The organism is Phormidium sp. FACHB-592 (genome assembly GCF_014695795.1).
Lineage (GTDB): Bacteria > Cyanobacteriota > Cyanobacteriia > Leptolyngbyales > Leptolyngbyaceae > Stenomitos.
The window spans coordinates 1-115,343 of the sequence record NZ_JACJOZ010000030.1 but is presented as its reverse complement, the minus strand read 5'-3'; the positions used below and the strand labels follow the sequence as shown (position 1 = coordinate 115,343).

93 protein-coding genes (1 of these 93 running past the window's edge) are annotated in these 115,343 nt (G+C 49.5%); 51 read left to right on the top strand and 42 right to left on the bottom strand.

Going from position 1 to position 115,343, the window contains the following annotated elements:
• A protein-coding gene (locus H6F86_RS06695; protein ID WP_190447351.1) for a glutathione S-transferase family protein crosses the window boundary here: on the top strand, window positions 1-723 show its 3' portion. It extends 498 nt beyond the left edge of the window; only the last 723 of its 1,221 coding nucleotides appear in the window; its start codon lies off the left edge, out of view; the stop codon is at window positions 721-723.
• A 224-nt stretch (window positions 724-947) separates the two neighbouring features.
• On the opposite strand, the gene H6F86_RS06690 is transcribed toward H6F86_RS06695, so the two are convergent.
• Window positions 948-1,625 carry a DUF6629 family protein gene (locus tag H6F86_RS06690; RefSeq protein ID WP_190447349.1) on the bottom strand — a complete coding sequence of 226 codons (678 nt, stop codon included), beginning with the start codon at window positions 1,623-1,625 and terminating at the stop codon, window positions 948-950.
• Between the two features lie 388 nt (window positions 1,626-2,013).
• On the opposite strand from H6F86_RS06690, the gene H6F86_RS06685 reads away from it, so the two are divergent.
• From H6F86_RS06685 to H6F86_RS06665, 5 genes are all read left to right on the top strand, one after another.
• A complete protein-coding gene (locus tag H6F86_RS06685; RefSeq protein ID WP_190447348.1) occupies window positions 2,014-3,339 on the top strand; it encodes an acetamidase/formamidase family protein in 1,326 nt (441 codons plus the stop codon).
• Window positions 3,315-4,262, top strand: a complete 948-nt coding sequence (locus H6F86_RS06680; protein WP_190447346.1) for a metal ABC transporter substrate-binding protein — start codon at window positions 3,315-3,317, stop codon at window positions 4,260-4,262. The genes H6F86_RS06685 and H6F86_RS06680 overlap by 25 nt, the downstream gene beginning before the upstream one ends.
• Window positions 4,262-5,569: a metal ABC transporter permease gene (locus H6F86_RS06675; RefSeq protein ID WP_190447344.1), complete on the top strand. Its 1,308-nt coding sequence runs from the start codon at window positions 4,262-4,264 to the stop codon at window positions 5,567-5,569. The genes H6F86_RS06680 and H6F86_RS06675 overlap by 1 nt, the downstream gene beginning before the upstream one ends.
• Window positions 5,570-5,796: 227 nt before the next feature.
• Window positions 5,797-6,093, top strand: coding sequence for a hypothetical protein (locus H6F86_RS06670; RefSeq protein ID WP_190447342.1), 297 nt, complete (start codon window positions 5,797-5,799; stop codon window positions 6,091-6,093).
• A gap of 104 nt (window positions 6,094-6,197) precedes the next feature.
• Window positions 6,198-6,482, top strand: coding sequence for a hypothetical protein (locus H6F86_RS06665; RefSeq protein ID WP_190447339.1), 285 nt, complete (start codon window positions 6,198-6,200; stop codon window positions 6,480-6,482).
• A gap of 401 nt (window positions 6,483-6,883) precedes the next feature.
• Here the strand turns inward: H6F86_RS06665 and H6F86_RS06660 are convergent, their stop codons facing one another.
• Window positions 6,884-7,588, bottom strand: coding sequence for a Crp/Fnr family transcriptional regulator (locus H6F86_RS06660; protein WP_190447337.1), 705 nt, complete (start codon window positions 7,586-7,588; stop codon window positions 6,884-6,886).
• Between the two features lie 2,064 nt (window positions 7,589-9,652).
• On the opposite strand from H6F86_RS06660, the gene H6F86_RS06655 reads away from it, so the two are divergent.
• The 8 genes from H6F86_RS06655 to cheB all read left to right on the top strand — a co-directional run bounded on the left by H6F86_RS06655 (window position 9,653) and on the right by cheB (window position 22,113).
• Entirely contained in the window at window positions 9,653-11,680 is a 2,028-nt protein-coding gene (locus H6F86_RS06655; RefSeq protein ID WP_190447335.1) for a GAF domain-containing protein, read from the top strand.
• A gap of 32 nt (window positions 11,681-11,712) precedes the next feature.
• Window positions 11,713-12,111, top strand: a complete 399-nt coding sequence (locus tag H6F86_RS06650; RefSeq protein ID WP_190447333.1) for a response regulator — start codon at window positions 11,713-11,715, stop codon at window positions 12,109-12,111.
• A 47-nt stretch (window positions 12,112-12,158) separates the two neighbouring features.
• Window positions 12,159-13,595 (top strand): protein-glutamate O-methyltransferase CheR, encoded by a 1,437-nt coding sequence (locus tag H6F86_RS06645; protein ID WP_190447331.1) that lies wholly within the window; start codon window positions 12,159-12,161, stop codon window positions 13,593-13,595.
• 509 nt (window positions 13,596-14,104) lie between these two features.
• Window positions 14,105-15,115 carry a chemotaxis protein CheW gene (locus H6F86_RS06640; RefSeq protein WP_190447330.1) on the top strand — a complete coding sequence of 337 codons (1,011 nt, stop codon included), beginning with the start codon at window positions 14,105-14,107 and terminating at the stop codon, window positions 15,113-15,115.
• Between the two features lie 394 nt (window positions 15,116-15,509).
• Complete coding sequence (locus tag H6F86_RS06635) at window positions 15,510-16,817, top strand: CHASE3 domain-containing protein (RefSeq protein WP_242033392.1); 1,308 nt, start codon at window positions 15,510-15,512, stop codon at window positions 16,815-16,817.
• A 309-nt stretch (window positions 16,818-17,126) separates the two neighbouring features.
• Complete coding sequence (locus H6F86_RS06630) at window positions 17,127-18,587, top strand: methyl-accepting chemotaxis protein (protein WP_190447328.1); 1,461 nt, start codon at window positions 17,127-17,129, stop codon at window positions 18,585-18,587.
• 15 nt (window positions 18,588-18,602) lie between these two features.
• Window positions 18,603-20,957, top strand: coding sequence for a hybrid sensor histidine kinase/response regulator (locus tag H6F86_RS06625; protein WP_190447326.1), 2,355 nt, complete (start codon window positions 18,603-18,605; stop codon window positions 20,955-20,957).
• Window positions 20,958-21,003: 46 nt separating this feature from the next.
• Window positions 21,004-22,113, top strand: coding sequence for a chemotaxis-specific protein-glutamate methyltransferase CheB (gene cheB / locus H6F86_RS06620; protein WP_190447324.1), 1,110 nt, complete (start codon window positions 21,004-21,006; stop codon window positions 22,111-22,113).
• An 87-nt stretch (window positions 22,114-22,200) separates the two neighbouring features.
• Here cheB and H6F86_RS06615 read toward each other — a convergent pair whose 3' ends face one another.
• The 7 genes from H6F86_RS06615 to H6F86_RS06585 all read right to left on the bottom strand — a co-directional run bounded on the left by H6F86_RS06615 (window position 22,201) and on the right by H6F86_RS06585 (window position 30,704).
• The gene (locus tag H6F86_RS06615; RefSeq protein WP_190447323.1) at window positions 22,201-22,833 is read right to left on the bottom strand and encodes a nucleotidyltransferase family protein; all 633 of its coding nucleotides are present in this window, start codon (window positions 22,831-22,833) and stop codon (window positions 22,201-22,203) included.
• Window positions 22,815-23,972, bottom strand: a complete 1,158-nt coding sequence (locus H6F86_RS06610) for an XdhC/CoxI family protein (protein WP_190447321.1) — start codon at window positions 23,970-23,972, stop codon at window positions 22,815-22,817. The genes H6F86_RS06615 and H6F86_RS06610 overlap by 19 nt, the downstream gene beginning before the upstream one ends.
• 25 nt (window positions 23,973-23,997) lie before the next feature.
• On the bottom strand, window positions 23,998-24,588 hold the full coding sequence (locus H6F86_RS06605; RefSeq protein ID WP_190447319.1) for an antibiotic biosynthesis monooxygenase: 591 nt from the start codon (window positions 24,586-24,588) through the stop codon (window positions 23,998-24,000).
• A 127-nt stretch (window positions 24,589-24,715) separates the two neighbouring features.
• Entirely contained in the window at window positions 24,716-26,830 is a 2,115-nt protein-coding gene (locus tag H6F86_RS06600; RefSeq protein ID WP_190447317.1) for a xanthine dehydrogenase family protein molybdopterin-binding subunit, read from the bottom strand.
• On the bottom strand, window positions 26,827-27,816 hold the full coding sequence (locus tag H6F86_RS06595; RefSeq protein WP_190447316.1) for a xanthine dehydrogenase family protein subunit M: 990 nt from the start codon (window positions 27,814-27,816) through the stop codon (window positions 26,827-26,829). Before H6F86_RS06595 ends, H6F86_RS06600 begins: the two co-directional genes overlap by 4 nt.
• Complete coding sequence (locus H6F86_RS06590; protein WP_242033390.1) at window positions 27,813-28,535, bottom strand: 2Fe-2S iron-sulfur cluster-binding protein; 723 nt, start codon at window positions 28,533-28,535, stop codon at window positions 27,813-27,815. The genes H6F86_RS06595 and H6F86_RS06590 overlap by 4 nt, the downstream gene beginning before the upstream one ends.
• 759 nt (window positions 28,536-29,294) lie before the next feature.
• The gene (locus H6F86_RS06585; RefSeq protein ID WP_190447314.1) at window positions 29,295-30,704 is read right to left on the bottom strand and encodes a glycoside hydrolase 100 family protein; all 1,410 of its coding nucleotides are present in this window, start codon (window positions 30,702-30,704) and stop codon (window positions 29,295-29,297) included.
• A 715-nt stretch (window positions 30,705-31,419) separates the two neighbouring features.
• Between H6F86_RS06585 and H6F86_RS06575 the strand changes: the two genes are divergently transcribed.
• A complete protein-coding gene (locus H6F86_RS06575) occupies window positions 31,420-31,929 on the top strand; it encodes a hypothetical protein (protein ID WP_190447311.1) in 510 nt (169 codons plus the stop codon).
• Between the two features lie 61 nt (window positions 31,930-31,990).
• A complete protein-coding gene (locus H6F86_RS06570; RefSeq protein ID WP_190447309.1) occupies window positions 31,991-32,410 on the top strand; it encodes a DUF1499 domain-containing protein in 420 nt (139 codons plus the stop codon).
• Window positions 32,411-32,454: 44 nt separating this feature from the next.
• On the opposite strand, the gene H6F86_RS06565 is transcribed toward H6F86_RS06570, so the two are convergent.
• Window positions 32,455-33,009: a glutathione S-transferase family protein gene (locus H6F86_RS06565; protein WP_190447308.1), complete on the bottom strand. Its 555-nt coding sequence runs from the start codon at window positions 33,007-33,009 to the stop codon at window positions 32,455-32,457.
• A gap of 71 nt (window positions 33,010-33,080) precedes the next feature.
• On the bottom strand, window positions 33,081-33,545 hold the full coding sequence (locus tag H6F86_RS06560; RefSeq protein ID WP_190447306.1) for a hypothetical protein: 465 nt from the start codon (window positions 33,543-33,545) through the stop codon (window positions 33,081-33,083).
• 390 nt (window positions 33,546-33,935) lie between these two features.
• Here H6F86_RS06560 and H6F86_RS06555 point away from each other — a divergent pair, with 390 nt between their 5' ends.
• Window positions 33,936-34,751 (top strand): tetratricopeptide repeat protein, encoded by an 816-nt coding sequence (locus H6F86_RS06555; protein ID WP_190447305.1) that lies wholly within the window; start codon window positions 33,936-33,938, stop codon window positions 34,749-34,751.
• 88 nt (window positions 34,752-34,839) lie between these two features.
• Here H6F86_RS06555 and H6F86_RS06550 read toward each other — a convergent pair whose 3' ends face one another.
• Window positions 34,840-35,223 carry a hypothetical protein gene (locus H6F86_RS06550; RefSeq protein ID WP_190447304.1) on the bottom strand — a complete coding sequence of 128 codons (384 nt, stop codon included), beginning with the start codon at window positions 35,221-35,223 and terminating at the stop codon, window positions 34,840-34,842.
• A gap of 355 nt (window positions 35,224-35,578) precedes the next feature.
• Window positions 35,579-35,671 carry a photosystem I reaction center subunit XII gene (psaM, locus tag H6F86_RS06545; RefSeq protein WP_190447303.1) on the bottom strand — a complete coding sequence of 31 codons (93 nt, stop codon included), beginning with the start codon at window positions 35,669-35,671 and terminating at the stop codon, window positions 35,579-35,581.
• Between the two features lie 496 nt (window positions 35,672-36,167).
• Between psaM and H6F86_RS06540 the strand changes: the two genes are divergently transcribed.
• Window positions 36,168-36,914: a DUF475 domain-containing protein gene (locus H6F86_RS06540; RefSeq protein ID WP_190447302.1), complete on the top strand. Its 747-nt coding sequence runs from the start codon at window positions 36,168-36,170 to the stop codon at window positions 36,912-36,914.
• 90 nt (window positions 36,915-37,004) lie between these two features.
• Here H6F86_RS06540 and ndk read toward each other — a convergent pair whose 3' ends face one another.
• Together ndk and H6F86_RS06530 are read right to left on the bottom strand one after the other, a co-directional pair.
• Window positions 37,005-37,454, bottom strand: a complete 450-nt coding sequence (ndk, locus tag H6F86_RS06535; protein WP_190447301.1) for a nucleoside-diphosphate kinase — start codon at window positions 37,452-37,454, stop codon at window positions 37,005-37,007.
• Window positions 37,455-37,535: 81 nt separating this feature from the next.
• Window positions 37,536-38,051, bottom strand: coding sequence for a pentapeptide repeat-containing protein (locus H6F86_RS06530; protein ID WP_190447300.1), 516 nt, complete (start codon window positions 38,049-38,051; stop codon window positions 37,536-37,538).
• A 618-nt stretch (window positions 38,052-38,669) separates the two neighbouring features.
• On the opposite strand from H6F86_RS06530, the gene H6F86_RS06525 reads away from it, so the two are divergent.
• Entirely contained in the window at window positions 38,670-40,028 is a 1,359-nt protein-coding gene (locus H6F86_RS06525; protein WP_190447299.1) for an AAA family ATPase, read from the top strand.
• Window positions 40,025-40,708 (top strand): Rho termination factor N-terminal domain-containing protein, encoded by a 684-nt coding sequence (locus H6F86_RS06520; RefSeq protein ID WP_190447298.1) that lies wholly within the window; start codon window positions 40,025-40,027, stop codon window positions 40,706-40,708. Before H6F86_RS06525 ends, H6F86_RS06520 begins: the two co-directional genes overlap by 4 nt.
• A 328-nt stretch (window positions 40,709-41,036) precedes the next feature.
• Here H6F86_RS06520 and glcD read toward each other — a convergent pair whose 3' ends face one another.
• Together glcD and miaA are read right to left on the bottom strand one after the other, a co-directional pair.
• Entirely contained in the window at window positions 41,037-42,518 is a 1,482-nt protein-coding gene (gene glcD / locus H6F86_RS06515) for a glycolate oxidase subunit GlcD (RefSeq protein ID WP_190447297.1), read from the bottom strand.
• Window positions 42,519-42,575: 57 nt separating this feature from the next.
• Window positions 42,576-43,694 (bottom strand): tRNA (adenosine(37)-N6)-dimethylallyltransferase MiaA, encoded by a 1,119-nt coding sequence (miaA, locus tag H6F86_RS06510; protein WP_190447296.1) that lies wholly within the window; start codon window positions 43,692-43,694, stop codon window positions 42,576-42,578.
• A 127-nt stretch (window positions 43,695-43,821) separates the two neighbouring features.
• Here miaA and gyrB point away from each other — a divergent pair, with 127 nt between their 5' ends.
• On the top strand, window positions 43,822-45,759 hold the full coding sequence (gene gyrB / locus H6F86_RS06505) for a DNA topoisomerase (ATP-hydrolyzing) subunit B (RefSeq protein ID WP_190447295.1): 1,938 nt from the start codon (window positions 43,822-43,824) through the stop codon (window positions 45,757-45,759).
• Between the two features lie 39 nt (window positions 45,760-45,798).
• On the opposite strand, the gene H6F86_RS06500 is transcribed toward gyrB, so the two are convergent.
• On the bottom strand, window positions 45,799-46,926 hold the full coding sequence (locus tag H6F86_RS06500; protein ID WP_190447294.1) for a PepSY-associated TM helix domain-containing protein: 1,128 nt from the start codon (window positions 46,924-46,926) through the stop codon (window positions 45,799-45,801).
• A gap of 2 nt (window positions 46,927-46,928) precedes the next feature.
• Complete coding sequence (locus H6F86_RS06495) at window positions 46,929-49,505, bottom strand: TonB-dependent siderophore receptor (RefSeq protein ID WP_242033405.1); 2,577 nt, start codon at window positions 49,503-49,505, stop codon at window positions 46,929-46,931.
• A 524-nt stretch (window positions 49,506-50,029) separates the two neighbouring features.
• On the opposite strand from H6F86_RS06495, the gene H6F86_RS06490 reads away from it, so the two are divergent.
• The 3 genes from H6F86_RS06490 to H6F86_RS32745 all read left to right on the top strand — a co-directional run bounded on the left by H6F86_RS06490 (window position 50,030) and on the right by H6F86_RS32745 (window position 52,602).
• Window positions 50,030-50,692, top strand: coding sequence for a MotA/TolQ/ExbB proton channel family protein (locus H6F86_RS06490; RefSeq protein WP_190447292.1), 663 nt, complete (start codon window positions 50,030-50,032; stop codon window positions 50,690-50,692).
• Window positions 50,670-51,077 (top strand): biopolymer transporter ExbD, encoded by a 408-nt coding sequence (locus tag H6F86_RS06485; RefSeq protein WP_190447291.1) that lies wholly within the window; start codon window positions 50,670-50,672, stop codon window positions 51,075-51,077. The genes H6F86_RS06490 and H6F86_RS06485 overlap by 23 nt, the downstream gene beginning before the upstream one ends.
• Window positions 51,078-51,312: 235 nt before the next feature.
• Window positions 51,313-52,602: an energy transducer TonB gene (locus H6F86_RS32745; protein ID WP_190447290.1), complete on the top strand. Its 1,290-nt coding sequence runs from the start codon at window positions 51,313-51,315 to the stop codon at window positions 52,600-52,602.
• Window positions 52,603-52,880: 278 nt separating this feature from the next.
• Here H6F86_RS32745 and H6F86_RS06475 read toward each other — a convergent pair whose 3' ends face one another.
• Window positions 52,881-53,447 carry a YIP1 family protein gene (locus tag H6F86_RS06475; RefSeq protein WP_190447289.1) on the bottom strand — a complete coding sequence of 189 codons (567 nt, stop codon included), beginning with the start codon at window positions 53,445-53,447 and terminating at the stop codon, window positions 52,881-52,883.
• A gap of 105 nt (window positions 53,448-53,552) precedes the next feature.
• Here H6F86_RS06475 and H6F86_RS06470 point away from each other — a divergent pair, with 105 nt between their 5' ends.
• The 3 genes from H6F86_RS06470 (at window position 53,553) to H6F86_RS06460 (ending at window position 60,840) form a co-directional block, all read left to right on the top strand.
• Window positions 53,553-54,587: a hypothetical protein gene (locus H6F86_RS06470; protein ID WP_190447288.1), complete on the top strand. Its 1,035-nt coding sequence runs from the start codon at window positions 53,553-53,555 to the stop codon at window positions 54,585-54,587.
• Window positions 54,588-54,880: 293 nt separating this feature from the next.
• Window positions 54,881-58,732 carry an ATP-binding protein gene (locus H6F86_RS06465; protein WP_190447287.1) on the top strand — a complete coding sequence of 1,284 codons (3,852 nt, stop codon included), beginning with the start codon at window positions 54,881-54,883 and terminating at the stop codon, window positions 58,730-58,732.
• A 284-nt stretch (window positions 58,733-59,016) separates the two neighbouring features.
• A complete protein-coding gene (locus H6F86_RS06460) occupies window positions 59,017-60,840 on the top strand; it encodes an AAA family ATPase (RefSeq protein WP_190447286.1) in 1,824 nt (607 codons plus the stop codon).
• A gap of 75 nt (window positions 60,841-60,915) precedes the next feature.
• Here the strand turns inward: H6F86_RS06460 and H6F86_RS06455 are convergent, their stop codons facing one another.
• Genes H6F86_RS06455 through H6F86_RS06435 form a run of 5 tightly spaced genes read right to left on the bottom strand, consistent with a single transcriptional unit; the run spans window position 60,916 to window position 67,790 of the window.
• Window positions 60,916-62,217 carry an MFS transporter gene (locus H6F86_RS06455; protein WP_190447285.1) on the bottom strand — a complete coding sequence of 434 codons (1,302 nt, stop codon included), beginning with the start codon at window positions 62,215-62,217 and terminating at the stop codon, window positions 60,916-60,918.
• A 13-nt stretch (window positions 62,218-62,230) separates the two neighbouring features.
• A complete protein-coding gene (locus H6F86_RS06450; RefSeq protein ID WP_190447284.1) occupies window positions 62,231-63,289 on the bottom strand; it encodes an iron-siderophore ABC transporter substrate-binding protein in 1,059 nt (352 codons plus the stop codon).
• Window positions 63,289-64,278: an iron-siderophore ABC transporter substrate-binding protein gene (locus H6F86_RS06445; RefSeq protein WP_190447283.1), complete on the bottom strand. Its 990-nt coding sequence runs from the start codon at window positions 64,276-64,278 to the stop codon at window positions 63,289-63,291. Before H6F86_RS06445 ends, H6F86_RS06450 begins: the two co-directional genes overlap by 1 nt.
• Complete coding sequence (locus H6F86_RS06440) at window positions 64,278-65,246, bottom strand: sucrase ferredoxin (protein WP_190447282.1); 969 nt, start codon at window positions 65,244-65,246, stop codon at window positions 64,278-64,280. The genes H6F86_RS06445 and H6F86_RS06440 overlap by 1 nt, the downstream gene beginning before the upstream one ends.
• A 12-nt stretch (window positions 65,247-65,258) precedes the next feature.
• Window positions 65,259-67,790 (bottom strand): TonB-dependent siderophore receptor, encoded by a 2,532-nt coding sequence (locus H6F86_RS06435; RefSeq protein WP_190447281.1) that lies wholly within the window; start codon window positions 67,788-67,790, stop codon window positions 65,259-65,261.
• A gap of 517 nt (window positions 67,791-68,307) precedes the next feature.
• On the opposite strand from H6F86_RS06435, the gene H6F86_RS06430 reads away from it, so the two are divergent.
• From H6F86_RS06430 to H6F86_RS32740, 6 genes are all read left to right on the top strand, one after another.
• Window positions 68,308-69,333, top strand: coding sequence for an iron ABC transporter permease (locus H6F86_RS06430; protein WP_347240097.1), 1,026 nt, complete (start codon window positions 68,308-68,310; stop codon window positions 69,331-69,333).
• On the top strand, window positions 69,330-70,373 hold the full coding sequence (locus H6F86_RS06425) for an iron ABC transporter permease (RefSeq protein ID WP_190447279.1): 1,044 nt from the start codon (window positions 69,330-69,332) through the stop codon (window positions 70,371-70,373). The genes H6F86_RS06430 and H6F86_RS06425 overlap by 4 nt, the downstream gene beginning before the upstream one ends.
• 23 nt (window positions 70,374-70,396) lie before the next feature.
• A complete protein-coding gene (locus H6F86_RS06420; RefSeq protein ID WP_347240096.1) occupies window positions 70,397-71,200 on the top strand; it encodes an ABC transporter ATP-binding protein in 804 nt (267 codons plus the stop codon).
• A gap of 34 nt (window positions 71,201-71,234) precedes the next feature.
• On the top strand, window positions 71,235-71,486 hold the full coding sequence (locus tag H6F86_RS06415; RefSeq protein ID WP_190447277.1) for a hypothetical protein: 252 nt from the start codon (window positions 71,235-71,237) through the stop codon (window positions 71,484-71,486).
• A 392-nt stretch (window positions 71,487-71,878) separates the two neighbouring features.
• On the top strand, window positions 71,879-73,915 hold the full coding sequence (locus H6F86_RS06410) for an SDR family NAD(P)-dependent oxidoreductase (RefSeq protein ID WP_190447276.1): 2,037 nt from the start codon (window positions 71,879-71,881) through the stop codon (window positions 73,913-73,915).
• Window positions 73,916-74,447: 532 nt separating this feature from the next.
• Entirely contained in the window at window positions 74,448-75,926 is a 1,479-nt protein-coding gene (locus H6F86_RS32740; protein WP_190447275.1) for a serine/threonine-protein kinase, read from the top strand.
• 79 nt (window positions 75,927-76,005) lie between these two features.
• Here H6F86_RS32740 and H6F86_RS06400 read toward each other — a convergent pair whose 3' ends face one another.
• The gene (locus H6F86_RS06400; protein WP_190447274.1) at window positions 76,006-76,827 is read right to left on the bottom strand and encodes a mechanosensitive ion channel family protein; all 822 of its coding nucleotides are present in this window, start codon (window positions 76,825-76,827) and stop codon (window positions 76,006-76,008) included.
• 185 nt (window positions 76,828-77,012) lie between these two features.
• On the bottom strand, window positions 77,013-78,353 hold the full coding sequence (locus H6F86_RS06395; RefSeq protein WP_190447273.1) for a hypothetical protein: 1,341 nt from the start codon (window positions 78,351-78,353) through the stop codon (window positions 77,013-77,015).
• Window positions 78,354-79,028: 675 nt separating this feature from the next.
• Here H6F86_RS06395 and H6F86_RS06390 point away from each other — a divergent pair.
• The 4 genes from H6F86_RS06390 (at window position 79,029) to H6F86_RS06375 (ending at window position 81,890) form a co-directional block, all read left to right on the top strand.
• On the top strand, window positions 79,029-79,502 hold the full coding sequence (locus tag H6F86_RS06390) for a tryptophan-rich sensory protein (RefSeq protein ID WP_190447272.1): 474 nt from the start codon (window positions 79,029-79,031) through the stop codon (window positions 79,500-79,502).
• A 13-nt stretch (window positions 79,503-79,515) separates the two neighbouring features.
• Complete coding sequence (locus tag H6F86_RS06385) at window positions 79,516-79,731, top strand: carotenoid oxygenase family protein (RefSeq protein WP_190447271.1); 216 nt, start codon at window positions 79,516-79,518, stop codon at window positions 79,729-79,731.
• Window positions 79,732-80,214: 483 nt separating this feature from the next.
• Window positions 80,215-81,012: a FecR family protein gene (locus H6F86_RS06380; protein WP_199305124.1), complete on the top strand. Its 798-nt coding sequence runs from the start codon at window positions 80,215-80,217 to the stop codon at window positions 81,010-81,012.
• Between the two features lie 68 nt (window positions 81,013-81,080).
• Window positions 81,081-81,890 carry an SIMPL domain-containing protein gene (locus H6F86_RS06375; RefSeq protein WP_190447270.1) on the top strand — a complete coding sequence of 270 codons (810 nt, stop codon included), beginning with the start codon at window positions 81,081-81,083 and terminating at the stop codon, window positions 81,888-81,890.
• Between the two features lie 127 nt (window positions 81,891-82,017).
• Here H6F86_RS06375 and H6F86_RS06370 read toward each other — a convergent pair whose 3' ends face one another.
• Together H6F86_RS06370 and H6F86_RS06365 are read right to left on the bottom strand one after the other, a co-directional pair.
• On the bottom strand, window positions 82,018-83,208 hold the full coding sequence (locus H6F86_RS06370; protein WP_199305123.1) for an MFS transporter: 1,191 nt from the start codon (window positions 83,206-83,208) through the stop codon (window positions 82,018-82,020).
• 206 nt (window positions 83,209-83,414) lie between these two features.
• Window positions 83,415-83,921, bottom strand: coding sequence for a DUF1993 domain-containing protein (locus tag H6F86_RS06365; protein ID WP_190447269.1), 507 nt, complete (start codon window positions 83,919-83,921; stop codon window positions 83,415-83,417).
• Between the two features lie 206 nt (window positions 83,922-84,127).
• On the opposite strand from H6F86_RS06365, the gene H6F86_RS06360 reads away from it, so the two are divergent.
• Window positions 84,128-84,286 carry a hypothetical protein gene (locus H6F86_RS06360; RefSeq protein WP_190447268.1) on the top strand — a complete coding sequence of 53 codons (159 nt, stop codon included), beginning with the start codon at window positions 84,128-84,130 and terminating at the stop codon, window positions 84,284-84,286.
• Between the two features lies 1 nt (window position 84,287).
• Here the strand turns inward: H6F86_RS06360 and H6F86_RS06355 are convergent, their stop codons facing one another.
• Window positions 84,288-84,788 carry a 3'-5' exonuclease gene (locus tag H6F86_RS06355; RefSeq protein WP_190447267.1) on the bottom strand — a complete coding sequence of 167 codons (501 nt, stop codon included), beginning with the start codon at window positions 84,786-84,788 and terminating at the stop codon, window positions 84,288-84,290.
• Window positions 84,789-85,101: 313 nt separating this feature from the next.
• Between H6F86_RS06355 and H6F86_RS06350 the strand changes: the two genes are divergently transcribed.
• From H6F86_RS06350 to H6F86_RS06340, 3 genes are all read left to right on the top strand, one after another.
• The gene (locus H6F86_RS06350) at window positions 85,102-86,202 is read left to right on the top strand and encodes a hypothetical protein (protein ID WP_190447266.1); all 1,101 of its coding nucleotides are present in this window, start codon (window positions 85,102-85,104) and stop codon (window positions 86,200-86,202) included.
• A gap of 446 nt (window positions 86,203-86,648) precedes the next feature.
• A complete protein-coding gene (locus H6F86_RS06345; protein ID WP_199305132.1) occupies window positions 86,649-87,857 on the top strand; it encodes a DUF4336 domain-containing protein in 1,209 nt (402 codons plus the stop codon).
• Window positions 87,858-88,070: 213 nt separating this feature from the next.
• Window positions 88,071-89,018, top strand: coding sequence for an alpha/beta hydrolase (locus H6F86_RS06340; RefSeq protein WP_190447265.1), 948 nt, complete (start codon window positions 88,071-88,073; stop codon window positions 89,016-89,018).
• Window positions 89,019-89,042: 24 nt separating this feature from the next.
• Here the strand turns inward: H6F86_RS06340 and H6F86_RS06335 are convergent, their stop codons facing one another.
• The 4 genes from H6F86_RS06335 to H6F86_RS06320 all read right to left on the bottom strand — a co-directional run bounded on the left by H6F86_RS06335 (window position 89,043) and on the right by H6F86_RS06320 (window position 93,091).
• Window positions 89,043-90,419 (bottom strand): carotenoid oxygenase family protein, encoded by a 1,377-nt coding sequence (locus H6F86_RS06335; protein WP_190447264.1) that lies wholly within the window; start codon window positions 90,417-90,419, stop codon window positions 89,043-89,045.
• Between the two features lie 312 nt (window positions 90,420-90,731).
• Entirely contained in the window at window positions 90,732-91,352 is a 621-nt protein-coding gene (locus H6F86_RS06330; protein WP_190447263.1) for a CAP domain-containing protein, read from the bottom strand.
• A gap of 144 nt (window positions 91,353-91,496) precedes the next feature.
• Window positions 91,497-92,270 (bottom strand): hypothetical protein, encoded by a 774-nt coding sequence (locus H6F86_RS06325; RefSeq protein ID WP_190447262.1) that lies wholly within the window; start codon window positions 92,268-92,270, stop codon window positions 91,497-91,499.
• Between the two features lie 146 nt (window positions 92,271-92,416).
• Window positions 92,417-93,091, bottom strand: a complete 675-nt coding sequence (locus tag H6F86_RS06320; protein ID WP_190447261.1) for a polysaccharide deacetylase family protein — start codon at window positions 93,089-93,091, stop codon at window positions 92,417-92,419.
• A gap of 483 nt (window positions 93,092-93,574) precedes the next feature.
• On the opposite strand from H6F86_RS06320, the gene H6F86_RS06315 reads away from it, so the two are divergent.
• Complete coding sequence (locus tag H6F86_RS06315) at window positions 93,575-96,109, top strand: sigma 54-interacting transcriptional regulator (RefSeq protein ID WP_190447260.1); 2,535 nt, start codon at window positions 93,575-93,577, stop codon at window positions 96,107-96,109.
• 22 nt (window positions 96,110-96,131) lie between these two features.
• On the opposite strand, the gene H6F86_RS06310 is transcribed toward H6F86_RS06315, so the two are convergent.
• From H6F86_RS06310 to H6F86_RS33095, 3 genes are all read right to left on the bottom strand, one after another.
• Window positions 96,132-97,358 carry a FecR family protein gene (locus H6F86_RS06310; RefSeq protein WP_190447259.1) on the bottom strand — a complete coding sequence of 409 codons (1,227 nt, stop codon included), beginning with the start codon at window positions 97,356-97,358 and terminating at the stop codon, window positions 96,132-96,134.
• 330 nt (window positions 97,359-97,688) lie between these two features.
• Window positions 97,689-98,195, bottom strand: a complete 507-nt coding sequence (locus H6F86_RS06305; RefSeq protein WP_190447258.1) for a peptidoglycan-binding protein — start codon at window positions 98,193-98,195, stop codon at window positions 97,689-97,691.
• Between the two features lie 114 nt (window positions 98,196-98,309).
• Window positions 98,310-100,757 (bottom strand): tetratricopeptide repeat protein, encoded by a 2,448-nt coding sequence (locus H6F86_RS33095; protein ID WP_190447257.1) that lies wholly within the window; start codon window positions 100,755-100,757, stop codon window positions 98,310-98,312.
• 904 nt (window positions 100,758-101,661) lie between these two features.
• Between H6F86_RS33095 and H6F86_RS06295 the strand changes: the two genes are divergently transcribed.
• From H6F86_RS06295 to H6F86_RS06285, 3 genes are all read left to right on the top strand, one after another.
• Window positions 101,662-102,756, top strand: a complete 1,095-nt coding sequence (locus H6F86_RS06295) for a glycosyltransferase (protein ID WP_199305122.1) — start codon at window positions 101,662-101,664, stop codon at window positions 102,754-102,756.
• Between the two features lie 834 nt (window positions 102,757-103,590).
• On the top strand, window positions 103,591-104,979 hold the full coding sequence (locus tag H6F86_RS06290; protein ID WP_347240095.1) for an LCP family protein: 1,389 nt from the start codon (window positions 103,591-103,593) through the stop codon (window positions 104,977-104,979).
• 107 nt (window positions 104,980-105,086) lie between these two features.
• Window positions 105,087-105,605, top strand: coding sequence for a pentapeptide repeat-containing protein (locus tag H6F86_RS06285; protein WP_190447256.1), 519 nt, complete (start codon window positions 105,087-105,089; stop codon window positions 105,603-105,605).
• Window positions 105,606-105,683: 78 nt separating this feature from the next.
• Here H6F86_RS06285 and H6F86_RS06280 read toward each other — a convergent pair whose 3' ends face one another.
• Window positions 105,684-106,736 (bottom strand): YihY/virulence factor BrkB family protein, encoded by a 1,053-nt coding sequence (locus tag H6F86_RS06280; RefSeq protein WP_190447255.1) that lies wholly within the window; start codon window positions 106,734-106,736, stop codon window positions 105,684-105,686.
• 350 nt (window positions 106,737-107,086) lie between these two features.
• On the opposite strand from H6F86_RS06280, the gene H6F86_RS06275 reads away from it, so the two are divergent.
• Window positions 107,087-107,737: a L,D-transpeptidase gene (locus H6F86_RS06275; RefSeq protein WP_190447254.1), complete on the top strand. Its 651-nt coding sequence runs from the start codon at window positions 107,087-107,089 to the stop codon at window positions 107,735-107,737.
• Window positions 107,738-107,746: 9 nt separating this feature from the next.
• Here the strand turns inward: H6F86_RS06275 and H6F86_RS06270 are convergent, their stop codons facing one another.
• Together H6F86_RS06270 and H6F86_RS06265 are read right to left on the bottom strand one after the other, a co-directional pair.
• The gene (locus tag H6F86_RS06270) at window positions 107,747-108,622 is read right to left on the bottom strand and encodes an aldo/keto reductase (RefSeq protein ID WP_190447253.1); all 876 of its coding nucleotides are present in this window, start codon (window positions 108,620-108,622) and stop codon (window positions 107,747-107,749) included.
• A gap of 254 nt (window positions 108,623-108,876) precedes the next feature.
• Entirely contained in the window at window positions 108,877-109,053 is a 177-nt protein-coding gene (locus tag H6F86_RS06265) for a hypothetical protein (RefSeq protein WP_190447252.1), read from the bottom strand.
• 196 nt (window positions 109,054-109,249) lie between these two features.
• On the opposite strand from H6F86_RS06265, the gene H6F86_RS06260 reads away from it, so the two are divergent.
• The 4 genes from H6F86_RS06260 (at window position 109,250) to murJ (ending at window position 113,418) form a co-directional block, all read left to right on the top strand.
• A complete protein-coding gene (locus H6F86_RS06260; RefSeq protein ID WP_199305121.1) occupies window positions 109,250-109,711 on the top strand; it encodes a thioesterase family protein in 462 nt (153 codons plus the stop codon).
• 513 nt (window positions 109,712-110,224) lie between these two features.
• Complete coding sequence (locus tag H6F86_RS06255) at window positions 110,225-110,944, top strand: hypothetical protein (RefSeq protein ID WP_206756012.1); 720 nt, start codon at window positions 110,225-110,227, stop codon at window positions 110,942-110,944.
• Between the two features lie 259 nt (window positions 110,945-111,203).
• Window positions 111,204-111,491: a Precorrin-3B methylase gene (locus H6F86_RS06250; protein ID WP_190447250.1), complete on the top strand. Its 288-nt coding sequence runs from the start codon at window positions 111,204-111,206 to the stop codon at window positions 111,489-111,491.
• Between the two features lie 259 nt (window positions 111,492-111,750).
• Entirely contained in the window at window positions 111,751-113,418 is a 1,668-nt protein-coding gene (gene murJ / locus H6F86_RS06245) for a murein biosynthesis integral membrane protein MurJ (RefSeq protein WP_190447249.1), read from the top strand.
• Window positions 113,419-113,599: 181 nt separating this feature from the next.
• Here the strand turns inward: murJ and H6F86_RS06240 are convergent, their stop codons facing one another.
• Both H6F86_RS06240 and H6F86_RS06235 read right to left on the bottom strand, forming a co-directional pair.
• Window positions 113,600-113,908 (bottom strand): DUF3181 family protein, encoded by a 309-nt coding sequence (locus H6F86_RS06240; protein ID WP_190447248.1) that lies wholly within the window; start codon window positions 113,906-113,908, stop codon window positions 113,600-113,602.
• A gap of 210 nt (window positions 113,909-114,118) precedes the next feature.
• The gene (locus tag H6F86_RS06235) at window positions 114,119-114,457 is read right to left on the bottom strand and encodes a hypothetical protein (RefSeq protein WP_190447247.1); all 339 of its coding nucleotides are present in this window, start codon (window positions 114,455-114,457) and stop codon (window positions 114,119-114,121) included.
• Between the two features lie 239 nt (window positions 114,458-114,696).
• On the opposite strand from H6F86_RS06235, the gene H6F86_RS06230 reads away from it, so the two are divergent.
• Window positions 114,697-115,212, top strand: coding sequence for a hypothetical protein (locus H6F86_RS06230; protein WP_190447246.1), 516 nt, complete (start codon window positions 114,697-114,699; stop codon window positions 115,210-115,212).
• Window positions 115,213-115,343 lie beyond the last annotated feature (131 nt).

The window sequence follows — 115,343 nt, the reverse complement described above, 5'->3', positions numbered from 1 at the left end:
CAGGGAAACCGCGAGCAATTTACAAGCGTTGTTGCCAAAGTTGAAGCGGCGCTGGCTGCTACGCCGGGTCCTTATTTCCTGGACGAGTTTGGCACAGTTGACGTTATCTTTACGCCTTACGTTGAGCGGATGAATGCCAGTCTTTACTATTACAAAGGCTATTCTCTACGTGAGTCCAACCCAAAACTGTCAGACTGGTTTGCAGCGATGGAAAGCCGATCGACCTACCGGGGCACTCAGAGCGATTTCCATACTCATGTGCATGATTTGCCGCCCCAAATGGGAGGCTGCTGGGAAAACAGTGAACCACAAACGCAAATTAACAAGGCGAGAGTCGATAGTGGTCCCTGGGATGGGCTGCCCGATGTGATGTATCCAGAGCCAGAAACCGCCCGTGCTGAAGCACTTCACCGGGTGATCAAGCATCGCGCCAATTTGGTTCGCGTCAACCCTGCTGACGACAGGCTGATGGATGAAGCCTTGCGCTGTGCTCTGACAAACCTGATGACAAACCAGCTTTGTTCACCGCCAGCCGGGTCTGATATCGCTTTACGCTACTTGCGTGATCGCATTAATGTGCCGCGCGATATGTCGATTTATGCCGCCAAACGGTTGAGGGCATCGTTGGAAGCAACGGCTGCATTAGCTGGCGATCGACAAGGTCCACTCATTCCGGTTAAGCATCGGCGAGACCAGAATCCTGCCGACTTTGCGACACGGTAACGTGCTGCAAAACAAGCCGCTTCTGCCTCCGGCTATGGTCGCTTGCTCAGTTTTAAGCAGATAAAGCAGTTAGATATGTTCTTTGTCAGAAGCGGTCTTTTGGCTTCTGAACGGTAAGAAAACCAGAGCCGTGAAGCGCCACAGCGTTAGCGAAGCCGCTCCTGTAGAGCATCATGACCTTGCTTAAACTGAGACGGGATTGACTGCGCTGTTCCAAATTACGTTCACTTACCTGTCTCCACTGCGCCTTGTGGCGCTGCTTGGCAAATGAAGATAAGGAGCAGCGACAGAAGCGCTGCAAAGAAACACCAAACCGAAACAAAGACCTGGTGCAGTAGCCAATGGGAGGCGATCGCCGACAGCAAGATAGTTGCCCCAAACCCCTTAAGAGCATGACTAGAAGCAAGCGCAAACGGGATAAGGATAATGAGCGCATAGACTACGCGTTCGACTTCCTGAGAGAACCAGGGGTCAAACAGCAAGCGGGTGTCGTACTCAATGGCATGATGGACAACCTGCACCGTTAGCCAACTCGGTTGTAAGACCAGTGGCAGGTAAAGCAGTGCCCCATAGGCAAAACCGAGCACACCCAAACTCCAGCTCACTCGCCGCACCAGGGGATTTGCTTCGGCGATCGCCACCGCCCAAGGTGCCCAGAACAACCAGAACCAATAGGCAAAGGCTAAAAAGCCGTAAGCGCCCAAACGCACTTCAGCGGGAGAACGCGCTGCCAGACCCAGCCAAACCAGTCCTTCACAGGCTTGTTGCACCCCAAACGCGAGTGGAATTGCTGCGAGTGCTAGATACCCAGGGTTGTGCTGCAATGCCAACCGTAACGAGTAGACGCCAGCAGGGAGTAGTAGAGCGCTGGCAGCAAAGCTAACTGAGGCAGAGAAACACATCACTTGTACTCAGGTTCAAAACGCAACGCGGCTTGGCTTTCACCGCTTAAATAGTTAGGACTAAACCCTGACGGCTGGCGGCTGAGGAATTTTCTTGATCTGAGCGATCGGTAGCAAGAGGTTAGTCCCAATTCTCCTACAAATTTCTCGGCTGACTGAACAGCCGCTTAAGCCAGGATGATAGCCCGCAACGGCATCGGTCCTGTTTCTGTAGCTTTTACGACAAATCGAGAGCAGTCTCTCCCGTACAAAATAAAGCCTGACTGTTCTTTGAACAGTGTCTCTGGCGGTTGTGATTACCTTACGTCTGACCCTGCGTTCTCACCTTTCGCTGTTCATATCATCGAGGCTTGTGTTCATGAGGAGTGCTCTCAAGAAATTATTTAGGATGAAGTTACCGAAGTGGCTGGGACTTGGGTTCATAGTGGGCGCGATCGCCTTCGCAACCTCTGCGTCTGCTCAACAGGCACTCGAAATCAACCCGAAGCTGACCGCTCAAATGCGAGTCACAAATGCCAGCTTTCCGGGCACCGTTCATCTGCTGCCTGCAACGCTAGAAACAACGCAGTGGGGCTGGTTTAACAATGCTCAGCCGCCCGTATTGTCCATCAAATCTGGAGATACAGTGGTGGTGGAAACCATGATGCACTCTCACAATCAGGTGGTGCCAGGGAAGACGATTGAGGAACTCAAAAAGCTGCGTACCGACTTTCCTGGACGCGGACCGCACACGCTCACTGGTCCCATCTTTGTGGAAAGCGCAGAACCGGGTGACGTGCTGAAGATCCGCATTCTTCGGGTCACACCTCGCTCCTATGCTGCGAACTTCAATATTCCCGGCATGTTTGGTCTCTTTCCCGACCAGTTTCCCGATGGTCAGGTGAAATATCTTTACCTGGATCTGGAGCGCAAAGTGGCACAGTTCAGCAAAGGCATTGAAATTCCGCTCGCGCCGTTTCCAGGGACGTTGGGGGTTGCCCGTGCAGAGCCTGGGCAGTATAGCTCGGTGCCACCCGGCCCCTACGGTGGCAACCTGGATATTCGCGATCTCACCGCTGGCTCAACCCTATACCTACCAGTATTTGTGAAGGGTGGACTCGTCTGGACGGGCGATTCTCACGCTGCCCAAGGGAATGGTGAAATCAATTTGACGGCGTTGGAAACGGCCTTTAAAGAACTGGTGTTGAATATTTCGGTGGTTAAGGGTCAGAAGCTCGATTTTCCTAGAGGGGAGACGGCTAAGGATTGGATCACGATCGGCATCGACGAAGACCTGAACAAAGCCCTCGAAAATGCCAAAACCGAAACGACGAAATTCCTGGCAGACCAGCGCAAAATCTCGATCGAGGACGCGACCAAACTCATGCCCCAGGTGTCTGACTGTCGCATTTCGCAGGTTGTGAATCGTGTGCGTGGCATTCACTGTTTGAACCCCAAAACGGTACAGGCGAAGAAGACGGTGCAGTATCCCACCACCAGCAACGCAGAATACTATGTCGCAGCGGCAAGCGGCAAAGACCTGAACGCCGTGATGAAGAGTGCTTCGATGTCACTGATCGAGTTGCTGCAAGAAAAGGAAAAACTGACGCGTTTGGATGCCTATGGGCTAACCAGTATGCGGATGGACTGCCGCCTGAGCAAGCTGACTGCTGACGAAAAAGGGCTTTCCTGCCTGCTGCCGAAGAGTCTATGGGTTGGGAAGCGAACCGCATGATGGGGATCTGGCGTTTGGTGCTGGCAGTGCTGCTGTGGTGGGGCTGCTGGCAAAGCCCTGCCGCGGCTGTACCGCTTAAAGTTGTTACGACAACCTCAGATCTTGCCAGTCTGGTAACGGTTGTGGGGGGCGATCGCGTCAGCGTCAGCAGCATTGCCTTACCAGCCCAAGATCCACACACGTTTGAACCCCGGCTAACCGATGTGCAACAACTGCGATCGGCGCAACTGGTCGTCAAAGTTGGACTGGATCACGATTTGTGGCTCGATCGCCTGACCCAGGAAAGCGGCAATCCTGCCTTACAGCGGGGCGGGGAGCGCTATGTGGATGTCTCGACAGTTATTCCTCTCCTCGAAGTGCGTTCTGTCAGCCTTGCACCTTCCGATGGACACAACCACGGTGCAGGCAATCCCCACTACTGGCTTGACCCCTTGAATGCTGATGCGATGACTGGCATTATTGCGGCGGCACTGGCGCAAATTGATCCAGAGAGCAGCAAAACCTACGAAGCGAATCGCCTGGCATTTTTAGCCACTCTGGAACAGAAGGTTGCCGAGTGGCAGCGCCAGCTAGCACCCTATCAGGGAGTTCCATTAATCGCCTATCACAACAGTTATCCCTACCTGGCACGTCGCTTTCGGCTCAAAATCATTGATTTCATCGAACCACGACCGGGCATTCCGCCCAGTCCGTCTCATCTCACAAAATTGCTGCGAGAGATGAAGGATGAACACGTCCCAGTGGTGATTCAGGAACTGTATGAGTCCGATCGCGTGCCTCGCCTTTTAAGCAACCGCACAGGCGCAGCGGTAGTGACGCTTGTTTCTTCCGTGGGTGCCATTCCCGAAGTGCCCAATTATCTTTCCCTGTTTGATTACAACGTTCATGCGTTGGCAACAGCGCTAGGGAGAACGAAAGTCTGATGTCTGATGCGCTACAACTGCTCACCATTCCCTTTCTGATTGCCCTGGTACTCACGGGGATTCACACCTATCTGGGCATTCACGTTCTCACGCGCAACATTATCTTTGTGGATTTGGCGCTGGCGCAGATTTCAGCCTTGGGCGCAACCGTTGCGTTCATGCTGGGCTATCTGCCCCAGTCGATCGCCGCTTATAGTTACTCCCTCGTCTTCACCATCATTGGAGCCGTCATTCTCTCCTTCAGCCGCCAGTGGACGGGGCGAGTCTCGCAGGAAACGTTTATTGGCGTGGTGTATGTGGTGTCGGCAGCAGCGGCCTTTTTGTTAGTAGACAAAGCTCCACAGGGCGCAGAACACATCAAGCAAATTCTGGTGGGTAGCCTTCTTACAACGACAGAAGCAGATTTGTTCAAAGTTGTGCTGCTTTACAGTGCGGTTGGCGTGTTTCACTGGTTCGCTCGCAAGCAATTCATCCAGCTTTCCTTTCAGCCAGAACAAGCGGCGCAAACGAATAGACGAATCTGGTTCTGGGATTTTTTGTTCTACGTCTCCTTTGGCGTGGTCGTCACGAGTTCTGTTGCCATTGCTGGCGTGCTGCTCGTGTTCTGCTTTTTAATTATTCCAGCCGCGATCGGCACACTCTACAGCACCTCAATTTTGGTTACGTTGCTCATTGGCTGGACGATGGGAACGCTAGCAAGCACGATCGGTCTGGGTGTCTCCTACGTTTGGGATTTGCCGACAGGCGCAACGATCGTCTGTGTGTTTGGTGCAGCGCTGGCTTTAGCCGCACTATTGAAACCAGTCATTCTTACCTCACCGGAGCAACGCCGAACGGTGATTGCCAAAGCGCTTGCAGGTGTGCGAACGGGTGGTTTTACTGTTCTCTTACTGTCCGGCTGCTGGCTAACCATTAATCCCCACGCGGATCAGCCCTTGCTCAATCTAATGGAAACCTATCAGCCCGCTGTCCGCTCTGTATTTTTATCCGATGAGGAACAGCGCCTGTTAGACCAGGCAATTAACGGAGCAGACCGTTTGCGATCGGAAATCAACCATCTGGACTCGATGGAACAAACGAGCCGCTGGCAAGGGGAAGAAATGACCGGAGATGACCTGCGCCGCGTCACAGGCTATACCCTCACGTTTCAAGAAATGGAAAAAGGAGAACAGTTTGTTCAGCAAACCATGCGCTACAAAGCCCGCGATCGTCAGCGTTGGGTGATTGGTATTCCCCTGGCTCTATTTTCCCTCGGCTGCTTACTGCTGCAAGCATCTGCAAGCGAAGCTTTTCTCCCTAGAAATTAAGTTTTACGGCGTTGCTGGGTAGAAGTATGATTTTCGTGCCTGTGCTGGCAAGCCTAGCGTGAGCGCTAGCATCTTCAAACCGCTCGTCTGTTTGGGAGCCAAGTCGCGGCAGCAACGCACGCGCTGTCCAAGCTGCAAAACCAGATTGCTCAAGGCGACGCATACGAGCGTGCAAAACGATCAGTCCAATGGGATGATGGTAGAGGAGACAAAGCGAGGGATTTAGTATGGCTTGGATGGTACAGGTGCTCGAAATTACAGATGAGCATGGTCATGGTACGGACAAATATCGGAAAGTGGCTAACTCCGATGGAGAAGGTGGAATGCATCCGCTTTGCGAGCACCAGCATGACTCTATCGACGAGGCTGATAAGTGTCCTGAGGCGTTAGCGAAAACGGAAGAAATTACGGGTATCCCAGACGGTGGTAACGCTGATCGTGCAGCACAGCTGGAGACGGAAGCAGAACGAATGCTAGCTGAGGCAGCTCAACTAAAAGTGCAAGATGAAGCGTCAGAGACCTGAAACCGAGAGTAGTGCGATCGCTCCATTACTTTAAGAGCGGTCAAATTGGCAGTTAACCTGTGCTAGGTTGATCAGCGAAGCAGCTTTGAACTTGAGGTAGGGTGATGCAGTTAAGCGAAGTGGGTGGACAGCTTACAGCGCATAAGACAGCCAGTGATGTGATTCACGAGTTGGATGATTTTAACGAGTTTCAGGTTTCGGCACGGGTCGCGTATGAGTTGCGGCAGTCTGCCAGTTTTCTGGCGGAAAACTACTGGTCCTTAATGATCGGTAGACCGGATCAAACCGCTTCTCTGTTGGAGTGGGAAATTACCGTTATCGGTGATGCTACACCAGCGCCTATCAAAGGTGTGGTAGATATTGAGAGCGGGCTGCCAGTGCTGTTGTAAGGCTCATACTTGCAGTCTCTGCCGACCAACACCATTGAGTTGTTGCCACCGAAGGTGCTGTACTAGTGATCTTGGTCTAACCTTGGACTAATTTGAAGCAAAAGTGGGTAGTACAGAAGCGACTTTTTCCGTTTTCAACGCCTGAAATTCTTATTCTGCGCTGCACAGCTCTCCGGGGGCAATGAACCAAAGGTTTTCGGGGTGTTTCAGCAACTAACGTCGACGATAGCATCAGGGGTCTAGACCATAACTCTTGAGCGATCAATGCCAAATTAGGTCACTCAAAAGTAGTGGCATTGCTTTACGCGTAGCGCAGCTCGACCCCTATGCTTTTTTATGACGCTAGTGCTCCCCATAACTATTGCAGCACACTAAGCGCTGACGGCTCCGTCAACTCTCGTTCATACCGCTGCAAAAGCATCGCGAACGACCTCATAACACTCACAGGCAAAGTCTTCCAAGCCAGCCCGATCCACAATTGTGATGCGCCCACGGTAGTAACGCACCCAGCCCGCTTGGCTCAGGACACCCGCCGCCACGGTTATACCCGCACGACGCACACCCAGCATGATACTAATCACCTCATGTGTGAGTGGAAACGTGTCTGCTCCCAAACCATCAGCGGTTAACAAGAGCCAACGTGCCAGGCGCACTTCAGTTGTATGAAACCGATTACACACGCTGTTTTGCGCCGTTTGCGCGAGCATCGCTTGCGTATAGCGGAGCAGCAAGTCGTGCAGCGCTGACCCACGGTTGAATTCAGTCAGCAGTAGTTCCGCAGGCAGCCGCCACGCTTTGCCAGCGATCTGCACCATCGCCTGATGGCTATAACTCGTACCACCGAGCAGCACCGGCAACCCAGCCATCCCTTCTTGCCCAATCAAGCCCACGTCCATCGTGGCACCATCCTTAAATTGGAACACCAAGGAAATGAGCGCTTCTTCAGGGAAGTAAACATAGTCGATGGGACAACCCACTTGGTAGAGGGGTTGCAAGGGTGCCAGCGTCACCAGTGTTAAAGCCGGTTGTAAGCGCTGATAAACGGTATTCGGCAAAGCTGCGAGCAGACGATTGCTTGATTGAGCAGTGGCTTGAAGTGCTGGCATCTATCATCCTTAAAGTGAGTCAAGTTGAGAAAAAACAACTGACGACAACAAGGGAGAGTGCTAAAGCTCGACCTCAGTATCCAACGGTAATTTTTTAGTTCAGCGGTCGTCTGAACCGACCGACCGCCTTCATTACAGGCAGTGTATAGTAACATTCATAACCTTTCTCGCTGTCAGTGTCGGTACGTCACTGCACAAAGGGGTTTAGTAATGAGGCGTGTAAAAACGAGCGCTTTGCTTGAAACCTTTGCAGCAGAGAGCTTCTCAGCCAAGCTATCGAGGAGTTTCTTGGCTCACATTCAAACCACTGCTGACACTTACCAGATCACGGGAACGTGCTGGGACAACAAGCTTTAACTGGCAAATTTGACAAGCTATGAGTGTCCAGCCTGATCACTCAAATGCCGATTCTGTCGTTGGGTTGATCGTATCTCAGATTGCCTTTAGCAAGCTTTAATTGACCAAAAGTTCTATCTACAATCATTAACGCAGCACTGAGTTTCAATCCAATGCGATTAGAGCCTGAAATGCTTGCTGATCTAAACTGAGAAACTGTTCTGGAGTTAGGATAGTTGCACCCTAGTAAGTTGCTAACTGATACGCTAATAGGCGATCGAATGCTCGTAGGTCTAGTAAGCTACGTTAGTCAGTGGCGATCGCTTCACACCATCGCTTAAATTCAGGTGATAAATCTTCAACTAGCCCAATATTCACCGCTCCTCTTCAGCGTTACTTTGTTTTCTCAAGTCGCGGTAAGCAGCTTTAACAAAGGCTGCAAGTGCATTTGCTGTTGCGGGGTCGAGATTTTTGTCTACTAAATAGCGAGAGCTTCGAGGGTATCTAGGACAATCCCACATGTTCTTAGATGATTCATCTGACACTTCCATCTAGCAACTATAAAGCACTAAATAACGAGCTAGGCTTTCCAAAGTATTGACACGTTGGAAAGTAGTGCTGAATCAGGTCATAAATAAGTTTGGAATTAAACCAAGATCTAGGTAAAGTTTCTTTCGCCATAGCCTAATGCTCTTGAAAATCTACTGTTACCAGCAAGTAGAAATAATCAACCCAAACCGAATAATACGTTTACACTAATTTTTGCCAACTAGATGAGCTTTCATTATTTTAGTGATCGGCAATTGCTAAGAGCAGATGCAACCCCAGTATCTTAAACGCAAACGGTAAAGCTGCTTTTGGCGCAGTTTACTTCCTGACTCGTCCCTCTCCACATCCGCATAATACTCAAGCAATCGCTCAAGAACTCAACCGTTGCGCTTTAGATTGGGCAGATAACTCAGACTTTATTGCTTGGAAGGAAGATGGAATTCAGCAACGTGCTGAATCACTACGTCGTCGTGCTTCACAGTATTGGCGATCGACTGAAAATTGTTCCTATTACAGCACGCTTGGTAACGACAAGGAGCTGTATTCCTTTTCACATCGTGATTTAGCTGCAACAATTCATCCACCACATAAGCAACCGCGAGGGAGTGAGTTGAGTGCCAAGCAGAAGGACAGAATCGGGCTTTGAGCCAATCGCGAGTAGTGTATGAATATGCGTTTGCTGGAGTCAAGCATTACAACGCCGTCAGTAAGGTTTAGCGTAACTGTGTTTAAGAGTTTGATGACCACTTGATGCTGACAGTCGCAGGGTTAGGGAACTTTTACTTAGTCACTGCTTAGAAAAGGCTACTCGAAAGCTAGCATCGCCTCATCAATGATGATTTCCCGACAACTCTATTGCTTCTCTTTTAATATTTGTACTGCTTCTCTTTTCTTAATAATCTTTTGTTGTTTGAAACTGCTTGTAGGAAAGGGCTTGGAGTGATCGCTAGCTTGAGCGATTACTGAGCGACACTGAGCTGATTTTAAACACAGTGGTGAAAGTCAGTAGAACCTTGGTGGTGAAACCGATACTGTTGCGTTCAGATTAGATAGCTCCCTATAACTTAAGGCAGGGCAATGAATGTAGATGTATTGGAATCAGATTTATTCTCGCAGAGGATACCACGCACTAACACGACTTTAAAGTCGCAGCAAGACAGTTCGCTAAGCTCAGCAGAGATGGCAGAGCCACACGATGCTATTCAAACCTTGCAAGCAGATGCTGAGTCTGCTCGGCTCAACGCGCTCTACGAGTACCATGTGCTGGATACGCTACCTACACCATCCCTGGATGAGTTGACTGCTCTAGCTGCCGAAATTTGCCAGACACCGATCGCGCTTATTAGCCTGATAGATGCTGAGCGGCAGTGGTTCAAGTCGAGAGTAGGAATAGCGGCTACTGAAACCCCTCGTAGTGTTGCATTCTGTGCCCATGCCATCCAGCAGACAGAGGTTTTTGTTGTTAAGGATGCCTTAGCCGATCAGCGGTTCGCCCATAACCCCTTAGTCACCCAAGACCCCAAAATTCGGTTTTATGCTGGTATGCCCCTGATGACAGCCGAAGGCTTTGGGCTAGGCACACTATGTGTGATTGACTATAAACCCCGCAACCTAAGTCCGAAGCAGCTTAGAGGCTTAGAAACCTTAAGCCGTCAGGTAATGGCGCAATTGGAGCTAGAGCGACATACAACCAACCTCCAGAATACAAAGGTCGAGATCCAACAGCTCAAGCAGCAGTTTATTGAACAAGATTTTTTCAACCAGCAAGAGTTGATTCTACTGAATTTAGGAAATCAGCTCCGTAACTCCCTGGAACTCAATACTATTCTACAAACCGCCGTTAACGAAATTCGCAATTTACTAAAGGTCGATCGCTGTCATTTTTTGTGGTGTATGTCTGATGGTGATCAGCTTACTTCTACAATAACCCATGAAGCGAAAACACCGACGCTGCCAAGTCTGTTAGATGATTTTTCTAATCAATACGGATCATTTTTAACTACAACCATCTCTAATCAGGCGCTGCTGAAAATTGACAATGTTTACGCTAATACACAGCTAACAGCAGAGGCTCAAGCAGAACTGATTCGATTGGGCATTATCTCAGAGCTAGTGCTTCCCCTTAAAACAAATTCAGGACAGTTGGGAGCCATTGTTTGCAGCGACGGACATGGTTCTCGGACATGGACAGACCGTGAAGTGCAATTACTCCAAACGGTCACTGAGCAGCTAGCAGTCGCCCTTGACCAGGCAGAGCTTTTGTCTCGCTCACGAGCGACAGCTCTGGCGGCTCAAACTCAAGCCGAATATTTAGTCAAGGCACTGCAAAAGCTGCAACAGACTCAGGCGCAGTTAATCCAGCACGAGAAGATGTCTAGCTTGGGGCAGCTCGTTGCAGGAGTCGCTCACGAGATTAATAATCCTGTTAATTTTATTAGCGGCAACATTACATATGTTGCCAGCTACGTTCGCGATTTAATGGAACTTTTAAAACTTTATCAAGAATGCTATCCAACACCAGAGAGTAGAATTCAAGCGAAAGCAGATGCGATCGATTTGCAGTTTCTCACTGAAGACTTGCCGAAGTTGCTTGCTTCTATGGAAATGGGATCAGACCGCATTCGTCAAATTGTGCTGTCGTTACGAAACTTTTCGCGACTAGATGAAGCAGATGTAAAACCCGTTAACATCCATGAGGGTATTGGCAACACCCTACTGATTCTGCAAAGCCGAATCAAAGCAACGAGCAAAGGCCGCCCAATTCGGATAGACCGAGAATATGGTGAATTGCCCGTAGTGGAATGCTATGCAGGTCAGATCAATCAAGTCTTTATGAATATTTTGAGTAATGCGATCGACGCTGTAGACGATTGCTCGGACCCTATCATTACGATTCAAACCGATGTAATTCATTGTCCTGATTTCGACGCTTCAAATGAGGAGCAGGTTGCCTGTACACCTCAAGTTGCTATTCGTATCCGAGACAATGGTAGTGGCATCAGCGATAACGTTAAACAAAAACTGTTTGATCCCTTTTTTACAACCAAGCCTGTTGGCAAAGGAACAGGGCTGGGCTTATCCATTAGCTATCAGATTGTAGTTGAAAAACATGGTGGTAGTTTGAGTTGTTCATCCGTCTTGGAGCAAGGAACGGAGTTCTTACTACAGATTCCCATCCAATTACCGACAATGCCTTCCAGGATATGAACCAAGGATTTTAGAGCAAGGAAGTTAGATAGATGTGTATCAATGGGCAAATGCGCTCCAAGATTCTCTCAGTCGATGACAGCATCACGGTTCAACAGCTAATTAAACGAGCTTTAGCTGATGATTATCAAGTGCTGTTATGTTGCAGTGCGATCGATGCGTTGTCAATAATTTATCAGGAGAATATTTCCGTTCTACTACTCGATATTTCTATGCCAGAAATTGATGGGTTGGACTTTTGCCGCACCATTCGGAGTATTCCTAAATTTCAAGATCTACCGATTGTGATGGTAACGGGTCGTGATGGTGCCTTTGATAAAGTGCAAGGTCGATTAGCAGGCGCAACAGACTATCTGACCAAACCATTTGATGCTGATCAACTGCGCCAAATCATCAGAAGGCTGATCACAACTCATGCTTTGCTGCACTGACGTTAAAGAAGTGGTTGGAACGTACATTTTTCTGGTTGTAGCGTGTGATGATTCAGCAGTTTACAGAAATAATTGAAGGCTACACAGGGCTGCACGTTCGGAAGCAAGACCTTAGCCTTCTTTGGCAGAAAATTCAAGTGCGAATGCGAGTGTTGAAATTGGCATCGCCTGAACAGTATTATCAGTATCTAGCTAGTCATTTAGATATAGGCAAGACGGACTTCCTAAAAGTCCACCATGAGTGGCAACAACTCATTCAATTGTTAACAACAGGAGAAAGCTATTTCTTTCGCGATCGTGGGCAGTTCCGATTGTTGCGGCAACAACTATTGCCTGAACTCATCCGTGAGCGATCGCACTATGCAGCGGCACATGGCATTAAGCCTTCTCTTCGGCTCTGGAGTGCAGGTTGTTCTACTGGTGAAGAAGCTTATTCGCTAGCAATATTGGTACATCAATTAATTCCCGATCTGGCAAACTGGAACCTCTTAATTCTAGGAACAGACATTAATGCCGCCGCGATCGCAAAAGCTAAAGAAGGCTTTTACAGTTCCTGGTCTTTTCGCACTTTGGATGAAGAGACACAAGCAAAATATTTTCGTGCTCATCGAGACGGCTGGAAACTGGATGAGCAGATCTGCAAAATGGTGACCTTTGCCCCAGGTAATCTAGTAACCGATCATTTTTCAGATTTTCAGATCAACCTCAGCCATATTGATTTGATTATTTGCCGTAATGTTTTCATTTACTTCACCTCCGAAGTGATTGCAAAAGTGTTAAAAAAGCTGGGTGGAGCGCTCAGTTCAGATGGCTATTTGATGACGGGTCATGCTGAACTACATGGTCAAACGGTGGAGTGCTTACAAACCAAGATTTTCCCTGAGTCATTCGTTTACCAGCGCTGTGACTACACTTTGGAAAGAAAGCAGCCTGCAGCTGTTGATCGCAGCAAGACAATAAAGACTCAATTAAACACGCAAGCTACAAATTTAGATTGGACGCCTTTTCAACTCGATTACGCGATCGCGTCCACTACAACAACGTCGCCGTCCAAGCAAGATACCCTATCTGAAGCGGAAAAATGCTTTTGCAAAGGGGATTATAGGGACACTATTCAAATTGCTCAACGAGCGATCGCTCAGAATCAACACTCATTTGAATTACATCATTTGACTGCTCAAGCTTATGCTAGTTTGGGAGAGAACGATCAGGTAAAGTATTACTGCGAAAAAGCGATCGTCATCAATCCCCTAGCCATTTCTCCCTACTATTTGCTTGCTCATATTGCTCGTGAGCAGGGTCAGCTAGAGCAAGCAAAAAATATGTTGAAGCGAATCATCTACTTAGACCCTACGGCTATTACTGCTTACTTAGAATTAAGCTCTCTCTACACGCAAGAAGGAGATGTAAGTAGAGCGAAAAAAATGCAGGCATCTGCTCTAGAGCTAATGCAGCAATCTGCTTTGGAAGTGCCAGCACGTTAAGCTCAAGCAGCCTTCTGATAAATAAGTAGCTGAGCATAATTATTGATAAGCTGCCTTTCGACTGCGCGTTCAACGTTTCGGCTAGCTCAACGTCAAAGTCTGAGCGCTCCTCGGCATGAGCGCTCAGGTCGAACGCGCACTAGAAGTCTTAATGCTCTCAGTCCTATGCTTAGGTGGGTTAAGCGTGGTCGAAACTCGGTCTCTAAGCGATGATTAATTTAGCCATCCTACTTAGTAGATTAATTCAAACTCAATTAGTTTGAGACAATTTTTTGCTGCTGATCTTTCCCAAGTAACGATTTGTAAGCACTTACTTTAGCAATAGGTAAACGCCCTAGGTATGGGAATACTAGCGCTAGGAATAAACGCTAAAAGTGGTTTTTTGAAATTAGAGAAACAGGCTAACAGTTACTTAAGCAGGTTTTGAGCTTTAAGACTGAGCCTCTAACATTTCATTTAACTCAACTGCTGAACGCAACGTTCTGATATTTCATTTAATCGAAATTGGAATGAAAAACCAGTTCTATCTCTTATTTAGTTTGCACGGCTTACTGTATGGCGTAGAGACCTTGTGCGTGCGTGAGATTGTTCTCTTACCCGAATTTATGCCTATGGTCTCAGCGCCAGCTGACATTGTAGGCATGATTGATCTGCGCGCAAGCATTGTTCCGATTATGGATCTGGATTTGCATTTTGGCCATCAACCCAGCGCCTACCAGTTAAGCGATCGCATTATTTTTCTAGAACACCAAGACAAGTTGATGGGAATCATCGTCAATCAAGTGCATGACGTGAAGCTCATTGATTTTGCGTGTATTGATACAGAACTAGCCCATAAAGCAATCAGCAATCAGAAGGCTTCTCCCACCGCTGGAATTGCCAGAATTGATGGCGATTTAGTGACGTTGCTTAACGTTGAGAGTCTGTTTCAATCAGTTGTGCTGCCAACGGTAGCTCAGGAAGCGGCACCCTGCACTGGATCGCAAACGACATTTTTTTCACATACCTCGTTAGAAGAACAGGCGATCTTGCGCGATCGTGCCTACAATTTAAGGCAGCAGACCGAAACTGAAGCACTGACGGGACTCCTGTCATTTGCGGTTCTAAAGATTGGAGATGAATATTTTGGCGTTGAAACAGCGGTTATGCGTGAGTTTGCAGACATCAGCAATGTCACCCCCATTCCCTGCTGTCCAGATTACATCCTTGGCAACATGAACTTACGTGGCGAAATCGTTACCCTACTATCGCTTCATCACAAGCTGAATGTGTCTCCATCAGGTAAGCGTAAGGCAGTTGTGATCAAGGTTAACGACATTATTGCTGGCATTACTGTTGATGATGTGTTGGATGTTACCTACGTTAACCCATCAAGCATCAAGTCAGTTCCCACTGCTGCTTATGCAAAGAGCCGAGATTATGCCAGAGGCACAGCGACTTTCGGTAACCAAACAATGACTCTCTTAGATTTACCCAGGCTCTTCACTCAAGGGGAGCTAGTTGTCAATGAACATGTATAGACCCAAGGGCGCTACTGCTGTTTTCTCATCTCAAACGTAAGGGCAAGCTGCTTCTAGGGTATGCCATCCCTACGGTGATTTTTTAGGTATCTCTAAATTGGTTATGTCACTGCCAGTTTACTCAGCACGGCTTGTAACCCATTGATTCACAGCTTACGTCAATCACCGTCCAGATTGATCATTGCAAACGGTTCATTTCCTCGATCGATACTCACAAACTCAATCAAGCAAACATACCAATCAACGCACTTGTGTCTTTGCTCACCTCTGAAAGATCATAATTATGAACACGCAACAAATGAAACGCGCTCTTAAACTTGGAAGAGCTGTCCAGACAGGCTTCGGGACGATTATAGTGATGATGATTGGCGTAGGCGTTATCTCTAAAATCAGCATGAATGGATTGACGCAATCCATCAATTGGATTACACATACTTATGAAGTTGAAGCAAATTTAAAGGCATTAGAAAAAGACCTTGTTGATGCAGAAACGGGGCAAAGAGGGTTTATTTTTACCAATAAAGAGAGCTTTTTAGAACCCTACAATAAATCGTTACAAGCTTTAGAGGCTCGCTTTGCCGAGTTGAGGAAGCTGATGCGGGACAATCCCAAACAAATTGAACGATTGAATCAAGTTGAAGAGCTATCTCAACTCAAGCAGGATGAATTAGCACAGACTATTAGCTTGAAGCGGAAAGGGCAGGAACGGGAGCTTCAAGCGTTGGTGCTCTCAGAAAAGGGCAAAAAATACATGGATGAACTCCGTAGTAAGATTACCGAGATGACCGATGCGGAGGATAAGCTTTTAACTGAGCGCCGGGAGGAGGCAAGCCGGACTGAACAGTTTGCGACTTGGGTTTCCATCAGCACTACTCTAATCGCTATTACGTTAGGTGGCATACTGCTGCTGTTTATTACGCGCAAAGTTGTGCGACCGCTTAATCAAGTAGCAAGCACAATTGTTAGCTCGTCTACAGAAATTGCTGCCACCGTTGAGCAACAAGAGCGTACTGCCCAAGATCAAGCAGCCGCCGTGAATCAAACCACCACTACCATGGATGAACTGGGAGCCTCATCTCGCCAGTCTACTGAGCAGGCGGAAACCGCAGCAGCAAGTGCTCAGCAGGTAATGATATTAGTGGATGGTAGAGGTCAAGATAATCTGAGCAGCGGTTCCAGTCTACGCGAGAAAGTTGGCGATATTGCCGAACAAATTCTGCGTTTAAGTGAGCAGGTTAATCAGATTGGCACCATTTCAACCCTCGCCAGTGATTTGGCAAACCAAACCAATATGTTGGCACTGAATGCAGCTGTAGAAGCTGTTAGAGTCGGTGAACATGGCAAAGGCTTTGGCGTGGTTGCTGCCGAAATTCGCAAACTAGCCGATCAAAGCAAGAAGTCGGCTGAACGCATTAATGGTCTGGTTGCCGACGTGCAGAATGCAACTAACTCTACAGTCATGGTAACGGATGAAGGAACAAAGACAGTTGAAAAGATAGTGAGTGCCATTATCAATATTGTGATGAGCAGTCAGCAAATCTCGTTGACTGCAAAACAACAAGCGATCGCCATTCAGCAGGTTGGCGATGCCATGAATGCCCTTAATCAGGGAGCCCTTCAAACGGCATCAGGTATCAACCAAACGAGAGTTGGCACGCAAAAACTGAACGAAGCTGCTTTGAATCTAAAAGCGATCGTTTAAGGCATTTTCATTTTCAGGTAATGATTATGGGTCGCCTCAGTGCTTCTTCAACGTGCCTCATAAGCTACCACTTTAAAGCTTAAAACTTATTGCGGTCTACGTTTGTTGATTATTGCTAACGTTTCGCGCTGTCATCCAAACTTATGAATTCGATCGAGCAAACTACTACTAAGAGGCTTGTGTCTTTCTTCAAAGCTTGCATCTGAGATATTAATAAGTTTTTTACTTCCTTGCTTTAGCTTTGGGAACCATATAAGAGTTTGGGAACGATAGAGATAATTGCTTAATTAGTAATAGGGGATAGAACTTATGCTTAAGAACATGACCCTTCAAAATCGGTTAATTGGTTCATTTATGTTTATGGGCTCCATCGTATTAGGTGTAGCCCTCGTAGGATGGAGCGGTAGTGCTCAATTGAGCCAGCACATCCACGTGTTGGGCAAAAATAGCGTACCGAGCATTCGTGGTTTGTGGAAAATTAACGAAGGGCAAACTCAAATTCAATCTTCCGAACGAGCAGTGACAAATCCCATTGTGAGTCAGAATAATAAAAGCCTTGAGCTGACTCGAGTTAGCCGAGCTTGGCAACAGATTGATGAAGGCTTTAGAGAATATGAAACGACTCCTCAGACACAAGAAGAGTCTGAGCTTTATAAAAGCTTTCAATCGGATTGGGAAAAGTGGAAGCAAAACCATAAAGAGTTTCTGCGGCTGTACCAAACGGCTCAAGTTGGTGGTCTTTCGGCCAAGGAACTGAGCACGCTCAATAATTTCTTAGACAGTCAGGTGCGTGTTTCTTTTGATGTGGCAGAAGCCAAGTTGCTTCAGCTTTTGGAAATCAACAGTGATGTAGCCGCAAACGCTCAGACTTTAGCGGTTCAGGATGTCTCTCGCATTGCTTTTTGGGTTATCTTTGGCATGATTGTTGGTCCTACAACAGCAATTATCTTTGGTATCTACTTCAGCCGAACCATTGCTAAACCACTGGGAGCCAAAATTGCGTCGATCGTCAATGCCATTGTGAGTTCGTCTACAGAGATTGCAGCAACGATTGAGCAACAAGAGCGGATTGCATCAGAACAGGCTGTCTCTGTCAATCAAACCACTACGACGATGGATGAACTGAGTGCATCTTCGCGTCAATCAGCAGACCAAGCAGAGACCGCAGCCAATGGTGCCAAGCAGGTGTTGACTCTCGTTGATAGACAGAACTTGCAAGCAGGTTATATGACCAGCAATGGGTCTAGTTTGCGTGAGAAAGTGGAACAAATCACCGACCAGATTTTGCACTTAAGTGAACAAACGGGTCAGATTGGCATTATCTCGATGTTGGTGAGCGATCTGGCAAATCAGACTAATATGCTGGCACTCAACGCTGCCGTCGAAGCAGTGAGAGCAGGCGAACATGGAAAAGGCTTTGGTGTGGTGGCGGCTGAAATTCGTAAACTCGCTGACCAAAGCAAGAAATCGGCAGAGCGGATCAATGCACTCGTTGTTGACATTAAAAATGCCACGAATTCGACCGTGATGGTGACGGATGAAGGCAGTAAAACGGTGGAGACAATTATTGCGGCGGTGAATGACATTGCCTTGACCAGCCAGCAAATTTCGTTGACAGCCAAGCAACAGGCGATCGCCATTCAACAGGTGGGTGACGCGATGAGCACTCTCAATCAGAACGCTCTCCAAACAGCGTCCGGTATTACTCAAACCAAAGTTGGCACGCAAAAACTGAACGAAGCTGCTTTGAATCTGAAAGCGATCGTTTAAGGAGTGGTAAATATTATGTTTATTGACGATGATGAGCTTCGTGACATCTTCAAAGCTACTAGTGAAGAACACTTGCAGCAAATGGAAGCAAATGTTCTCCATTTAGAAAAACATCCAGATGATAGCGCTACACTCGAAAACCTGCTGCGCGAAATTCACTCTCTCAAGGGTGATGCTAATATGCTGGGCATCAAGGATATTGGTACCCTAGCTCATCAGTTTGAAGATATTTTAGGATCTGTCAAACGGGGAGAAACTGTCTATTCAACTGAGTTGAGTGATCGCCTCTATCAAGGCTTGGATGCAATGGGTCAACTCGTGCATGCAGCTGTCACGGGAGAAACTGCTGAAACCAACGTGATCCATGTGATGGCTTACCTGATGGGTGCACCCAAGGAGCCAGAGCAAGCGATTGAGCATGAAAACAATGGAAAAGCCATCCTGCTAGAACCTGTGCAGTTAGCAACCCTTAGCACTAGGGAAGACGAGAGGGACATAGAAGAGAGGGACGCAGAGCAGCGAGACATAGAAACATGGCAGCACAGAGATCTAGAACCCTTTCGGTATGCTACTCCCTCACTTCTCCACGCCCCCAAAGCCTCACTCTCCACTTCAGTCCACCGCATCAACACTATTCGGGTAGAAACGGCAAAACTTGACACGCTGATGACGCAGGCAGGTGAGTTAACCGTTACTAAAACTCGGATCAATCACCGTCTGGTAGACATTGAAGAACTGCTGACGCTATGGGAAGACTGGAACCGTGATGTCTTCAGCCATCGTACTGCGTGGTATGAAGGGCAGCGGGGTGCGAAAGGGCAGTTTTCATCAGGGCAAGGTTCCCAGCAGCGCCATCAAGAGCGGCTAGAGCAGGTGGGACAGAGGCTCAATCAATTACGGCAGGCTGCCTATGAAGATAGTTCGCGGCTAGAAAGCGTTGTCACGGAGTTGGAAGCGGGTATTCAGGCTCTCTGTCTCTTGCCGTTGTCTACTCTGTTTCAGCCGTTCGCTCGCATGGTTCGAGATCTGGCACGGCAGGAAGGTAAGGCGATCGAGTTGGTGATTGAAGGTGGCGACACTCGCGCTGACAAACGCATTCTCGAAGAGATGAAAGATCCGTTGATGCATCTGCTGCGAAATGCGATCGATCATGGCATTGAGCTGCCGGATGAACGCGAACGCTTGGGTAAACCGCGCACTGCCACTCTCTACCTGCGCGGCTACCAAACCGCAACAAATATTGTGATTGAAGTGAGCGATGATGGTTGCGGCTTAATGATTGAAACCATCAAGCAAACAGCGGTGCAGCGAGGTGTTTGTCGTCCAGATGACTTTGCAAAAATGAGCGATCGTCAGATTCAAGCGCTCATCTTTGCACCTGGTTTTTCCACCCGCTCGTTAATTACCGAAGTCTCTGGACGTGGGGTGGGATTGGATGTTGTAAAAACGAATGTTGATCGCCTTAAAGGGACGATCCAGGTGGAATCACGCCCTAATGTTGGCTCCACCTTTCAGATTCAGCTTCGTCCAACCCTGGCAACTGCCCACGTTCTATTGGTCGTCGTCGAGGGCATTTCTTATGCCATTCCCGTCGAGTTTATTGAAACCTCGTTGTTAATGCAGCCAAGCGATCTATTTACAATCGAGGGTCAAACAGCTTTCCTGTTTGCTCAGCAGCCAATTTCGATCGTCAAGCTCGCCAATTTACTAGAGCTAAAAGCCCCCTCACTCGTTCCCAAAGCAGCACCTCCAGCTTCTTTCCCCTGCATCATTCTCAAGGTTGGTGAAGAACGACTAGGGCTTTTGGTTGATGCATTAATAGATGAACAAGATGTCGTCTTAAAAGCACAAAGCCAGTTGCTGCAACGAGTCCGAAACGTCTCTGGAGCGACCATTTTAGGGACGGGAGAAGTATGTATGGTGCTGAATCCGACTGATCTTATTGCCTCAGTGCAAAAGAGAACGATTGTTGATCATGCTCAAACTTCCATGCAAGCAGCTAACCAGAAGCAAGTGGTACTGCTGGTTGAAGACTCGATCGCGATTCGGACTCAGGAAAAACGCATTCTCGAAAGTGCAGGCTATGAAATTATTACAGCGGTTGATGGTTTAGATGCACTAAATAAGCTGCCAGCTCGTACCTTTGACGCGATCGTCTCTGACGTACAAATGCCGAATTTAGATGGGTTAGCACTGACTGCGAAAGTGAGGCAGCACAAAGAATATAATGAACTACCCATTATTCTCGTCACCTCTTTAGCCAGTGATGAGGACAAGCGGAGGGGTGCTGAAGCGGGTGCCAATGCCTACATTCCCAAAGGCAGCTTTGATCAGACGGTGCTGATTGAAACGTTGAAGCGATTGGTTTAACACATGATCTACAGCCAGCGGCGCAAATGATCAGTAATAGCGATTCATGATTCATCCTATTCGCGTTTTATTAGTTGAAGATTCTCCCGTTGTTTTAGTGGTCTTAAAACGTCTATTAGCGACTGCTGCGGATATTGAAGTGGTTGGCACAGCGTGCAACGGGCAGGAAGCCCTGGAGCGGCTACCAGCGTTGCAACCAGATGTCATTTGTGTGGATTATCATATGCCTGTGATGGATGGGCTGACGTTTACGCAACGAGTTATGAGCCAGTTTCCCCGTCCTATTCTGGTCATCAGTACATCAGTTCATCCGCAACAGAATGAGCATAATATTTTTCGCCTCTTAGAAGCAGGCGCAGTGGATATCTTTCCTAAACTAAAAGTTGGTACTGATCAAGATTATGAGTCGTTTCGCCAGGTGCTAATCAGTAAAATTAGAGTGCTTGCTGGGGTCAAAGTCTTTACACGCCATAGCTTGAAAACGTCTACCAATAATCAAAGGACAACCATTCTCACGCCAGCGGTAAAGCAAATAAACCAGCCACTAGAAGGAATTGCCCCTCCTGTCAAAGCGATCGCCATTGGAGCTTCCACAGGTGGACCACAGGCACTCCACACCCTTTTAACTCAGTTACCTGATAATTTGGCACTCCCGATCTTCTGTGTCCAACATATTAGCGAGGGCTTTTTGCAAGGATTGGTCAACTGGCTGGCAGCAGAATGCCGTCTACCTGTCAAAATTGCACAAGCTGGAGCTTTACCGTTGCCGGGAGTCATTTACTTTGCGCCAGAACGAGCACATTTAGAATTTGGTCGTCAGGGGCAGTTTCTTTGCACAGCTTCGGCTCCAGTGGATGGTCACTGTCCCTCTGTTACTGTCATGCTGCGATCGGCAGCTCAGCACTATGGCAACGGGCTAATCGGCATTTTGTTGACTGGTATGGGTCGAGATGGCGCCAGTGGTATGCAAGATGTGGCGCTAGCAGGTGGCAGAACCATTGCTCAAGATGAGCAGAGTAGCGTGGTGTTTGGTATGCCCAAGGAGGCGATCGCGCTAGGAGCCGTTAAACATGTGTTGCCGATTGACGCTATGCCTACGGTACTAGCAAAAATGCTTTCCAAATCAAGCAAGACTCGTTATTCGGGTTCTGAGTAGCAACTGATGCTGTTGATGAATGTGCTATTTGACTGACCAAGCGCCTCACACAGGAGGCAGGTATTTTGATAACATTCCAAATCCTTGTTATCGATTATGGCGTTCAAACCTGCTGCTTAACGTAACAGTCGTGTCTTTTAGTAACTGCTGATACTGGGCAGGCGTATCTAAATCAATCGCTCCCTTTGGGAAGGAAACCTGAAAAACTTTTTCAGCGTGCTGTTTGATTAAGTGCCTAGCGCCGACATTTGCATTCATTCTCCTTAATTCTGTAAATAGAGACCGATCAAACAAAGCAGGCACGCCGATCGTGTCTGCATAGGCAGAGGCAATAATGGAGCGTTGCGTTGCTCGATACGACTCAACTAATTGATCGAGTAAAGGAGCGGAAACAAACGGTTGATCACAGAGAACAATGATGACTGCGTTTAAATGCTGATCAATGGTTGTGAGTGCTGTTATGCCAGCGGCGATGGAAGTGCCCATGCCGTCTGCCCACTGCGAATTTTCCACGACATGCAGGGCGAGTCCATCAACCTCTAGCGTCATGCGTTCTGCATGTGAACCCAATACAACTACAGCAGGATCACAGCAAGAAGCGATCGCTTCTTCAGCCATGTAGCGCAATAGGCTCCGCCCCTGAAACGGTAACAATTGCTTGGGTGCTCCCATGCGGGTAGATGCGCCTGCTGCCAAAATCATTAAGCCAATGGTAGACATAGGCGCTCTGGATTGGGGTTATGAATAGGTGCATTGCGGTCTCTCAGCATCCCGCCAGTATGGTTAGTCAAAACAGCTTGAATTTCTGCCACGATCGTCAACGCAATTTCTTCAGGGGTTTCAGCGCCCAGATCAAGCCCAACTGGATAATAAAGGCGTTGTCGTTGAGCATTGGTGGGAGCAAACCCTTCGAGGCGTAAGTCCTCTAACAATTGTTGTGTGCGCTGTTTTGGTCCCAGTACTCCTAGATATTGAAGAGGCGAGGGTAAGAGCGATCGCAATAAGGCTTGATCATGCACATAATGATGCGTCATTACAACCGCGATCGTGCGTGCGGTCAGCGTGAGGTTTGCTGCAAGCTCGTTTGAACTACAAAGTATGACTTCATCTGCTTTGGGAAAACGATCGCGAGTTGCATACGTCGCTCGATGATCAATGACGGTGACATGCCAGCCAAGCTGCTTTGCCAATTGCACCAATGGAATGGCATCATACCCTGCCCCAAAAATTAGTAGCAGTGTCGGTGGCTGAATAACTTCAATCAGCACTTCCATAAAACCATTATCCAACTGATAGGAAATAACTCGCGTTTTCCCTTCTGCAAGTACCCGAGCAGTATCCTGCAATAAAGCCATTGTCAGTTGATGATCTGCAATAGGATTGATAACTGTACCGTCCGATTTCAGGCATAACCGATCGCCAATTTGAGCTGTTACATTTCCTTCGATGTGGAAGATGGTGGCGATCGCGACTGGTTCTTTTTGCTGAAAACAGTCTGCAATCAACGCAAGTTGGCTCTTGGCAGAGTCCGTATGCAGCGACTCAAGCAGCACTTGAACCGAGCCGTTACAGCCCATGCCCAAACCCCAAATTAAATCATTACTGGCAGTAGTATCGTATTGCACAGTGATTGGCTTGGAGGCTTGAAGCAATAGTGGTTTTGCCCGTTCAAACACATCACTTTCTAAACAGCCGCCGCTAATGGCTCCTACTATTTGACCCGCTTCAGTTAGCAACATTCGTGCGCCTGGTCTGCGGTAAACAGAACCCATTGTTTTGACAACGGTGACGATCGCCGATCGTTGACCAGAACGCTCACTCTGTTCAAATGCCTGGAGGATCGCTTGTAATTCTTTCATTCCATTGATGAGAAATAAATGTTCTCTAATACTTGCTGGCGCTACGGGATGAAGCTGGATAGAGCCAGAAGTCAAGTAACCAGGTTAGACAAGGCATCACCGGGTAAGTTAATAATGCAGACACAAAGGTGACTGAGATCAATAAACCCAATAAGTGAGGCAATGGTTTCAACAATTGTCCCAGCAGTACATCTGCAAGCAAAATGAGTGGATAAACCGCCAGGACACCGAGAACAACATTCTTGTAATAAGCTGGCTGGGGCAGTGTACTGGCAGCCTTTAGCGATAGCGACGAAAACCACAGTTCAACACCACCAAACTGTTGCTGTGAGCGATCAACTACCAAATCACGACCCTTCTCAACCCACTGCTGGAAGGTTGGGGAGGTTCGCCAAGCTCTGAAGTGGTTGTAGCTGTCAAACTTCACAATTACCACGTATTCAGGATGGTCATGATCACGAGGGCGAATCACATTCACCCCCAGGAAGCCTTCAAATTGTTGAGCCGCCTGATTAAACCCTCTAGACCAAGCTTCATACGCTTGAATACAACGTGGTTCAACAACCTCTGAGATGACTAATGTGATTGGATCAGATGGTTGATCGAAGTTTTCCATAACAAACGGTGATTGACTGAGAAATGTCGATTGGGCTGGATCTACGAAACCCAATCGACATCAGCAGCTTTGTATGTCTTCAAATTGGCATGAACCAGGATTTGAAGGTGTGTAAAGCAACTTAAGTTTACGCAATCAACTTATCAGGAGTGAGTGGCAAGCTGCGGAGACGTTTGCCCGTTGCATGATGAACCGCATTGGCAATGGCTGCCGAAACACCCGTAATGCCAATCTCACCGACACCACGCACACCCGCCGGATTGAAGTTCAGGTCTGGTTCGCCAACAAAAGCAACATCAATGCGGGGCGTATCGGCATGGGCTGGGAAGTGGTAGGTCGCCAGATCGTAGACGACGGGATACCCTGTATTCGGGTCAAAATGGCATTCCTCCATCAGCGCTTGCCCAATGCCCATAATCACACCACCACGCACCTGGCTGGCAGCAGCTTTGGTATTGATAATGCGCCCAACATCCATCACCGATACCCATCGAGTTACACGTAGGCGTCCAATCTCTTCATCAACAGTAACTTCACAGAAGTGGGCACCCCAAGATTGAAACGCCCATTTTTTCGTTTCGTCACCGGGAGCGGAAGAAGCAGAGGCTTCGATCGCCGCCCGTCCCGACTTTTGAAGCGCTGCACAGGCTTCAGTCCCCGTTGTACAGTTAGCAGTTTTCAGGATATCTTGACAGGCTTTCATCACCGTTGGGACGAGGGAGGCGGTCATTTGGGAACCACCTGCCAGTCCACCATCGGGCAACTGCGAGTCACCCATCTCCACCCGCACCTTTTCAACCGGAACACCTAATGTTTCGGCGGCGGTAATAGCAACTACAGTGTATGATCCCGTGCCCATGTCATTGCCAGAGGTAAGGACATGGACGGAGCCATCTGGGAGCAGGCGTACTTTTGCCGAGGTTTTGCCACGGAAACCAGGGAACGTGGCAGCCGCCATGCCCCAGCCGATGAGCTTACCATCGCGGGTGAGCGATCGTGGCTCTGGTCTGTCCTTCCAGCCAAAGCGCTCTGCCCCAACTCTGAGGCAGTCAGCAAAATGCTTGGCGGAGAATGGCAAGCCCTTGCGCTGATGCTCTTTGGCTTCGTTCTTTAGCCGTAGTGCGATCGGGTCGAGCTTTAGCGCCCAGGCAAGCTCATCCATCGCTGACTCTAGCGCCCACATACCCGGAGCCTCACCCGGTGCCCGCATGAAGGTCGGTGTGCCAATGTTCATCACTGCTAGCTCTTGGTTGAGCAGCAGATTGGGAGCGGTGTACATAGCTGGAGTGACCGAGGTACAAGGCTCTGTAAAGGTTTCTACAGGCGATGTGCTGGACTTCACTTCATGGGCGATCGCGCTCAACATCCCATCTGCTGCTGCTGCTAGCCGAACGGTTTGCTCTGTTTCAGACCGATGTCCAGCATTGGCAGTTACCTGTCTCCGGCTAAGAACAACTTTCAAGGGACGCTTGATCTGACGAGCAGCAGCGGCAGCTAGAATGCCGTGAGGCCAAGGGAAGGCTTTAGAACCGAAGGCGCCCCCCAGGTAAGGGATGATAATGCGGACTTTTTCGGAGGGCAGCCCAAACAGTTCAGCATAGGTGCGCTGGCTCAAGGCAACAAACTGGGACGGTTCGTAGACCGTGAGGGCATCTGTCCCCTGCCATTGGGCAATGATGGCGTGGGGTTCCATTGGTGCATGTAGTTCAGTCGAAGTCGTGTAGGTTGCCTCCAGCTTGGTCGCGGCACCTGCCATACCTGCGGCAACATCTCCCTTCACAAACTTAAACTCCTCACCCATCTGAGGCGGCGCTTCTTTGAAAACGGCATTCTTCGCTTCGATCGTGGGCTTCTGGGCATCGTACTCGACCTTCACCAGGTGCGCGGCGTATCTTGCCCGTTCAAAGGTGTCTGCAACCACTAAGCCAATAATTTGCCCAGCGTAATGAATCTGGTCATCGGACAGGGGCAACCGGGCCTCATAGATTTTTGAGGTCATGAAATTGTTGCTGGGCTTGAATACCTTGGGGGCGTTTTTGTGTGTAAAAACCGCAGTCACGCCGGGAGCCTTTTCTGCCTCGCGGGTGTCGATCGCCTTGATGCGACCCTTGGCGATCGTCGATGTAACCACAACCCCGTGCACTAGCCCTGGAACGTCATGTTCTGCCGAGTAGGTCGCCGTACCTGTGACTTTTGCGTAGCCGTCTTTGCGGTTGACCGCTGTACCAATTACCTTGCTCATGCGATCCCTCCTCCTTTGGCTGAAACGGTGAGGGCGTGTCTAATCGCCCGCTTTGCTAATTCAACTTTGAAGCCGTTGTACTCAAGTGGCTTGGCTCCTTTCAGGGCGATCTCTGCTGCCTGTTGAAACGTTTCGGTGTTTGCAGCTTTGCCTATGAGAAATGTCTCTGCTTCCGTAAAGCGCCAGGGTTTATGTGCCATGCCACCCATTGCCAACCGTGCTGTTTTGATGCGGTTATCCGCAAGCTCGACTGCCGCTGCGACCGAAACCAGCGCAAAAGCATAGGAGGCACGATCGCGTAGCTTTAGATAAACACTCGTTTTGGCAAACGGGGCAGGGGGTAAGATAAGCGCTGTAATGAGTTCTCCCGGTTCTAGATTCGTGTCTCGTTGCGGAGTATTGCCGGGTAGCCGATGGAAATCCGTAAAGGGAATCTGCCGCTTACCTTTGGGTCCTTCCACTTCCACGATCGCATCCAGCGCTGCCAGTGGCACACACATATCAGAGGGATGCACTGCCACGCACTGATCGCTGGCTCCGAACAGGGCGTGGATGCGGTTAATGCCAGTTAAAGCGGCACAACCGGATCCAGGTTCCCGCTTATTGCAGTCAAAAGCAGTGTCGTAGTAGTAGGGGCAGCGTGTGCGTTGAAGCAAGTTGCCGCCCGTCGTTGCCACATTGCGAATTTGCTGAGACGCTCCCAGCAGAATGGCGCGTGCCAGCATAGGGTAGCTGCGCCGGACTTCGGGATGATCGGCAACGGCGGTGTTGCTCACCAGAGCACCCAGGCGCAGACCGTCTTTTGTCTGCTCAATGCGGGTCATGTCTAGACGAGTGATGTCGATCAGTTGGGACGGCTCATCTAGAAAAACCTTCATGCGATCGACTAGATTGGTGCCACCCGCAATAAACATTGATTGAGGGATCGATGCTTGCTGGACTGCCTCTTTCACGGACATCGCGCGAACATAGGAAAAGTTTTTCATGCCGAGACTCCTGCTTCGCGCACCAACATCGCTGCCGCAGGAGATGGTGGTGTTTGCCCAGTTGCCTGCTGCACTGCTGCGACAATCCCGTTGTAAGCACTACAACGACAGAGATTACCGCTCAGCCGCTCTTTGATTTCAGCTTCCGAAAGATTTGTCAGTTGGGGAGGACTGGTCAAATCTGCCGTCATAGCGCTGGCGCAACCTCGCTTCACCTCATCCAGAAGCGCAACAGAGGCGCAAATTTGCCCAGGAGTGCAGTAGCCACATTGAAACCCATCGTTCTCAATAAAGGCAGCCTGAACGGGATGCAGCGTATCTCCCTTTGCTAAGCCTTCAATCGTGACAATTTGCTTACCCTCTTGCATGACTGCTAGCGCGAGACAGGAATAGACCCGCTGCCCATCAACCAATACTGTGCAAGCTCCGCATTGTCCGTGGTCGCAGCCTTTTTTGCTGCCAGTTAGCTCCAGTCGTTCACGTAGGGCATCTAGCAGCGTCACCCGTGGTTCGATCGCTAATGTTTGTGACTGACCATTAATGTTAAGGGTTACAGACATTTCACCTTTCCCTGAAACTGGGGATGGCTTTCCAGGTTGAGCAGCAGTGGCTTGATTGAGCAATGAGGGAGCCGCGATCGCGGTTCCTGCTGCCGTCAATGCCTGCCCTAGAAAGTTCCGTCGCGTTTTATGTTTCTGACTGTCTTGAGGGGGATGCATCAGCCTTACCTCTGGTTTGCGTCCAATCTATGTCAAGACTATAAGGTATTTCACTTGAGTAGCGTTCTTCTCTATACAGGTTCAGGGCACAAAAAAGCTGAAGACATCCAGGTATAGCGTCTTTAAGTAAGAGATGCCCTTCTATGTCACTAAGCTAAGACGCGCAAAATCACGCATTGCAGCCTACAGTTAACACAAGCAGTTGTAGACACTAGCGCAGGCAATCATGCAGTTAAGCAAGCACCAAGTTGAGCAACTTGCTCTGAAACCTCCTCGGAGACTTTAATTGTCTGACCATTTGCTGCCAGATAAGTAGCTGAGCGTAAGGATTGATAAGATGCCTTTCGACTTCGCGTTCAACTGAGCGCTCACGCCGAAGTTTTAAGGCTTCTAGTCCTAGGTGTGGTTGGGTTAAGCGCCGTCGAAACCCGTTCTCTAAGTCGTGCTTAATTTAGCCCTCCTTCTTAGTAGTCGGTGGCATAACGTTACTAGGGCAGGCAAACGCATCTAAACCGATCGCAAGATGGAGTTCATGGATCACGGCTAGTAACGTCTCGAAGATCTATAAACTTTAGCTCGTACTGCCTTGCAACTAAGCTCAAAGCAGCAAATATATTTTGTAAAAATTTCCTTCAGAAAAGCTTTACGTGGTAAACACGTAAAGCTAAAGCCACGAAGCAAAGTCAGGCGTAAAACTAATACACCTGACTCAAACAGGTTTAGCGCAACCCAACGGCAGGTTAAATCTCTCTCTCCGTGTCATCGTCGCTCGCACACTTTACCCAACAGTGCCAGCATTTCCAGGTCTTCGTCAAAGCTAATCAGGTCAAGGTGTTTGGGATTTTCAAGGAACTCTCGTGCTAGCAGGTAGCCGGAGATTGTCCAGGTTTGATACTTGCGTGAGGCTTTGCCAACAAGTCTGCCATTTCTACCGTCGTAGTATTCGGGCCATTCATCTTCGCTCAACCGTCGTTCAGCCATTTCGATCGCCCGCCAGCCAAGCTCGGGTCTGCCTGTTTTTTGAGCAACAGCGGCGAGAGTCCACAGTAAGACGGGCCAGTTGCCGCCGTTGTGGTACGACCAGGGCACGTTCTTGGGGTCGCAGCCTGTAAGAATCTTCCACTCCAGATCTTCAACGGCAGGGAAGCAGATTTTCATAGGCATATAGCCGACGAGATCCTGCCAGCGCTGCTCGATCAAGTCCATAATCGATTGTGATTCGCGTTCGCTTGCCAAGGAAGAGACGATCGCCATTAAGTTGCCCAACGTAAAGAACCGGAAGTCCATTTGGGCAGGACCCAGATTACCAGCCAGATAGCCGCCTTTTTCAGGCATCCACTCGGTGAGCCAATAGGGAATGGAATCGGGATAGATGTTGAACTTGTTGACTGCTGCTTCGCCAAACTCCTCACCTCGGTAGCGATAGATGGCATTCAGCCGACTCAAATCCAACCAATAATATTCTCGAATGTGGAAATTTAAGATGCTCAACCGCTGATTGACGACCTGCCGGTAAATATCGCCTTTGCGCCCTGGAGCAAGCAATTCTTGGGCGGCTCTAAGTGCGGCATAAAAAAGCGCCTGGATTTCGAGGGGATGCCCAAACACTCCCATACGTCGATCGATCATAAACGCACCATCGGGGACAAGCATGGTGGGATACATATCGAAGCGATCGGCTAGGCACAGTTTGAGAATCAAAATAATACCGTTTTGAAACTCTGGATCATGTGCCAGCGTCATATCGCCCGTTGCTTTCACGTACGCTCGTAGCAGAATGATCCACCAGAGGCAAGAATCAACCGGCGTGACTCGACCGATCGCGTGTTCGCCAAAATCTGCCGTCAGGTATTGATGACCGTCCCACGCTTCGACCTTAAAGCTGGCTGGCATCAACCCCTGCCCCGCATTGAAGCAGTCCATCTGCTTATCGCTACTTTGCAATCCCAGCGTTTCGACCAAAAAATTGCGAACAATTTCGTACCGTCCTTTGATCAAAAACAGTAGTGCTGCCGACACATAATCGCGCACAAAGCACTGGTCGTAATTGAGCGATTCAACATACGGGTCGCGTGCTGCTACGGTGCCAACGGGGCGACCCCGATAGTGAACGATCGCATCTTCCAACAATTCCCAGGCTTCTTTAACGAAATTGTTCTGTCCTTGCATTGCTTGCCTTGCGCTCCTCGCGCTGTCCATAATTCGGTTTGTACGCGGTCAAAACAACATGAAACCCAGCCAAGTTGAGATCATGACCTCAAGCGACTGAGCTTCTTAAGCACTAAGGCTGATCAAGCATTCAAGGTCTTTGTGCGCTCATCAGGCTAGTTTTGTACTCTGCGGCACCCCAGAAAAACGAAACGGTCGCGTACTGCCAACGCTCGTGATGCGCGGCGCTACGGTGATCGCGTCTGCCCAACCAACGTTAGTCAAGCGATCGTTTATAGCCTCTTCAAGCAAAACCTGAATTGAGCGTTAACTGTCTTAAAAAACTTATACGCCTAGCTTAGTTCCTACCAGGAGGGATCTTCAGTAAATTCTTGGTGAGGGAGAGCGTTAAAGTGATCGAGAATGATAAAGATTCAGTAGCCCCGTAATTCTACGTACGTTCTCCGCTGCTTAAATTAGCTTTCAGCTTTCAGCTTTCAGCCTTTAACGTCCATACTGACTGCTAACTACTGACCACTGACTGCTGAAAACCTTTTGTGCTGGCGACCGATGCAGTAGTGTAGGATGAGGCACAGGAATGGTTAGACTTGCCACCACTCCAAGCTCTCGGTTAATGATTGCCCTCAATTATCCGCACTTATAGAGCGCTGCTCTATGCGTTAATTACAGCACCATGCTATAAGCTTTATAGTACAAATGTTTTATTTTTACCCCTATGGTCCAATACACGCTCGTTCAAAGCCCCGAAGTCATTCTGACCGTTCCTGGTAAAGACTCAGTGAAAGCACGCGAAAAAGCGATGGATCAGTTGATCGAACTGATGGATGCTGGCGAACTCCAAACCGAACTTTCTGACGGCTTTGCTCCTCAACAGTTTATTGAAGTGAAAGAACCTACCGCAAACCCCAGCCCCGAAGAAGATGCCGTGACCCATGCGGTGCAAGTACTTAGCAACCTGGCAACGTTAAAGCTCAAACTGCAAGATTCCCGCACAGAAGCACTTCAGGTACGTGCCAAAATCGATATCTTGTTTAGCGATGAGCCCGTCAGCGAAGAAGAAATTGCCAGCCTGAAAGATGGCTTCAAAGCTTTGAAAACTTACGCGCAGGCAAACCTTCGCTATAAAGAAGCAAGAAGCCAGGCAGAAGATGCCCGTAGTGTGCTCGATCGCGCCCTCAATGCCACAGAAACAGAACCGAAAGCTAGCAAAAAGGGTGAAAACTAGCGATCGGGCTTTACGTCTTGCGTTATGAGTTGAGTCAACCGAAAATCTACCGTGCTGCTCTATGTTCAAATTTTCAGGCAACCGTCCTACTCAGCTTGGTGTCAGCAATGGTCGGCTGTTGCCCTGTCCTGGCACTCCCAACTGTGTTTGCAGCTATGATCAGGCAGCAGAACACGCGATCGCGCCACTCTCCTTCACGACAACGCCAGCGGAAGCCTGGGCAAACCTTAAAACAGTGATCCAATCCCTGGAGCGGACACAGATCGTCAGCGAAACGAGCGATTATCTCTACGTTGAGTTTGCCAGCAAGCTGATGGGCTTTGTTGATGACGTTGAGTTTTATCTCGACGCACCCCAGAACGTCATTCACGTACGGTCAGCATCACGCTTAGGCAAATCAGATCTGGGTGTAAACCGCAGCCGCATTGAGTCGATTCGTACAAAGCTGCAAGAAGCACAAGCGGCTGTACAACGGGTTTAATTGGGGCGTAGCAACGCTTTCATCAACACCAGTAGAGCCATGCGTTAGCCTCGGCTCCCGATCGTCGTCTGAAACGCAGGTCGTTCGGACAGCCGCTTGAGGTACGCCATGAGTGTTGGATAGGCGCTGAAGTCCATTTGAAAGCGCATTTGGAAAAAGCCCAGCGTAGAACCAATGGCAACATCAGCCGCACTGAAGGCTTCGCCCAGCAGAAAGGGTTGCTGCACCAGCATCAGGTCGATCGGCTTGATTAAACGAGACATTTCACGATCGCGCGTTGTTTCATTTAACAGCTCTGGTCCTAGCGTGGCATTGGCAAACAAAACCCACTGTGCAATCTCAGCGCGCTGCTCAGCGGTGTCACTCTTGCCGTACTTATCTGCCAGGTAAAGCAGGATTGCGCCCGACTCCCACAGCTTGAAGTCACCATCCATAATCGCAGGCACCTTTCCAATCGGATTGATGGCTGTATAATCCGACTCCAAATGTTCACCCGCCTGCATATCCAGCAGCACAAACTCATAGGGCACCTCCAGTTCCGCTAAGAGCCACTGCACGATCGAGGCGCGACTAAACTTCCCACCATAAAGCTTGAGCATAGAAACCTTTTACAAAAAACTCAGTCGTTGATGATGAGCCATCCAACAACCAAAACACCAACAACCAAACACTAGAGCACCTTATGTGTGTACTCATGCTGCTTTACATTATCCTCAGTCTTGACGAGGCGCTGCGAATTGAGTACCCGCTTGCGCTCAACCGAATAAGCAAAATCGCTACGGCTCGAGCCGACTGGGATATGTGCTTGAGCAACGGGACGCACCTTATAAGTACGAGCAGCCGCGATCGTCCGTTCTACAAACTCATCGCAAAACTGGGCAGTGGTGGGGAAAGTAGTTGGTAGCTGCGGGGTCTCACCGACAAAGACAGCTCCGAGGGTTGTCGCGAATGCCGTTTGATAGGAGGTTGGAATCCCTTTAACGATCGCTTCTAACGCTGCTGAAGGAATTGGCTCGACGATCGCAACCTCATGCACTTCACCCTCATCTTTGATGAAACAGCTTGCCAAGCCCAAAACAATATAATCATCGGCTGTTAAATCAGGCGCATTCAAGTCAAACGTTGCAGTTGTCATAGAAAAATCCAAAGTGCAAATCCGGCGTTAACAAATCGATCGCTGTGTTGCATTCTACCAACTTCACAGGGACGCTTCCCATTCCCTCTCCATCTTCTTATCCGTTCTCTCTCTGTTTTGATCGTTCATCTTTCCTTACGTTTTACTACTTACCCCTCACTTTTTATCCCTCTCGTCCGAAAGCCACACAGACATCTGGCACCCTAATGAAGCGACCGGACACACGATCGACCCAAGCCACGAAAGACCTACTTAGCAAGCGTATTGAGGCATAGTTAGCCCTAGTCGGCGAAAACTCTGTCTTAAGACACATGAGCAAGTGACACATAAATAGAGCACCTCCCAAAGGAAAATCCCCTAGTGTAATCGCATACCTAAGGTAGGAAGGCTATGAACTCTCGCATACATCAGGGTCGGCAGCACAGTGTTAACCTGTCCGCCCGACATAATGCCTCAGTTATCACGAAACCTCGCTGCAAGCGCAGTCTAGAGAGCAAGCAAAGTGCGTCCGATCGCTCTGGGGCTAGTGCTGCGTCCCCTAGTTTGGCTGAACAGAGTGTTTTGCTTCGTGAGGAAGCTTTCTGTGAAATCCAGCAAGGCAACTATGCAGCCGCGATCGCCCTCCTCAGCTTACTCATCAATCGCAATCCTAATAGTCCCAGCAGCGTTAATGACTATAACAATCGGGGACTGCTGTACTTTCAAACAGGGCAGTTTGCTGCGGCTCTGGCTGACTACAACCAGGCACTGCAACTAAACCCTGAACTTGCGAAAATCTACAACAATCGTGCGAACTGTTACGCCTCAATGGGGCGACCAATGGAAGCACTCTTTGACTATGAAACGGCGCTTGATCTCAACCCAACGAATATTCATGCCCGCATGAACCAGGGCATCACGTTCTGTGAGCTAGAGATGTACGATCAAGCGATCGAAAACTTTGACCTCGCCCTCCAGTTTGATCAGATGCGAAGTGGTGGTGCTACGGCACCGGGCGTTTCGATCGCAGGGCACATTTATGCCCAGCGCGGTCGTACGTCTCATCTAGCTGGTGATTGGAACTATGCCATTACCGACTACCGCCGCGCCCTTGCTGCCCTCTCACCCACCGATAGCCTACTGCTAGATGTATCGCATCGCCTGCGACTGCAAGTTGAACTTTGGTTGGATGACCTCCTCGATCCCCTCTCTGATATAGAGGAATAAGGGACGCTGCTGCGACTTAAAGGGTTTTACCACTGCAACTCTGGCGTGCATCTACCGTGCCAGGTATGGAGCTTGCAGCTTATCTAGACTATTGTCCGCCCGCACGTCGGAACACAATGCGTCGCTGCTGAGTACCGATACGATTACTCTGAGCTTGCATATTAGCGCCTGTCTGATACGGGTCAAAGTATTGTTTGAATTTGTTTTGGGTGCGTTCTACCCGTTCTTCCGTCGCTGCTACTGTAACTTGCAGTTCTTGCAATTTAGCAGCCTGGGATGAGCGATAGGGTAAAAGCTGGGACAACGCACCGATCGCTGCTGCTGACAAAACGACATTAACCGATAGCTTTACAGTAGTTTCAATGAGAGCAGCACGATAGGGGCGCTGTTTTACCTTCGTTTTCTGGCGAGGAACCGTCCGGAGGGGGCGCTGCGGCTGTGGCGGAAAGGAGGACGGTTTCAGTGCGTGCATGATAGTTCAGTCCGGTCTAGGCGGCAAACAGTAGAGCAATCCTTGATATAGGTCTATAGCTTAGTCGCAATCACAGTAAAACGATCGCGCTATCTTTCAAAGCATAAGTCCCGCAGCAAAGCCTGCTCTATTAAAGTCAACAATACTTAAGTTGGCAACTTTAAAGTTTAAGCAAATTCTTTAGAAAAACAGAAACTTAGCGCCAAGACTTGCAAGGCAAAAAGGCAAGTAGCCTGCTTCAGCGATCGTGCATTTAGATGATTGACTCACCTCACCAACCCAATGACAGCATCGGGCGATCGTCATGCCAAACCGCAAAACAGGCTACCTGAAACGCTATTTGTACTAGCGTCGTTTATTTATAAAGCTCGGTGGACAACCGTAAGGCAAGAATGCCAGGAACGAGTGCGACCACTAAAGCGATGAAAATTTGAGTATCCGATAGCATTGTCTGAAAACTCCTTACTGTGGGGTTTATAGTTCCCCAATGTCCTCTAAAGTGAGCACTTCGGGAACAACTTGTTACAAGATGCAATAGATCCGATGACTTTGCAATCCCCCTGTAGGTACTGTCTCGAAGCCTGAATCAAGCACCTTTACTAGCGATTTTTTGCGCTTAGGCGTTAGGCTTAAAGCGTAGGGTTGAGTACGCTCAAGCGTGGGGATCACTCACCATGAGCCACTAACTCTGTGCACTAAGGCTATGTAGCAGGCAACTGCAACCACTACTGTCTATGTTTATGAGGCTTAGTTTATGAGGCTTATGTGTTTATAACGATCGCCTCTTAGAGTTTGGACTGCAACTGTTTCACCCTGGTCGTTATGCAAAACTAAGTGGTAGCACGATCGCTTGCTAAGGATAGTGTGTTTCCTGACGGCAGAGACAAGCCGTGCCCCTAACCTGTAATGTTTGAACTTTAGATTTGAAGCTTAGAAATCACTGAATGCTAGATCAATTACTGGACTCTCCTAATTTTGGGCTGGAAACGCTGCTGGTGCTGCCCGTTTTAATCGCGCTGGAAGCAGTGTTGTCGGCTGATAACGCGATCGCTCTTGCAGCACTGGCACAGGGCTTGGAAGATAGTGCCTTACAGAAGCGTGCGCTTAACATTGGTCTGGTTGTTGCTTACATTCTCCGCGTTGGTCTAATTTTGACGGCAACGTGGGTCGTAAAATTTTGGCAGTTTGAGTTGGCAGGCGCACTCTACCTGCTGTGGCTGGTTTTTCAGTATTTCACGTCTAAGCCAGATGCCGATGATGAAAATTTGCATCATGGACCGCGCTTTACCTCGCTCTGGCAGGCGATCCCCATCATTGGCGTGACGGATTTAGCCTTTTCGCTTGATAGCGTGACAACAGCGATCGCTGTGTCTCAAGAAACCTGGCTGATTTTGATTGGTGCAACGATCGGCATTATCACCCTCCGCTTTATGGCAGGGCTATTTATCCGCTGGCTCAAAGAATTTCGGCATTTAGAAGATGCAGGCTACGTCACTGTCGCGCTAGTAGGGCTACGGCTACTGGTACGGGTGATTAATGATGCCCTCGTCCCGCCAGAGTGGGTAATGGTAAGCGCGATTGCCCTCATTTTCTTGTGGGGCTTCTCTGAGCGCAATGAAGTGGTAGACAGCACTGTGCTAGAAAGTGCGACTGAAGCCAAAGAACCAGAAAAGGAAAAAGCGGAACTGTAAGGTTTCAAACACTGGCTCAGGCAAGAAAGCGGGTTCTGATCAGATGAGTATGAATCACACTCGCCTAGAACCCCGCTTTCTCAAGGCAAGCTACTCGTGAATCCACGACAGCAGCGAGGGCTGCCAGTTTGCGAGTTCTTCTTCTTTAAACCAGAGACTAATCTCTTGCTGTGCCGTTTCAGGTGCATCAGAGCCATGAATCAGGTTGCGACCGACATTCACCCCAAAGTCACCGCGAATCGTTCCTGGTTCAGCATTTAGAGGGTTGGTAGCGCCAATAATTTTACGCGCAGAGGCAATAACGCCTTCGCCTTCCCAGACCATAGCCACAACGGGACCAGACGTGATGAAGTCTACTAACCCAGCAAAGAAAGGACGTTCTCGATGTACGCCGTAATGGGTCTCTGCTAGCTCACGGCTGACATTCATCAGCTTTAAGCCAACTAGAGTGAACCCTTTTGTTTCAAAGCGACGGATGATTTCGCCGATGAGTTTGCGCTGTACGCCGTCGGGCTTGATTGCCAAAAATGTCCGTTCCAAAGCAACTCCTGGAGTTTAATCAACTGTTACAGCACCAGATTAGCTCAAAAGGTAAAAGGCAAAAGGTAAAAGGCAAAAGAACTAGGGAGGACAGCCAAGGGATTCACGGGTGTCTACGCCTGTAACGGGATTAGTGCCACTGGCAGTTTTGCAGAGTTGCACGACCTGGGTGCGATCGAGCACGGCATCACTAAAATCGGCACCTGTCACCGTTGCATTCCGAAAAATAGACTTGAGCATCATTGCTGATGTGAGAATAGCGTCGCTTAAGTCTGCATCAGTCAGATTAGTGAGATAGGTAATCCCATTGCTGAGATTCGCACCATGCAAGTTTGCACCAACGAGATCTGAGCCATTGAACACCGCACCTTGCAAATCGGCTCCACTGAAGTTGGCACCTTGTAGCTGTGCCCCAGTAAATTCTTCTCTGATTAAGCTTTGCCCAGAGTAGTCTTTGAGGGTTGCCTCAGCCGCATCGTAGGCTCGTACAGCGGCTGAACTAGCGGCTTGGGCAGGAGACGGTAGTGCGGTGATGGTGAGCAAAACTGCCAGGAGCACACCCCACAAAGGCTGCCAAAAAAATTGAAGAAGACGCATAGGAATTTAAGTTGGTTGAACCGCTTGCCATCGTCAAACTTAACACCCTTTGCTTGCCTGCTGGTGTTTCGGCGGTTGTGATAGGAGGGAGAAGGCAAAGGGCAAAGGGCAGAAGGTAGAGGGCAAAGGGCAAAGGGCAGAAGATTCTGCAGGCATGAAGGCTTTAGGGGTGCCGTCGTCTCGGTTGCTATTGGAACGGTCTTGTTTGAAGCCGCAATGTTTCGGTTGAGACTTGAGGCAGTCTTACTTCAAGTTTCAAGTAGGAAATTTGTTGATTTAAGTCGGAATGATCGCGCTTGAAATTCCAACGATGCTGTTCTGAAAGAAGCTTTCAGAGCACAGAACTGAATTGATCACAGATTTTCTATCAAGAGTGCGTGAACTGCCGTATGTCGTAGTCTACATCTGGCGATTGATGTAGGTTCTTAGCTCTTTATCTCTCTCATGAGCATTTAGTGAAGAACCAGACAGATGGTTGTAGGAGCAGTAAGAATGTAACAAGCTTCAACAAGTAAGCTTCGGGGTTGCATGACCAACGATCACGGTTAGAAGATAGCCCATCGTGGGAACGATTCAGGTAGTTAGCCTTGCTCAAACAGCCCTTACACACTTTTGCCCATGCCACCCACTAGCTTGCAGACAGCTCTACAAAGTCTCCCAACAGATGCTCAAGAAGCCGTTGTCGACCATCAATTTATTCAGCCTGCTCTCCTAGCAGCGCTAGGCTTTGGGACAGGTGAAGTGTATCCACAATATGACACTGGAAAAGGTGCCGTTGACTATGCCGTTCGCAAGAAAAGTGGGGAAGACGTTTTCCTAAATACAAAGGCTAATCCTTATCTTTTAATTGAACTGAAAGGTCAAGACATTAACCTATGTGAAGGTTCAGCAGGATACAAAAGTACAGTCGCACAGCTTAAACGCTACCTTTTAGGCAGTAGTTGCCAAAGCGCACAATGGGGCATCATTACTAACTCTGTCCATATTCAGCTTTTTCGTAAACATGGTAAGGTCATTCACCCAGTAACAGCGTGTCTTGAAATTACGCCCGAAAACGCCGACAAACTTATTGCTTCGCTACGCCGACAAATTGAGCAGCCTACCAAAGCGTTAACAGTCGCGGTCTACAACAATAAAGGCGGCGTTGGCAAAACCACTACCACTGTTAATCTCGCTGCGATCCTCACCTTACTGGGAAAGAAGGTCTTGGTTGTAGACTGCGATCCCAATCAGCAAGATCTCACCAGTTCTTTAGGGTTGATAGCAAATGAGGGTGATGTTTCCGAGGCGCTAATGACTCGCAACGGCGACCTACGTCCTGCGATCAAACCGTTTGTAGTAACGTCCAAGGCATTAGGTAAAGCGTTCTCTTTTGATGTCATCCCTGCGGATAAGCGCTTCGTTGAGGACATCGATCAGGAGAAGAAACAACTTGATGAGGTGCAGCTTCGCCAAAAGCTCAAGCCTGAATACTTGCGTCGAAGCTTAGAACCACTCAAGTCTGAATACGACTACATTTTGGTTGACTCGCCGCCCAACTGGCGCATTTTTAGTCAACTGGCTGTTTATGCTGCTGATGTAGTTTTGATGCCAACTAAGCACAACAACCTGTTTTCTTTGGAAAATGCTGCACTTGTAATGAAGAAATTCATTCCTGAAGCTCAGAAAGAGCGAGGTGATGTTATCCCAATCGCACTACCCATCTTCTTCAACGGCGAAAAAATTACTCCTCCTCAATTGGCTGCCGCTCAACACGAGGTGAATAACATTGTCAAGCTGGCAAGAAAAGATGGCTTTGATCTCGTACCGCATTTTTATCCTCGGTATACAAATGCCAAGAGAGATTTACATATCTTTGAAGTGCCTAGCTACGCTAATATCGCCAATGCTGCGTTCTCACGCATTCCTGCTACTTACCGCGATAAAACAGCCCGTGATTACTATTTGGCTCTAGCAAAGGAGTACTTTCTACAATGAGCACATTTACTGATGTTGGCAATCTTATGCATTTGTACTTGGATGAAATCGATCCAGGTAAAGGAACTGATGCGTCAGAATTTTTAATCACCGCAACGGCAAAGCAACTGAATGATGCCGGTGGACGCAACTGGTTGCCTGTGATTGTGAGAGAAACAGACAAAGATCAATATGAGGTTATTAGTAATGCCTTCATCTATGCCGTAGCAGAAGCAGCCGGTTTAGAACGAGTTTGGTGCATCATTGCAGATTCCAGCCAAGAAACCGCTAACGTTGCCCAACTGCTTGCGGGTGAAGCCATTCCTAAAGTAAATCTCTCAACCGCATCCAGAGACGAAATCATGGCAGCACTGGAGTATCTGATTGAACAACCTGCTAGTGCGTTGAAGGGCGTGAAACCTTCGGTGGCAACTAATCGTATTGAGGAAGCCCCACGACAATATTGGAAAACCTTTGATGCGATCGTGGCGCTCAAGTGCGGCATCACGAAAGGCAAGAAACTCGATGTCTTGAAGCAAGTATTTTACTTAACACCGCAACCATTACCTGACGTAATTAAAGATCGTGTACTTTTGCAGACTCTAACCATTGCGGAACTGAAGACAATGGCAAAGAAGCGGGAAATCGCTGGCTATACCAAGCTGAAAAAGCCCGATCTGGTTGACCTACTGAGCCAGTAGTTAGTAAGAAAACTCTACACAAAATATCGCTTCCTTCAACGGCTTGATGAGTGTGATCGCAAAATGCTGACTTGCATCAGCTTCAAACAACATATGGCTGACTATTTACCTCAGCTAGAACAGGCGATTTCTGCCATCAAAGTCCTTGAAACAACTGATCCAGACTCCGAAGCGTTCAGTCTAGGCACTTGCCGATTTGCACGTCGCATCAACTATCCTGGAACCTTATTCTGAAGGAATGCGAGAGGCGATCGACCAGTTTACAGAAGACCGTTCTGATAGAGAGTGAATGCGGCACTTGCTTCAATAAGTGGGTGGGCGCGATCGCCTAAAACTGTTCCACACCTTCAAATTGCTTTGCCACGCTTGACCCTGCCCCTTCACCACAGGTACGTGGTGTTGGAAAAATCTTGCCAGGATTCGCGAGTTCTCTAGGGTTAAAGGTCTGTCGCACCCATTGCATTGTTTCCAAGTCAGCGTCGGTAAACATCTCTGGCATATAGCAGCGCTTGTCGGCACCAATGCCATGTTCACCTGAAATGCTGCCGCCTACTTGCACACAAAGCTTGAGAATCGCCCCACCCAATTCCTCCACCTGTTCCAAAGCGCCCGGAACAGCATTGTCGTACAGAATTAAGGGATGTAGGTTGCCATCACCTGCATGAAACACATTTGCCACGTTATAGCCGTGTTTCTCACCTAACGTCTCAATTTCCCTCAGCACATACTCCAGCTTGGTGCGGGGAATCACGCCATCCTGCACGTAGTAATCAGGGCTAATTTTGCCCATCGCAGCGAAGGCAGCTTTGCGTCCTTTCCACAAGGTTAACCGTTCATCGGGATCCGTGGCGATCCGCACACTACGGGCACCATTCTGAAAACAGATGGCTTCGACGCGCTGGCTGTTTGCTTCTGCCTCAACGTCTAACCCATCCACTTCAATCAGCAAAATTGCTACAGCATCACGGGGGTAGCAGTTTGTACGCACAACATCCTCGACCGCGTTGATGCTAAAGTTGTCCATCATTTCCATGCCGCCAGGAATGATGCCAGCGCTAATGATGTCCGAAACGGTTGCGCCTGCGGCTTCAATACTGGTGAAGTCTGCCAGCAACACACGCACCGCTTCTGGGGCTTTGAGAATTTTGAGCGTGATCTCAGTGGCAATGCCTAGGGTGCCTTCAGAGCCTACAAAAAGCCCAGTGAGGTCATACCCTGGCATTTCAGGAACAGTGCCACCAACATCAACGATCGCCCCATCCGGCAGAACGAGCTTCAATCCCAAGACATGATTGGTTGTCACACCATATTTAAGACAGTGAACGCCACCGGAATTTTCGGCAACATTGCCACCCACCGAACAGATAATCTGGCTAGAAGGGTCAGGTGCGTAGTAGAAACCAGCACCACTCACTGCTTGCGTCACCCAGTTATTAATAACTCCAGGCTGGACGACGACCCGCTGATTTTCCAGATCAATGTCGAGAATGCGCTTCATTAGTGCAGTGACGATGAGGACGCAATCATTAGTTGGTAATGCACCCCCTGAAAGACCCGTACCAGAACCGCGTGCGACAAAGGGAAGGTTGTAGCGATCGCACACCTTCACCACAGCGGCGACATCTTCCGTAGTGCGAGGCAAGACGACAACGGAGGGACGATTGCGGTAGCTGGTCAGCCCATCGCATTCATACACCAGCAATTCTTCGCGTTTGCGAACCACGCCGTTTTTGCCCAAGATGGCTTCAAACTCACGGACGATCGGCTGCCAATCGCGTTTTGTCTCTTGCTGGGGTTCCTGAATGAGCATAGTGATCTAAGACTAAGTAGTGAATGTTGCTCGGTGGTCGGAGGGATTGCTCTTCTATTATTGACGATTTGCCAGAAACTCTTGTACTCGCTGCCAAACCTGTTCCACCAAAGCAGGGCTGTCGGCATCAAACCACTCGATCGCCGGATCAGCCCGAAACCAGGTGCGCTGTCGTTTGGCAAATTGGCGTGTATGCAGCACCGTGAGCGCTTTCGCTTCTTCCAGTGAAAGGTCTCCAGCCAAATGTTGCTTAAATTCGGCATAGCCCAACGTGTCCAGCAACGGCAACTCAGCACCATATTTCTGGCACAGGTATTGCACCTCGTCTGCAAAGCCAGCCGCCACCATTTCTTCAGTTCGCTGAGCAATGCGGTGATCGCTCTGCTCCACGCTTTCACAATCCAAGCCAATTTGCAGAATGGGATAGGTCGGTGGCTTCTCGCCCTGCTGCGCCGACAGCGGGCAACCCGTCACGTAAAAAACCTCCAGCGCTCGTAGCGTCCGCACCCGATCATTAGGATGAATCTTTGCCGCCGCATCCGGATCGACCTGTAGCAGAAACGCATAAAGCTGTAGTTGCCCAAGGGCTTGTAGCTGTGATCGCAACTCCATGTGAGGCGCGACTTGCGGAATTTTTAGCCCACGGACGATCGCTTTGATGTACAGTCCAGTACCGCCAACAAGCAAAGAGGGATTAGGGAGTGAGGAGTAGGGAATGGGGGAGGTTTTAGTTTTAAGTTTTGAGTTCGTTTCTGAGTTCTGACTTCCGACTTCTGCCCCCCCAGATTCCCCACCCTTGCCTTCTGCCTTCTGCCTCCTGCCTCCTGCCTTTCCCCCTTCAATCAACGCCTGTGCTTTCTCCTGATACTCTGCTACGGTCAGCGTCTCGGTGGGATCGCAAATGTCAATCAAGTAATGGGGCACCTGCTGTTGCTCGGCGATCGAGGGTTTGGCAGTGCCGATGTTAAATTCTCGATACACTTGGCGCGAATCGGCACTGAGAATGACAGGATCAACTCGTTTTGTTTCACGGAGGCGTTTTGCTAGGGCGATCGCCAGCCCCGATTTTCCTGTAGCTGTGGCACCGCAAACCACTATCAGATATGGTACGGATGTATTACTTTCGGTTAAACTAGAGTTGGTGGGCAACGGTACAGTTAAAAGAGGTTGATCCATCCCTATCATAAATGACGCTTGAAATCGCCCTAAAAGCGCTTAAAACCCTTTTGTGTTATAATTTTGATAGATTTTGCTATTATGAAGCCTGTGACAGCCTCAGGCTAACTATCGGAGCGCCTCATCCATGACGAACAATTACGATACCGAGCAGATTCGAGTCTTAGAAGGTCTTGAAGCTGTACGGATGCGTCCGGGTATGTACATTGGCACCACCGGACCACGAGGACTGCACCATTTAGTCTATGAAGTTGTTGATAACTCCGTCGATGAAGCGCTAGCAGGCTATTGTACCGCTATTCAAGTGGCGTTGAATGCCGATGGCTCCGTCACAGTTGAGGATGACGGTCGTGGCATTCCCACAGGCATTATCCCTCGCACAGGCAAATCTGGCGTAGAGACTGTGCTGACGATCCTCCATGCGGGCGGCAAGTTTGGAGATGGCGGTTACAAAGTATCAGGTGGGCTGCACGGAGTTGGTATTTCAGTCGTCAACGCCCTCTCTGAATGGGTAGAGGTCAGCGTTTGGCGAGAGGATAAGGTTCACGTCCAGCGCTTTGAACGGGGCGCGGCAGTGACCGAGCTAGTGGAGCATCCTAGTACAGAAATACGTCGAGGCACCACGGTTACGTTCAAGCCAGATGCTCAGATTTTTACAACGACGGTTGAGTTTGACTATGCCACGCTGTCTGGGCGGTTGCGCGAGTTGGCATACCTCAATGGCGGTGTGCGAATCACCTTTACAGACTATCGGCTGGATGTCATTAAGAGCGATGAGCCACACGTTGAAACGTATTTCTATGAAGGCGGTATCCGTGAGTACATCGCCTACATGAACCGCGATAAGCAAGCGTTGCATGAGGAAGTGGTCTTTGTGCAGGGTGAGCGCAACAATGTGCAGGTAGAAGTCGCCTTGCAGTGGTGCGTTGATGCGTACAGTGACAACCTCCTGGGCTTTGCAAACAACATTCGCACGATCGACGGTGGCACCCACTTGGAAGGCTTAAAGGCGGTACTGACGCGAACGATGAACTCGATCGCCCGCAAACGCAACAAGCTGAAAGACGGTGAATCGAACCTGGCAGGGGAGAACGTACGTGAAGGTTTAACGGGCGTGATTTCGGTTAAGGTGCCGAACCCTGAGTTTGAAGGACAAACCAAGACGAAGCTAGGGAATACTGAAGTTCGGGGTATTGTGGATTCCTTGGTTGGTGAAGTGCTGACGGAGTACCTGGAGTTTCGTCCCGGTGTCGCCGATGCCATCCTGGAAAAAGCGATTCAGGCATTTAACGCTGCCGAAGCGGCACGACGGGCGCGTGAACTAGTACGGCGGAAGTCGGTACTGGAGTCGTCTACATTGCCTGGTAAGCTGGCAGACTGTAGCTCTAGAGATCCATCGGAATCGGAAATTTTTATTGTAGAAGGTGACTCTGCGGGCGGTAGTGCGAAACAGGGGCGCGATCGCCGCTTCCAGGCAATTCTGCCACTGCGGGGCAAGATTCTCAATATTGAAAAAACTGACGATGCTAAAATCTACAAAAACACAGAAATTCAGGCGCTTATTACCGCTCTAGGTCTGGGCATTAAGGGTGAAGATTTTGATCCATCCAATCTCCGCTATCACCGCATTGTCATCATGACCGACGCAGATGTGGATGGCGCGCATATTCGGACGCTGCTGCTCACTTTCTTCTACCGCTACCAGCGATCGATGGTGGATCAGGGTTACATCTACATTGCCTGCCCGCCACTATATAAAATTGAGCGGGGTCGCAACCATCACTATTGCTACAGCGAGCGTGAACGCGACGAGATTATTGCTGGGTTCCCAGAGAACGCTAAGTACGATATCCAGCGCTTTAAAGGGTTGGGTGAAATGATGCCGCAGCAGCTTTGGGATACCACCATGAACCCAGAGAGCCGCACCTTCAGACGGATTGAGATTGAAGATGCAGCCGAAGCCGATCGTATCTTTACCGTCTTGATGGGCGATCGCGTGGCTCCTCGTCGTGAATTTATTGAGGCAAACGCACCTAAATTGAATCTGACTGACCTGGATATTTAGGTGCATTTTAACGATAGGCAAAGCTTGCTTTGTCTGTCGTTATGGTTTAGCGGTGATTCGTTGACTATGCTGCATTGCTTCTCGTCGATGGGCTGCCTGCCAGCGGCGACGTTGCCAGAGCGCAAAGCCAGTCATTGCAAGAGCTAAAGGGGCGAACCCGACCAGGCAGTAAAGCATACGAGTGAGCCAGCCTCCGTAATTGCCGACATGCAAGATATATTGAGCCGACATAATGCGGGTAGCAAGTGACGCTTGTTTAGGATTATCAACTCGCAAAGCGGCTCCCGTGTATTGGTCTAGATAAAGATAAGGATCTTTATTAAATTCATGTTCTTGTGGGAAATGCATCCAAACATTGAATGTGGCTTCTGGTTTCTTTGCGGGAAAAAACTTGAATAGTTTGGCACCCGGCAAGGCGGCTTCAGCTTTTTGCAGTATTTCATCGATCGCCATTGGCGCTTTACCCATAGCAACCTGTGAAGCTACTTCTACTGGTTTTGAGGTTTGCGTTAGATGATAGACTGCATTCTCAAAGGGTGTCCAAAAGACCATTGCCATGCCAGTAGCAGCAATCAGTGACAGAAAAGCAACTGATAAAACTCCGATCGCCTTATGTACGTCATAGTGAATCAATTGCCAGGGCGCCCGCCAGCGAATCGTCAAGCCGTACTTCAGGTTGCGCCAGCCATTCCACAGTGCTAGACCCGTGATTCCCATTAGTAGCAATAGTCCCCCACAGATACCAACCATTTGCATCCCAAACTCACCAGCCAAAAGGTGAACATGCAGTTCGATTAAGAAGCCCCCGATCGTCTGTTTCCAGGGGCGAGAGCCAAGCACCTCACCGTTAAAGGGATTGAGATACACATCAGTGTAATCGTCCTTAGCACCTGCCATCATCACCGTATAGGCGACATCGGGTGATGATGGCACCGTGATGCGATGTACTTTTAGGGCGGGATAAAGTTCTTTTGCACTCTCCACAAGTTCCTGGTGCGATTGCATCGCTCCCTGTGGTTCCACATGCCATAACTGAGGATTGAAAGCATGATCCAGCTCATCAGAGAAAATCAACAAACTTCCCGTTAAGCTAATGATAATGAGCAGAAGACCGACTAAAAGACCAATCCAGCGATGCAAAATCAGAGCAGGAATGCGTAATCTCATCGCTAAAACTCTACTGATACAGTGCCAGAAATAGTGAAAGGCGCACCGGGAATGACTTGTAAGCGATCGCCAAACGAAGATCCGGTGAAGTGCTCTACATTAAAGAGGTTACGGGCGTTCAATTGCGCCTTCCAATTGTTGCGTCGGTAAAACAAGGCTGCATCCGTGCGGAAATAGCTGGGTAATTCAAAGGTATTATCCAAATCACCTGATCGAGCCGCAACGTAATAGAGTCCTAGCCCGACCCCTAACCCCTTCAGATTCCCCGTTTGAATCTCGTACGTTGTCCACAAACTGGCAGTCCATTCAGGAATGTTGTCTAAAAAATTGCCTACAGGTAGCACGTTATCTTGTGTGATCCGCGCATCTATATAAGCGGTGGAGGCAATGATGTTCCATCCGGGCAAAATTTCGCCCAACACATCCAACTCAATCCCCTTGCTAGTGACTTCCCCAGTTTGAATCTGGAATAGCCCCGATGGATCGTTGGGATCAGCAGTGGTGACATTTTGCTTAGTCAAATGATAGGCTGCTAGCGTAGCAATGAGTCTGGGTGTGACTTGAGCTTTCACCCCGACTTCAAACTGCTCACCCGTTTCCGGCTCAAAGGCAGAATTATCACCGTTACGCGCAGCCGCAAAAGACGGTCTAAACGATCGCGAGTATGACCCATAAAGAGATACTGTTTCACTGGGTTGGTAAACAATCCCAAAGCGTGGAGTCACAGCCCCATCAGACTGTTCAAACTCCTGGCGTGGATCAGGCTGAAATTCAAATACCCGGTTTTGTTTAAACGTGTCGTAGCGAGCACCTAACAAAAGCTTCAAATTTGGGAGAAGTGCAATTTGATCCTGCACATAAATCCCGACTGTACTGGTGGTGTCATCCCGATAGCCAATTGGATCCTTGGGATAGCGCAACCTGGCATAAACCGGATTGAAGATATTGATCGATGGATACTCAAACCCAAAGCGAAACTCAGGCTTTTCAATAGTTTTGCTGTATTCAAAGCCGAATAATAATTGATGGGCAATGGAACCAGTGGAAAACTTGCCCAGCACATTCGTATCAGTGAAGAAGTTTTCGTAATAACCTCCAGCCCAATATTGCGATCGCAACAATTCCCCTGTCACTTCATCCAATGCATCCGGCTGGGGACCATAACGCTCAGGTCTCTGTTTCTGATACCGGAAGTTGTTTCGCACTGACCAGTTATCGCTAAAGCGGTGATTGAACACATAGCCAACACCAAATTCCTCCTTGCTGAAGTTGCTAAACGGTTCATTCAAAAAACGCCCAATGGGAATATTGGCAGGTCGATCGCCGATCGCAACAAGCCCAGTGTCGTAGCCGACCGAATCATCGGTATACTCAGCATCCAGCCTTAATGAGGTATTAGAACCCAGTTGAAAGGTAAGAGAAGGGGCAAGAAAAAACCGTTGCTTGTCTACAAAATCGCGAAAACTACCTGCCGTTCGGTAAGACGTATTGAGACGGTACAGAATAGTCTTCTCATCATTTAAGGGACCAGATAAATCTACTGCCCCTTCATGGGTATCAAAATTCCCAATGGTTAATTGTGCCGCGTAGTAGGGATCGCGCAATGGTTGTTTCGTCACCAGGTTAATAATGCCACCCGGTTCCACTTGCCCAAATAAAATGGATGCCGGACCTTTGAGCACCTCAATCCGTTCTAAGTTGGTGGTGTCAGGAGAACCAAACGTGAATGTACGAACACCATCTCGAAAGAAACTTCCCTGAAAGGTAGAAACCTGAAAACCACGAAGGAAAATTAAATCCTCATAGCCCTGGTACTGCCCTAAATTGCTGACTCCACTGACATTTTGTACTGCATCTCCAACTCGAATCACCCGCTGATCATTCAAGACTTGGCGCGGAACGACTTGAACAGAACCAGGAATCTCCAAAATGGGGGTATCTGTTTTTGTGGCAGTAGAGCTATTGGGCGCAAAGTAACCCCGCTGCCCTTCTCCTGTCACCACAATTTCTTCATCCAGGTCGCCCTCTTCTGGATTAAGGCTATAGGCTAATGCTCCAGTTCTTAGGGTTACTTCTGACATGGGCAGCGCCTTACTGCCTGTCACGTTTACTCGGATGGTGGAGGCATCCAACTGCGTCACACGGACATTAGCAATTTCCTCACTCGGATTCTCAGCACTGAACTCCTGAGCATTGGGTAGCGCCAGCACCGCATTGGGAATATCTGCAATCAGGCTAGTGCCTTCAGCCCGAAAATTGGTGGCATCGATTGAAAGTGGTTTGCCTTCTTCAATTTCTAAGACGACATCCAAACCATCATCAACGCGATTCACTTGCACATCTGTGACCGTCACAGGAGCGTTTTGACTGATCAGTTTTGAGTTTTCGAGTTTTTCCTCCCATTCTTTGAGGGTTGTGGCAGGGCGATCGAAATCCTTCAGTCGAGTCCCTACCGCTGCCTGGCTCTGAGCTTCTACCGCCGCTAATTTCTTAACTTGAAGTTCCCTCACCTCAGCCTTTGCATGGGCAAGATTCAGTGACAGTAGAGACGCGATCGTGATCCCCAACCCTAAATGCATTTGATTCACAATACTTCTCCACACACAGACGATGGTATTTGCAACAAAAACTGCCCGCCATTAGTAGACGGATGACACTACTTCCCCAACTGTTTTGCCAAAGCCGGTTTAGCTTATTGCGAATTAGTTTTAGTAATGGTTAAAAACTTATGATGGCTGGTGACTAAAGTCAAGCTTTTCCGCATCAAAAGATAAGGTGGACTGGATCAACTGAAGCAGGGATAATGCTTCTCCAGAAAGGGCTTCAGCTTTTTAGAGCCGACAGATGCCTTAAAGAAGCCATCACTTTTCTGAATAAGCTGCCTTGAACGATTGAGAATTAGTCTGATTGCTTTCTGTTTCGCTAACGCTAATTTCACTTTTAGCGATCGTGTACATTGCGATACGCAGCCGTAATTAATTTGGCTGACTACTTGATATAAGTTCCTACTAAGCTCTATAGTGCTTTTGAAATCTTCTGTCAGTTTGTTGCTTGTTCAACTTTGACAGCTTGGTCTGCAACTCCAATATTCCTAAGAAGTGCTATGCAAAGTCTGGGTCAAATTCTAGTGGCAGCAGGGATTGTGGGGATTCCTCTGCTTTTGTTTTCGGTTGTGGCAATCGCCCTCATTATAGAACGCACGATCTTCTGGTATCGCGTCAACCGCCGTCAGGAAAAGGTAATTAAAGAAGCGTTGGCAATGTATCGAACTGATCCGTCTCTGGCTATCGAAAAGCTAGAACGCAATATTGATCTGCCGATGGCGCGCATCTTTTTAGCAGCAATGTCACTCGAAGAGGCAGAACCAGAAGAACTGGCGCTAGCACTCGACGGTGCGACACAGGCAGAAGTCCCCATCCTTAAGCGCTTCAGCAATGGGTTTGATACTATTGTTACGATCTCGCCATTGCTGGGCTTGCTCGGTACTGTGTTGGGACTGATTCAATCCTTTAGTGCGCTCAACTTGGGCGATGTTGGCGGTACCAAAACGGCTAATGTCACTGCTGGTATTAGTGAAGCCTTGATCTCAACGGCATTCGGTTTAGTGGTAGCACTGGTAGCACTATTTTTCGCTAACACGTTTCGAGGATTCTATATTCGCCAACTGGCAATGATTCAAGAACACTCGGCAGAGTTGGAACTGCTACACCGTAGACGGTATAAGAAAGTTTTGGAGGCTTCCTATGCGACGACGCGCGATCGATGAACCCGAAGTACCATCTCAGATCAACATCGTGCCGATGATTGACGTGATCTTTGCCATCCTCACGTTTTTCATTATGTCTACGCTGTTCCTGGGACGGTTTGAAGGGTTGGCTGTCAACTTACCCAAAGCCCAATCTGCCAAGCCACAAAAGACCATTCGTGCCACAGTTACCCTCGACAAACAAGGCACTCTTTACCTGAACAAGTCACCCCTCGCGATCGACACCTTGTCTAATGCTGTGCGGCAGCTCGACGAACCCGGTAAGGATCTGGTTGTGGTACTCAACGCCGATGGTTCCGTTACCCACGATCGCGTGGTGGCTGTGATGGATCAAATCCGCCAGGTGGAAGGCGCAAAAATGGCGATCGCAACAAAGCGGCAGTGATGGAAACTACAGGATGAAAGATAACGATGAAAGATAAGGGATAAGGGATGAAAGATAAAACTATTACCTTCTTGCAGATAGACTTCATCTAGCTGCAAACTGCTGTCTTTCTCTATTCTCCCCATCCCATCACCTTTTTTATTCCACCACTCCTTCATCCCATCCCCCCTTCATTCTTCACCTCTTCACTCTATTACCTCTTCAATTCCTCACTCCTCACTCTTCTAATGCCCTCATGAACAGTATTGAAACGATCATTCAACAGCGACAAAAGGAACGCAAAGCGCTGAAGCTTTTTCTGCTGTCTAGCCTGGTTGGTTCGCTAGCGTTTCATGCTGGCGTAATGGCACTCAAAGTGGGCGATCGCGGGGGAAACCTGCCGATCGATCCCACCGAAGAGGAGATGGAGGTAGTAGTCGACGAAGCATCGCCAGAGCAACCTATTCAGGAGTCGATCGCCGCGATTGAGCCACCCTCTGAGCCAGAGGTGACAGACGTGCCAGAAGAAGTTGCCTTTGCGCCAGAGGTTGCGGCGGCACTACCTCTAGCACCTGATCGCTCAACGCCACTGGAAAAAGGTGAAGATGCACCCAGCGATCAACCCGCTACTGCCCCAGAAGCCGCCCAACCCATGACCAACAGCACGGGTGATACCAGCCTGAAGTTGGGTGGTGGTCCTCTTTTCAAACCCTTTGGTTTAGGCAGCGGTTTTGGGAACGCGGAGCGACCCACGGGCTTTAACCCTCTAGGTATTCCCACTGGTGACCCAAAGGGTAAACCGGGTGGAGTGCCAAACGGTAACCCAAATGGTAAACCGGGTGGCGACCCAAGCGGTACACCGGGTGGATTTCCTGGCGGTACTGCAACCCGGACAACGGCACCTCCTGTATCCACTCCAAAGCCGAATAAACTTTCTTGCTTAAGCTGCCCCCTACCAAGGTATCGGGGATCTGAGAGCACGGCTAGCGTTGAGATGAAAATTCAACCTGATGGCAGTGTACAAGTACGGTTGCGAAAATCTAGCGGTGACCCGGAAACAGACCGTGAGACGCTGGAAACTATGAGCAAATGGCGGTACGATCCCAAAACTGTTCCTGAAGGCGGTATAAAGAAACCGGTGAAGTTGGAATATGAGGAAGCGGGTTCCGCTCGCCAGCGGCGAAATCAAGAGCGTCGTCGCGAGGAAGCGGAACGTCGGCAGGTCGCAGAACAGGAGCAGCAACGACGGGAAGCCCAAGAGCGGCAACGCCAGCCGCCAGCCACTGCCGTCGAAGCACCAGAAAAACCTGCCCCTGCTTCTCCGCCTACGGCACCCTCTACCGCTAAGCCTGCTGCCGATCCAGCACCTGCACCTGCTGCGGAAACATTGCCTTCCCCTGTGGAAGCCGCACCGGAACCTGCCCCAGAACCAGAGCCCGCACCAGAACCGGCACCAGAACCTGCCCCGGAGCCAGAGCCCGCACCAGAACCGGCACCTGCTCCCGAACCTGCTCCAGTAGAAGCGTCTCCACCTCAAGCGCCCTAATCAGCAGGGGTGAAGAAGTCTCTTACCAGGTCTTTAACCTCTCCCTAGTGCGACACTGACACGTTCTCCTTTAAACCGTCAGGTTCGATCGAGAGTCGTCCGATTGAGGGAAGGAGGTAGAAAAACGAGGAGAATGGACGGTAGTGCTAAAAGAATGCTACACGATCGACTTTCGCATACGCTCGGCTGAATGCCAGATATTTAGCACGCCCAGAGCCGTCTGAAAAGCTAACGAAGAACGTGTTTGTTTAGGCTTATCTAATGCATAAGTGCCGCTTTCAAGGCACCTTGACTACTCCTTGTTGCAACACCTGAATCGACCCAATTGCAAGCTGAATTGGAATCCAACTGAGCAAACAAATGAGTGTTGCTCGACGGGTGCTAAGGTTCAAGCCCTCACGCGTTGCCACAATAACTGCTAGTAGACTCCACACTGCCAAAATTAATTCAATCGGTCGTCCTAACAAAGGGATCAGCGTCAAAATGTTAAGCACTTGTGGGGCATAGGCAAAGCCGACCGGACTCAACAAATCACCGTAGGTTGGATCGATCGGTTTTAGCCACTGCCCAACTTTAAAGATGATGAATGTCCACAGGTAGTATCCTGCAATGACGCTCAGCCCATCGACTAGAAGTGCGAGCAGCAGAAACAATCCACTCGCTCGATTGATAAGCAAAATAACAGCGCTTCCCAGCACATGGGATATAGCCGCTAGCAGCACAATTGTGAGAGCAAGACGGTGCGTTTTGGGCGTATTCTGGGCGTGCTCATACAAGTTGGACTTGAGGGCGATCGCGTGCCAAAGGGTTTGCCAAAAGTTTTGTTGGGATGGCTGGTGAGTCACGCTATCTTAGGGCTGACGAAAGAGGCTCATGATCAAGCAATTTGTTTCCTACGCTACATTACACTTAAGTTAGCCGCCGTACAAGCAAGGGCATAAGCAACACAGATGGCTAATCTCCTCAAACAACTACTGCTACGGTTAGCAGGTGGCACCTCTAAGCTGCTAACCGTAGCAGCCGTTGTGCTGTTGTTTTGGGGAACCTTTGCTCCCGTAGGTACTTTAGTCTGGTGGCTAAACCAGAGTACAGAGAGTCTAGGCAAGCAAAGGCAGCCTAAGCAACTGCCGACAAATGAGGGTACCGCTTCCACCGCTCGTTCTTCTAACATTAATTGCTACATCATTTACTTACCCGGTGTCGGCGATTTTTCCACCAACCAATTAACGTCTGGTGAAGAGTGGTTTTTGGATCAACTGGTGCGTTTACATCCCAATTGTGTTGCCGTACGCGATGTCTTTCCCTACTCTGCTGAAAACAAAGATTTGGGTGGTCAACGGTTTCTATCGCCTCTATGGCACGCGATCGGGCGTGAGGATGGTTGGCTAAAGAATGCTGACGTGCTGATCAAAATTCGCAATCTGTGGCGGTTAGCAATTTCGGCAGACGATCGCTACGGACCTGTTTATAACCAGGGTATTGCCGATGCCATACTGGAGCGCATGAATACGGTACAGCCGATCGCGCGCAACCCCCAGCAGCCACTTAATTTAGTGCTGATTGGCACCAGCGGTGGCGTACAAGTGGCACTGGGTGCTGTACCGTATCTTGATCGCTGGCTGGAGGCTCGAGTCACAGTTGTCTCGTTGGGTGGAGCGTTTAACGGCGAAGAAGGTTTTGGCATTGCCGACCATGTTTACCATCTGTATGGAGAGCGAGACTGGATTGAGAATATCGGTCCCGTTGTTTTTCCGTCACGCTGGCGTTGGTCTTTTGCGTCTCCTTTAAATCAAGCACGGCAGCAAGGGCAATACACCGCTCTCAGCAGCGGTAATCATGCTCATGATGGCGATGAGGGCTATTTAGGGTTGGCGATCGCTGAACCTAAAACGACCTTTGTTGCACTAACGCTCCAGAAAGTCCATCAACTGCCGTTCTGGAAAACGTCAACCCGTCGAGATCTGAATCACGCTCCTAGGGAGTGAGCAAACGTTCTTAGAGCTTTTGGTTGCATCGATCTAGTGTTTGGGTGGTCGCAACGGTTGAAAGACATTGGTTAGCGCTCTAATGAACGCTTGCTATCCTATGTTTATTTGGTGGAGGCAAGTCTTTGTCACCAGGTTGTAGTTATCGCTTGCTGCGCCAATAGAACCAGATTAACTTGTCAAACCGACTGCAACCTGATGCAACGATTCAAAGTCAGCGCTCGATCGCCTCACCTCACACCTCCTGATCGGAAGCCCAAAATGCTTAACATAGAGGAGAAGGAGGGCTGCGAATGAATGGACAACGAACAGATCCCTTCCCCAAGTTTGGGGAGATGGGGCTACGTATGCAGGCATTGAATTGGGCAGAAACACCAGCAGGCGCTGTGGAATCCTGGTCACAAAGCTTGAAATCAACCGTTCGCACGCTCTTAAGCTCACGCTATCCAATGATCCTGCTATGGGAGCAGGAGCTGATTCAACTTTACAATGATGCCTACATCAATCTGATTGGCACCAAACATCCCTACGCACTAGGACGATCGATCCGGGAAACCCAAGCCGAATCCTGGGATGTCATTGGACCCATGATCACCGAAGTGATGACGACCGGGGTTCCCAATTGGGTGGAAGACCAGATGCTGGCAGTAAACCGCTCTGGCTACAACGAGGAAGCTCACTTCAGCCTGTCTTACAGTGCAGTCGAAGATGACACAGGCGTGGTTCGCGGGATGCTCTGTGTCTGTAGCGAAGTGACTAAACAGGTGTTGGGGGAGCGTGGCTTGCGTTTGCAGCGCGACCTGGCAGCACGGGCTGGTGAGACGCGCAGTGTGGATGTAACCTGTCAGGATATTCTGGCGGCGATCGCTGAGTATCCGCTGGATGTGCCGTTTGCTCTGATCTATCTGCGCGATGGTGACAACCAAATGCGACTCTGTGGCAGCGTGCGGCTAGATGGAAATCAGGCGCTTGTCCCAACGACTGTCTTACTGGCAGACGCAACCGATCGCTGGTCTTTGGCAGAAGCCATGACGGGTCAAATCGCAATCATTGAAAGTCTTCATCACGACCTCACCATTCCCGGTGGACCCTGGAACGAAACCGTGCAGCAAGCGATCGCCTTGCCCATTCCCTCATCCAACATGTCTGCACCGTTGGGGGTGCTGATCTGTGGCATCAGCCCCAACCGTGCTTTGGATGAAGGCTACCAGTCATTTTACGAGCTTCTAGCGGGACAGGTTTCGGTCTCGATTCGCAATGCTCAAGCCTACGAAGAGGAACGCCATCGCGCCGAGAAGTTGGCAGAAATCGATCGAGCAAAAACGGTCTTCTTCTCTAATGTCAGCCATGAGTTTCGGACACCGCTGACCTTGATGCTCAATCCGCTCGAAGAGGCGCTCCAAAGTGGCAACTTACCTGCCGCCGAACAAGAACAGATTACCGTGGCACACCGCAACAGCCAGCGCCTGCTAAAGCTAGTCAACACGCTGCTCGACTTTTCTCGCATTGAAGCGGGTCGCACTCAAGCCGTTTATGAGCCAGTTGATCTGGCAAGTTTGACTGCCGATCTCGCTAGTGTGTTTCGAGCGGCGATCGAAAAGGCAGGCTTACAACTGGTTGTGGATTGTCCACCACTGGCTGAACCTGTGTATGTCGATCGGCAAATGTGGGAGAAGATTGTGCTCAACCTGCTCTCCAACGCCTTCAAATTCACATTCACAGGACAAATCTCAGTTTCACTGCACCCTGTAGAAGACGCAGTTGAACTAGTCGTCAAAGATACGGGCACTGGCATCCCAGCCCATGAGTTACCACGTCTGTTTGAGCGTTTTCATCGCGTTGCCGAGGCGCAGGGTCGCTCCTACGAAGGCTCAGGCATCGGCTTGTCGCTAGTGCAAGAGTTGGTCAACTTGCATAACGGTACAGTGACGGTGAGCAGCGTTGTGGAGTCGGGGAGTACTTTTGTTGTGCGGCTGCCCATGGGCTATGCGCACCTGCCGTCAGAGCAGATTCAGGTGAGCCAAACCCAGACTGCAACGGCTTCAAGCGCAACAGCGTATGTCGAAGAAGCCTTGGGGTGGGTCGTAGAGCCTAAAGAAGATCCAGCAGCTTTACCGCAGCGGGCTTCCGCCCGGATTTTGTTAGCCGATGACAATGCCGATATGCGTCACTACCTGCAACGGCTCCTGCGTGCACAGTATGACGTAGAAGCCGTTGCCAATGGTCAAGCAGCCCTGGAAGCCGCTCGTATCCAGATGCCTGATTTGGTACTAACTGATGTGATGATGCCCCAAGTAGACGGCTTTGAGTTACTGCGGCAACTTCGGCTCGATCCCCAAACGCGTGAAATTCCTATCCTGCTGCTCTCAGCGCGGGCGGGTGAAGAAGCTGCCATTGAGGGGTTAGAAGCGGGAGCGGATGATTATTTGGTCAAGCCCTTTAGTGCACGAGAACTGTTGGCACGGGTGGCAACGAATTTAGAGTTGGGTCGATCGCGCCAGGCTGCTAACCAACAACGCTTTCGCTTTCTGGCAGAATCAATCCCTCAAATGGTATGGACAGCCGATGCTGAGGGTCGAGTTGATTATTACAGCCCTCGCTGGTTTGACTACACCGGGTTAACCCTGGCGCAATCTCAGGGGTCGGGATGGCAGGATGTTATCCATCCAGACGATCGTGCAAGCAATATCGAGGCATGGACTCAAGCCGTTGAGAAGGGCGTGAGCTACGACATTGAACAGCGCTTGAGGCGAGCGGATGGCAGCTATCGTTGGCATCTGACCCGCGCCCTCCCCATGCTTGATGAGCAGAGCCAGGTCATACGCTGGTTTGGCACCTGCACAGATATTACCGATCGCAAGCAAGCGGAAACAGCACGAGAACAACTGCTGCAACAAGAAAAAGCGGCACGAGAGGCTGCTGAACAAGCAAATCGTCTTAAAGATGAGTTCCTGGCAGTGCTATCTCACGAGTTGCGATCGCCCCTCAACCCAATTTTGGGCTGGGCAAAGTTGTTAAGCAGTGGCAGGTTGGATGCGGTCAGAACCCGTGAAGCAATCAATACGATCGAACGCAATGCCCAACTTCAATCTCAGTTAATCGAAGATCTGCTGGATATTTCCCGCATTATGCAGGGCAAGCTGACGCTGAAGGCAACGCCCGTAAGTTTGCCATTTGTCGTTTCAACGGCGATCGAAACGGTGCGACTAGCTGCCGAAGCCAAAGCGATTCAGATCAAAACCAGCTTTGAGCTCACCGTGAATCAGATTTACGGCGATGCCGGTCGATTGCAGCAAGTAGTATGGAACCTGCTCTCCAACGCAGTAAAATTTACGCCTCCTGGAGGGCGAGTGGAAGTGCGACTAGAGGAGATAAGGCATGGAGAATCGAAAACGCAGAAGAGGGAAAACCCAAGCCACTCCCCACTTTTGACTCCTTACGCCCCTACGTATGCTCGCATTACCGTTACTGATACTGGCAAAGGCATCAGCCCCAAGTTTCTCCCCTATGTCTTTGAGCATTTCCGTCAGGAAGATGGAGCCATCACGCGCAAGTTTGGCGGGCTGGGCTTAGGCATGGCGATCGCCCGTCAAATTGTCGAACTGCACGGCGGCAAAATTTGGGTTGAGAGTCTCGGTGAAGACCAGGGCACCACGTTCATCGTCGAATTACCCCTTTTAAGCGATGAGGGAGCAAGAAAGTGGGGAAGTGAAGAAACGCAGCACTCTGGCACGTCATCATCCCATTACCCTCTCTCCGGCTTGCGAGTGTTAGTAGTCGATGATGACCTAGATTCACGAGCATTTGTAACGTTTGTGGTAGAGCAAGCGGGAGCGGAAGTGACAGCAGTTGGCTCTGCGATCGAGGCTCTCCAAGCGCTACAAACCACACCTTTTGATCTTCTTTTAAGTGATATTGGTATGCCAGAGATGGATGGCTACGCGCTGATGCAGCAGATACGGGCAATGCTATCAGAGCAAGGTAAAGACATTGTAGCCATTGCCCTGACCGCATATGCCGGAGAATTTAATCAGGAGAAGGCTCTCTCAGCAGGATTCCAGCATCATGTTTCTAAACCTGTAGAACCGGAGCGCTTGATACGTGCGATCGTCACGCTTTTAAGCCAAGCTAATTCAACTGTATGAATCATTATGGTTAGGTCATGGTACTACAACTCTCTACAAGCGGTTGAAACTAATGCTTTAGACACATGGCCTTCAACTGGCTAACCCTGACAACCTTTTGCCAAGCAATGAAAGCTCCTAACCTTCCAAGCAATCTTGCAGTGCGTTGGTACAAAAAGTTTGAACGGCGCAGCAAGAGTTTCAGGTACCTATGCCCTTGTGCTGCAATCGCTTTTTAAACCAGTTCTCTATAATGAAGCTATTGAGCTGGCGCTCGTCTCCAGCACTCACAGTGTGTTAAGTGTATGGATGACTTGCTGCAAGAATTTAACGATCTCTTTGATCAGGGGATTGATGGGTTACTAGACATCGTGAGAGTGATTGAAGGCAGAGCAGAGCCAGAAGCATTCTCAACGGATGTTAAACGTACCCCTCGGAATACGGCTGACGATCGCCCAGAGCCTACTGCTGTTGGTAGCCCTGCTAGACCTGCCCGTGTCGATCGCCCAACGGCAGCAACGGCAAATGAGGTCATGAATGCGCCAGGCGCTACTGATAAGCCGTCACTAAAAGGCGTTGGCGGTCTCACAGAGGTTTTGAGCGAACTGCGGGAACTGGTAGAGTTGCCGCTTAAACGCCCCGATTTGCTTACAATGCTAGGGCTGGAGCCAACCTCTGGAGTGCTGCTGGTAGGACCACCAGGCACTGGCAAAACCTTGACGGCTCGTGCCCTCGCTCAAGATTTGGGGGTTAACTACATTGCGATCGTTGGTCCCGAGGTGATGGGTAAATACTATGGGGAAGCTGAGGGTCGCTTGCGGAGCCTTTTTCAAAAAGCGTCGCGGTCGGCACCCTGTATCGTGTTTATTGACGAGATTGATAGCCTTGCGCCCGATCGCGCCCGGGTAGAAGGCGAGGTCGAAAAGCGGGTTGTGGCTCAATTGCTGAGCTTGATGGATGGCTTTGCTCAAACAAAAGGGGTCATCGTGCTAGCCGCAACGAATCGCCCTGACCATCTCGATCCAGCGCTGCGCCGACCCGGACGGTTCGATCGCGAAGTGCAGTTTCGTGTGCCTGATCGAGCGGGACGGTTAGAAATTCTTCAAATTCTGACCAAAACGATGCCGCTCAGTGGTGTTGATCTGGGTGCGATCGCCGATCACGCTGTTGGCATGGTGGGTGCTGACCTCAAAGCGCTTTGCCAGAAAGCCGCTTATACTGCTTTGCGTCGGTTTGTGCCGTCTCCAAACAGTCCCATGCCAACGAAGATGACTGTGACTCAGGCAGACTTTCTTCAGGCGACTAAACAAGTCAAACCTGCGGTGCTGCGATCGGTAGAGCTTGAGACTCCTAACGTTTCCTGGGATGAGATTGGTGGGCTTGATGCTCTCAAGCAAACCCTGCAAGAGTCAGTTGAGGGTGCCTTGCTTTACCCTGAGCTTTACCAGCATACGAAAGCCAAAGCCCCGCGTGGCATTCTGCTTTGGGGACCTCCCGGCACTGGCAAAACGTTACTTGCCAAAGCCGTTGCGTCTCAAGCCCGTGCTAATTTTATTGCTGTCAACGGTCCCGAATTGCTGAGCAAATGGGTCGGTGCTTCAGAGCAGGCAGTGCGAGAATTGTTCGCCAAGGCACGACAAGCAGCACCTTGCGTTGTCTTCATTGATGAGCTTGATACGCTGGCTCCAGCGCGTGGTGGTCATGGCGATACAGGCGTTAGCGATCGCGTCGTGGGTCAATTGCTCACGGAACTCGATGGTCTGCACGAATGCCCTCATGTGCTCTTGGTAGGAGCCACAAATCGTCCAGAAGCACTTGATCCTGCTCTGTTACGGTCGGGACGCTTAGATTTGCAATTGAAGGTTGATCTTCCTGATGAAGCCAGCCGCCTGTCAATTCTACAAGTGCACAATCACGATCGCCCGTTAGCAGCCGTTGATTTAGCCTTTTGGGCAACTGAGACAGACGGTTGGAACGGTGCTGACCTGACTCTGCTTAGCAATCAGGCTGCTTTAGAAGCCATCCGTCGCTATCGACGAGAAGGTCTAAGCAACCCTGGAGAGCTTCAGATCGTGACTGATGATTTCATGGCTGCTTACCAACGCCTGCTTGAGCAACGACACGCCTAAGCGATTGTATTGGGGACAAGCGCATTGGTAGGAAGAGCCGCAATAGGATGGCAGATGCCGCATGACACTGCTCATTCATTCCATTGGGATGGCATCATGATCGGGCAAGCTCTGCTCTACATTCCGTACCGTGGAGCAGGCGTATCCTACCAAACCAACCAGGATCAGCCCTAGCGAGGTCATGATATATAAAAGTGCAAGTCCTGCACCCTGCTCTGTGCCAACAATGCCACCAAAAAGGGGTGAAAGACTGCTGCCCCTACTCATAGCAGGTTCAAACACGTAATCGGCTAGCGGACCAGCGATGAGCATGGCGATCGCTGAAACAATCTGTATCAAGAGCGATCGAGTTGCCAGCACCCGTCCTTGCACCTCTGGGTTCACCTTCGTTAACCAAATCGCTTTTTCCGAACTGGTCAGCAGTGGAAAGTTGAGCGAAGAACAGAACTGAGCTGGTAGCCAAACCGATGCCACCTGCCCTAAACCAAACACCACTTTGCTCAAGCCTGCCCCTGCCATACCTAAAAGTACCCCCCAAATGTGACGTTTCGGACTGCCCCAAGCACTTAAAAGTAGCGCTCCAGTGACACCGCCCAACCCAGCAGCAGACGCGATAGAACCCAGAGTGCTGGCATTATTGTCAGAGCGTGCCAGGATCATCGGTGCATAGATGGCACCGCCCAAATCATGAAGGAACCAAAACAAAGCCATCAGCCCAACCATTGTCAGTAACCCAGGACGCGCCAAGATGTAGCGAGATCCAAACACGAGTTGCTGCCAAATGGTCGTTGCTGTCTGATGCTCTTTCTCATTCAGGGTTGGTTGAGGAATCCGTATAGGTAATAGTGTTGCTAACGCAATGGCAAACGCGACTAAATCGAGAAGGGCAATGCCTGCTAACTGAACTGTCGCGTAAAGCGCACCCGCTAAAGCAGGAGCTAGAATGATTGCTCCATAGTGAATGGCAGCATCAAGACTACTCGCACGCGCATACTGCTGCTTGGGAACTAATAGGGTAATCGATGCCGAGTAAGCGAGGGTTTGAAGTTCCACAAACACACCTTCGATCGCTCCTAGCACGTAGAGATGCCAGATTTGCAGGTGATGAGTGAGAAACAGGCAGAGAATCGTGAATGTTGATAGAGCGGCGATCGCATCCCCCAGAATCATCAACCCCTTGCGATTACAGCGGTCTACAATCACGCCTGCAAAGGGAGTGACAAAGATGCTAGGGAGTCCAGAGAAAAACCCCACTAATGTCAGGGCAGTTGCCTGTCCTGTGAGTTCCCATGCCCAAAGCTGGAGGGCAAAGCTGGTCATGCGGCTACCGAAGGTAGAAACCAGTTGACCGAACCAGATGATCAGGAATGTCCGCATTAGGATTGGGTAGCTAAACTTTGGTTTCTATTGTGGGTGCAAGTAGAAGACTACGAATTTGCTTCAGGATCAATTCAGCAGAAATCGGACCTTCAATGCGGCTCCAAAGCTGATAATCTACAAAGTAAACCCGTTGAGTTTGACTGGCAGGAAGCGATCGTAGAATGGCATTATTCCACCAGGCTTTAGAAACGCTTTCCACGCTACTGTTGCCACTTGCCATCACAATGATGGTGTCAGTTTGCAATTGAGGAAGAGTTTCCAAAGAAATGTTGATTTCACTTTGCTGCATAGGCAAAGGTTCAGGAACCACAAGCTGAAACCCAAGCTCCTTCAGCAGTCCACCTGCATAAGTATCGTCTGTAAAAATCTGAATTTGATTCATTGCAGAAACTGATAGCAAAAGAATCTTGGCTCGCTGGGTAAGCGGTTTGAGGTCAGTTCTCGTAATCGCCATTCGCTGCTGATGTTGCGCGATAGTGGCTTGAGCAAGTGCCTCTCGATTCATCGCCTTACCCAACTTCAAAAGGCTATTTTGCCAGCGCTCTTGATCAGATGTTGCTAAAGGTAAGGTCGGCGCAATTTGAGTCAGATTTGCATAGAGCGATGGTTGAATGCGCCCCAGGATTAAATCGGGTTTTAGCTTCAGAATGGTTTCAAGAGAAGGGAACTGCCAAGTGCCGACATGAATGGGAGGACGAGTGAGGCGATCGCCCAGATACTTAATCTGTATGGTTGGCTTTCCTGAAGTGGGAGAACCTACTAAGGCACGTCTGTCTTCTGCATACCCAATCGGTTGAATTCCTAAAGCAAGCAACAGATCCAGCGCGTGGGGATCAAGAGCAACAACGTCCAGCAGTTGCCCACACACTTTGGTAGTGCCCGATCGATGCTGGATGCCTTGACATACTGTATTTGAATCAGCAGGCGAATGAATGACTCGCTTGTGTTTCCCTGGAGCAATACAGCCTGAGATTGAAAAGACCGCTAGTGTTGTCAGCAGGAGTAAGCGGGTAGAACCCTTTGCTTGAAGCTCACCTCGTTTGATCGCTTGGGCTGTTGGTTCCGCCATTATGGTTTCTCCAGCACTAAATGCTGAGAGAGATCATCCAAAATGAGATTTGCCCCAATCATTCCCGCTCCAGCAATCCAGATGGAACTGTCGACCTCGTAGACTTTGTTTGCCTGCACAGGCTTCAACTGCGACCACAGGGGATGTTGCTTGAACTGTGCCAAGTTCGATTCTTTGTGACCACCTAGTAACAGAAAGATGACATCCCCATCCATTTTGGGAATTAGCTCCAAGGACAGCCGCTCCCAGAGTTTGTCTTTGTTTTGGACAGGTGGACGCGCTAACCCAACTTCCTGCAAAATCACTCCACTAAAAGACCGTTTCATGTAAATGCGAACATTGTTTTGCCAAAAATTGACGACTGATACCTGGGTGTTTGAGGAGCGATCGCCCATCGCTTGCTGCAACTTCTGCACCCGTTGTTCGTAGTTCTGCAACAACTTTTCTGCTTCTGATGTTTTACCTAGTGCCTCAGCCGTCTTTTTCAGCCATGACTTCCATGAACGGTAATCGTTGGTGTCAACAAAGACCGTTGGCGCAATGCGATTGAGCTTGTCGTAAATGTCTTTGCCATCCCAGGTTGTGCCAATAATGAGGTCGGGTTTTAGTAGTAGAATTTTCTCTAAATTCGGCTGACTATCGGTTCCAACCTTTTCAATGCCTTGAGTGCGATCGGTCAGATAATCAATAAACCCACGATCGAGCGTCACTGTTCCTATAGGCTTGACTCCCAAAGCCAGGACATTATCCAGTTCATTCAGAACAACCACCCGTTTGGGATTGAGGGGAACGCAGGTTTTTCCCATCCCATGTTCAATTGTTCGGCAAGCAGTTGTTGATGCGGCTGTGCTGAGAGTACGAATGTTCGCCTTGGATGCGGTTGGATTGCAAGCTGACAGCAACAGGGCAAAGGGAAGGAGTAGCGATGCAGCGCACGTCCCTCTCTGGCGTAATGGCAGAATTGTTCGCATCCAGTTTAATCGTTTCATCAAGGTATAGCTGAAGCAGCAAGCTTCGTGAGATATTTGACCGCGTATTGAGGCACGGCGTAGCTTTCTGTATTGCCACAGCTACCGCGCAAATGCAGCTTTTTATTGTCATCTATAACTACATCCGCTTGATAAACCTCTGATGTATGATCAGCACGAACCAGTGTAATTTCAACCCGATTCCAACTTTCGTCTTCATTGTGGTCAATCACTCGACCGACAATCCCGTATTTGAACCAATCCCAGCCGTACTTCAAAAGCAATGCTCGCTCCAACACTTGCGCTGCCCAAGGGAGAATCCCCCAACCCCGGTAAACGTGGTTGAAGCATTGCGTATTTCCACTTCGAGTCAGAATTGCCGTAAATGAGTCTTGATCTAGCCTGCCGTAGTATCTGCCCTCTGGAAAATCGATCGCGGTAGGGGCAAAGCGGTGTCCACCAATATGGCTAGCTTGCCAAACTCGCACGTCTGGATTGAGGGCTAATTGAGCGACCGTTGCGATCGCCTGTCGATAAAACGACTGACCATACTTAGCACAGCATTTATCATGGCTGCCGTGGGTACAAACCAGAATGTCTCTTGTGTCTGTCCCGATCGGCTCATGAGTATGGCACTCGTTAAAATAATCGCTCACAAGCGGGGCTACTTCTTTCAGGCTGGAAACTTGAAATTCCTGCTTGCTGTACCCGAATGAAACTCCGTCTTGCTGACGAAGAATGATCACGCTGGTGCAGGGTTCTTGTCTACGATCGCGGTGGATCAACAACGGTCGAATGGTGCGTTTATCTTGCTTGAGTGCTTGAACCAGAGTTCGCAAGTTATCTGGAATCTGGTTGGAGTGAAAAGCATTGGCTGACCACGGAGGCGGACATTCTACCAGGACATAGAATTGAGCCATCACGGCACAGCCAATCAGGTCTTCACCTGCTGTGTTGGACTCTTCAGCGCAAAAGAAAGGTTCTACCATTGCAACGCGGCTTTAGAACTCCACCGAGAAAGAACCAACCACTGTAAACGGTGCACCTGGATAGACTAGAGAACCCTGGGCTTCGTAGTAGCCAGTGCCAAAGAGATTCTTGAAGTTGATGGCAGCTCGATAGGTGTCGCGGCGATAAAAAATAGTGGCATCGGCTCTGACGAAGGAAGGAAGCGTAATGGTATTGGGTAGCTCGGCTTCGCGATCGCCTACAAAAAAGATGCCACCACCAAAGCCTAGCCCTCTCAGTCCACCGCTCTGAAGTTCGTAGGTTGTCCACAAACTAGCGCTATTTCTGGGCGCATTGACCAATCTGCTGCCAACGGGAAGGTTATTATCTTCGCTGACAAAAGCGTCGTTGTGGGCATAAGAGGCAATAATATTCCAACCTGGTGCGAGTCTACCGACGATATCGAGCTCAATGCCTCGGCTTTTAATTTCCCCTGCTGCGATCGAGAAATCTAGATCATTCGGATCGGTCGTAGCGACATTTGTTTTTGTGATGTTGTACGCTGCTAAGGTCGCAGAAAGTCTGCCATCCAGAAGTTCACCTTTAATGCCAACTTCATACTGGGTGCCTCTTTCCGGCTCTAGCAGGTCACCGCTACTCGTCGATGCAAAAACATTGGGTCTAAAGGAGCGGCTGAAGCTAGCGTACAGAGAGATGGGTTCAATAGGTTGGTAGACAATGCCTACCCGCGGTGAGAACACATTGTAGTTGCGGTTAGTGGTTGTTTCAGCCAACCGATCTTCAATGTCTAGTTCAACAAAATCAAAGCGTCCGCCAAGCAGTAGTTTCAGATTGGGCAGCAACGTAATTTGATCTTGTAAATAAAGCCCCAGGCTATCGTTACGACGATCGCTATCAAAAACAGGGGGTAAATCAGTTGGAATTGCAGAACCGTAAACAGGATTAAAAATATTAATCGACGTGAACTCTGTTCGCCGTAACACACCATCTGAGGTACTCCGGCTTAATTCAAACCCTGCCAGCAATTCATGCTTCACAGAACCCGTATTGAATTTGCTGACCAAATCCGTTTGGAGACCGTAATCCTCAACTTTTTCGTCAGAAGCAGTGTATCGGCGTCGCAATGTTTGACGATCACGTTCTAGCCGAAAGGTGCGTGCCTGAGCATTGGAACGTCCTGCCTCAAAAATTTGAGCCGTAAAGGCAGTGCGTAAGCGCAAATTGGGATTGAATTGATGGTCGATCGTTAGGCTCGGCTTGTTTCCTGTTAACTTATAGCGATCGCTGGGTTCCCCTAAAAAGCGATTAATGGGCAGAGCAAAAAGCTCTGGTTCGGAAGGAAAGCCGCGATCAAAGGTGCGGTCTACATTGACGTATTCATACTCCAGGGTCAAGCTTGTCGCTTCACCAAGTTTGAATGTGAAAACGGGAGCAGCGACAAATACTTCATTGTTAACAAAATCACGAAAACTACCTGCGTTTTCATAAGCAAGGTTTAAGCGATACAGGATTGATTTATCGGGCGTGAGGGGACCTGAAAAATCGATCGACGGACGGTAGAAATTGTAACTACCAATTTGCAACTCTGCTGCGTAGAAGGGATCGCTCAACGGTTTTTTCGTCACATAATTGACCACACCTCCTGGTTCAAATTGCCCATACAGCACCGAAGCCGGACCTTTGAGCACTTCAATCCGCTCAATTGTTGCTGGGTCAGTGAAGGTGAGAAAGCCATCATCTCTGAATCCATTTCGCAGATTGCTAGAAGTGGTTAAACCGCGAATTGTGTAGTTGTCAGTTGAGCCACCGTAGCCTTGCAGTACGGTTACACCACTGACGTTGCGAGTTGCGTCACCAATCCGTGTCACTTGCTGATCTTGAATCACCTGCCGGGGCACAACTTGAATTGACTGGGGAATGTCACGCAACGGGGTATCCGTTTTGGTGGCTGTTGCGGCAGTAGGAGCACGATAGCCGTCGACTGAAGGTTCTCGATCGCCCGTGATAACCAGTTCTTCCTCTTCAGCCTCGTCTGCTTCAGCCTGATCGGTAGAATCAATGGGCGGTGCAGGAGTGGTTGATGGGGTGTCTGCACTAGACTCTGAATCTGTCTCTGACGGTTGTGAGGTTGGCTCCGTTGGAGGGGCTGTTGCAGCAGTTGTGGGGGTGGTAATGTTCAGTACCAGTCCTGGAGTGCTCTGAACGACTTGCGCTGAGGGCAATTCCGCTTTGCCTGTAATCGTCACTCGTACACTATTGGCACCTAACGGAGCGACTGTGACTCCCGCGATCGCCTCCGTTGGGTTGCTTTGACGAAACGTTCTGCCCTCTGGCAATTGTAGTTGCGTGTTAACAATATCCGTAATCAGGGTTTGACGATAGCGAGTGGTAAAAACTTGAAGCGGGGTACTACTCGTGCTCTCCAGGATGAGTTCAACTCCGTTGGCTGTCGGTTGAAGCTGGACCGCCGTAATTTGTGCTACCTCAGCTCGGCAGGGCTGAACGATCGCAACTGATGCAAGACCTGCAAGACCTAAACAAGTAAATGACCGCGCTTTCAACATCTCGCCTCGTACAAAAACTTTAGAAATGGGACAGTAGTTTTGCAGGCTGAATGACCCCTCAGGGTAAACCTGGAGGTATCACAGCAGCAATTTCAAACGCAAAAGATTTCTACTAATTGCTTGAGCGCTTCCGCTAATAGCATCAAGCAAATGACATTCTTATCATTAAGCAGTGAAGTGGTACGCTTGTCAAGGCTATTTTTCTAAAGGCATTGAATCATTTTCTGAGTTCTAGTCTAAACAACTAAGCCCCAAAAACCCGGCTCTCAAGGCTAGACGTTTTACGGCAACCTTTCCTTCATAAGCTATGTGCTCGTACTACATTGGGGATTCGGGCTCAGCTAGTTGAAACTTTCTCGCAACTCTACTTGCAATGCGCTACCTCATCATTTAATCTTATTGAGAAGGAGTCTCAACTTAACTTAGCTTATGTGCAATTTTGCTGTTGAGCTGGGATCTTACGCCCTCATTCACAATGCCTGTCAACTCTCACTAGCCTGCTAAGGATTTGAAGAGCGTGGTCAAAATAGCTTCATTAAGTCAAAAGGCGCGATCGCAGGTTCTGTTAATCTCTGGTTTGGTACTGTGTTTGCTGATTCTCCTCAGCTGTCTGATGGCAAGCATCCTTCTGGGAGCAGCAGAGATTCAGCCTGGTTCCATCTTCTCTGCCTTGACTGCGTTTGATGGTTCTACAGACCATCTAATTATTCGGACGGTGCGATTGCCACGATCGCTGATTGCGTTGATGGTTGGAGCCGCACTGGCAGTTGCCGGCACCATTACTCAAGGACTCACCCGTAATCCCCTTGCCTCACCAGACATTTTAGGAATCAATAGCGGCGCTGCCTTTGCCATGGTGGCAATCCTATCCATATTCGGCAGTGTGGCGTCTATAGTGCATACCAGCTTTGCCTTTGTGGGTGCAGGACTTACTACGGTTGTAGTTTATCTGCTGGGTTCTTTAGGTCAGAGTGGCATGACGCCTCTGAAGCTTGTCGTGGCAGGATCAGCACTGACTTACCTGCTTTCTTCACTTACCACCGGCATTTTGATCTTGAATCAAGAGACACTGGATGAAATTCGCTTTTGGCTAGCAGGCTCAGTAGCAGGACGAGATATTCATTTATTTTTGCAGGTGCTTCCCTATATGGGAGTGGGGCTGATGATGGCATTTGCACTAGGTAAACCCTTAACGGCTCTGGCGCTCGGTGAAGATGTGGCGAAGGGCTTAGGGCTGAGGACGGGATGGATCAAAGCGATCGCCATGCTTGTCGTTGTGTTGCTGGCAGGAAGTGCCGTCGCGATCGCGGGACCAATCTGGTTTATTGGGTTAGTTGTTCCTCATCTGGCGCGATTGTTGATCGGCATGGATTATCGTTGGTTGGTTCCCTATGCGGCTTGTCTGGGCGCTATTCTTTTGTTGCTCGCAGATATTGGTGCTCGGCTAATCATCAAACCACAAGAGTTGCCCGTAGGCATCATGACGAGCCTATTGGGTGCGCCCTTCTTCATCTATTTAGCGCGATCGCGGGTAAAACAATGAGTCATTGGATTGTTGTTCGTCCTCGCCAGATGCCAATTTCCTTTCGCGTTCAGCGACAGGTTCCGCTCGTGCTGTTGTTGCTGACCGTGATCACGTTGGCGATCGTCATTCTGAGCGCAAGCTATGGGGAATATCCCATCTCGCCGCTTGATGTATTGAAAACGCTGCTAGGAATTGAAACGGGCAATCCTGATCATGCGTTCGTCATTTATACATTGCGCTTACCGCGTGCCCTCGTTGCCTTGCTCGCTGGCATTGGGCTTGCCATTCCGGGAGCAATTCTGCAAGGGTTGACCCGTAATCCGCTAGCAGCCCCCGATGTGATTGGTATTAATGCGGGTGCAAGTATGGCTGCCGTTAGTTTAATTGTTTTATTTCCGGCAGCACCCTTGTTTGCAATTCCACTATCAGCGTTTGCAGGAGCGGCGATCGCGGCAACATTGATCTATTTATTGGCATGGGACCGGGGCAGTTCACCGATTCGTTTCATTTTAATTGGCGTAGGAATTGCTGCGGTTGCTAGTGCAATAACTTCAGTTTTGATGGCATTTGGACAAATTAATAATGTCACGCAAGCGTTGATCTGGATGACGGGCAGTGTCTACGGGCGCAGTTGGGAGCATATTTTGCTGCTGCTGCCCTGGCTGGGAATCTTTGTGCCACTGGCATTACTGCTGTCTCGCGAGTTGAATGTGCTGCATCTAGGAGATGATGTGGCGCGAGGGTTGGGAAGTAACGTGGAGTGGCAGCGGTTTTTGTTGTTGCTGACCAGTGTTGCGCTGACGGGGGCTTCAGTGGCAACGGCAGGCACAATCGGGTTTGTCGGGCTGATGGCTCCTCACCTGGCTCGGCAATTAGTAGGAACTGCATCTGAAGGATTGCTACCCACGACTGCCTTACTAGGTGGATTGATAACGGTGCTAGCCGATCTGCTCGGACGATCGTTGTTTTCGCCAACTGAACTGCCCTGTGGTGTACTCACTGCCCTTGTTGGCGCACCCTACTTTCTTTATTTGCTGTACCAAAATCGTCATCAATGAATGCAGAACCCTCCTCTACAATCGTGCAAACATTTTCCACCGGAGTTGCACTGACCACTCGTAAGCTAACGCTAGCGTACGATGGAACCGTTGTTATTTCTGACCTGGATCTGGCAATTCCAGCCGGAAAAATTACCGTTTTAGTCGGTTCCAATGGTTGTGGTAAATCGACACTGCTAAGAAGCTTAGCTCGGCTCCTGAAACCTACCCGTGGCACCGTTTATCTTGATAGTGCTTCTATCTTTAAGCTATCGACTAAAGAGGTGGCGAAACGGCTCGGCATTTTACCCCAAGGACCGATCGCACCAGAAGGATTGACTGTAAGAGATCTGGTTGCACAGGGACGCTATCCCCATCAAAGCTGGCTGCAACAATGGTCAAAGGAAGATGAGTGGTTGGTGGAGCAAGCCCTAGCCATTACTAATATGACCGTGCTAGCAGACCGATCGCTTGATACCCTCTCCGGCGGTCAGCGACAACGGGCTTGGATTGCTATGTCTCTAGCGCAAGATACAGAAATTCTGTTGCTCGATGAACCCACAACTTTTCTGGATCTAGCGCATCAAATTGAAGTCCTAGATTTGCTCTATGAATTAAATCAAACAAAAGGACGCACGATCGTCATGGTATTGCATGATTTGAATCAAGCCTGCCGGTATGCCGAGCATTTAGTGGCGATTGCGCAGGGACAAGTTGTTGCTCAAGGAGCGCCTGACCAAATCATGACAGAAGCCCTAGTGCAGGAGGTATTTGGGCTAGAAAGCCGCATTATTCAAGATCCGGTTGCTGGAACACCCTTATGCATTCCGGTTAGTCGGCACCGTTGAATTGGCAAATTGAAATATCTAACGGGAAACAAGTATGGCTTTAATCTCGGTCACGATCGTGATTCGCTTGATTCATCCAGTGTTACTACAACGTTTTCCCCCTCCAGCAGACGTTAAAAGGATCGCAAGGGTAGATAAAGCTATTACGCCTAAGGCGGCGATCGTTCCCCCTTTCGTTGCTGGAGGGGTATTGAGCCAGATAGAAAGATTGAAGCGGGCTTGGGCACTGAAATCTCCTCAACGCAATTGTCTACGATCGGTTCAAACAGGTTTGATTAAACCTTGACTTCAAAATAGTTCAGTTACAGCTTAAAGACTGCTAGAAACAGAGTTCTTGTAAATTTAAGCTGTTTCTCAAATAACACTTTATTTAAGCTCTCTAAAGAGTAAACAAAGCGGCTGTCTAACCTGGCTACATGGGCTACAAGAGCTTTGATTACAAGTTCACCTCATTGATAAACTGTCGTCTCTTCCTGATGAAAGAGCACTTAGTCATCCACGTTTTCTAAACTAGATTTTAAGAAATCAATTAATGCGATCGCCAACATTCGATCGCATCAATATTTGAGTGCGAATTAGCTCAGTAACCGAAGATGCTACCAGCAACTTGCGAATGTAGCAGCCGCTTAAGGTCGGTGGAAATTTAGACAGAAATTAAAACCAAGGAGTTTTTGATTCATGCTGATTAACTATGCCACCCTCTTTGGGCTCATTGCTGTTGCAATTGTTTTGTTCCCTGGTTTTCTAGTTGTCGATCGCTGGTGGCGCGAACGCATTTACGAGTTATCTGGTAAGGTCATTCTGATAACAGGGGGGTCGCGCGGCTTGGGACTGGTAATGGCACGCCAGTTAGCTGAAACTGGGGCACGGGTAGCCATCTGTGCGCGGGATGAAGCCGAACTAGAACGGGCACGCACCGAACTAGAGCAGCGAGGCGGAGACATTTTCGCCTTGACCTGTGATGTAACAGAGCAAACCCAAGTTGAGCAGCTAGTCCAGCAAACCAGAGACCACTTTGGCGCGATCGACATCCTAATCAACAATGCGGGAACGGACATCGTTGGTCCGCTAGAAAACCTAACTATGCAGGACTACGACGACTTAATGAAGCTACATTTCTGGGCACCGCTCTACACCACCTATGCGGTCTTGCCAGAAATGCAGGCACGCAAGGCTGGACGCATTGTGAACATCTCCTCAGTCGGAGGGAAAATGGCATCGCCACATATGGTCGGCTATTGCGCCAGCAAATTTGCACTGGTTGGGCTATCCGAAGGGATGCGCACTGAACTGGCAAAAGATGGCATTGCCGTCACCACTGTCTGTCCTGGTCTCATCCACACAGGCGTTGTTGATCACGCCATTATGAAAGGTCAGAACCGCAAGGAATATGCCTGGTTCAGCATTGGCGATTCTCTGCCGTTTCTTTCTGCCAGCGCCGAAAAGGTATCTCGTGCCACGATCGCTGGCTTGCGCCGAGGTGCGGCGGAAGTGATTGTGCCCTTTCCAACCTGGCTGTCGGTTAAGTTCTACGGCTTGTTTCCCGAACTAAGTACCAATTTATTCGGTTTATTCAATCAACTCCTACCAAAACCGGGTGGCATGGGAGAAAAGCGAGCCTTTGGCAAGGACAGCCATTCCGCTTTGGCACCCTCCTGGTTGACGTATTTGAGCGATCGCGCTGCTGAACGAAACAATGAACGTCCAGTAACGGAACCAAAAGGGACAACAGATGTAAAGCAGGTTGGCGCAGTTGAGGAGAACTTAACCCAACGCTCAGCTTCCAAAAAACCAGAGAAGCAGCTTGAAGCCGATCGAGTTCAAGGACTTGAACCGGCGATCGTAGAAGATGAACAATCTGCCTTTCCATTCATTAATGTTTCTCAGGCTCCACCTGAAGTTCAAACGTGTTTAAGTGATATTCAAGACACATTAGGGATTCCCTGGAAACCTGCGAACTGGCGAGCTTATGCAATGTATCCCACTGTGATGCAGTTGTTTTGGCAACGACTCAAACCTGCGACACAAGCTGAATCGTTTTTAGAGGACGCGATCGCCATTACTGAACAGGTTTACCGTGACACCTACGACTGGTATCAACCCGGTTATCAAATCGACGTGGATGAAGCGCAACGGCGACACATTCAGCGAGAGCTAGGTGCCTTCAGTTTTGGTAATCCTCAGTTGTTGATTCAACAGATTGCTTTAAGTAAAGTCCTGGCAGGTGAAATTGTTGGTCAGGATGGAAAGACGGAAATTCGACGTGGGCCTCATGCTTATCGCCATCCAGAAATTCAATTTATTGGAGAGCAGTCGGCTCAGGAGGTTTCAACAGAGTTGCAGCGAGTCTATCAAGACCTTAAACAAACCCTGGGGGTTCCGTTCGTCAACTCTGACTACCAGGCACTTGCCCACTGGTCTGACTTTTTTATCGCTGCCTGGGAAGATATCAAACGTTGGCGCGATCGCCCGGAATTTGAACTTCTCAAGCAAGCAATTATCCAAAGAGCTGAAGAAGCTGCTAGTCGTCTTCGCCCTGCGGTTGTCATTGGTGAGCAGGAAGTGCGCGACCTTTTAGAGAATCCTGAAGATTTTGAGCAGATTCAGCAAAAAGTGCAACTGTTCAACGACGTTTTGCCAGAACTAATTATTCAGAATGCCCTATTCCATCAAGGGTTGACAGTCGATCAATCAGCACTCTCTGAACCATCCTGAGGCTGTTACAATGTCTCTCCGTAACTAGCTCTAAGGGGCGTTTTTAATTTCCTCAAAGTAAGACGCTTATCGAGTCATTTCAGCAGTATCTCTACAGCAACGACGGCAATAACTGGGCAAGCCGTATAACCCTTATGCTTGTGATGATTCAGACAGTTGAGGCGGGTAAACTACCGCTGCGGTTGATGCTTGGTGCGGACGTGGGGCTATTGTTTTAGTACCAATCAGACTATACTCTGACTGGTACGTCTTAGTAACACTGCGAAGTGCCCGTTGAAACGTCTGCTCAACTGATTTTCAGCTTTAACGTACCTTCCTGCCTTGCTACTCAAACCCTGTTGTAGTAATGCTCCGGCTTGTAGTTCAGTGCCACTGATAAAGTAAGAGAATCGCAACACACTTTAGATGTTTTCTATGAAGGTATTGACCCACAGAACAAAGAGGAAGGCTACAACTTGTATTGTCACAGGAACGCATGACTTGTTTTGACGTTATTAACTGCTGATTTAGCTTAGAGTACTGTCAAAATCATATGGGATTTCTGGTTGGCAAATATCTACAGAATTATAAATATTCTCTGGATCAAGAACTTGGACGGGGAGGGTTTGGTGTTACTTATAAAGCGACACTACATTCTTTAGGGCAAACTGTAGTTGTTAAAACGCTGGATGAGTTACTGCGGCAAGACCCAAACTTCGCTCAATCCAAGCAGCAGTTTCAAGCAGAAGCCAAGCGATTAGCACTCTGCGTTCATCCTAATATCGTCAGGGTCATCGACTTCTTTATTGAGGACGATTTTCCCTTCATCGTGATGGAGTACGTACCTGGACCAACGCTTGATACCGTTGTGCTGCCTGCCCAACCTTTAGCAGAAGCAACAGCGCTCCACTACAGCCGACAAGTTGGTGCAGCGTTAAAGGTTGTGCATCAGAATGGCTTACTGCACCGCGATGTTAAACCTCAAAATTTGATTCTACGGCAGGGAACAGATCAGGTCGTGCTGATTGACTTTGGGATTGCGCGTGAGTTTTCTCCAGGTTTAGCTCAAACACACACCAGTTTAGTTTCGCCTGGCTATGCCCCGATCGAGCAGTACATATCGCAAGAGCAGCGATCACCTGCAACTGATGTTTATGGTTTGGCGGCAACTCTCTACACGCTACTGACGGCTCAAGTGCCCGCTGCCTCGATTCTACGCGATCGCCAACCGTTGCCTGCTCCCCGTGATCTACGTGCAGAAATTAGCGCCGCTACCAATCAGGCGGTGATTCGAGGCATGGCAGTTGAACCGCACGATCGCCCCGGGAGTGTAGAGGCTTGGCTGAAGCTCTTACCAGATGTATCAGAGAGAAGGGCTGTGATGGCTGGAGCAACCAGCCAGGTGGCAACCTTACGTGCGGCTCCTGGCACACTTGCGGCTTCTAGAAGGAAGCCTGCGATCGCCCCTCAAGCAAGTAGACCTGCGTGGCAGACATGGTTGCCGGGAGTTTTAGTTGTTTTGGCTGGAGCGGCTGTGGTCGGAGCCATTCTGGGAAGACCGCAGCCTTCACCTTCACCGTCTCCAGAACCTAGCACAGCGTCGCCAACGCAGCCTTCCACCGCTGTTGAAGCACCCACTTCTACGGATGCTGAGGCACCTACTCCTGCTGATGCGGAAACACCTGCTCCTACTGATGTGGAAACACCAACGCCGACGCCGACGAGTCAGTCAGACACGGCTGACACTGTTCCATCCACCGAGGCTCAGTCACCGAGTCCAATACCATCAGAGTCCCCTGACGCGATCGCGCCTAGCCCACCAGTGGCTAGTCCGAGTCCCCCTGCTAGTGAAGCGCTACCAGAACTATTAGATCAAAAAGAAGCTGAATCACTTCAAGACGCTGAAAAGAAAGCAACAGAAGCGGCACGAGAAGCTGAAAAGCAACGAGAAGAACAACAACGAGAGGCTGAAAAAGCTGACAAAGAGCGTTTCAAGGAGCGATCGGAGAAGGGCGATAAGGGCAAAGACTAGCGCTTTCCAGCCTTTCTAATAATGAGGAACACCCTGGTCGCCGTAGAGAAGGACAAGCGGCAAAAGGAACTCCCTCGTCCTAATGCCCTCCCTCGTCCTCACTGGTACGTGGCTGATACAGGGCTTCATGCACTAACTGATGCATCTCAGAGCGTGCTTGTTCATATACTTCTGCAGCACACCAGGGACGGAGATACAAAATCGTCTTTTCAGGATTAACAGAAGCAACGTTACAGGTAGGTTTCGGGTCATTCAACACCAGGGGGTGCGGTTGAACCAGAGACAATAAAGAGGTAATAGTCGGTTCGATCGGGCGATTACCAATATCCACTTCTAAATCAACTCGTCGCGTCCCCATTGCTGTTAGATTCTTCAGCGTTCCAGCAAAGAGATTGTTATTGGGTACAACGATTTTTACATTGTCTGGGGTCAAGATGGTGGTTGAGAAGATGCCCACACTGTCTACTACGCCCGTTGCTCCTGCACCTTCAATAACATCGCCTGCCTCAAAGGGACGAAAGGCAATAAGCATAATGCCAGCCGCAAAGTGAGAGAGTGTATTTTGCAAAGCCAAACCAACCGCTAACCCTGCTGCGCCTAATACTGCCACTAGGGTTGTGGTCTGAATGCCGACAACATTGAGAGCTGCAACAAGTCCAACGATGAGTGCTAAAAATTCTGCTGTCTGAATGAAGAACTTTCGCAGCGTTGGCTCTACCTGGACTAGCACTCTGCGAGCAGTGCGGCTAGCTACATTGATGCCAATGCGGGTCAGAATCAGAATCCCGATCGCCCACAAAAGCTTCAACAAAATCTGGAGTGTTACATAACTTAGATTTTGTGCTGAGGTAGCAACCGGAGAGGCAACTTGTGCTAGCAAAACGAAAGACAATATCTCCATCACACGCTACAGTTGTTCCTTAAAAAACGATGCTGAGCTTCAAGGCGATCGTTTCCTGCACCTTAAAGCTCAGTCATACAAAGAATAAGACATAAGGCGACACAGCAAAGAAAACTGTTGAAGCGGAGACCTTAAAGTAAGACCGAGACCAGCCGCTTCAACGTTTATTTACTGATTCAAGGCTTTTACTGATTCAAAGCGCTACAGCTAGGTCCCGCTAGCTCTCCACGGGCAACATCAGGACCCTTGACGGCAACTGTCGTCGTACCCACTGCCCAGCGTCCATTCAAGGTGACAGAAAACTCACCCTGCACAAAGCCACCGCCTGGTTGCCACTTAATACCACTAATCCGGGCATTGGGGTCAGGATTAACCCGTTCGCCTTTGGGGCTAGCACTTGCCACTTGAGCACAAGCAGGTAAACCCAAAACCCAATTACTTAAATCTTGAGCGACGGGCAACTCTTCGACGTAGTAACGCCAGGTGGAAGTGTTGCTGCTGTAGGATACGCCTCGGAAGGTGACGCGGTAGCCATTGGTAAGCGTTACCGTTTGTCCGCCGCTGACCGTTGATGTACCTGTACTTGTAGTGGAGCCAGTCGTCGTGGTCGTGTCTGTAGTCGTGGTAGTTGTAGCTGAAACTGTACTAATCTGCTGCACGCTTGAAATTTGCGTCAGGGATTGATAGCGTTGCACACTTTCGCGCAGCACCACTTGCTGCCCACCGTAGCTGGCATAGGCAACCGTTCTCAGTTCTAATCGGGACAGATCGACGTTGCCGAGTCCGAGCTGTTGGATGGGAATGACAACCGGGGTTAAACTAACCTGGCTAGAAGAAGCAACCAATTGCGTTGCATTCGTGCGGTAGACCGACACCCAGCGGTTGTTGCGACGGGCATAGACTTCGTAAAAGGCTGAGGCGGCGTTGACAGCGGGTCGATCGAGCACATCCAGTTGGAGCACCAGTGAATTTTGATCGACCAACCGTGCGACTCGAAGCAGGCTGTTCCAGCTATTAACGCGAGTTGTGGCGCTCCGTGCGGCACCGTTATAAACGACTACAACTCGACTGCTTTCCTTATAAACGGTGACAACCGTTTCGATCGCCGTTAGGGAAGCACCCGGTCGTCCACCTAAAAAGGTCCAGGTCCAGGAGTCGCCATTATCGACAAAGGGTGATAGTTTAGCCGGTCCGTGCATGGATGCTGCTGCCCGGTACACGCTCACGCCTCCATTCGCTGCTTCTGCGGCTTGTCGAGCAATATTTTTAGCCCGGTTCAGGTCAATGCGACCTTTTCGATCGTCATCACGGTCACGGTTCCGATCGTTGCCACGTCCTTTTTTATCGTCCTTGTCGTCTTTATCATCTTTGTCCGCCATCAACCACTGCTGCGTCTTACCACCCTGACTAACAGAGGAAGAGTCTGGTAAGGCTAAGGCATTAGCAGCAATAGGCAGCGTCGTCAGAAGTGCCAAGCTTGTTGCTGTCAAAAGACGTTTGCCTAAAAGTGCAGGTGAACGTGACATTAAATAGTTGTCCTTTACGATAAATTTTGGTAGCTCAAGGGAACCAGCTAAGTTCTTACACTGGTTCCAAACTTGTAGAGTTCCCTTCTTGTCATAAGCTTGACCGCTGCTTCATGAGTTCTTTGCCTCATCCTCATAACGGTCTGATTCGGTATGCAATGTATAGTATCTAACGTTAAAGAATTCCTTCAGCTTTCTGTGTTTGAATTCATTGGCTTTTTACTATCAACCTTTAGCGTTCAACAATCGCTCGTTAGATTGACGGCGTACCGACTTCAAGAGCGATCGCGCTCAAAAATGATTCACGCTATCTTGCTTAAAAATTCATTTATAACGATGACAAAGCAATCAAGTTGTTTTAACTGAGAAATCAATCAGGAATGATTTTGAGATAGCCCTCATGCAGTTGTTTTACTGCTGCTTTAGCCTGAGTTTTAGGAAGCTCAAATCATCTTTTCTCCAAATCAGTAGCGTCGGCATTTGTAATTGTGGAAAAGCTTCAACCATCACAGCCTGGTGTCCAATTGGGTAGAGTTGAGTGCGGAGGGATGACGATAACGCTAAACTGCTTGTCCCTTAGCATGTGCGTGAAATTGGTATTACCTGTCCTTATGGTGGATGTTGACCCTAGAGCAGATTGTTACCGTCAATAATGTGTTTTGCAGGAACCTAAGGATGTTGAACTCCTGGCTCATTATCGGTGGCATTACTACTCTGGTCGCCTTTGGCAGTTTCTTCTTTAGACCGCGTGATATTCCCTGGGCAGCCAAGCTCGATCGCCCCAGGTGGTTATTCTTTGAACCTGCTATCCCGCTCATATGGACAGTTGCGTTCTTCTGTGGTGCTTGGTCAGCGGGGCTAGTTTGGCAGCAGGAACCAGGCAGCCTCAAAACCTGGATTTTTATGGGGCTTTACCTGTTGGTAGAAGTGGTAACAGTTGCCTATATTCCCGCCACTTTACGATCACGGAGTTTGGCGATCGGGACGTTTTTGGGTGGATTGGGAGTTGTCTTGGGCGCTGTGCTAGCGTTGCTGGTAGGGCAACAATCCCTTGAGGCTGCCCTATTATTGCTGCCCTATCTGCTTTGGAGTCCGGTGGGGACCTATACGACTCGCCGTATGATTGACCTGAACCCAGAAGCAGCGTGATTAACCCAGGTGAATGGTAACTACTCATAATGAGCCATGCTTAACCTTCCATCATGTGAATGCCTTTGAGCGAGATGGCGAAACAGTAGTCAATCTGGTTGCGTATCCTAATGCAATGGAAAATGGAACGGTTCAGATTTGGCACTCGCCTGATTACTACTTTGGTGAACCTGTCTTTGTTGCCGCACCGATACTACAACTGAGCACAAAAAAGGGGTCACTGTATTAGTCGTGCTGTATATGCTCCACCAGTCACATAGGCTTCTTAAGTGAAAACGAGTATAGGAAACTATCTGGGGAGGATGCTAAGCCTTGAGTAGAATTACGGGCGATCGAGTGTAATCGCTTTCCCATAAGAATTTAAGTTACGCAGAAACTAGAAAGATAACCCAGGGGGAGGGATTGCTCTTATATCAAGCAGGTGTTAAACCAGGTCAAGGCGAGATAGCAGCAGAAAATACACGGAAGTGTTAACAGTTGACGTGGCGTAGCTAGCTTTCACTCTCCTTAACTTAAGGGATTGGAACTTAAGGGACTGGAGTAGGCAGTGAATGTCTATTGCTGGGTTGTTGGTGTCAGCCGAACCACGACAAGTCATACATTGCTTTCAAATTTGAGGGTCTTTCAAGCACCTCAAGCACCAAAAACTCGTCAGCACTTAAAGAGTTGGTTATGTTAAAGAAGCTGTTTAGCGGGTTAGCGTTGGTGTCTTATGCCTAGCAAGCTTTTATGGCGTCCCTTACGATTGCTATTTGCTTTAGCAGTGACCACCAGTACGACCCTCTTAATGCCGAGCAGCGCCCACGCTGAAACGCCCCTGGCTCGTGCCATGATCGAGTCATTGCGAAACTCAGTACGGCTCCTTCTGCGTGACCAGGCACCCCGTCCAGCGAGACGCCGAGATGTCTTAACCCCCGGTGATGCGCTATCAACGGCTCAGTCAGCGTTGGTAGAACTGCGGTTTAACGATGGTTCCCTGGCTCGTATTGGCGAACGAGCGCTGTTTCGGTTTGTGCCCAATCGCCGGACTTTGCGCCTCGACAATGGCACGGTGTTGTTATTGATCTCACCAGGGCAGGGGCGCACTAATATTAGGACACCGAATGCTTCCGCTGGTATTCGAGGCTCTGCCCTGTTCGTGCAGTACACTCCCGCAACAGATACTACCGTTGTCGGAGCCTTAACCAATAGCGGCATCGAGGTTGGTAACCGTAACCGCTCACAGAACCAAGCCCTGCAAGCAGGACAATTGGCTGTCGTTGTGAGAGATCGCATTACTCGCATTGCTCAGTTTGACTTAAAAACCTTTTATGAAACGAACGAGTTGGTGCAGGGCTTAGAACTGTCTCAGGACGTTCCAAGCAAGCGCTCAGATCCAGCCCTTGCAGCGGTACGGGCAGAAACGCTCGACGCTTTGCAACGCCAAATCAAACTACCAGCGGTTAGCGCCGGTAAACTTGACTCGATCTGGCAAGGTGTTTTGATTTCACCGAAAAGACCATTGCCGTGATTGTTCAGGTGGTCTTAGAGACTCAAACGGTAGTGCCCAGTGGTAAAAAGGTTTGAAGGAACGACTTCATGAGTAACGTACTTACACGCTCCTGCTGCTTTATCTTGCTGTTGCTTGGAAGCTGGACGCTGGTAGCCCAAAGGGGGCAGGCTGAAACCCCCAAAAAAACTAACCCACTGCTGCTGTTGCAGCCTGGTGCTACACCATCGCCTCTGGTTTTGACTCAACGTGCTCTCACTGTTGTTGGGCAAGGACAGGTAACGGTGCCTGCCGATCGCGCCATACTAGAATTTCAACTGGGGAGCCGCAACAGCCTCTCGGCTCCAGAGTTGCCGGGTGTGTCGTTACCATCCGCTTCCACAGTAACGCCAGAAACCCTGCAACCGTTGGTCACAGCCTTGAAAGAGGCTGGCGTTAAGGCTGACCAGATTGAGCTCCAGACTAGTCCCTTAGAAAGTCCGCACTTGCTAGTCACACTGCTAAAACCGACGCGCGAACAGGTTCAAAAAGTGGTGATGACGGTTAATCAGGCAGTAACTCGGAGTCAGCAATTATTCCTGCAAAGTATTGGTGCCGCTTACTCAGTGAAGAGCTGCCAGCCGCTAGAACAGTCAGCCCAACGGCTAGCACTGGCTGATGCGCGCCGACAAATGACACCATTGGCACAAGCGCTGCGGATGCAGGTGGGTGAAATTCTCTTGGTGACCGTTCTACCACTCCAGGGCGCTGCTAGTTCCGTAGGATGTGGCTCAAAGGTTGGAGTTTCGTCCTCCTTACTCGCTACACCCGATGAAACGGCTCTCCCGCCTTACAATGCGGCGGCGGTGCCAGAAGTGAAGGTGAGAAGCCAGATTAGTGTCACCTATGGTATGCAGTAAAAGACTGGAGCCGAGTCGCGTGCACTGCATATCACTCCAACCACGATTCGCTCTACGGCTTGCGTGTCAGAAGAGCAACGGTAGAGCGAAGAAAGTGTTTGCAAGAACCTTCTATGCTGCCAGCGTTCTATAGACGCTCCAGTTTTTGGGGCTGTTGCGTCGAGCGCCATCGCCACAAAGACAACACTGCTATAAATGCGACTGCTATAAGCGCGAGTCCTGTGTAGTTGACGACAGCCCAGCCTCCATCGTTCATCAGCCGACCGGAGAAAAACGTGGCGAAAGCCACAAAGCTCAGCATAAGGAAGTCATGGGTTGCCTGTGTTTTAGCCCGTTCTATCGGCATATAGGCTTGAGTTAGCAACGTGGTCGAGCCAATAAACATAAAATTCCAACCAATCCCTAACAGCAACAGCGCTCCAAAAAAGTGTGATGCCTGGGTGCCCGTCAAATTAATCGCCACACACAGCCCATTCAGGACAATGCCTGCTAGCACAATGGTCAGCACACCAAAGCGCGTAATCAAAAAGCCCGTAACCAGGGACGGCGTAAACATCCCCAGCACATGCCATTGGATCACTGAAGCTGCTACGTGAAAGGGATGGTGTTCCGCAACCATTGCCAGGGGTGTTGCTGTCATCAGTAGCGCCATGACGCCATAGCCAATCATGCTGCCCAGCACTGACACAATGAACACAGGCTGTTGCACGATCGTGCTTAGCTCGCGTCCAGGTTCCTGGTGCTCCGGCTGTACCAGTGGTGGCAAAGCGACGAAGCGAAGGAGCAGCAACGTAAGGCTTTGGAGTAATGCGATTGCCACCAACCCTCCAGCAAAGGTGACAGGCAACCAATCTTTCGTCCAGGTTGCTAACACTGGTCCGATGAAGGCGGCAAGAATGCCTCCTGAAATGACAAGAGCAATGGCACGTGAGCGGTCCGCTTCTGGTGCTACATCCGCCGCCGCAAAGCGGTAATAACTCACAAAACCACCGAAAATCCCATACAGCAGTGTACTCAGACTAAAGAGAACAAAGCTGCCTGCAAAGATTGCATAAACGCCTAACACTGCGCCACTCAAACCGACTAAAACCCCGGTCATGAAGCCGAACTGACGCCCCCACCGCTTAAGGATGAAGGCGGCTGGAATAGTCGTCAGCATCGTTGCCAATTGCAAAATCGCTAGTGGTAAAGTAGCCAAAGCTTTGTCTGGCGCTAAGGTTGAGCCAATTAGGGCAGCCGTGGTAAAGAGCACAATACTGCCTGTCATGGCAAGTGCCTGACAGAGAGCAAGAAGAAAAACAGTTTTTTTAGCAGTCACAGGTAGCGCAATCTAACGGAAGGTCAATAATCTGTAAGGCTGTCACCTTTTAGAAGCATGATATTGCACGTTCCACATAGAACATAAGACCCGATTGAATCTATGTTCCGCTAGAGCAAGAAACCTAAGAACCATGTTTGACGAATCAGAGCACAAAGCTCCCACCGTTTTTGCCGACTGATAGAGCGTTACAGGTACGATCGCCCTTAAAATTGTCCTAAATAATCGCGTTTGCCCAACTCAACGCCACTATGCCGCAGGATATTGTAAGCCGTTGTCACATGAAAAGAAACGTTTGGCAGCATAAAGTACAGGAGATAGGACAGCCCCTCAAAAGTCATTGTGTCTTGACCCACTGGTAGGGTGATCGACTTTTTCTCCGAGCCGTCAATCTGTTCGGGGGTAAGGGTTTCCAGGTAAGCAGTGGTTTTATGCAGTCGATCAATCAATTGAGCAAACGTTGTTTCGTCATCTTCTAGCTTGGGAGCTTCCAGTCCTGCTAATCTTGCAGCTCCCCGTCTAGCGATATCTGAAGCAATTTGAACTTGTCGTCCGAGCGGAAACATATTGGGATAGAGCCTGCTATTGATCAGGACAATCGGATCAATGTTCTGAGCTTCAGCGTGGGCAGCACCCTTCTCTAAAATAGCCACGAGATTATGAAGCGATCGCGTGAGCAAAGGTACTGAAGCTTGATACATGGAAAGGGTCATGACTAATGCTCCTAAATCGCATCATTAAGCGTATTGTCCCTTTTTAAGAGACAAATGCTTGACCTAATTTTTCTGAGTGAAGCGTTGATGCTTAAGCGTCATTGAAATTAAATTGTTGCCACGCCACCAATAAGACAACACACGCTACCCATAATGTCGCTGTTGTCATATAGCAGTCGAAGAGAACGTTAGGAGAGACATCAACCTTGAAACGTCCTTGGAGCAAGGGCTTCGATTCATCCCTTATCCTTCATCCTTTGCTATACGACACCTGGCAAACAACATCGACGGCAAATCTGCTAATGGTGCAGGCGATCGTGGCTCGCTCACTCAAGCTGGATCAGGCTTCCGAGAGCCGCCTTTAGACTAGCAAACTCTTTGTGGCTGGTTGGCTGCGATTACAATGCGGGCACACGCTTCTGCATCAGACAACGCCTGGTGGTGCTCTAACTCGATGCCCAGGTATTCACACACATCTGGCAGTTTCGTTGGATGAAGGTTCCAGGTTTTGCGTGCCAGTTGCACCGTACAAACAAAGGGCTGTAGCGGTCGCGGCATACCATAAAGGTCACAGCAAGCGTAGAGCACGCCTTTGTCAAAGGATGCGTTGTGAGCGGCTAGAAAAGCGGCACCCTGCAAGAAGGGTTGGATTGAAACCCATAATTCACCAAAAGTAGGTTCGTCTGCCACATCTTGCCAGCGAATGCCGTGGATATGAGCAAACCGGAAGGTTGCGCGAGGGGGACGTATCAAATAATGTACCCGTTGCACAAGGCGATCGTCTTCCACACGGATCAAGCCTACAGAGCAGGCACTATCACGACCATGATCAGCGGTCTCAAAGTCCAAGGCAACAAAGGTCGTCATGAGGCAGTCATCCAGAGCCATTAAAGCATCACCTTCATAATCATGCCCAAATGAGGCTAGATCTCACAGATACAGCCAGTTTTAGTCTTGCCACTCTAACTAGACTTACCCACTGCCCTCCTGCGATCGGCTCCGGTTTGATGCTCAAACGTATCGTGTAGTGACGTTGACAGTGGTATCACCGATGGTCAGCTTAAGCAAAAGATCGTTCTGCCATCTGTGCTTGTACCAAATTCAGAAACGACGACCGTAACCTGTGAATCTACTGATTAAGTTAGAACCATCATTTACATCGTTCACCATCCTTCTAACCATGACAGACACATCAAAGAAAACACCCAAATTCCTACGTCAAATTTCTACTGTGGTCCTTACTGGACTGATTCTACTGACAAGTGCAGGGGTTTCAAAGCAAGCCGGACTTGCTTCATCAATGCCTCAAAAGGTTGTGCCTTCATCAAAGTTGATGGCGCAATCAGACTCTTTGCCGCCAACGGTTGAACAAAAGGTACGCCAGTCTGCATCGCAGCAGCTTAAGGTGCCATCGCAAGATGTCAAAATTGTCGGTTTTACGCGACAAACCTGGTCAGACGGCTGTCTGGGACTGGGAGGCGCGGCTGAAAGTTGTTTGCAAGCGATCGTCGAAGGTTGGCGGGTTGAAGTGACCAACGGGCAGCAAAATTTGTTTTATCGCACAGACGGAACTGCTAACGCAATCCGCTTAGAACCGCAGCCCGATGTTGTAACTTTACCAGCCGATGTCAGCCAGCGTTTGCTGCAAACTGTTGCTAGACAAGTGCGAGTGCCAGTCAGCCGCTTGCGTGTTGCAGCGGTCAAACCGGCAACTTGGGATGGTTGTCTAGGTATTTATAAGCCGGGGCAAGCTTGTACCAGAATTGCGATTTCTGGGTGGCAAGCGATTGTAACGGGCGGCGATCGCAGTTGGGTCTATCACCTGGATCAAGCAGCAGACCGAATTGTGCAAAACTCAACCGCAAGCGGCAGCCGCGGCGAATTAGTGCCTTCCTTTATGCCAGAGGAAAACAAGCCTGTACTTGAAGCTAACATTGTTTTTCAGTCGATCGTCAGCGGCGGTCTGATGGGCAAGGTTACACAGATCACGTTAACCAACGATGGCGTGATCACACAATTGATTAGCGCTCCCAATATCCGCTCACGTCCTGTTGTGTTGAAGCGGTTATCTCAGCAACAATTGAAGCAGTTTCAGCAGGTGCTTGAAGCAAAACAGTTCCGCAATTTGAACGGCTTGAGCTATCTCAGTAGTGCTGCATTTGCAGACTATCCAACGACCATGCTGCAAGCAACAGGGAGCACGGTTCAGTATATTGACTTGGAGATGAAAAACCTTCCCCCAGCGTTGCGGCAAGTGATTCAAGCCTGGAAGAAATTGTAATCGCTCTAGAGGGTGTTAAGCATTTTGAAAAGGAGCGACTCTCTGAACTAGCTTCAGCCACAGCTCAAAAAGATGAAGGAATGCTGCATTCCCTCTCCAGCTTGAGTTCTACAAAACTGCATAACACCCTCTAAAGACAGAAGAACAAATATGGCAAGTAACAGCAAAATTGAGTGAACAACCCATAAATTTCAGCTTCCTTAAGGAGGTGTTCTAGATTGATCGATTCACTTTGAGCTACTTGCAAAAGGTGTTGCGTTTGTAGTGGCACAGCTTCCCTGTTAGTTGCCTTTCTCAAGCATCATCCTGCTGCGTATAACCAGTTTAGAAGCCGAAGTGCGATGAGCGTCTGTATCACCGCAGTCTGCATACAATGAAGTAACCGTGCTTTATTGCCGCCCTTGGGGAGGCAGAGCGTGAAGCAAACCGTAGTGAAACCACAGGTCATGCCAAAGCGATCGATGGACACAATCAATGGTAGAGAGCAGGCTTGGTGGTTCTGGTTTCTGGTGCCACTGTATCCCTATCTGCGTCGTCGCACTCTGCGCCGAGAGGTCATACCCGAGACGCTTTGGACCTTTGACCAAGTGCAGGGCATTCTCTACACAGTGGTGCCGATTCGGATGACGGTTATGAAACTTGCAGCCGGTGGCTTACTCGTGTATGCGCCGATCGCTCCCACACGAGAGTGTATCCAACTGGTCAAAGAACTGGAAACCAGCCATGGAGCCGTTCGCTACATCATCTTGCCTACGGCTTCTGGTCTGGAACATAAAGTCTTTGTGCCGCCCTTTGCCCGTTGCTTTCCCGAAGCGCAAATTTTTGTGGCACCCCATCAGTGGAGTTTTCCACTCAATTTCCCCCTGCATTGGCTAGGTTTCCCACGTGGACGCACCCAAATCTTGCCAGCTAATAGTGCTGAGACTCCTTTTGCCGATGACTTTGACTATGCGATCTTAGATATCAATCTGGGTAAAGGTTCCTTTGGCGAAGTGGCGTTGTGGCATAAGCGATCGCGCACCGTGCTAGTAACAGATACGGTGCTGTCTGTGCCAGAACACCCTCCAGCAATCCTTGAGCTAGACCCTTACCCTCTGCTTTTCCATGCACGCAACAGTGCACTGGAGGTGATGGAGGATACCGAAGCAAACCGCCGTCGGGGTTGGCAGCGCATTGCCCTGTTTGCCCTCTACTTTCAGCCAAGTACCCTCAAAACGGTCGGTCTGGCTCAAGCGCTGCGAGACGGTTGGAGTGCACCAACCCATGCTAAGAAAGCCTACTTTGGGTTGTTTCCCTTTCAGTGGCAACCGGGCTGGGAGCGATCGTTTGAGGCTCTGCGTGGGCAGGGGCGTCCCTTTGTGGCTCCGATCCTCCAGACCTTCATCCTCGACCATAACCCACAAGCCGTCCTAGCCTGGGTTGATCAAGTAGCCAGTTGGGACTTTAAGCGGGTTATTCCCTGCCACTTTGATGCGCCCATCACAACGACGCCTGAGGCGTTCCGGCAAGCGTTTGCTGTGTTTGAACCCGCCTGCCCTGAGCAGGAAACGTTTGGTAGTACGAGTCATCCGCTGCCGTCAGAAGATGTCGAATTTATCAGAAAGCTGGAGGCGCTCCTGGATCAGCGGGGTCTGACAAAGCCCCCCAGACAGTGAACCAGTCTGAACGGCTCTTCTCGTTCAGAAAGCTCCCTATTTTTAGCACAACCCCAAAAGCACAGGGCAAGGGTTAGACGTACAGGGGATTAGGCGCGATCGCGTGTCTGAGCGTTAAACCAGGGGCATGTTTAAGCAAGCAGCGCTGAGGCACACTTAAAGGCGATCGAGGAGGACGATGAGCGGCTCTAGGAGATTCTCAGGTTAAAGCGAATGACTGCTGCTTTTCTACCGCCGTCTGTAGCTGAGATTCGAGACGCGGAGGCGATCGCCCTCCTGCAAAAAATTGAGCGTCGTGTTGTTCAGGTGCCATTTCAGGAGGGTATAACTGCTGTGGCGACCGCTTCTGTCCATTACACGCCGGAGGCATCGCCTCCCTTACCTGGCGCTACTCCCATACTGTTGCTGCATGGCTTCGACAGTTCCCTGTTGGAGTTTCGACGCTTGCTTCCCCTTCTAGCAGGTAGCCACGAAACATGGGCGATCGATCTGTTTGGCTTTGGGTTCACCGCCTACGTTCCTACGGTTGCCGTCAAGCCTCAAAGCATCCGGCAACATTTGCTTAGCACGCTAGAAACTTGTGTGAAGCAACCTGTTGTTTTAGTGGGGGCATCTTTAGGGGGTGCAGTGGCGATCGACTTTGCCTTGCATCATCCCAGTTGGGTGCAAGCACTCGTTTTAATGGATAGTGTTGGCTTCTCTGGTAGCTTTCCAGTCGGGCAATTTCTCCCTCAGCCGCTCATCGAATTAGGTGCCGAGTGGCTGTATTGGCGTAAACACGCTGCTCTGGCTGCCGCCTTAGTGCTGCCAATGATGAATCCAACCCTGGTCGATGCCCTGCGTTGCTCGTTGCTGCATCAGGAGATGCCGGGGTGGAAGGAGGCAATTACTTCGTTAACTCAGAGTGGTGGCTATGCGGATCTAAGCGAACACGATCGCGTGAGCCAAAGGCAACGTATTGCTCAAGTCACTCATCCCACTTTGATTCTGTGGGGAGACGCGGATGATGTTTTAGGAACCGTAGATGCCACTCGGTTTGAGCAAGCTATTTGCACCAGTCGGCTGGTTTGGATTAAGGGCGCGGGTCATGTACCCCACTTCGATCAACCCCAGGTCGTTGCAGAGCATCTGCTAGCCTTTGCGCGGCAGACCAGAGGTTGATCGATATAGTCATGCCCATTAGCACTACGGCAAGGAAACCCAGGTACCATGAAAGCCATAGGGAACCCGCTGTGGCATCTGTATGCGGGCGATCGGTTCAGCGCTCATTGCTTGAGTGCTAACGATGACTAATTCAGATGTATCCTGAGCTTCATCATGCACAAAGGTCATCAACCAGCCATCATCTTCAACGGTCGAGCCTGGTCGTGGCACAAACACACCCTCACCGCCGTAGCGTCCTGTGCCAAACGAATGCACTTGAGCGCTCTGATACTCCAAGTCAAACTTGAGTAAACCATCAAATTTAGGCATTTCGGTTGGAGCAGTCTTGCCAGCGTAACCATAGCGGGTCTGCCGTCCCAAATACTGTTCATTAGTGCGGGGAAATTCGCAGGGGCGATCGTCCAGGGTTTGTTCCTGCACAGCGCCAGTCTTTAAGTTGAACCGCCAGCGATGGAGCAAGGGCACATCACTCCCAACCCCACGATTATCGCCTTCATGGGTACCAGGAGTCGTGCCTAAAACACTGGTGCTGCTCATCCGGCAGGCGATTAAAACAATGTCATCTCCCGCTTCATAGGCATTCAGGGTATGAAAGACGTAGCAACTTGACGCTTCAAACCAGCGAATCGTCTGGTTATCACCATGCCGAGGCAGAATCCCAAACCGACTGGGGCGATCGTGCTCAAAGGCAAAGGCAGGTTCTCCCCGTTGCAGCCGTTCCAGGCGGAAGGTAAGGGGCAAGTCCATAAAAATGGTGTAGTGCTCTGTGATGGCAAAGTCATGCATCATCACCCCAACTGGCAAATCGATTGGGACGGTTCGCAGTACTCCCTTAGCGGAGACAACGCTGTATTTGACGTAGGGCGGTTGTGCTAGCGAATAGCCAAAGAACATCATTTCTCCCGTCACCGGATCTACTTTGGGATGGGCAGTCACCGGAGAAGCCAGCTTGCCGTTGAAAGTTTGAGCGCCAATCGTCTTCAGACTCGGTACCGCGATCGCGTGCGGTTCGCCGCCTTCCCAGAGCGCCAGCAGTCGATCGTCATGCCAGACGAGAGCCGTATTCGCCACATTTTTGAAACCAGCCTGTGAGGGTTCCAGCAAGCCACCAAACAGCGATCGCCCGGCTTGCCGCTCTCGCTCAAACCCCTGCGTCTGAATATAGCGATTGCGGTAGCTGGCTTTGCCGTCCTGGATATGGACTCCATGCAGCATCCCATCGCCATCAAACCAGTGATAACGACCCAACGGTGGAAACTGGGGATTAGGACCGTTGCGGACAAACATCCCATTTAGTTCAACTGGTAACTCACCCAGAATGGGCAAGGCATCGACAGTTACCTCCGTCTGGACGGGAGCAAAGTTATCGGCGAGATAGGGGTTGAGGGTAGCTGTCATAGGGGTGAGAAATAATTTACAGCATGGCTGCAAGCTTGCTGTGGGCACACCTTGATCCTACCTGTAAGTAAGAGTGCTCGGCTTAACGGTGGTTCATCTGGCAGAGTCACTCTTGAAGCCGCGCTACAGTCAGTTAAGGAAATTTCTAGCAAACAAAATACCCGTAGGGGCATGTTTGCTACCAACGTGATCGGCTATGAGCCAAGATTCTGGCAAAACCTGCCCCCTACAAACGGTACACTCCTTCTCAGAAAGCTCCTAAGCCTGTTCTTGCCACCGTTTTGGCAGTAGTACAGTCCTATGAGCGTGCCGTTAAGGTGCTGGTAAAGCAAACTCCTGCGCCGCATACATCTGTCCGCTCAGCGGGTCAATGACGATGCCATAGCCAAAACGAGTGTAATATCGCTTCAGCAGGTTTTGCCGATGCCCTTCGCTATACATCCAGCCTTTCTGCAACCGCTCCAACAACCCGTAATTGAGGCGTATACCGAGTGCGCCAGTTTGGTGAGCGATATTCTCTCCTACTTCCCCCTTGCCACCCAACTGCACAAAGCGATCGGTCGGGGTTTTGCCTTCTGGGCTAACGTGGGCAAAGTAGTGGCGGGTCAGCATATCCTGGCTATGTTGTTGTGCTGCCTGAGAGAGCAAGGGGTCTTCGACTAGTGGTGGCAAGCCGTTGATCTGACGATCGCGATTAACCAGGGTGAGAGCAAACTGCCGCAACTGCGGTAGCGAGCGAGCCGTGTTGGCAGTCAGTAGAGAGACTTTTGGCTGACCAATCCGCCAGTCCTGACCACCCTTGCCATTGTCAAAGTAGTAAGACTCTCTGGCATAGTAAAGGCTCGTCATTACCATCAGGACGATAAGAAGGATGTAGCGCCTAACCGTTGACCAGTTTTTGCCATCGGCTTTTCGTCTGTAGGTTCGTTTCATCTCTTACCCCACTTTTCCCAGTGCTACTTCTAACCCTGCTCAAACTCCGAAGGGCGATCGCTCATCACCAACTGGTCTACGGCTTCCTCCTGCTTCAGGCGTACTGTACTGATGGGGCAGTTATGCATACGATTTTATGCTGCTTCATAGTGCCAGCAACAGTGCAGCGTAGCCGACTGCCCCAGCTGCAAACGCCCAGAAGTGGCTGTCTCGGTCTTCTGGCAGTTCTTCTTTAAGTACATTGAGCACTATACCGCCTGCCAGAAAGGCAAACAGAACCGCGATCGCGGCTTGAGAAAGCTCTGTACCAGCACTGATTGCCCATCCTGCAATTACAGCCGCCGCTAAAATCCAGCGTCCACTCTGGTCGTACCGCTTCTTGTGATGTTCCCGTAAGCCGTAGTCATTGACCACAAAGTGGAGTGCCATGGCGATCGCAAACAACAGCAGGTTGATGAAGCCGGGTACTTCCCGATGCAAAAGTAGATAGCCAATCAGAACGTTATAGGCACCAAACGAAGCGATATGTAGCCAAAAAACATTAGGACTAGTTACGTCCCCGTTTCCACTATCCTGATTGCGTTGCCGCGATACTTTTGCAGCACGCTCCAGTCCATAAAATACTGCTAAGCCAAGTAATGCGATTAGATAGACATGGTGCTCTAGAAATGCTATTTCGGCATCTAAGTGTTCTTGAACCGTCGTTTGAGCTTTACTTAGGTCAGGCAAAATATGCACAAACACATAAGCAACTGAAACACCGCTGCCGATCGAGAGCCAATGATGGCGCGGAGTCGATCGAATGAAGCGTAAGCGACCAGCAAAGAGATGTATGAGCGCCAGTCCTGCTGCCAGTAGACCTGTTAGAACAACAAGTTGGGTTGAAGGAGCCGTCGCTTCTGAGATTGCAGCAAGCATATTTACAATATTGGCTTCACTATCCTTAGCTTGCTGTAAATCCTATTGAAGCGAGTCTTTCAAGGAGTTGATCTTTCTAGTTAACGTTTATAAGTTGCTTGAATTATAAGGGCGTTGCGATCGAGTTTACGGTTCGAGACTGTGGCTCACTTGCACTGCGTTGAAGGAGCACCGCCCCAGGCTTGAGGCAGCACTTTTGCAAGCTGAGCTTTTTCAAAACGAGCGAGACTCAACAAATCTGTTGACTGGTTGGCAAAGCGCTCCGTTGGCAGAGCATAAGCAAGCGCGGCAAGATAATGAGCCTTCGCCACAGCTTGCTTGACTCTGGCATCATGAAAGCCATACGGATAAGTGAAGTACTTCACGGGGCGATCGAGTCTCGCTTCCAAAATCTTCTTTGAATCCACAACTTCTTGTGCCAGCTTTTGGTTAGAGAGTCTGGTAAGCGCCGGATGCGTTTGGCTATGAGAGGCAATAGTCACAAGCGGATCATGTGCCATCGTTTTCAGCTCTTGCCAGCTCACATGAGTCCGACCAACATTTACACCGACCCAACTGGTGTGAATCGAGAACACTGCCGGGTACCCATACTCCTTCAGGAGCGGATAGGCATAGCGATAGTGCCCTCCATAGCCATCATCAAATGTCAGTAAGATGGGTTTTTCAGGTAACAGGCTGCCAGTGCGAAGATGATCCATCAAGCGATCAAGGCTAATCGGGGTCACCTGACTCGACTTAATCTGCTCAAAGTGCTGTCTCAATTCTGTCGGTGTTAAGTCATAAGGGACTTGCTTGACTGGCAGAATGTCGTGATACATCATGATAGGCACTCTCGCCTTCAAAGCCCCAGGGTGCACCTTTGGAAAGGGTGCAGCAGACAAGGTTGGAGCGTTGACACGACAAGCAGGCAAAGGGCGTGGTAGTTGTGCGATCGCATAAGAGTGAGAAGTCGGGTGTGCAACACTTGAGCAGGTTGCAAGCAAAAGTATTGTGGTGAGAAACAGGGTGAAAAAGCGGTTCATCGTTTCGTGCTTTGAAGCTCGTTTCTTAGCATTACAAGACAACAGCGACGTTAACCGCAAAAACAGCAACTAAAAAAATCAAAGTAGGGTGAGTACGCTCGCAGAGCATGACTCGCAGCAATTTGCGCTCAACTAATTTGCTTTCACACCTTGAGCGCTGGATAATGCCTTGCAATGATGCATCGAAATATTGAGGAGTGCTGTCGGCTACAGCAATTCAGGTACGATCGCACTCACGCTTTCAAGCATAGAGGCACTGACTAAGCGCTAGAGGTAAACGAGATGAACCAAGCAGAGAAAGTCGTGTGGTTGCGTGAGCAGACAAGCTTGAGTGCTCTTTCGGATGGCGTTTTGGACGCGATGGCAGCCGCCATGCAGGAAGAGTCGGTGCAGGAAAACCGTCGACTGGTGCTGGAAGACACGTTTCCAGACGCACTGTATATTCTCAAAACAGGGCGGATGGAGAGCTATCGTACCAGCAAAACGGGGCTTGCAAATGCGGTAAGCCTGCTGCCAGGAAGCATTCTGCACCTAAAAGAACTGACCCTGGAGCAGCCTGCTGAACAAACTGTCATTACCCTTACCGATTGCGTAGTCTGGACGATTTCCAAAGCCGACTTTTTGGCGATCGTCCAGCAGTATCCTGAACTCACCCAGACACTCTCGCGTCAGCTAGCAACTGCACTCGATGAGGTTTCGGCACAACTGACCTATGAGCGAGCGCGGCAAACGGCGCTGCGTCCTTACTTAGTACCTAAAGTGCGACGGGGGATTGTTGGTTCTAGCCGTTATGCTACACGCTTGCGGCAGGAGATTAAGAAAGCCGCAAACGATCGACAATCGGTGCTGGTCTTTGGTGAACCAGGTTTAGGCAAGGACAACGCCACAGCGCTGATTCACTTTGGCTCCCGCTATCGTCAGGAACCAATGATCAAAATTGACTGTGACACCTTGCAAATCAGTGGTTCAGAGCTTTTTGGGCGTGTCGGTGGCAAGCCAGGGCTGCTGGAGTGGCTGGGTGAAGGCACGCTGTTGCTCAACAATGTGCAGGAGTTGGCACCAGACTTGCAGACTAAGCTCGTACGGCTGCTGGAAACAGGAGAGTATGAACCTATTGGGCGCGAGGGCGAACCGCCTCCAGCGCCGCGTGAGAGTCAGGCTCGTCTGGTCATGACTTCAGAGAAAGTGTTGCCAGCATTAGAGCGCAAAAAACTGGTTGGGCACATCATTCGAGTGCCGCCGCTGCGTGTGCGAAAAGCCGATATCCTGTCGCAGGTTGAGTATTATTTGAGCCTGTATTGTCGGGCTAGAGGCTTGGTGAAACCAACGGTAACACCAGAGGCACTGCGGCGGTTACAAGGTTATGACTTTCCCGGCAACTTGACCGAGTTGGAGAATCTGGTCGAGCGGGCATTGCTGCAATCGAATGGTGCCGCCGCTCTTACAGAAGAAGTGTTCTGGGCAGCCAGCGTTAAAACTAGACGGTTTCGCGTCAACCTGCTGAATGCAGCACCGAAGCTGCGTCAGTTTCTACGGAGTCCTTGGTATCCCGATCGCATTAATTATGGCTTTACGCTAGGCTTTTTTGCTGTGGTGGTTGCTGTGCTAATGCTGGGACCCCAAAGCCGCGATCGCAATATTGCCCTCAATTTCTTTTGGGCATGGTGGTGGATGCTCATTCTGGCAGCCTTTCCCTTTGTGGGACGGCTTTGGTGTTCCGTTTGTCCCTTTATGATTTACGGTGAACTGGCACAGAAAGTTTCGCTCTGGCTCTACCCCCGTCAGCTACTACCCTGGCCCCGACAGCAGGCAGAAAAATGGGGCGGTTGGTTTCTGTTTGGGATGTTTACACTCATTCTGCTGTGGGAAGAGTTGTGGAACTTAGAGGACACTGCCTACTTATCTGGTTGTTTGCTGCTGCTGATTACTGCCGGAGCCGTCATTTGTTCTATGTTGTTTGAGCGTCGGTTTTGGTGTCGCTATTTGTGCCCGATCGGCGGCATGAATGGATTGTTTGCCAAACTATCAATGGTTGAACTCCGTGCCCAACAAGGCATTTGTTCTGCTACTTGCACCACGTATCAATGTTACAAAGGCGGACCGCAAAAGGGCGAAGGGCAAGAAACAGGCGGTTGTCCCCTATACTCCCATCCAGCACAGCTTGAAGATAACCGGGATTGCGTCCTCTGTATGACCTGTCTGAAAGCCTGTCCACATCGATCGGTCGAGTTAAACCTGCGTCCACCAGGCATTGAACTGTGGACGACTCACCAGCCCATGTATGCCGAAATTTGTTTGCTGTTTCTACTCTTAGGCGCAGTTTTCCTACATCGCTTACCGGAGCTTGAGGAGCAGTTTGGCTGGCAGTTACATCTAGAAAATTTTGGCATTCACGCAGGCGTTTCATTGGTAGTGTTATTGGTACCAGGGGCAATCGCGATCGCTGCTCATAGTCTTATCCGGCTACTACAGCGAAGCTATAAGCCCCGCCCCTTTTTAGAATTGGCGTATGGCTATCTGCCACTCGTTTTGGGCGCAAGCCTTGCCCATTACCTGAAGCTTGGCTTAACAGAAACGGGGCAGGTGATTCCTGTAACGTTTGCCACCTTCGGGTTTGGTACAGCTAACTTACCGATCGCGACTGTCGATCCTGCTGTCATCGCCTTTCTGCAAAGCGTCACGCTCATCTTTTCCTTTTGGTGCAGCGTCATTTTGACCCAAAAGCTGGCGCGTCAATCACTGCTAAACTTGCTGCCTCAACACCTTGCCCTGCTAGCGATCGGCTCTTTTGCCTGGAAAGTCATTGTAGGGTGGTAAAGAGGGTGTAAACAGAATTGGGTTAGCCGTCAGACCGCTTTGGGGGACGATCGCGATCGTCCCAGTCTTTGCCTTTAGGTTTGCTGTCGCGTTGCTTTGGGGCACGATCACGATCGTCTCGGTCTTTACCCTTAGGTTTGTTGTCGCGTTGCTTTGGGGCACGATCGTCCCAGTCTTTGCCTTTAGGCTGCTTTTTCCCAGATGGTGTAGGTTTACGGAAGGCAGAATCAACGTTCGGCCGCTCGCTCGACTTTGGTGCTTTGTTTGGTTTATCCGTTTTTCCGGCTTTCTCTGGCTTTCCGGCTTTCTCTGGCTTTTTGGCTTTAGACAGCTTCTCAACTCTGGGAAGTTCTTCGGTGCTAGGTTTATCTAGTCTAGTCGGTGCTTCGGCGTTAGGTGAATTCTCAAGCCTAGGCTGAGTCTCGACTCTCAGCAGATTTTGTGGAGCCGCTTCCTTACTTTGTTCTGCCTGCCGTGGTGACGCAGACGGTGACGGCAACACTAGCTGCCCGGGCTGTATCCGGTCAATAATCGGTAGCGTTGTCATTTGCGCTTTTTTGAAGCTGCGTAGGATGGGGTCGGTCGCGCGTTTTTGTCGCCACTCAGCACGACTCATGCGTCGCACGCGCTGTCGGATCTGACGAATGTCGCGATCGCCGGGTCTGATTCGTACTTCTTCTGCTGTCTTAAGCAGCACTTCCTCAGTTTGCCCCGTCAAACGCACCGCCACCAAACCTTCCCAGGCAAAAAACAATACCCCTTCCTTGGGGTCTTTCGGAATTTTGACAAACACGGTTGTGCCACGAATGCCTGCTACAGCGGTGGGGGTAATAATCTCAGTCGGCAACTTTTTCCCAGGCTGCACCCAGGTAATCATGTCGCCAGCAGTCAGACTAAGGCGATTGCCATGCTGGAGTTTCAACACTGCATCGCCAGCCAGCCGAAATGCTAACCCGTTATCCAAGTCAATTTGAGTTAAAGCTTGCCCTTGAGTCCGAATAGTTTCACCGACTTGCAGCCCCATGCCTTCTTTAGCAGGCTCTTCTTGAGCTGTATTGAGCAAGCGCACAAAAACGGGCAACTTCTGAATTTCGCTAATTTTGGCGATCGGTTTAAGAACAGCAGGTTTGGGTAACGCAGTTGGCGAAATGACAGCAGTCGGGGCTGTATCAGGCGCAGATGAAGAGCAAGCAGCCAATAGCCCTGCTAAAACAATGGCGCTAAAGCGACCCATGTTAGTCAATTGCATAGTTATGCCCAAGTCCTAGCGCGAAGCAGCAGTAAAGAAATAAGCGTTGCACCCTTGATCCTGGTTAGCCGCTCCTGATTGGTACTATACCGATCAGAATCATCCTGCTGCCATTAAAGCAGTATTGCCGTTAGTTCAACAGGCGGCGAACAGTAAAGATAACCGACCGACTTGGGTAACTAAATGCAAGCCCTCTCTCCTAAAGGATGAAAGAAACGGGTTGCTTTATTTTGAGAGTAGGCTGCGGCTGCGGTCAAGAAGCCCTACTAAAGTAGCCCTTACTAAGCGTTGTGATAGCAACAGACTCTAACTTTATACTGCACATCTGCCTTAGTGTTGCGGGTTCTTGGCAACAGGCGATGCTTTGCTTAATGCCAGCCAGGTGCAGCTAGCTACGACTCCATCAACCACCAAGCCTTGCTGCCGCTGAAAGTGCCGTACAGCCTTATCGGTCTGCTGTTCAAAGGAGCCATCGACTACGATCGCCGTTTGCCCAACAGCCTGTAACGCTTTTTGTAGCAGCACGACGGCTTCGCCAGCACTGCCCCGCTGTAGCAACGGCATTTCGATCGGGGCACCTGTGTAGAGCGATCGCCAGGTGCGTGCATCCACAACGCCACTGCTTGGCAAAAAGACCCGTTTTTGAAAGGCTCTTACTGCCTGTTCAAGACACTCACCAAAGTAACCATCTACCGCACCCTCATAAAGGCTCCAGTTGATCAACAATTTTTGGATTTCGATTACTTCTATCCCGCTGGCACCACGTTGTAACAGCGGTTTTTGACACGATTGATTGGTCACGGGCAAGCAAGGCTCAGAACTGGATAGAGGAGACATCGTAGCGCCTCAAAGCCATTGGACTATCTACTAAAGTACTGAGTTACGTTTGCAACAACCTCATCACAAAGTGTCACCCAATAGGGTGAATAGAGTCGTTTTTACTCTCTACTCCTAGACTTCACTTGCTACCAATGGCTGGCTAGACGTAGTAATCGCCAACGTTTTGTGCAGCTTTTTGATCGTGCTAAGGGTTTGCTGGTAGTTTGCCGTATCGCCTTGCTCAGAAAAGAGTTCGGCAGCTTGGCGGAGGTCTTCGATCGCATCCAGACGATGCCCGATTTTGACGCGGGCAAGTCCCCGGTAAAAGTAGGCAATGGCATCCTGCGGGTTCAACCGAATGACCTCGGTGTAATCTTGAATGGCACCCAGTTTATTTTGCAGTCGAGTGCGTGCCAGACCCCGATAAAAGTAGGCAGTGGCAAAGTCGGGGTATGCTTGAAGCGCAAAGGTGTAATCTTCGATCGCACCCATTTTGTCACCCAGTTCAGAGCGTATGAAGCCGCGATTACAGTAGGCAATGAAGTTTTCGGGATTGTGCTGCACGGCTTGCTCAAAGTCTGCCATTGCACCATAGCGATCGTTTTTGTCATACCGAGCCAGCCCACGGTTGTTGTAGGCAACATCATCACGCGGTGCAATGCGGAGGACTTCGGTGTAGTCAGCGATCGCACCCTGGCGATCGCCCAGATCGTAACGAGTAGAGGCGCGGTTGAAGTAGGCGATCACGTCATTAGCATCCAGCACCGGATCGTCAAACCGATCCACTAAACCTTGAATCACATCCGCATCGATCGTGCGTAGCCCGACGGCTGCCTGCGGAAAAACAGCACTGGCAGTCGCAACTGACTGAGCGCCCAGTAAGGCATAGCTGCGATCGCACACCAAAAAATGTTCATCCGTACCCAGCACCTTAAAGCGAAATTGCGTAGGATACTGCCGCTTTAGTTGGGTCAACTGGTTGAGCATTGTGTGAAGAAAGCCTTTTTGGGTTGGCTCAAGGGCGCGGCGACGATCGAGCGATCGCGAGGTATGCCCCTCACTCATATTACCCAGATGCCCCCAGCCAAAATCCAGGCAGCCATTGCGATCGAGAAAATCCCTAAATTTTTGGATCAGCGCCTCATCTAACGTTTGGGCATTGGGATAGGGATAAACCACAATTAACCGTGCCTGTGCATTGTCTAAAGCTTGCTCCAGTAAGGCACGGCTGTAGCCCGTTGCTTGTCCGTGCTGCTGGTGCCCTTTGACATCAAACACCAGTTCATACGCTGGCGGTTCATTGGGTTGGAGTTGCTGCACGATGTCTTCTAGATGCGTTTTTACGGCTGCATCTACTTGTGCCTCTACATCAACAGCATTACTCTCTGCCCATTCCACCCGTGCAGACAGATACTTAACCTGGCTTTCGAGGGCGGAAGAGTCGAGCACTTGAGGCAGGCGGTTGACCCAATCACGCAGCGTTTTTTGCTGATGCTCCAGGGTTTGGGTAAATTGCTGCACGCCCGACAACTGCTGCTGAAGTTGCCCCATCTGGTTCGCGACCAGACTCTGCATATCCGTTCGCAGGTGAGTAAGGTCAGTGGCGATCGGCAACTGGTTCAGGCGATGTTCTAGAGCGCCGACCGTTGCTTTTAGTCCTTCGACGATCGAAGGATCAGGTTGCAGTAAGCCTGTTTCCAGGATTGACCCAAAGCCATGCTCATTCATGTTCAGCTTGGCTGTAATCGTATCAAGCTGCTTCTTTAAAATCGTCGTCGCCATCTTAACCGGCGTGACTGTTTGATCTAGAACCTCTTGCTGCTGGCTAATTTGCTCAATTTGGGTCTTCAAACGTGCTAGCTCACGCCGCGACACGACCTCACCCAGCATCTTCACCAGCGAATCAACATCTTGCTTAAGGGCGCTGGCATCAAAGGGGGTTGGCAAATTATTCAGGCGACGATTGATATGGTTAATTTGATCCTGCATGACGCGAGGATTGTTGTTACGCTGCTCTTCGCCCAGCGTTTGCAGGTTGCCCCGCAGTTGAGACAGTTCTGTTTTCAGTTGGGTAAGCGCTGAGTCTAAGTCATCAGCGCGATCGATTGTGCATAAACGACCTAAGTATGCCGTTACCTGGTTCACAGAGTCAGCCAGATTAGTATAGTCAGCCTGTAGCTGTTGCACCTCCTGGGCAAGCAAGCGCCATTCTGGTTTTGCTAGTTCGCGTTTAATTTGAGTTAGATCCTGAGCCAGCCCAGCGGCTCCTGCTGCCGTTTCATGTAGGACAGATTTTCTCAAGCTAGCCAGATCTAAGAAATTAGGCAAGACCTGAATTTGTTGCCGCAGCGCACTAAGGTCTTCAGAAAGTTTCTGATCTATTTGCCTTACAGAGGTGTCTGTATGTGCTAACGTTGCTTCTTCTAGTCGCCGACGGTTTACTAAATTAACCAGCAATAACGCCGATACAGGCGCTGCTGTAAACAAAATCTGCTGCGAGGCAACAGAGGCTAGTGAGCCAATGCCTGCACCGACTAGCAAAGCATACTCCGAAAGATTGAGCCAATTACGGTTCTTCACAGCTTCCTCAAACCGTTTGTGTAGGGTTGATCGATTGTTTGTAAGGGCTGCTGTGGCTGTAGATGCACCAGCAGGATGTCAGAATGTAGCGGGGGCTTAAGTGTCTCTAACTTTCTTCACAACCTGCCTGTGCAATCAGGAAATCCTTAACACAAGAAATTCTGCTTACTAAAGAGTGTGGTTCTAGCTTTACCCCTACTACGGCAGGCAAGGAACCAGAGCATACATCTGGACAAGCCAGGTTTGTCCAGGAACATAAAGTTCCTAGAGTAGCGGCTCTTTAAAGAAATACAGAATGATCTATAAGTATATTTACTGATTAGATGAAAATTGTGACTCTTGTATTAATTAACTACCTAGATTCGCGGAGAGCCACTTGATGCAACTGTCATACTAAGCCTCTCTAATAATAAGATTGTGTGAAGCACTTTAGCTGACAGGAACACTTCCTACGTGATACACCTTAGGATACATTTTCAGTGAGCGTAGGAAACATAGGAATTACTATAAAAATTACAGTAGTAAGTGAGAAATTTACAGTAATTCAGTATGTAATTATCCTATGCTTAACTGAAGCAAACTAACAAAATGGGTCTAAAGAAAGAAGCTACATCTTTTTTCTTCAAGGAAGATTGTATCTTTACACAGCAGCTCCATTGCCAACACAAGTATTCATACAAAAAGCACAAAGGAAGTTCATTAATTTGTAGTTGATTGTTCTTTGTGCAAGTGTTTAGCGTATGAATCTAGTATGAGTAACCTTGCTCGTAGCTTTACTATAAGGACAATTGTGGCTCCAGTAGCTGTTATTGGAGCTGGCTTTGCTTTAGCCGATTGCTCTATCGAGCGCATAACAACTAATTAAATAATCCACCTTTCTTTGATTAAGTAGGAGCCTGCACTGATGTATCATATTCTTTTAAGCAGAGACTTTGATTTAGAAGGCATTGAGCGTGAAGCCCAGGCAGGCAAACGTCCGCGTCACGTTATATGGAATCTCAGCCAAACATTAGGAGCAACCGTTCACGTTCCCACTAACGACCCACTTACTCTCTTTGACTGGCTGTGCTCGAAGATCATTGGGCAACCCGAACAGTGGGCGCTGGCTCGGCGCTTAGTGTCTCAGCTTACAGAACACGATACTGTCTTCTGTTTAGGCGAAGATGTGGGTTTTGCGCTGGCAATACTTTGCAAATTCAAGGGCAAGAGACCGAAATTAGCGGTTTCAGTGATGGCTCCCTATCGGAGACGTGTGCGACGCCTGTTAAAGTTCTTCCGCCTCAGCGATCAAATTGACCTCTTTGCCGTCAATACTCAAATAAAAGCAACCTATATCCGTGATTATTTGCAGCTTTCTGGCGATCGTATCTATCAGCAGCCAGAGCAAACTGATATTCGATTCTTTAACCCTGGTGCCGCACAGCCCAAAACGAGACCATTGGTTGTCAGTGCTGGCTTAGAACAGCGAGACTATCAAACGTTGGCTACTGCCACACAAGCTCTGGATGTTGACGTGAAAATTTGTGCCGTTTCACCTAACGCATCGGCAAAGACAAAGGTTGTGTTCCCAAAAGTCATGCCTGATAACATGGCTTCCCGACACTACGACTGGTCTGAGTTTTTGCAACTTTACCGCGATGCCGATGTTGTGGTCGTTAGCCTTTTGTGGAATAACTACTCGGCTGGACTCACAACGCTCATAGAAGCGATGGCATGTCGGCGACCCGTCGTTATGACCCGTACCCCCGGTCTTGCCGACGAATTGATCAACTTAGGGCTTGTCACTGGAGTTGAGGCTGGTGATGCTGCTGGACTGCAACACGCTATTACACACTTGCTAGAGCATCCTGAAGTAGCTGCTCAACAAGCGGAAGCGGCTTATGCGCGCATTTTGAGCGAGCATACCAGTGAATACTATGTCGAGAGTATGATCGCTCAACTGCAACAGTTAGGTAACGTGCCCCAACCTGAGTCCTTTGCAGCACCTTTGCCAGCTTAATGTCTCTAAACTCAATACTCGTCTTGGCTCCTCACTAATCAGTGAAATGAGGGTGATTGCGATCGACTTAATAGCTTTCTTCTTTTATACCAATTCCCTTTCTACACGCTACGAAGTAAGATTCCCCTTCATAAGCGGGAGCTTCATAAGCGGGATTGAGGAAAATTAAGTGGAGAAAGCTATAGCCAGCATTTTTTAGATTGATACTATTGGCAACATTTCGATCGCGCTTGCTTCTAGCAAAGAAATCTGTTTGATAGGCTAATGTAACTTATTGAATAGATTTTTACGTTGCCAAAGTCTTTTTTAACAGCTTGTGGGATAGGCGCTTCTTCCCCCTGCGCTGCTTTATCTCTAAGTTTTATAGGCTATTTTTGCTGCCGATCTTTTTGTATCTTGCTATTGTTGCCTTAATGTAGGTTAACGACCCGCTCTGCTCTTAAAAATCAGAAGAAACCTAGACTTTGTTTTGCGGTCTATGTCTCTGCGTCTGTTAAAGAAAAAGATGTAGTGTGTCAGTGAGCTTAGTCGGATTATTGTTGATTGCTCTCCTATCAAGAGCTGATTCATGTCGCTACACAAAGTGTGGTGAAGTAAGCAGCGTTGCCACAAGGTTCAAAATCATTTGGCTGTAGACAGTGAACCTGGAAAGACAGTGAACCTGAGAGTTCCTCCGTTCTGCCCGATCAATGCTGGTAGGATGCTGGCAGAATTATATCCCCGTATGGACTAGGCATCTTGCAGGCTCAGGCTATAATGCTCAACAAGTTGGGTTGGGTAGTTTTTAGACGGGTAGGCTTTGCCACCTAAGTTCAATAAGAAGGATCGCTTGTAGTGACAAAAACTGAAAGAGGCGCGCATGTGCAACAGTCGGATCAAGCCAGTCAGCCTCATAGTCACTTAGGCGCTACTGTTCCTCCACAACCATCGATCGCCATCCCACCATCTCAAAGCAATCCTCCTGCAAGATGGCTGTTAAAACGTTTAGCCCTGGTTGCGGCAGCGGCAGTCTCTACTGCGATCGGTATGACAGTGGCGATGATGGTGCCATTGCCAACGGGTGTCGCGTCGAGTACAGAAGGGGAGAAGTCACCCAACGGTAGTCTTTGGCAGTCTGGCTTTCAGTATCAGGTCGGTCGCCCAGTTAACATCCTGGTTATGGGGATCGATCGTGTCCCCCAGGCTAAGGCAGGCTCAAAAGAACTTTTTAATGGACGCAGTGATACGATGCTGCTGCTACGAGTTGACCCTACTGATGACTCAGTAAAGCTGCTGTCAATTCCACGTGATACTCAAGTCAGTATCCCTACAGTTGGTGTCACTAAAGTCAATGATGCCAATGTGAGGGGAGGCTCTGAGCTAGCTGCCAGAACGGTCAGTGGTCTTTTGAATGGCATATCGATCGATCGATACGTACGAGTCGATACAGCAGCATTTCGAGAACTCGTTGATTTGCTGGGCGGCGTTGAGGTCTATGTGCCTGAGAAAATGTCCTACGTTGATCAGACTCAGAAGCTGAAGATTGATCTCTCTCCTGGCTTACAAACTCTTAATGGCGACCAAGCCGAGCAGTTTGCTCGTTTTCGGCAGGATGCCTACGGTGATATTGGGCGCGTTCAACGTCAGCAAACTCTGCTCAAAGCGTTGCTTAAACGCCTGACGAACCCCCTCGTGCTGCCCCGGTTACCCGGGTTGGTTTCGGCAATGCAGAAGTACATTGATACAAATCTGAGCCTGGAGGAAATGATTGCACTGACCAGTGCTGGACGCAAGCTAAGCCAAGGCAACTTTAAAATGGTGATGTTGCCAGGGCGCTTCAGCAATCCTGACGAGTTTGTTGCCAGCTATTGGATTATGAACCCTGAGGGGCGCGATCGGGTTTTGCGGCAGTATTTTGACGTAGAGGCAATGGATGCAGCGACGAATCAACTACGCACTCAAGACCTTAGAGTTGCCATTCAAAACGCATCTAGTAAGCCAGATGCAGCTAATGAACTGCGCGCTTATCTGTCGAACCAGGGCTTTTCAAACGTCTATATCGCCTCTGACTGGTCTGACAAACAGAAGCAAACCCAAATCATTGCCCAACAAGGCGACTTAAGCAGTGCAGAAATGGTGCAAAAACTGCTGAATGCGGGTCGAGTTGCTGCCGATTCAACAGGTGATTTAGACTCCGATTTGACTATCCGCCTTGGCGATGATTGGGTTTTCCCAGCAAAGTAACGTGATGTCTAGATATCTCTATGGTTAGAGAAACGTGAGGGCACTGATCGCTGCTTCATCTTGTTGTTAGATAGGAATAGTGGTCTTCCAATCTGCCAGGTTTTTCTATGCAAGAGGTTTCAATCAAATTTATGAGGCGATTTTTTGTTGTCTTGCTGGCGATCGCGCTAGCGTGGTTATGGGTGCTATTAGGCGCTACGCCTGCTTTTGCTCAGGCAAAAACAATTAATTACAGCAACACTAATTTAGAAAACCGTGACTTTGCTAACACTGATTTAGTTGGAGGTGTTTTTGTAGCGGCAGAGATGCGTAATGCCAATTTTGTGGGCGCAAATATGAAAGGTGCAATCTTGACAAAAGGAAATCTTTTGGGCGCTAACCTGACAGGCGCAAATTTAGAAAATGCGTTGGGCGATCGCGTCACCTTCTACAAAGCAAAGCTTACGAATGCTATTTTGGTTGGTGCAACGCTGAGCCGCAGCATCTTTAATGAAGCAGAGGTGACTGGAGCCGATTTTACCGATGCCATCATCGATCGCTACGATATTCTGCAACTCTGCCAGCGTGCTGAAGGTGTCAATCCATCAACGGGTGTTGCGACACGCGACAGCTTAGGATGCCGCTGAGTTGAAGCACTCTGATGCAATGATGCTTTCTGCTAGTTACGAAAGTTCCACCAGTCAGAGTCAGTCCCGCAAACGATACTAACGGCGTTTGCGCTGGCGTGGTTGCGTTGATCGACGCACAGCCCCAATGAGCATAACAGCAGAGCCAGCCCAAGCTGCAAGATGGTTATGGCGCTTCCGCGATGTACCAGTAGACTGTGCTGGCTGCGTACGTTCAGACTCGGTTTGCATCGTTGCTGTACCTTCAGTCCTTGGCGTAATCCATACAGCATGGTCGCTAGGCGTGATTTCTGAGCCACGATGCTTGGCAAAAACCTGCGTAAACTCAGCACCAAACAAAATAATTTGTGCTGAATAGAAGACCCACAACAAAAGAATAACGAGTGAACCAGCGGCTCCATAGGCTGAGGTCGCACCACTATTGCCTAAATACAGCCCAATCAGAAACTTACCAATGTTAAACAGAAGGGACGTGGTAGCAGCGCCAATCCAAAGGTCTTTCCAGGCAACATTGACATCAGGCAAAAACTTATAAATGGCAGCGAACAGGAGCGTAATGAAGCCAAACGAAACCACGAAGTTTAAAAGCTGACCTAACGCAACAAAGGTCGGTAGAAAATGGCTAAAGAAGGTGGTGATCGCTGCCAACGCTGCTGATAAAACTAGCGAGACTAATAGCAAAAAGCCAATTACCAAAACCATAGCAAAGGACAGAAAGCGAGCCTGAATAAAGCTTGCAATGCCTTGGCCCGGTTTCGGTTTAACACCCCAAATTGTATTCAGTGCATCTTGCAACTGGCCAAAAACACCAGAGGCTCCAAACAGTAGCGTTACCACCCCAACGATCGTTGCGAGAGTGCCACCAGAACCGGGGCGATTAACGTTTTGGATCATTCCTTGAATCGCTTCTGCCCCGTCCTGCCCTACTAGACCGCGAATCTGCCCTACAATCTCGCCTCTAGCAGCCTCTTCACCAAAGACAACACCAGCGATCGAAATCGCAATCAACAAGAGTGGAGCGAGCGAAAAGATAGTGTAGTACGCCAATGCTGCTGCCCAGAGCGGTACTTTATCTTCGCTCCATTCTGCTACCGTCTCTTTGAGCAGCGTAACGACATCTTTTGCCTTCATCCCATTGCCCTTGCTAATTAATTTTGACCATCATTGCAGGATAAACAGAATACAAGCATCAGTCTGAGGAATGGCATCTGCTAACAGGAACCAATTAATTCCTTTTAAGTCATCCTTTTTGATACTTGACCGCAGAAATCTACTTCATGCGATTGCTGGGTGAATATTACTGATTTAAGGCATTCCCAAGTTCCTAGATGTTTGAAAAACTCGGAAATCTGAGTGGTCATTTTTGCTTCTTGCAGTACTAGCTTCCGGTAGATAGGTGGGTAGATGCCTCACTTAATCGATCCAGGCTATAACTGAGCAGCTATTATCGTTATTCTGAACTCGTCTCTTGTCTATCTGTAATGCTGCAATCTTCAAAGAAATTAGCGGGTGTACTGTTAGCGGCGAAGCTGCTGGTCATGCCATCTCTGGCTATGGCAGCAACACCAGCTACCGTTGAACCCCCAACTACCACCGAGACCGTTACCCCACAGGAAGATCAGCCCGCGCTGCCAAATCAGCGAGATATTCCGAAAACGCTGGCTCCCTACCTTGATCCCGGCGTTCATCCAGATTTGCGGTTTGAGCCTGATCCAGCCTTAACAAAACCGGATGCTGAAGCGTTACGGTTAGAAATTCGCCTTAGCCGTCGTCAGGTGACGCTGTATCGTGGCTCTACAGTGGTCAAAAACTACGCGATCGCCGTTGGTCGTCCTGGCTGGGAAACGCCGACTGGTTCTTACGAAGTCAAGCAAATGATCAAGAACCCCACCTGGATAAATCCCTTACGAAAAGGGGTGGTAATTCCAGGTGGTGATCCTGAAAACCCGCTTGGACGCTACTGGATTGGCTTCTGGACTGATGGTAAGAACTGGATTGGCTTTCACGGTACGCCGAACCCTCGATCAGTCGGTCGAGCAGCGTCTCATGGCTGTATTCGGATGTACAACAAAGATGTAGAAGACCTATTCAAACAAGTCACCCTTGGCACCGTCGTTACAGTTGTGAAGTAAGATGCCCGCTCAGGTCGTTGCGATCGCCTGGTCGATCTGGTCAACTTCTGTCTGATCGAGCTTGACCGTTGCAGCCGTGATGGAATCCTCAATGCTCTCTGGTTTACTGGCACCGGGGATCGGTAAGACGCTAGGTGATTTTGCCCGCAGCCATGCCAGCACAATGCTGTAAACCGAAATACCCTTTGCTTGCGCCAATTGGACGATCGCCTTGATCTCTTTAATTTGGTTAAACCGTCGGCTACCGCCTAAGGGGCTCCAGGGTAAGAAGGTCAGCCCTTCGCGATCGCAATACTCCAGCACCCCATCCGACTCTGGTTCACGATTCCAGGGATTGTACTGGTTCTGCACTGACTCGATTTCAACTACATCACGTGCACGCTTAATCTGCTCGACCGAAAAGTTGGAAACACCCACAAACCGAATCAGACCGTTGACAACGGCTTCTCTAGCTGGCTTAAGCGACTCTTCAATCGAGTAATTGGGGTCGGGGGCATGATACTGCCAGAGTCCGATCGGTTGATCGCCGCCCAGCGCCTCAAAGCTGGCATGGATCGTTTCCCGGAGATGGTCAGGATTCCCATTGCGTGTCCAGTCACCGTTTGGTCGCATCAAACCACCCTTCGTCGCAATCATGACATTGCTCGTATCCTGACTGTACTCCTGGAGTGCTTTATAAATTAGACGTTCGTTATGGTGCTTGTCTGACTCATCTTTGCAATAAGAATCGGCAGTATCGATGAGTGTAACGCCGAGATCAAGAGCGCGATGAATCGTGGCGATCGACTGTGCTTCGGGTGGGCGACTGCTGAGTGACATTGGCATACCACCCAAACCGATTGCGCTGACGGGTATACCTGTGTTGCCTAACTGTTTCGTTTCCATGCCATACCTATATAAGTGGGCTGTGTTTGAGAGCAAGTTGCTACATTGCTGCTGTTACGGCTTATTATTGCCGCTGCAATGTAGAAGTAAAGCAACTTGTACGGCTCTCTCACCGTCGATCAACAGCTCACCGCAGAAACGGTTAATAGTCATCCTTCTAGAGGCAGGATGATTGGAGCGATAGTATGGCATCAATTCAACCACAGCAATATCGGGTGCTTGCAATTTTGCCGTCGTGATTATAACGATCGCCCTTACGCTTCGTCTGTGTCTAGCTCTGGAAAACGATCGTAGATTTTAGTAAGAAGCACATACAGTTCGTCTAAGACTTCTTCTGCACCATCCTGATCAGTAACTGCTATTAGCTCTTCTAAGCCGTTAATTAAAGACAGAAGCTGCTGTGATTGCTCGTCTTCTAAACCAGTACTCATATTTGCACCTTTACTACACTGGCTATTTACTGAGTCTAAACCGAACTCACGCCCCTTCATTATCCTTCGTACTATTTTCAGGCGAGCGTTTGTTTGAGAAATTCTAAACTGTCGGTTGCGATGCGATTGCGCCTAGTGGCTAGCTTGTGAGTTCACTTATTGGTTATGATACCGTGTCCTTGAGCGGTGGTTTACCGTGTCCCTGAGCGGTGATTTAAAGGGCGCACAGATGCAGAAAGTTTGCTTTGAGCTAGAGGTTTACTCCTTCCACATTGACTTTATCGGTCATGTGAACAACATCGTTTATGTGCAATGGATGGAGATTGGACGTACAAAATTGCTGGAAGCCGTTGGAATGCCGCTCCACGAAATCTTACAGCAGGGGTTTGCTCCAGTTTTAGTGCAAACTCAGATCACCTATAAAACACCACTCTTTTTAGGCGATCGCGTACAGGTAGAGCTGTGGCTTTCGGAATTGCGGCAGGCATCCGCTGTTATGCAGATCCATTTCTACAACACTCAAAGAACATTGGCAGCAGAAGCATGGCAAAAAGGATTGTTTGTTGATCGCACCACGCTACGCCCAAGACGGTTGCAGTCAGAAGAACGAGCGTTATTTTTGCCCTATGTGCATTCAGATGAAGCCATAAATAGCTGAACATAGTTATTTATAAGCTGCCTTTTGACTTCGCTCAATGCGGTCAGCCCTATATGTCGGCGGGTTGAGCGCAGTCGAAGCCCGGTCTCTCAGTAGTGATTTAGCCCTCCTACTTATTGGGTGAAGCACTGGCTCATTCAACGCTAAGACATGAAGCATAACTAAAGCCAAAGCATCTCGATAAAGTTAACGTCTTTCGTTCCACTCAATATCGGCGCTAAGTCTGCAATAAGTCCCTTTAAGGGATGGACAAGAAGGGACTGATCATTTATGGTGATCTATTGATGCAAGTCTTTGTCATTAAGTCTGTTTCCCTCCGTTTTGATTCAAGCAAGCTTGAGTGGAGGTTCCCGTTTCTGTTTACTCGCTGTGCCACTGCTTTGTCCTCATTCCTTGTTTCAATGCTCTGGAAGAGGAAGCGTTGCAAGCAGCATTTGGGGAAGCAGCGTTGGGCACGTCGCACATAACATTTTCTCCTTCATTGCCTGCCGTTAACCCTGGTTGAAATTGACTGTGAATCGTCTTCAGAAGCCTCAAAACTCTTTACGCTGGTTTTTGATTTTCCTATCTCTAGGACTGCACGGCTTGGTCTTGAGCTTACCGATCGACCATGAGAAGCCAGAGGAAAAACCTCGGAGCACTTCAGTCAAGGTGGTGCCATTGCCAAAGCAGCCTTCTTCCCTTGCCGTTATTCCTAAACCTAGTCCCTCGAAGGCTTCAGTCGCTACCTTTGTGCCTAAGCGGGCGTTACCGAAACCTGTTGCCAGGGTAAAGGCACCGCTTATTACTATCCCGCAAGAGCCTGTAAGCCGCAGCTTACCCCCTGCTTCCTCTGCACCCACACCGATCTCACCTCCTGCGTCTTCTGCCCCTGTGACCCCTTCAACCCCTGTCCAGCCCGTACCGACACCGAGCCCAGATGTCTTTCAAGTTGAGGGTGCGATCGCCTGCGAGGGCATTAAGGACTGCTACGCGTCTGCCGAGACAAACGGGCGGGAGATTTCTCAAACCCTGGAGCAACAGCTTCAAGCCAAGGGGTATACCCTTCAGCCGCTTGATTTGGACGAAGATACTGGTATGAAGGTCTATCGCCTGTTCCGACAAGGTCAAGCTAGGGACTACCTGCATATCATTTGGACGGATCAAGGCACGCGTAGTTTACGTTTGCCTAAGCCTGTGAAGAATCGACAGGCTCTTGCAGCAGTAGCACAGCTTGTACCTCAAGATCTTTAGAGCTGCTGACCCATTAGTGTCATCCGACCTTTGGCACTCTACGTCTTGACTGACTCATGTGTTACTGCCTTACCCCTGTAGCTTGAGAACAGAGTGATAGACCGAAAACCCTTGGCTGCTTGACTACGCAGAGAAGCTAGGGTTATCGCTCGATACAAACGCGCAATGTTCTAGCAGGGCTATGTTGGGCTAGCACGATCGTAGACGTAAGCCTGTAAGCCTCTAGATTAGGATGGGAGAAGAACAGTTTGATTGCAGTATGGCAAAGCAGGAACAACCCCTTACGGGAGCAGCACTGGTCAAAGAAGTCTGTCGGCGCATTCGGGTTGCCCGCAGCTATTGGGATGCCCACAATAATGCTGCCTGTCGGGGCGAACGCGATCGCGCTTTAGCCCTTTACAACACCCTAACAAAAGAGCAAAAAGACCAAATTCCACAGCAGTTACGGGTGTGGCTGCGCTACCGTAGCGAAAAATACTTTGGGGAACATCGCACGCCACCCAAGGCGAAACGAAAGGCGAAAGATAGCAGTCGAAGAGAACGTTAGGACAGACTTAAACCTTGAAACTTCCTTCGAGTAAGGGCTTTTCTTTATCCTTTTGCCATAGCTTTTAGTGTTCCTGGATGACGTAGTGAGTAAACCGCTTATGAGCAATTTTTTTATGCGGCTCAATAAACCAGGATTCAGCTAAAGCAGTGACTTGAGTAGAGGCGGCTGACGTACTTGAAACCAGCAATGTGGAAGAAAGGTTTCAGCGTACCCCGAACTCAGGTTAAATAGTGAAGTTCTACTATGCAGACCCCACGTGACTGAATCGAAACCGACTCGCTCTCTAGCAGGCATTGCCGGGATTGTGGCGATCGCCACGCTCATCAGCAAGCTTTTTGGGCTAGTGCGACAGCAGGCGATCGCGGCTGCTTTTGGGGTGGGTCCTGCCTACGGTGCCTATAACTTTGCCTACGTCATCCCAAGCTTTTTGCTGATTCTATTGGGAGGTATCAACGGTCCCTTTCATAGTGCGATCGTCAGCGTACTGGCAAAGCGCAAGCAAGCCGAAGTTGCTCCCATTATGGAAGGCATTACAACGCTAGTAGGGGGCATCTTGCTGCTCGTCACGATCGGGCTTGTCGTGTTTGCCAATCCTTTAATGCATCTGGTGGCTCCAGGCTTATACATCACTGCTGACCAGGCAACCGCGCAAGGCATTGACGCAGCCACCTTTGAAACCTTGCAGCAAACGAGAGCGATCGCGGTGCAGCAGTTTCGCATTATGGCACCAATGGCAATGCTAGCAGGGCTAATCGGGATTGGCTTTGGAGCCTTGAACGCAGCGGATCAGTATTGGCTACCGTCCATCAGCCCCCTGTTCTCTAGCGTGACGATGCTGGTTGGTCTGGGTGGACTAGCGCTTTACCTGGGCGACAAGATTGCTTTACCGCAATATGCAGCCTTAGGTGGAGCAGTGCTGGCATGGTCAACGCTGGCAGGAGCCGTTTTGCAATGGTTGGTTCAGCTTCCGGCGCAGTGGAAGTCAGGACTGGGTGGTCTTCGGTTGCGCTTTAACTTCCGCGAACCAGCCGTGCAGGAAGTGATCAAAATCATGGGTCCGGCTACGTTTTCGTCGGGCATGATGCAAATCAATGTATGGACAGATCTATTTTTTGCCTCCTTTATTCCTAATGCGGCGGCGGCGGTTTCAGCAATGGGGTACGCTGGGCTGCTTGTGCTGACACCGTTGGGCATTATCTCTAACGCTATTTTGGTGCCACTCTTGCCTGCATTTGCCAAGCTAGCTGCACCCGAAAACTGGGCTGAACTCAAGGTGCGGATTCGCCAGGGTTTACTAACAACGGCTGTGACAATGCTGCCTGTAAGTGCGCTGATGATGGCGCTAGCGTTTCCGCTCTCACGAGTTGTCTACGAACGCTATGCATTTACTGTCGCAGACTCAGCCTTGACGGCTTCAGTGCTAGTTGTTTATGCACTGGGGATGTTTTTTTATCTGGCGCGGGATGTTTTGGTGCGAGTGTTTTACGCTCTAGAAGATGGCGATACGCCGTTTCGCATCAGCGTCGTCAATATTTTTCTCAACGCACTGCTGGACTTCTTCCTGGTCAAGCCTTTAGGAGCGCCGGGTTTAATACTGGCAACTGTGGCCGTGAATGTGGTTTCGATGATAGCTATGCTATGGATGCTCAACCGTCGCCTAGGTGGCTTACCCTTGCGGGAGTGGGCTGTACCACTGGCAGGGTTGACGATCGCTAGCATTGCTTCTGGCTTTGCCGCTTGGGGCACACTGCAAGCCAGCGAACATTTTCTTGGTCGCGAAGGACCATGGCTGTTGTTGTTGCAGCTATGTCTCTCTGGGCTGGTAGGGTTAGGCATCTTTGGGCTGATTGCCATCCAGCTTCGGATACCAGAGGTAAAGCAGGTGAGCGATCGTCTCAGACAGCGCTTTCTCAAGCAACCTTAACTAACATTGTCAAAGCCTTGGTCAAAAACCAACTGCATTCCTTGCGGGAAAAAACCTGCGAAGAACCTGTGAGAAACAATCTAACGGCTATAGCCTCAGGAAGTGGGTAACTGTACTTTGAAAGCAACTCACCGCTTGAGGCTAAGGCTAAAACGTTGGCTGCTGATAAGCCAATGTTTTCTTACATATCTCGCTGAAACTCTTCCAGCAGGTCAATCAAGTTAACCTGGCATTGCATAGGCAGCAGATCGGTTAACGGTACTTCGCGCTTGCCGCCACCCAGTTTTACCGAAATGCCTTCAAGGATCTTGATGACTTCATTTTCTGCGATGGCGTTGGCAGACAATAGCGGATAGAACTTCTCCGCTAGAACAGTATGCAGATGAGCATCCGCTAAGTAGAGATGCCACTTTGCTACGTCAATGTAGATTTTTTCACCGATCTCGGCAGCCAGTGCTTCGATCGCTTCACTAGAACTGGTTAGTGCCATGATGATAATCCCCGATTTTGTTAAAGAGAGCGTGTACTAAAAAGGCTGCTAATGCCTAAAGACCAATTACGACAACGATGCGTAGTTAGGTTTACCCTCATCGTTACCCTTCTCCCACCGAAGAAGGGCTTTTAAGCGTTTCCAGGTCGTTAGCCAATTCCGAGAGGAGCAAATGGCAACGACCAAATGCCTCGATCGCCTCAGAAGCTATTACTTAGACGCTTTAGTCGTGTTTGCCGTGACCTTTGGCTTAAAACCAGTGCCCGCACTGGTGGCTGTGGCGGTTGGTTCAGAGTAATTGGCAATCGTCAAAATAAACATTGCATGGGCAACCAAAAGTCCTGCCCAGACAAGTGTAAGCAAGGGTGTCCAGGGCAAACTATCTGGAGCACCAGGTGGGGACGTTCTTTCGCCGAGAATGCGGAAAAACCAGAGCCCAGAATTGGTGACTGCAAAGATCGCAACATGCATTGCCAAGTTCATACGATCATCAAGCTTACGGTAAGCCGGATCGTTGCGATCGGGTTGACGGGGCCAACGAGGAGGCATAGATTGTGAAACCGTGATGAATAGTGAAAACGTAGACCGATAGTCTACTTCTAGAATAGCGAACTACTTGCATTGTCAGTTTTTTAGCGTTAAGCAAGCAATCTACGCCATACTACAGCCTGTATACAGCACTCTCACTTACAAAAGCATTCCTTAAATTGCCTTTAAGATCAGGCACTTCTAACGAATGACTAAGGTTAGAATTCAGACAGGAAACTCCCTCATACCGGACTAGGTTTGTGGCTATTGCACGCTTCTTTCGCGGCTCAACGTTTAAGCGTCGCCTGACTTACCTGGCGATCGTGGTTCTTCCCGATGAAGCCGCCGCTTTTCAGGCATATCGGTTGCTGCACTACCACGGTATTTCTCCAGAGCATTTGGCGATCGTGGGCGCAGGGTACAGCAGTCCCGATCGGGTGGGCTTAAAAACCCCGTTGCATATTGCTTTTCATAAAGCCCGCAGTTTTGGCACTATTGCTGCTTGCTCAGGCTTTGTCTTGAGCCTTGTTGCCTCGCTGATCTTTACCCCAGGCTGGAATACAGCCGCAGTTGTGTTGACAACAACTCTACTCAGCGGCATTTGTGCTGCCGTGGCTGGCAGCTTGTTTGGCTTTTTAGGCGAGGGCAGCACCGCCAGCATTTATCGTCATCACCTGAACCACGGACGCTATCTGTTGATGATTGAAGGACCCGAAAAGCTGGTGCACTGGGGGCAGGAGGTCTTGGGACATTACTCGGCACCGAGTCTCTACTAAAGAACGCTTTAGAAAGTGTTTGTAAATGCTGGTTAAGCAGGTTTCAAGTTCCTCGTTCGTCGGTTGTTTGTTAACCGCCTCAGCATCAACCGAATCATGACCACATAAACCATGCCTTCATGATTTTCAGG

Bases quoted from the DNA above. Each gene is read 5' to 3' on its own strand.
- H6F86_RS06375 (WP_190447270.1), top strand. From the start codon at position 81,081: ATGAGTAACGTACTTACACGCTCCTGCTGCTTTATCTTGCTGTTGCTT.
- H6F86_RS06495 (WP_242033405.1), bottom strand. From the start codon at position 49,505: ATGCATTTAGGGTTGGGGATCACGATCGCGTCTCTACTGTCACTGAAT.
- H6F86_RS06650 (WP_190447333.1), top strand. From the start codon at position 11,713: ATGTGTATCAATGGGCAAATGCGCTCCAAGATTCTCTCAGTCGATGAC.
- H6F86_RS06540 (WP_190447302.1), top strand. From the start codon at position 36,168: ATGCTAGATCAATTACTGGACTCTCCTAATTTTGGGCTGGAAACGCTG.
- H6F86_RS06685 (WP_190447348.1), top strand. From the start codon at position 2,014: ATGAAGTTACCGAAGTGGCTGGGACTTGGGTTCATAGTGGGCGCGATC.
- H6F86_RS06595 (WP_190447316.1), bottom strand. From the start codon at position 27,816: ATGAAAAACTTTTCCTATGTTCGCGCGATGTCCGTGAAAGAGGCAGTC.
- H6F86_RS06345 (WP_199305132.1), top strand. From the start codon at position 86,649: ATGCCAAAGCGATCGATGGACACAATCAATGGTAGAGAGCAGGCTTGG.
- H6F86_RS06450 (WP_190447284.1), bottom strand. From the start codon at position 63,289: ATGGCGGAACCAACAGCCCAAGCGATCAAACGAGGTGAGCTTCAAGCA.
- H6F86_RS06560 (WP_190447306.1), bottom strand. From the start codon at position 33,545: ATGACAACTGCAACGTTTGACTTGAATGCGCCTGATTTAACAGCCGAT.
- H6F86_RS06490 (WP_190447292.1), top strand. From the start codon at position 50,030: ATGCAAAGTCTGGGTCAAATTCTAGTGGCAGCAGGGATTGTGGGGATT.
- H6F86_RS06585 (WP_190447314.1), bottom strand. From the start codon at position 30,704: ATGCAAGGACAGAACAATTTCGTTAAAGAAGCCTGGGAATTGTTGGAA.
- miaA (WP_190447296.1), bottom strand. From the start codon at position 43,694: ATGGATCAACCTCTTTTAACTGTACCGTTGCCCACCAACTCTAGTTTA.
- H6F86_RS06320 (WP_190447261.1), bottom strand. From the start codon at position 93,091: ATGATGTATCACGACATTCTGCCAGTCAAGCAAGTCCCTTATGACTTA.
- H6F86_RS06660 (WP_190447337.1), bottom strand. From the start codon at position 7,588: ATGCCAGCACTTCAAGCCACTGCTCAATCAAGCAATCGTCTGCTCGCA.
- H6F86_RS06570 (WP_190447309.1), top strand. From the start codon at position 31,991: ATGTTCAAATTTTCAGGCAACCGTCCTACTCAGCTTGGTGTCAGCAAT.
- H6F86_RS06605 (WP_190447319.1), bottom strand. From the start codon at position 24,588: ATGGAAAACTTCGATCAACCATCTGATCCAATCACATTAGTCATCTCA.
- H6F86_RS06645 (WP_190447331.1), top strand. From the start codon at position 12,159: ATGATTCAGCAGTTTACAGAAATAATTGAAGGCTACACAGGGCTGCAC.
- H6F86_RS06680 (WP_190447346.1), top strand. From the start codon at position 3,315: ATGGGTTGGGAAGCGAACCGCATGATGGGGATCTGGCGTTTGGTGCTG.
- H6F86_RS06635 (WP_242033392.1), top strand. From the start codon at position 15,510: ATGAATGGATTGACGCAATCCATCAATTGGATTACACATACTTATGAA.
- gyrB (WP_190447295.1), top strand. From the start codon at position 43,822: ATGACGAACAATTACGATACCGAGCAGATTCGAGTCTTAGAAGGTCTT.
- H6F86_RS06310 (WP_190447259.1), bottom strand. From the start codon at position 97,358: ATGCAATTGACTAACATGGGTCGCTTTAGCGCCATTGTTTTAGCAGGG.
- H6F86_RS06530 (WP_190447300.1), bottom strand. From the start codon at position 38,051: ATGCGTCTTCTTCAATTTTTTTGGCAGCCTTTGTGGGGTGTGCTCCTG.
- H6F86_RS06555 (WP_190447305.1), top strand. From the start codon at position 33,936: ATGAACTCTCGCATACATCAGGGTCGGCAGCACAGTGTTAACCTGTCC.
- H6F86_RS06640 (WP_190447330.1), top strand. From the start codon at position 14,105: ATGAAAAACCAGTTCTATCTCTTATTTAGTTTGCACGGCTTACTGTAT.
- H6F86_RS06615 (WP_190447323.1), bottom strand. From the start codon at position 22,833: ATGTCTACCATTGGCTTAATGATTTTGGCAGCAGGCGCATCTACCCGC.
- cheB (WP_190447324.1), top strand. From the start codon at position 21,004: ATGATTCATCCTATTCGCGTTTTATTAGTTGAAGATTCTCCCGTTGTT.
- glcD (WP_190447297.1), bottom strand. From the start codon at position 42,518: ATGCTCATTCAGGAACCCCAGCAAGAGACAAAACGCGATTGGCAGCCG.
- H6F86_RS32745 (WP_190447290.1), top strand. From the start codon at position 51,313: ATGAACAGTATTGAAACGATCATTCAACAGCGACAAAAGGAACGCAAA.
- H6F86_RS06440 (WP_190447282.1), bottom strand. From the start codon at position 65,246: ATGGTAGAACCTTTCTTTTGCGCTGAAGAGTCCAACACAGCAGGTGAA.
- H6F86_RS06425 (WP_190447279.1), top strand. From the start codon at position 69,330: ATGAGTCATTGGATTGTTGTTCGTCCTCGCCAGATGCCAATTTCCTTT.
- H6F86_RS06395 (WP_190447273.1), bottom strand. From the start codon at position 78,353: ATGTCACGTTCACCTGCACTTTTAGGCAAACGTCTTTTGACAGCAACA.
- H6F86_RS06675 (WP_190447344.1), top strand. From the start codon at position 4,262: ATGTCTGATGCGCTACAACTGCTCACCATTCCCTTTCTGATTGCCCTG.
- H6F86_RS06630 (WP_190447328.1), top strand. From the start codon at position 17,127: ATGCTTAAGAACATGACCCTTCAAAATCGGTTAATTGGTTCATTTATG.
- H6F86_RS06305 (WP_190447258.1), bottom strand. From the start codon at position 98,195: ATGTCTCCTCTATCCAGTTCTGAGCCTTGCTTGCCCGTGACCAATCAA.
- H6F86_RS06385 (WP_190447271.1), top strand. From the start codon at position 79,516: ATGGTAACTACTCATAATGAGCCATGCTTAACCTTCCATCATGTGAAT.
- H6F86_RS06655 (WP_190447335.1), top strand. From the start codon at position 9,653: ATGGCAGAGCCACACGATGCTATTCAAACCTTGCAAGCAGATGCTGAG.
- H6F86_RS06460 (WP_190447286.1), top strand. From the start codon at position 59,017: ATGGATGACTTGCTGCAAGAATTTAACGATCTCTTTGATCAGGGGATT.
- H6F86_RS06280 (WP_190447255.1), bottom strand. From the start codon at position 106,736: ATGAAGGCAAAAGATGTCGTTACGCTGCTCAAAGAGACGGTAGCAGAA.
- H6F86_RS06400 (WP_190447274.1), bottom strand. From the start codon at position 76,827: ATGGAGATATTGTCTTTCGTTTTGCTAGCACAAGTTGCCTCTCCGGTT.
- H6F86_RS06565 (WP_190447308.1), bottom strand. From the start codon at position 33,009: ATGCTCAAGCTTTATGGTGGGAAGTTTAGTCGCGCCTCGATCGTGCAG.
- H6F86_RS06550 (WP_190447304.1), bottom strand. From the start codon at position 35,223: ATGCACGCACTGAAACCGTCCTCCTTTCCGCCACAGCCGCAGCGCCCC.
- H6F86_RS06470 (WP_190447288.1), top strand. From the start codon at position 53,553: ATGGCTAATCTCCTCAAACAACTACTGCTACGGTTAGCAGGTGGCACC.
- H6F86_RS06285 (WP_190447256.1), top strand. From the start codon at position 105,087: ATGCAAGAGGTTTCAATCAAATTTATGAGGCGATTTTTTGTTGTCTTG.
- H6F86_RS06390 (WP_190447272.1), top strand. From the start codon at position 79,029: ATGTTGAACTCCTGGCTCATTATCGGTGGCATTACTACTCTGGTCGCC.
- H6F86_RS06670 (WP_190447342.1), top strand. From the start codon at position 5,797: ATGGCTTGGATGGTACAGGTGCTCGAAATTACAGATGAGCATGGTCAT.
- H6F86_RS06250 (WP_190447250.1), top strand. From the start codon at position 111,204: ATGGCAAAGCAGGAACAACCCCTTACGGGAGCAGCACTGGTCAAAGAA.
- H6F86_RS06525 (WP_190447299.1), top strand. From the start codon at position 38,670: ATGCCACCCACTAGCTTGCAGACAGCTCTACAAAGTCTCCCAACAGAT.
- H6F86_RS06265 (WP_190447252.1), bottom strand. From the start codon at position 109,053: ATGAGTACTGGTTTAGAAGACGAGCAATCACAGCAGCTTCTGTCTTTA.
- H6F86_RS32740 (WP_190447275.1), top strand. From the start codon at position 74,448: ATGGGATTTCTGGTTGGCAAATATCTACAGAATTATAAATATTCTCTG.
- H6F86_RS06315 (WP_190447260.1), top strand. From the start codon at position 93,575: ATGAACCAAGCAGAGAAAGTCGTGTGGTTGCGTGAGCAGACAAGCTTG.
- psaM (WP_190447303.1), bottom strand. From the start codon at position 35,671: ATGCTATCGGATACTCAAATTTTCATCGCTTTAGTGGTCGCACTCGTT.
- H6F86_RS06500 (WP_190447294.1), bottom strand. From the start codon at position 46,926: ATGAGATTACGCATTCCTGCTCTGATTTTGCATCGCTGGATTGGTCTT.
- H6F86_RS06665 (WP_190447339.1), top strand. From the start codon at position 6,198: ATGCAGTTAAGCGAAGTGGGTGGACAGCTTACAGCGCATAAGACAGCC.
- H6F86_RS06295 (WP_199305122.1), top strand. From the start codon at position 101,662: ATGTATCATATTCTTTTAAGCAGAGACTTTGATTTAGAAGGCATTGAG.
- H6F86_RS06690 (WP_190447349.1), bottom strand. From the start codon at position 1,625: ATGTGTTTCTCTGCCTCAGTTAGCTTTGCTGCCAGCGCTCTACTACTC.
- H6F86_RS06235 (WP_190447247.1), bottom strand. From the start codon at position 114,457: ATGCCTCCTCGTTGGCCCCGTCAACCCGATCGCAACGATCCGGCTTAC.
- H6F86_RS06335 (WP_190447264.1), bottom strand. From the start codon at position 90,419: ATGACAGCTACCCTCAACCCCTATCTCGCCGATAACTTTGCTCCCGTC.
- H6F86_RS06415 (WP_190447277.1), top strand. From the start codon at position 71,235: ATGGCTTTAATCTCGGTCACGATCGTGATTCGCTTGATTCATCCAGTG.
- H6F86_RS06270 (WP_190447253.1), bottom strand. From the start codon at position 108,622: ATGGAAACGAAACAGTTAGGCAACACAGGTATACCCGTCAGCGCAATC.
- H6F86_RS06365 (WP_190447269.1), bottom strand. From the start codon at position 83,921: ATGACCCTTTCCATGTATCAAGCTTCAGTACCTTTGCTCACGCGATCG.
- H6F86_RS06355 (WP_190447267.1), bottom strand. From the start codon at position 84,788: ATGACGACCTTTGTTGCCTTGGACTTTGAGACCGCTGATCATGGTCGT.
- H6F86_RS06600 (WP_190447317.1), bottom strand. From the start codon at position 26,830: ATGAGCAAGGTAATTGGTACAGCGGTCAACCGCAAAGACGGCTACGCA.
- H6F86_RS06610 (WP_190447321.1), bottom strand. From the start codon at position 23,972: ATGAAAGAATTACAAGCGATCCTCCAGGCATTTGAACAGAGTGAGCGT.
- H6F86_RS06520 (WP_190447298.1), top strand. From the start codon at position 40,025: ATGAGCACATTTACTGATGTTGGCAATCTTATGCATTTGTACTTGGAT.
- H6F86_RS06240 (WP_190447248.1), bottom strand. From the start codon at position 113,908: ATGGCACTAACCAGTTCTAGTGAAGCGATCGAAGCACTGGCTGCCGAG.
- H6F86_RS06455 (WP_190447285.1), bottom strand. From the start codon at position 62,217: ATGCGGACATTCCTGATCATCTGGTTCGGTCAACTGGTTTCTACCTTC.
- H6F86_RS06350 (WP_190447266.1), top strand. From the start codon at position 85,102: ATGACAGACACATCAAAGAAAACACCCAAATTCCTACGTCAAATTTCT.
- H6F86_RS06575 (WP_190447311.1), top strand. From the start codon at position 31,420: ATGGTCCAATACACGCTCGTTCAAAGCCCCGAAGTCATTCTGACCGTT.
- H6F86_RS06330 (WP_190447263.1), bottom strand. From the start codon at position 91,352: ATGAAACGAACCTACAGACGAAAAGCCGATGGCAAAAACTGGTCAACG.
- H6F86_RS06435 (WP_190447281.1), bottom strand. From the start codon at position 67,790: ATGTTGAAAGCGCGGTCATTTACTTGTTTAGGTCTTGCAGGTCTTGCA.
- H6F86_RS06465 (WP_190447287.1), top strand. From the start codon at position 54,881: ATGAATGGACAACGAACAGATCCCTTCCCCAAGTTTGGGGAGATGGGG.
- H6F86_RS06625 (WP_190447326.1), top strand. From the start codon at position 18,603: ATGTTTATTGACGATGATGAGCTTCGTGACATCTTCAAAGCTACTAGT.
- H6F86_RS06410 (WP_190447276.1), top strand. From the start codon at position 71,879: ATGCTGATTAACTATGCCACCCTCTTTGGGCTCATTGCTGTTGCAATT.
- H6F86_RS06325 (WP_190447262.1), bottom strand. From the start codon at position 92,270: ATGCTTGCTGCAATCTCAGAAGCGACGGCTCCTTCAACCCAACTTGTT.
- H6F86_RS06380 (WP_199305124.1), top strand. From the start codon at position 80,215: ATGCCTAGCAAGCTTTTATGGCGTCCCTTACGATTGCTATTTGCTTTA.
- H6F86_RS06445 (WP_190447283.1), bottom strand. From the start codon at position 64,278: ATGAAACGATTAAACTGGATGCGAACAATTCTGCCATTACGCCAGAGA.
- H6F86_RS06340 (WP_190447265.1), top strand. From the start codon at position 88,071: ATGACTGCTGCTTTTCTACCGCCGTCTGTAGCTGAGATTCGAGACGCG.
- H6F86_RS06590 (WP_242033390.1), bottom strand. From the start codon at position 28,535: ATGCATCCCCCTCAAGACAGTCAGAAACATAAAACGCGACGGAACTTT.
- H6F86_RS06275 (WP_190447254.1), top strand. From the start codon at position 107,087: ATGCTGCAATCTTCAAAGAAATTAGCGGGTGTACTGTTAGCGGCGAAG.
- H6F86_RS06485 (WP_190447291.1), top strand. From the start codon at position 50,670: ATGCGACGACGCGCGATCGATGAACCCGAAGTACCATCTCAGATCAAC.